This is a genomic window from Streptomyces sp. NPDC046261 (genome assembly GCF_040646235.1).
Lineage (GTDB): Bacteria > Actinomycetota > Actinomycetes > Streptomycetales > Streptomycetaceae > Streptomyces.
Genome location: NZ_JBEYZU010000002.1, coordinates 112,664 through 226,989, shown reverse-complemented (window position 1 = coordinate 226,989; position 114,326 = coordinate 112,664). Strand labels below are relative to the sequence as shown.

The 114,326-nt window shown below is 70.6% G+C and carries 102 protein-coding genes, 3 tRNA genes, 1 pseudogene and 1 riboswitch (2 of these 107 running past the window's edge); of the genes and pseudogenes, 53 read left to right on the top strand and 53 right to left on the bottom strand.

The annotated features are described in order from the left end of the window. The 3 genes from ABZ956_RS05310 to ABZ956_RS05300 form a co-directional block, all read left to right on the top strand. A protein-coding gene (locus ABZ956_RS05310; protein ID WP_361887248.1) for an FCD domain-containing protein crosses the window boundary here: on the top strand, positions 1-622 show its 3' portion. The gene continues 89 nt to the left of window position 1, outside the view; 622 of the gene's 711 nt are visible here — the last part of the coding sequence; its start codon lies off the left edge, out of view; it ends in the stop codon at positions 620-622. A gap of 109 nt (positions 623-731) precedes the next feature. Beyond that, positions 732-2,036, top strand: a complete 1,305-nt coding sequence (locus ABZ956_RS05305; protein WP_361887246.1) for an MFS transporter — start codon at positions 732-734, stop codon at positions 2,034-2,036. A 52-nt stretch (positions 2,037-2,088) separates the two neighbouring features. After that, positions 2,089-3,024, top strand: a complete 936-nt coding sequence (locus ABZ956_RS05300) for an aminoglycoside phosphotransferase family protein (RefSeq protein WP_361887243.1) — start codon at positions 2,089-2,091, stop codon at positions 3,022-3,024. 22 nt (positions 3,025-3,046) lie between these two features. On the opposite strand, the gene ABZ956_RS05295 is transcribed toward ABZ956_RS05300, so the two are convergent. The 4 genes from ABZ956_RS05295 to ABZ956_RS05280 are packed head-to-tail and all read right to left on the bottom strand — an operon-like array spanning position 3,047 to position 6,689. Then, on the bottom strand, positions 3,047-3,772 hold the full coding sequence (locus ABZ956_RS05295; RefSeq protein ID WP_361887240.1) for an ABC transporter permease subunit: 726 nt from the start codon (positions 3,770-3,772) through the stop codon (positions 3,047-3,049). 13 nt (positions 3,773-3,785) lie between these two features. Next, positions 3,786-4,697, bottom strand: coding sequence for an ABC transporter ATP-binding protein (locus ABZ956_RS05290; RefSeq protein WP_361887237.1), 912 nt, complete (start codon positions 4,695-4,697; stop codon positions 3,786-3,788). Further along, a complete protein-coding gene (locus ABZ956_RS05285; protein WP_361887234.1) occupies positions 4,694-5,611 on the bottom strand; it encodes an ABC transporter permease subunit in 918 nt (305 codons plus the stop codon). The genes ABZ956_RS05290 and ABZ956_RS05285 overlap by 4 nt, the downstream gene beginning before the upstream one ends. Further along, complete coding sequence (locus ABZ956_RS05280) at positions 5,601-6,689, bottom strand: ABC transporter ATP-binding protein (protein ID WP_361887231.1); 1,089 nt, start codon at positions 6,687-6,689, stop codon at positions 5,601-5,603. Before ABZ956_RS05280 ends, ABZ956_RS05285 begins: the two co-directional genes overlap by 11 nt. Before the next feature lie 215 nt (positions 6,690-6,904). Here ABZ956_RS05280 and ABZ956_RS05275 point away from each other — a divergent pair, with 215 nt between their 5' ends. The 4 genes from ABZ956_RS05275 to ABZ956_RS05260 are packed head-to-tail and all read left to right on the top strand — an operon-like array spanning position 6,905 to position 11,479. Next, positions 6,905-7,744 (top strand): M24 family metallopeptidase, encoded by an 840-nt coding sequence (locus ABZ956_RS05275; RefSeq protein ID WP_361887228.1) that lies wholly within the window; start codon positions 6,905-6,907, stop codon positions 7,742-7,744. After that, positions 7,741-9,528: an SDR family oxidoreductase gene (locus tag ABZ956_RS05270; protein WP_361887225.1), complete on the top strand. Its 1,788-nt coding sequence runs from the start codon at positions 7,741-7,743 to the stop codon at positions 9,526-9,528. Before ABZ956_RS05275 ends, ABZ956_RS05270 begins: the two co-directional genes overlap by 4 nt. Before the next feature lie 40 nt (positions 9,529-9,568). Then, on the top strand, positions 9,569-10,495 hold the full coding sequence (locus ABZ956_RS05265; RefSeq protein WP_361887223.1) for a metal-dependent hydrolase: 927 nt from the start codon (positions 9,569-9,571) through the stop codon (positions 10,493-10,495). Between the two features lie 12 nt (positions 10,496-10,507). After that, on the top strand, positions 10,508-11,479 hold the full coding sequence (locus ABZ956_RS05260) for a MerR family transcriptional regulator (protein ID WP_361887220.1): 972 nt from the start codon (positions 10,508-10,510) through the stop codon (positions 11,477-11,479). Between the two features lie 44 nt (positions 11,480-11,523). Here the strand turns inward: ABZ956_RS05260 and ABZ956_RS05255 are convergent, their stop codons facing one another. The 3 genes from ABZ956_RS05255 to ABZ956_RS05245 form a co-directional block, all read right to left on the bottom strand. Beyond that, positions 11,524-12,117, bottom strand: a complete 594-nt coding sequence (locus tag ABZ956_RS05255; RefSeq protein WP_361887218.1) for a hypothetical protein — start codon at positions 12,115-12,117, stop codon at positions 11,524-11,526. Between the two features lie 36 nt (positions 12,118-12,153). Beyond that, entirely contained in the window at positions 12,154-13,056 is a 903-nt protein-coding gene (gene htpX, locus ABZ956_RS05250; RefSeq protein ID WP_361887216.1) for a zinc metalloprotease HtpX, read from the bottom strand. 123 nt (positions 13,057-13,179) lie between these two features. Continuing rightward, positions 13,180-14,079 carry an LLM class flavin-dependent oxidoreductase gene (locus ABZ956_RS05245; protein ID WP_361887213.1) on the bottom strand — a complete coding sequence of 300 codons (900 nt, stop codon included), beginning with the start codon at positions 14,077-14,079 and terminating at the stop codon, positions 13,180-13,182. Positions 14,080-14,210: 131 nt separating this feature from the next. On the opposite strand from ABZ956_RS05245, the gene ABZ956_RS05240 reads away from it, so the two are divergent. Next, entirely contained in the window at positions 14,211-15,074 is an 864-nt protein-coding gene (locus tag ABZ956_RS05240) for a Cof-type HAD-IIB family hydrolase (protein WP_361887210.1), read from the top strand. Positions 15,075-15,110: 36 nt separating this feature from the next. On the opposite strand, the gene ABZ956_RS05235 is transcribed toward ABZ956_RS05240, so the two are convergent. From ABZ956_RS05235 to hisC, 6 genes are all read right to left on the bottom strand, one after another. Further along, complete coding sequence (locus ABZ956_RS05235) at positions 15,111-16,265, bottom strand: M23 family metallopeptidase (RefSeq protein WP_361887208.1); 1,155 nt, start codon at positions 16,263-16,265, stop codon at positions 15,111-15,113. 98 nt (positions 16,266-16,363) lie between these two features. Continuing rightward, the gene (locus ABZ956_RS05230; protein ID WP_361888025.1) at positions 16,364-17,935 is read right to left on the bottom strand and encodes a GAF domain-containing protein; all 1,572 of its coding nucleotides are present in this window, start codon (positions 17,933-17,935) and stop codon (positions 16,364-16,366) included. A gap of 99 nt (positions 17,936-18,034) precedes the next feature. Continuing rightward, the gene (gene cydD / locus ABZ956_RS05225; protein ID WP_361887205.1) at positions 18,035-21,586 is read right to left on the bottom strand and encodes a thiol reductant ABC exporter subunit CydD; all 3,552 of its coding nucleotides are present in this window, start codon (positions 21,584-21,586) and stop codon (positions 18,035-18,037) included. 12 nt (positions 21,587-21,598) lie between these two features. Then, the gene (gene cydB, locus ABZ956_RS05220; RefSeq protein ID WP_361887202.1) at positions 21,599-22,600 is read right to left on the bottom strand and encodes a cytochrome d ubiquinol oxidase subunit II; all 1,002 of its coding nucleotides are present in this window, start codon (positions 22,598-22,600) and stop codon (positions 21,599-21,601) included. Between the two features lie 25 nt (positions 22,601-22,625). After that, positions 22,626-24,203 carry a cytochrome ubiquinol oxidase subunit I gene (locus ABZ956_RS05215; RefSeq protein WP_361887199.1) on the bottom strand — a complete coding sequence of 526 codons (1,578 nt, stop codon included), beginning with the start codon at positions 24,201-24,203 and terminating at the stop codon, positions 22,626-22,628. A 334-nt stretch (positions 24,204-24,537) separates the two neighbouring features. After that, positions 24,538-25,614 carry a histidinol-phosphate transaminase gene (hisC, locus tag ABZ956_RS05210; protein ID WP_361887196.1) on the bottom strand — a complete coding sequence of 359 codons (1,077 nt, stop codon included), beginning with the start codon at positions 25,612-25,614 and terminating at the stop codon, positions 24,538-24,540. A 334-nt stretch (positions 25,615-25,948) separates the two neighbouring features. Between hisC and ABZ956_RS05205 the strand changes: the two genes are divergently transcribed. From ABZ956_RS05205 to ABZ956_RS05195, 3 genes are all read left to right on the top strand, one after another. After that, entirely contained in the window at positions 25,949-27,061 is a 1,113-nt protein-coding gene (locus ABZ956_RS05205) for a LacI family DNA-binding transcriptional regulator (protein WP_361887193.1), read from the top strand. A 316-nt stretch (positions 27,062-27,377) separates the two neighbouring features. Beyond that, entirely contained in the window at positions 27,378-28,490 is a 1,113-nt protein-coding gene (locus ABZ956_RS05200; RefSeq protein ID WP_361888022.1) for a metallophosphoesterase, read from the top strand. Between the two features lie 184 nt (positions 28,491-28,674). Further along, positions 28,675-29,586 (top strand): hypothetical protein, encoded by a 912-nt coding sequence (locus ABZ956_RS05195; RefSeq protein ID WP_361887190.1) that lies wholly within the window; start codon positions 28,675-28,677, stop codon positions 29,584-29,586. Between the two features lie 21 nt (positions 29,587-29,607). Here the strand turns inward: ABZ956_RS05195 and thiC are convergent, their stop codons facing one another. Further along, positions 29,608-31,386 (bottom strand): phosphomethylpyrimidine synthase ThiC, encoded by a 1,779-nt coding sequence (thiC, locus tag ABZ956_RS05190; RefSeq protein WP_361887187.1) that lies wholly within the window; start codon positions 31,384-31,386, stop codon positions 29,608-29,610. Continuing rightward, a riboswitch (TPP riboswitch) is annotated at positions 31,380-31,516 on the bottom strand. It overlaps the preceding gene by 7 nt. 62 nt (positions 31,517-31,578) lie before the next feature. Here thiC and ABZ956_RS05185 point away from each other — a divergent pair. Then, a complete protein-coding gene (locus ABZ956_RS05185) occupies positions 31,579-32,898 on the top strand; it encodes a YibE/F family protein (protein ID WP_361887185.1) in 1,320 nt (439 codons plus the stop codon). A gap of 417 nt (positions 32,899-33,315) precedes the next feature. Here ABZ956_RS05185 and ABZ956_RS05180 read toward each other — a convergent pair whose 3' ends face one another. The 3 genes from ABZ956_RS05180 to ABZ956_RS05170 all read right to left on the bottom strand — a co-directional run bounded on the left by ABZ956_RS05180 (position 33,316) and on the right by ABZ956_RS05170 (position 34,961). After that, the gene (locus ABZ956_RS05180) at positions 33,316-33,762 is read right to left on the bottom strand and encodes an SsgA family sporulation/cell division regulator (protein ID WP_071966095.1); all 447 of its coding nucleotides are present in this window, start codon (positions 33,760-33,762) and stop codon (positions 33,316-33,318) included. Positions 33,763-34,206: 444 nt separating this feature from the next. Beyond that, positions 34,207-34,425 carry a DUF5326 family protein gene (locus ABZ956_RS05175; RefSeq protein ID WP_361887182.1) on the bottom strand — a complete coding sequence of 73 codons (219 nt, stop codon included), beginning with the start codon at positions 34,423-34,425 and terminating at the stop codon, positions 34,207-34,209. 218 nt (positions 34,426-34,643) lie between these two features. After that, complete coding sequence (locus ABZ956_RS05170; RefSeq protein WP_361887179.1) at positions 34,644-34,961, bottom strand: cupin domain-containing protein; 318 nt, start codon at positions 34,959-34,961, stop codon at positions 34,644-34,646. A gap of 81 nt (positions 34,962-35,042) precedes the next feature. Here ABZ956_RS05170 and ABZ956_RS05165 point away from each other — a divergent pair, with 81 nt between their 5' ends. The 3 genes from ABZ956_RS05165 to ABZ956_RS05155 all read left to right on the top strand — a co-directional run bounded on the left by ABZ956_RS05165 (position 35,043) and on the right by ABZ956_RS05155 (position 37,137). Further along, positions 35,043-35,423, top strand: coding sequence for a phage holin family protein (locus tag ABZ956_RS05165; RefSeq protein WP_361887176.1), 381 nt, complete (start codon positions 35,043-35,045; stop codon positions 35,421-35,423). Between the two features lie 278 nt (positions 35,424-35,701). Beyond that, entirely contained in the window at positions 35,702-36,598 is an 897-nt protein-coding gene (locus ABZ956_RS05160; RefSeq protein WP_361887173.1) for a LysR family transcriptional regulator, read from the top strand. 41 nt (positions 36,599-36,639) lie between these two features. After that, complete coding sequence (locus ABZ956_RS05155; protein ID WP_361887170.1) at positions 36,640-37,137, top strand: NUDIX domain-containing protein; 498 nt, start codon at positions 36,640-36,642, stop codon at positions 37,135-37,137. 31 nt (positions 37,138-37,168) lie between these two features. On the opposite strand, the gene ABZ956_RS05150 is transcribed toward ABZ956_RS05155, so the two are convergent. The 5 genes from ABZ956_RS05150 to ABZ956_RS05130 form a co-directional block, all read right to left on the bottom strand. Beyond that, positions 37,169-37,813, bottom strand: a complete 645-nt coding sequence (locus tag ABZ956_RS05150; RefSeq protein WP_361887168.1) for a pyridoxamine 5'-phosphate oxidase family protein — start codon at positions 37,811-37,813, stop codon at positions 37,169-37,171. Positions 37,814-37,842: 29 nt separating this feature from the next. Next, the gene (locus ABZ956_RS05145) at positions 37,843-39,363 is read right to left on the bottom strand and encodes a globin domain-containing protein (protein WP_361887165.1); all 1,521 of its coding nucleotides are present in this window, start codon (positions 39,361-39,363) and stop codon (positions 37,843-37,845) included. A 64-nt stretch (positions 39,364-39,427) separates the two neighbouring features. Then, on the bottom strand, positions 39,428-40,060 hold the full coding sequence (locus tag ABZ956_RS05140) for a haloacid dehalogenase-like hydrolase (RefSeq protein WP_361887162.1): 633 nt from the start codon (positions 40,058-40,060) through the stop codon (positions 39,428-39,430). Between the two features lie 70 nt (positions 40,061-40,130). Further along, positions 40,131-40,559 carry a heme-binding protein gene (locus ABZ956_RS05135; RefSeq protein WP_361888019.1) on the bottom strand — a complete coding sequence of 143 codons (429 nt, stop codon included), beginning with the start codon at positions 40,557-40,559 and terminating at the stop codon, positions 40,131-40,133. A 191-nt stretch (positions 40,560-40,750) separates the two neighbouring features. Continuing rightward, a complete protein-coding gene (locus ABZ956_RS05130; protein WP_361887159.1) occupies positions 40,751-41,971 on the bottom strand; it encodes an MFS transporter in 1,221 nt (406 codons plus the stop codon). Between the two features lie 235 nt (positions 41,972-42,206). Here ABZ956_RS05130 and ABZ956_RS05125 point away from each other — a divergent pair, with 235 nt between their 5' ends. Together ABZ956_RS05125 and ABZ956_RS05120 are read left to right on the top strand one after the other, a co-directional pair. Next, on the top strand, positions 42,207-42,668 hold the full coding sequence (locus ABZ956_RS05125; protein ID WP_361887156.1) for a MarR family transcriptional regulator: 462 nt from the start codon (positions 42,207-42,209) through the stop codon (positions 42,666-42,668). A 96-nt stretch (positions 42,669-42,764) separates the two neighbouring features. Next, on the top strand, positions 42,765-43,217 hold the full coding sequence (locus ABZ956_RS05120; protein ID WP_361887153.1) for a GNAT family N-acetyltransferase: 453 nt from the start codon (positions 42,765-42,767) through the stop codon (positions 43,215-43,217). On the opposite strand, the gene ABZ956_RS05115 is transcribed toward ABZ956_RS05120, so the two are convergent. The 3 genes from ABZ956_RS05115 to ABZ956_RS05105 all read right to left on the bottom strand — a co-directional run bounded on the left by ABZ956_RS05115 (position 43,188) and on the right by ABZ956_RS05105 (position 46,853). Beyond that, positions 43,188-43,964: a helix-turn-helix domain-containing protein gene (locus tag ABZ956_RS05115; protein ID WP_361887150.1), complete on the bottom strand. Its 777-nt coding sequence runs from the start codon at positions 43,962-43,964 to the stop codon at positions 43,188-43,190. The two genes, ABZ956_RS05120 and ABZ956_RS05115, sit on opposite strands and share 30 nt — an antisense overlap. A gap of 260 nt (positions 43,965-44,224) precedes the next feature. Then, positions 44,225-45,352: an aminotransferase class V-fold PLP-dependent enzyme gene (locus ABZ956_RS05110; protein ID WP_361887147.1), complete on the bottom strand. Its 1,128-nt coding sequence runs from the start codon at positions 45,350-45,352 to the stop codon at positions 44,225-44,227. A gap of 91 nt (positions 45,353-45,443) precedes the next feature. Then, positions 45,444-46,853, bottom strand: a complete 1,410-nt coding sequence (locus ABZ956_RS05105) for a serine hydrolase domain-containing protein (protein ID WP_361887144.1) — start codon at positions 46,851-46,853, stop codon at positions 45,444-45,446. Between the two features lie 58 nt (positions 46,854-46,911). On the opposite strand from ABZ956_RS05105, the gene ABZ956_RS05100 reads away from it, so the two are divergent. Further along, the gene (locus ABZ956_RS05100) at positions 46,912-47,499 is read left to right on the top strand and encodes an isochorismatase family protein (RefSeq protein ID WP_361887141.1); all 588 of its coding nucleotides are present in this window, start codon (positions 46,912-46,914) and stop codon (positions 47,497-47,499) included. 23 nt (positions 47,500-47,522) lie between these two features. Here the strand turns inward: ABZ956_RS05100 and ABZ956_RS05095 are convergent, their stop codons facing one another. Further along, positions 47,523-47,948 carry a hypothetical protein gene (locus ABZ956_RS05095; RefSeq protein ID WP_361887138.1) on the bottom strand — a complete coding sequence of 142 codons (426 nt, stop codon included), beginning with the start codon at positions 47,946-47,948 and terminating at the stop codon, positions 47,523-47,525. Positions 47,949-48,179: 231 nt separating this feature from the next. After that, on the bottom strand, positions 48,180-49,652 hold the full coding sequence (gene dnaB / locus ABZ956_RS05090; RefSeq protein WP_361887135.1) for a replicative DNA helicase: 1,473 nt from the start codon (positions 49,650-49,652) through the stop codon (positions 48,180-48,182). A 494-nt stretch (positions 49,653-50,146) separates the two neighbouring features. Between dnaB and ABZ956_RS05085 the strand changes: the two genes are divergently transcribed. After that, positions 50,147-51,487, top strand: coding sequence for an MATE family efflux transporter (locus tag ABZ956_RS05085; protein WP_361887133.1), 1,341 nt, complete (start codon positions 50,147-50,149; stop codon positions 51,485-51,487). 107 nt (positions 51,488-51,594) lie between these two features. On the opposite strand, the gene rplI is transcribed toward ABZ956_RS05085, so the two are convergent. The 4 genes from rplI to rpsF all read right to left on the bottom strand — a co-directional run bounded on the left by rplI (position 51,595) and on the right by rpsF (position 53,329). Then, positions 51,595-52,041, bottom strand: coding sequence for a 50S ribosomal protein L9 (rplI, locus tag ABZ956_RS05080; protein WP_361887130.1), 447 nt, complete (start codon positions 52,039-52,041; stop codon positions 51,595-51,597). Positions 52,042-52,059: 18 nt separating this feature from the next. Beyond that, positions 52,060-52,296: a 30S ribosomal protein S18 gene (gene rpsR / locus ABZ956_RS05075; RefSeq protein WP_004950692.1), complete on the bottom strand. Its 237-nt coding sequence runs from the start codon at positions 52,294-52,296 to the stop codon at positions 52,060-52,062. A 73-nt stretch (positions 52,297-52,369) separates the two neighbouring features. Beyond that, the gene (locus ABZ956_RS05070) at positions 52,370-52,957 is read right to left on the bottom strand and encodes a single-stranded DNA-binding protein (RefSeq protein WP_361887127.1); all 588 of its coding nucleotides are present in this window, start codon (positions 52,955-52,957) and stop codon (positions 52,370-52,372) included. An 81-nt stretch (positions 52,958-53,038) separates the two neighbouring features. Beyond that, entirely contained in the window at positions 53,039-53,329 is a 291-nt protein-coding gene (gene rpsF / locus ABZ956_RS05065; RefSeq protein ID WP_006604399.1) for a 30S ribosomal protein S6, read from the bottom strand. A 273-nt stretch (positions 53,330-53,602) separates the two neighbouring features. Here rpsF and ABZ956_RS05060 point away from each other — a divergent pair, with 273 nt between their 5' ends. The 3 genes from ABZ956_RS05060 (at position 53,603) to ABZ956_RS05050 (ending at position 56,267) form a co-directional block, all read left to right on the top strand. Next, positions 53,603-53,932, top strand: a complete 330-nt coding sequence (locus tag ABZ956_RS05060; RefSeq protein WP_361887124.1) for a hypothetical protein — start codon at positions 53,603-53,605, stop codon at positions 53,930-53,932. Between the two features lie 103 nt (positions 53,933-54,035). Continuing rightward, complete coding sequence (locus ABZ956_RS05055; protein ID WP_361887121.1) at positions 54,036-55,154, top strand: peptidoglycan bridge formation glycyltransferase FemA/FemB family protein; 1,119 nt, start codon at positions 54,036-54,038, stop codon at positions 55,152-55,154. Positions 55,155-55,235: 81 nt separating this feature from the next. Next, positions 55,236-56,267: an alanine racemase gene (locus ABZ956_RS05050; RefSeq protein WP_361887118.1), complete on the top strand. Its 1,032-nt coding sequence runs from the start codon at positions 55,236-55,238 to the stop codon at positions 56,265-56,267. Between the two features lie 44 nt (positions 56,268-56,311). Here ABZ956_RS05050 and ABZ956_RS05045 read toward each other — a convergent pair whose 3' ends face one another. Beyond that, the gene (locus ABZ956_RS05045) at positions 56,312-57,808 is read right to left on the bottom strand and encodes a glycosyltransferase 87 family protein (RefSeq protein WP_361887115.1); all 1,497 of its coding nucleotides are present in this window, start codon (positions 57,806-57,808) and stop codon (positions 56,312-56,314) included. Positions 57,809-57,996: 188 nt separating this feature from the next. Then, on the bottom strand, positions 57,997-60,627 hold the full coding sequence (locus tag ABZ956_RS05040; RefSeq protein ID WP_361887112.1) for a transglycosylase domain-containing protein: 2,631 nt from the start codon (positions 60,625-60,627) through the stop codon (positions 57,997-57,999). A 417-nt stretch (positions 60,628-61,044) separates the two neighbouring features. On the opposite strand from ABZ956_RS05040, the gene ABZ956_RS05035 reads away from it, so the two are divergent. The 4 genes from ABZ956_RS05035 to ABZ956_RS05020 all read left to right on the top strand — a co-directional run bounded on the left by ABZ956_RS05035 (position 61,045) and on the right by ABZ956_RS05020 (position 64,732). Then, a complete protein-coding gene (locus ABZ956_RS05035; protein WP_361887109.1) occupies positions 61,045-61,632 on the top strand; it encodes a helix-turn-helix transcriptional regulator in 588 nt (195 codons plus the stop codon). Between the two features lie 49 nt (positions 61,633-61,681). Beyond that, positions 61,682-62,764: an inositol-3-phosphate synthase gene (locus ABZ956_RS05030; protein WP_361887106.1), complete on the top strand. Its 1,083-nt coding sequence runs from the start codon at positions 61,682-61,684 to the stop codon at positions 62,762-62,764. A gap of 81 nt (positions 62,765-62,845) precedes the next feature. Then, positions 62,846-64,114, top strand: a complete 1,269-nt coding sequence (locus tag ABZ956_RS05025; protein WP_361887104.1) for an MFS transporter — start codon at positions 62,846-62,848, stop codon at positions 64,112-64,114. 111 nt (positions 64,115-64,225) lie between these two features. Continuing rightward, entirely contained in the window at positions 64,226-64,732 is a 507-nt protein-coding gene (locus ABZ956_RS05020; RefSeq protein WP_361887101.1) for a hypothetical protein, read from the top strand. 102 nt (positions 64,733-64,834) lie between these two features. Here ABZ956_RS05020 and ABZ956_RS05015 read toward each other — a convergent pair whose 3' ends face one another. Then, positions 64,835-66,295 carry a CCA tRNA nucleotidyltransferase gene (locus tag ABZ956_RS05015; RefSeq protein WP_361887098.1) on the bottom strand — a complete coding sequence of 487 codons (1,461 nt, stop codon included), beginning with the start codon at positions 66,293-66,295 and terminating at the stop codon, positions 64,835-64,837. Between the two features lie 210 nt (positions 66,296-66,505). Between ABZ956_RS05015 and ABZ956_RS05010 the strand changes: the two genes are divergently transcribed. From ABZ956_RS05010 to trxA, 7 genes are all read left to right on the top strand, one after another. After that, complete coding sequence (locus tag ABZ956_RS05010) at positions 66,506-68,824, top strand: DUF6049 family protein (RefSeq protein ID WP_361887095.1); 2,319 nt, start codon at positions 66,506-66,508, stop codon at positions 68,822-68,824. 45 nt (positions 68,825-68,869) lie between these two features. Beyond that, on the top strand, positions 68,870-71,170 hold the full coding sequence (gene murJ, locus ABZ956_RS05005; protein ID WP_361887092.1) for a murein biosynthesis integral membrane protein MurJ: 2,301 nt from the start codon (positions 68,870-68,872) through the stop codon (positions 71,168-71,170). A gap of 109 nt (positions 71,171-71,279) precedes the next feature. Beyond that, positions 71,280-72,965, top strand: coding sequence for a protein kinase family protein (locus ABZ956_RS05000; protein WP_361887090.1), 1,686 nt, complete (start codon positions 71,280-71,282; stop codon positions 72,963-72,965). Positions 72,966-73,001: 36 nt separating this feature from the next. Then, positions 73,002-73,691 (top strand): RNA polymerase sigma factor SigM, encoded by a 690-nt coding sequence (sigM, locus tag ABZ956_RS04995; protein ID WP_361887087.1) that lies wholly within the window; start codon positions 73,002-73,004, stop codon positions 73,689-73,691. 5 nt (positions 73,692-73,696) lie between these two features. Further along, positions 73,697-74,632: a zf-HC2 domain-containing protein gene (locus ABZ956_RS04990; RefSeq protein ID WP_361888016.1), complete on the top strand. Its 936-nt coding sequence runs from the start codon at positions 73,697-73,699 to the stop codon at positions 74,630-74,632. Positions 74,633-74,750: 118 nt separating this feature from the next. Further along, the gene (gene trxB, locus ABZ956_RS04985) at positions 74,751-75,719 is read left to right on the top strand and encodes a thioredoxin-disulfide reductase (protein ID WP_361887084.1); all 969 of its coding nucleotides are present in this window, start codon (positions 74,751-74,753) and stop codon (positions 75,717-75,719) included. Between the two features lie 46 nt (positions 75,720-75,765). Continuing rightward, a complete protein-coding gene (gene trxA, locus ABZ956_RS04980; RefSeq protein ID WP_361887081.1) occupies positions 75,766-76,095 on the top strand; it encodes a thioredoxin in 330 nt (109 codons plus the stop codon). A 127-nt stretch (positions 76,096-76,222) separates the two neighbouring features. Here trxA and ABZ956_RS04975 read toward each other — a convergent pair whose 3' ends face one another. From ABZ956_RS04975 to rpmH, 9 genes are all read right to left on the bottom strand, one after another. Continuing rightward, a complete protein-coding gene (locus ABZ956_RS04975; RefSeq protein ID WP_361887078.1) occupies positions 76,223-76,840 on the bottom strand; it encodes a GNAT family N-acetyltransferase in 618 nt (205 codons plus the stop codon). Between the two features lie 311 nt (positions 76,841-77,151). Beyond that, positions 77,152-78,297: a ParB/RepB/Spo0J family partition protein gene (locus ABZ956_RS04970; RefSeq protein ID WP_361887075.1), complete on the bottom strand. Its 1,146-nt coding sequence runs from the start codon at positions 78,295-78,297 to the stop codon at positions 77,152-77,154. After that, a complete protein-coding gene (locus ABZ956_RS04965) occupies positions 78,294-79,346 on the bottom strand; it encodes a ParA family protein (RefSeq protein WP_361887073.1) in 1,053 nt (350 codons plus the stop codon). The genes ABZ956_RS04970 and ABZ956_RS04965 overlap by 4 nt, the downstream gene beginning before the upstream one ends. A 283-nt stretch (positions 79,347-79,629) precedes the next feature. Further along, positions 79,630-80,346, bottom strand: coding sequence for a 16S rRNA (guanine(527)-N(7))-methyltransferase RsmG (gene rsmG / locus ABZ956_RS04960; RefSeq protein WP_361887070.1), 717 nt, complete (start codon positions 80,344-80,346; stop codon positions 79,630-79,632). 136 nt (positions 80,347-80,482) lie between these two features. Further along, positions 80,483-81,010 (bottom strand): R3H domain-containing nucleic acid-binding protein, encoded by a 528-nt coding sequence (locus ABZ956_RS04955; RefSeq protein ID WP_361887067.1) that lies wholly within the window; start codon positions 81,008-81,010, stop codon positions 80,483-80,485. Beyond that, positions 81,010-82,107 carry a membrane protein insertase YidC gene (gene yidC / locus ABZ956_RS04950; protein WP_361887064.1) on the bottom strand — a complete coding sequence of 366 codons (1,098 nt, stop codon included), beginning with the start codon at positions 82,105-82,107 and terminating at the stop codon, positions 81,010-81,012. The genes ABZ956_RS04955 and yidC overlap by 1 nt, the downstream gene beginning before the upstream one ends. Positions 82,108-82,110: 3 nt before the next feature. Beyond that, entirely contained in the window at positions 82,111-82,428 is a 318-nt protein-coding gene (yidD, locus tag ABZ956_RS04945; protein ID WP_071966153.1) for a membrane protein insertion efficiency factor YidD, read from the bottom strand. Then, positions 82,425-82,853 carry a ribonuclease P protein component gene (gene rnpA, locus ABZ956_RS04940; protein WP_361887061.1) on the bottom strand — a complete coding sequence of 143 codons (429 nt, stop codon included), beginning with the start codon at positions 82,851-82,853 and terminating at the stop codon, positions 82,425-82,427. The genes yidD and rnpA overlap by 4 nt, the downstream gene beginning before the upstream one ends. Before the next feature lie 25 nt (positions 82,854-82,878). Beyond that, the gene (gene rpmH, locus ABZ956_RS04935) at positions 82,879-83,016 is read right to left on the bottom strand and encodes a 50S ribosomal protein L34 (protein WP_003949374.1); all 138 of its coding nucleotides are present in this window, start codon (positions 83,014-83,016) and stop codon (positions 82,879-82,881) included. 424 nt (positions 83,017-83,440) lie between these two features. Here rpmH and dnaA point away from each other — a divergent pair, with 424 nt between their 5' ends. The 10 genes from dnaA to ABZ956_RS04885 all read left to right on the top strand — a co-directional run bounded on the left by dnaA (position 83,441) and on the right by ABZ956_RS04885 (position 96,359). Continuing rightward, on the top strand, positions 83,441-85,273 hold the full coding sequence (gene dnaA, locus ABZ956_RS04930) for a chromosomal replication initiator protein DnaA (protein WP_361887058.1): 1,833 nt from the start codon (positions 83,441-83,443) through the stop codon (positions 85,271-85,273). Positions 85,274-86,120: 847 nt separating this feature from the next. Then, positions 86,121-87,251, top strand: coding sequence for a DNA polymerase III subunit beta (gene dnaN / locus ABZ956_RS04925; RefSeq protein ID WP_361887055.1), 1,131 nt, complete (start codon positions 86,121-86,123; stop codon positions 87,249-87,251). Positions 87,252-87,386: 135 nt separating this feature from the next. Then, on the top strand, positions 87,387-88,262 hold the full coding sequence (gene gnd, locus ABZ956_RS04920) for a phosphogluconate dehydrogenase (NAD(+)-dependent, decarboxylating) (RefSeq protein ID WP_361887052.1): 876 nt from the start codon (positions 87,387-87,389) through the stop codon (positions 88,260-88,262). Positions 88,263-88,303: 41 nt separating this feature from the next. After that, the gene (gene recF, locus ABZ956_RS04915) at positions 88,304-89,428 is read left to right on the top strand and encodes a DNA replication/repair protein RecF (protein WP_361887049.1); all 1,125 of its coding nucleotides are present in this window, start codon (positions 88,304-88,306) and stop codon (positions 89,426-89,428) included. Further along, positions 89,425-89,970, top strand: coding sequence for a DciA family protein (locus ABZ956_RS04910; RefSeq protein ID WP_361887046.1), 546 nt, complete (start codon positions 89,425-89,427; stop codon positions 89,968-89,970). The genes recF and ABZ956_RS04910 overlap by 4 nt, the downstream gene beginning before the upstream one ends. Positions 89,971-90,302: 332 nt before the next feature. After that, positions 90,303-92,348, top strand: coding sequence for a DNA topoisomerase (ATP-hydrolyzing) subunit B (gene gyrB, locus ABZ956_RS04905; RefSeq protein ID WP_361887043.1), 2,046 nt, complete (start codon positions 90,303-90,305; stop codon positions 92,346-92,348). A 51-nt stretch (positions 92,349-92,399) separates the two neighbouring features. Beyond that, positions 92,400-95,030 (top strand): DNA gyrase subunit A, encoded by a 2,631-nt coding sequence (gyrA, locus tag ABZ956_RS04900; protein WP_361887041.1) that lies wholly within the window; start codon positions 92,400-92,402, stop codon positions 95,028-95,030. Between the two features lie 168 nt (positions 95,031-95,198). Then, positions 95,199-95,918 (top strand): DUF3566 domain-containing protein, encoded by a 720-nt coding sequence (locus ABZ956_RS04895; protein ID WP_361887038.1) that lies wholly within the window; start codon positions 95,199-95,201, stop codon positions 95,916-95,918. Positions 95,919-95,990: 72 nt separating this feature from the next. Beyond that, positions 95,991-96,064: transfer RNA gene (locus tag ABZ956_RS04890), tRNA-Ile, on the top strand. Between the two features lie 160 nt (positions 96,065-96,224). Continuing rightward, positions 96,225-96,359, top strand: a complete 135-nt coding sequence (locus ABZ956_RS04885) for a DLW-39 family protein (protein WP_003958712.1) — start codon at positions 96,225-96,227, stop codon at positions 96,357-96,359. A 137-nt stretch (positions 96,360-96,496) separates the two neighbouring features. On the opposite strand, the gene ABZ956_RS04880 is transcribed toward ABZ956_RS04885, so the two are convergent. Beyond that, a complete protein-coding gene (locus tag ABZ956_RS04880) occupies positions 96,497-97,657 on the bottom strand; it encodes a serine/threonine-protein kinase (RefSeq protein ID WP_361887035.1) in 1,161 nt (386 codons plus the stop codon). Positions 97,658-97,706: 49 nt separating this feature from the next. After that, complete coding sequence (locus tag ABZ956_RS04875; RefSeq protein WP_361887032.1) at positions 97,707-98,252, bottom strand: DNA-binding protein; 546 nt, start codon at positions 98,250-98,252, stop codon at positions 97,707-97,709. Between the two features lie 118 nt (positions 98,253-98,370). Here ABZ956_RS04875 and ABZ956_RS04870 point away from each other — a divergent pair. Beyond that, positions 98,371-98,443 (top strand) — tRNA-Ala (locus ABZ956_RS04870). A gap of 71 nt (positions 98,444-98,514) precedes the next feature. Here ABZ956_RS04870 and ABZ956_RS04865 read toward each other — a convergent pair. Next, the gene (locus ABZ956_RS04865) at positions 98,515-99,177 is read right to left on the bottom strand and encodes a DUF5324 family protein (protein WP_361887029.1); all 663 of its coding nucleotides are present in this window, start codon (positions 99,175-99,177) and stop codon (positions 98,515-98,517) included. Between the two features lie 225 nt (positions 99,178-99,402). Here ABZ956_RS04865 and ABZ956_RS04860 point away from each other — a divergent pair, with 225 nt between their 5' ends. Continuing rightward, positions 99,403-99,930, top strand: a complete 528-nt coding sequence (locus ABZ956_RS04860) for a peptidylprolyl isomerase (RefSeq protein ID WP_361887026.1) — start codon at positions 99,403-99,405, stop codon at positions 99,928-99,930. A 103-nt stretch (positions 99,931-100,033) separates the two neighbouring features. Continuing rightward, positions 100,034-100,894, top strand: coding sequence for a rhomboid family intramembrane serine protease (locus ABZ956_RS04855; protein ID WP_361887023.1), 861 nt, complete (start codon positions 100,034-100,036; stop codon positions 100,892-100,894). 316 nt (positions 100,895-101,210) lie between these two features. On the opposite strand, the gene crgA is transcribed toward ABZ956_RS04855, so the two are convergent. Next, positions 101,211-101,465, bottom strand: coding sequence for a cell division protein CrgA (gene crgA / locus ABZ956_RS04850; RefSeq protein ID WP_361887020.1), 255 nt, complete (start codon positions 101,463-101,465; stop codon positions 101,211-101,213). A gap of 144 nt (positions 101,466-101,609) precedes the next feature. Here crgA and ABZ956_RS04845 point away from each other — a divergent pair, with 144 nt between their 5' ends. The 6 genes and pseudogenes from ABZ956_RS04845 (at position 101,610) to ABZ956_RS04820 (ending at position 105,775) form a co-directional block, all read left to right on the top strand. Further along, entirely contained in the window at positions 101,610-102,371 is a 762-nt protein-coding gene (locus ABZ956_RS04845) for a DUF881 domain-containing protein (protein WP_361887017.1), read from the top strand. Positions 102,372-102,392: 21 nt separating this feature from the next. Continuing rightward, positions 102,393-103,217 carry a class E sortase gene (locus tag ABZ956_RS04840; RefSeq protein ID WP_361887014.1) on the top strand — a complete coding sequence of 275 codons (825 nt, stop codon included), beginning with the start codon at positions 102,393-102,395 and terminating at the stop codon, positions 103,215-103,217. A 92-nt stretch (positions 103,218-103,309) separates the two neighbouring features. Continuing rightward, the gene (locus ABZ956_RS04835) at positions 103,310-103,501 is read left to right on the top strand and encodes a hypothetical protein (protein WP_361887011.1); all 192 of its coding nucleotides are present in this window, start codon (positions 103,310-103,312) and stop codon (positions 103,499-103,501) included. A gap of 4 nt (positions 103,502-103,505) precedes the next feature. Continuing rightward, positions 103,506-104,144, top strand: coding sequence for an aminodeoxychorismate/anthranilate synthase component II (locus tag ABZ956_RS04830; RefSeq protein WP_361887008.1), 639 nt, complete (start codon positions 103,506-103,508; stop codon positions 104,142-104,144). Between the two features lie 170 nt (positions 104,145-104,314). After that, a pseudogene (locus ABZ956_RS04825) lies at positions 104,315-105,049 on the top strand (class E sortase); the annotation flags it as partial. Positions 105,050-105,085: 36 nt separating this feature from the next. Then, positions 105,086-105,775, top strand: coding sequence for a class E sortase (locus ABZ956_RS04820; protein ID WP_361887005.1), 690 nt, complete (start codon positions 105,086-105,088; stop codon positions 105,773-105,775). A gap of 106 nt (positions 105,776-105,881) precedes the next feature. Here the strand turns inward: ABZ956_RS04820 and pknB are convergent, their stop codons facing one another. From pknB to ABZ956_RS04790, 6 genes are all read right to left on the bottom strand, one after another. Continuing rightward, on the bottom strand, positions 105,882-107,927 hold the full coding sequence (gene pknB / locus ABZ956_RS04815) for a Stk1 family PASTA domain-containing Ser/Thr kinase (protein ID WP_361887002.1): 2,046 nt from the start codon (positions 107,925-107,927) through the stop codon (positions 105,882-105,884). A gap of 162 nt (positions 107,928-108,089) precedes the next feature. Further along, positions 108,090-109,541, bottom strand: a complete 1,452-nt coding sequence (locus ABZ956_RS04810) for a penicillin-binding transpeptidase domain-containing protein (RefSeq protein WP_361887000.1) — start codon at positions 109,539-109,541, stop codon at positions 108,090-108,092. Continuing rightward, a complete protein-coding gene (locus ABZ956_RS04805; protein WP_361888013.1) occupies positions 109,538-110,941 on the bottom strand; it encodes an FtsW/RodA/SpoVE family cell cycle protein in 1,404 nt (467 codons plus the stop codon). The genes ABZ956_RS04810 and ABZ956_RS04805 overlap by 4 nt, the downstream gene beginning before the upstream one ends. Positions 110,942-110,972: 31 nt before the next feature. After that, entirely contained in the window at positions 110,973-112,499 is a 1,527-nt protein-coding gene (locus ABZ956_RS04800; RefSeq protein ID WP_361888010.1) for a Stp1/IreP family PP2C-type Ser/Thr phosphatase, read from the bottom strand. A 75-nt stretch (positions 112,500-112,574) separates the two neighbouring features. Then, on the bottom strand, positions 112,575-113,105 hold the full coding sequence (locus tag ABZ956_RS04795) for an FHA domain-containing protein (RefSeq protein WP_361886997.1): 531 nt from the start codon (positions 113,103-113,105) through the stop codon (positions 112,575-112,577). 10 nt (positions 113,106-113,115) lie between these two features. After that, positions 113,116-113,955 (bottom strand): DUF3662 and FHA domain-containing protein, encoded by an 840-nt coding sequence (locus tag ABZ956_RS04790; RefSeq protein ID WP_361886994.1) that lies wholly within the window; start codon positions 113,953-113,955, stop codon positions 113,116-113,118. A gap of 342 nt (positions 113,956-114,297) precedes the next feature. Here ABZ956_RS04790 and ABZ956_RS04785 point away from each other — a divergent pair. Further along, positions 114,298-114,326, top strand: a tRNA-Leu gene (locus tag ABZ956_RS04785) (it continues 58 nt past the right edge of the window).

Sequence of the window (114,326 nt, the reverse complement as noted above, 5' to 3'; positions counted from 1 at the left end):
CGGCGAGCGCATCCCGACCGAGCACGCCCTCGCCGAACAGCTTCAGGTGGGCCGCAACACCGTCCGCGAGGCCGTACGCGTCCTCGTCCACGCCGGCATGCTGCGCTCGCGGCAGGGCGAGGGCACCTTCGTGGTCTCCACGGCCGACCCCGGCGAGATCATGCGCGGTCTGCGGCGCGCCGGAGTGCGCGACGTCCTGGAGCTGCGCATCGCGCTGGAGGCGGAGGCCGCCCGGCTGGCGGCGCTGCGGCACGAGCCCGCCGACCTGGAGCGGATGCGCGCCGCGCTGGACGCCCAGACGGCGTTCGAGGACGCCGAGGGCCAGCCCGACTCCGGGAACCTCGAGCTGTACGCCGACCACGACGTCGAGTTCCACCGGGCCGTCGTGGAGGCCGCGCACAACACCGCGCTGACCGCGACCTACGCCTGGTTCAGCAGCTCGGTCCGCGAGGCGCTGGTCACCGCGCTGGGCGACCACGACATGCCGCGCATCATCCACGGCGACCACCATGCCCTCATGGAGGCCATCGCCTCCGGCGACCCGGAGGCCGCCGGGCGCGCGGCGCGGGCGCTGCTGGAGCGGCCCAAGCAGGCGGTCGAGTCGCTGCTCACCGAGCGCTGACGCGCCCCGCGCCGCGCACGGCCCGGCGGGCGCCCCACGGCGCCCGTCGGCACCAGTCGGCGCGCATTCACCCCCGCACCACCCGCACCACCCCTGGAGAGGCACCCCCATGTCGGAATCGAGGCCGCAGACACCACTGATCGACGCGGAAGAGGCCCTGCCGCCCACGGCCGCGCCGGCGCGCTCGGCCGGACCGCGCGTCGCCCGCGCCCACCCCGCCCTCGTGATGCTCGGCATCGTCCTCGCCTCGCTCAACATGCGGGCCGCGCTCGCCGGGGTCTCGCCCCTGATGGGCGAGATCGGCGACCACTTCCACCTCGCGGCGGCGGCGAGCAGCCTGGTGACCACGATTCCGCTGGTCTTCATGGGACTGGGCTCGATCGTCGCGCCCCGCCTCGCCCGGCGCTGGGGCACCGAGGCCGTGCTGTGCGGCGCGCTCGTCCTGCTGGCCGCCGGCATCCTGCTGCGCGTCGCGCCCCCGGTCGTGGCCCTCTTCGTCGGCTGCGCGCTCGTCGGCACCGCGATAGCCCTGCTCAACGTGCTGATGCCCGGCCTGGTCAAGCGGGACTTCCCGGACCGGGCCGCGAGCATGACGGCGCTCTACTCCACCACGCTGATCCTCGGCGCCACCGGCGCGGCCGCCTCGTCCGTACCGCTGGAGACCGCCCTCGGCGGCTGGCAGGGCTCCCTCGCCTCCTGGGCGCTGCTCGCGGCCGTCGCGGCACTCGTCTGGCTCCCGCAGGCCGTACTCGGCCGCCGTGACGCCCGCAGCAGCGCCGCCACGGCCGCCACGTCTGCCATGTCTGCAACGGCCCCGGCGCCCCGGCAGAGCGCCGCGGACGAACCGAGCCTGACGCGTTCGCCGCTGGCCTGGCAGGTCACGCTGATGATGGGCACCCAGTCGCTGATCGCCTACGTGTGCATCGCCTGGATGCCGACGATCTTCACCGACCACGGCATGAGCAAGAGCCAGGCCGGCATCATCTACGCCTTCTACACGCTCGTGCAGATGGCCGGTTCGTTCGTCGTCCCGATGCTCTCCGGACGCATGCGCGACCAGCGCGTGCTGGCCGTCGCCGTCGTCGCCCTCATGACGGCGGGCGTCACCGGACTGCTGACCGCCCCCGTGGCCGGTGCCTGGGTCTGGGCGACGCTGATGGGCGTGGCACAGGGCGGTCTGCTCGGCCTCGCACTGACGCTGATGGTGCTGCGCACGCGCGACGCGCACACGGCGGCGCGGCTGTCGGGCATGGCGCAGACGTGGGGCTATCTCCTCGCCTCCGTCGGACCGTTCGCCATCGGTGCCGTGCACCAGGCGACGGACGGCTGGACGCTGCCCGTCGCCCTGCTGCTCGTCGCCTGTGCGGCGCTGCTCTTCCTGGGGCTGGGCGCCGGGCGCGATCGGAAGATCTGAGGCGTTGGGCTCCATGAGGACGTCACCCGCGCCACAGGAGGAGCCCGCCGCCATGCACGCACCCACCCGGATCACGATCCCGGCCGGCCTGGTCGAGAACCATGACGACATGCCGGAGGGCGAGGGCGGCCCCGAGTGGATCGCCACCCTGCCGGACCTGGCGGAGCGCTTCCTGGACCACTGGAACCTGCGCCCCGACGGGCCGGGCGCGCACGGCGCGGTGGCGCTCGTCCTGCCCGTGCTGCGCGAGGACGGCTCGCCGGCCGCGCTGAAGCTGCAGCCGGTCACCGACGAGAGCGTCGGCGAGCCGCACGCGCTGCACGCGTGGGGAGGCGACGGGGCGGTCCGCCTCCTCGACCGGGACGACGCGTCCGGCACGCTGCTGCTGGAACGGCTGGACGGCGGCCGTTCGCTGATGGACGTACCGGACGCCGAGGCCGCGCTGCTGACGCTCTCCGCGCTGCTGGGGCGCCTGCAGAAGACGCCCGCGCCGGCCGGCCTGCGCCGTCTGGAGGACGTGGCGGGCGAGATGCTCGACGACGTGCCGGGTGCGCTCCCGGCGTTGACCGACGCCGCCGAGCGACGGCTGCTGGCCTCGTGCGCGGCGGCCGTCGGCGACGTCGTCGGCGAAGCCGGCGACCAGCTGCTGCACTGGGACCTGCACTACGAGAACGTGCTGGCCCCGCTGCCGGGCTCGGGCCGCGAGCCCTGGCTCGCCATCGACCCCAAGCCGCTGGTCGGCGACCCCGGCTTCGACCTGATGCCCGCGATCGGCGACCGCTGGGACGAGGTGGTCGCCACGGGTGACGTGGAGCGGGCCGTACGCCGCCGGTTCGACCTGATGACGGACGTCCTGGGCCTGGACCGGCAGCGGGCGGCGGCCTGGACGCTGGCCCGGGTGCTGCAGGACTCCCTGTGGGACATCGAGGACGGGGAGAGCGCGCTGCAGCGCAAGCACATCGCGATCGCGCGCGTGCTGTTGCGCTGAGCCGCCCCCCGCCGGGTCTCGACTACTCCTCTCCGGCGAGCGTCAGGGACCGGAGCTTGCGTCCCGCGTAGTACGTGGCGGCCACCGTGAAACCGGCCAGCAGCGTCACCGCCAGCGGGAGGCTCACCTCCGCCGTGATGGCACCCTCGCCGCCCACCTTCTGGGCGAGGGCCAGCGCCCACTGGCGGACGCTGAGCGTGCGGGCGCCGGGGATGAGGCTGCCGAACAGCGCCTCCCAGACGAGGGCGTAGACCAGGCCCGCGACGACCGCGTGCCGGGTGACCGTGCCCAGGAAGAGGAAGATCGCGCTGTAGGCGACGGAGGCGACCGCCGCGGCGAGCGCGTAGGCCACGGCGATCTGCTGGCTGTTGCCGTTCAGCACGAAGCCCGCGATGAGGGTGGGCACCGCCGAGAAGACGACGGTGACGCCGATCGCCACGACGAGCTTGGTGAAGATGATGGTGGAGCGCTTGACGGGCTTGGCCAGAAGGTAGACGACCGAGCCGTCGTCGATCTCCGGGCCGATCGCGCCCGTACCGGCGATGACGCCGATCAGCGGCACCATCGTGGCGAGCGCGAAGCCCCCCAGGACGTTGGTGGCCGTCTGGTCGTCGGCGCCGACCAGGACGCGGACGGCGGCCGAGATGACGAGCAGCAGGGCCGGCAGCGCGAAGAGGATCAGGGCGCGGCGGCGGCCGAGGAGGCCCCGGTAGGTGAGCCGGGCGACGGTCGGGTGATAGAGCGACATGGGTGGCCTCCTTTCAGGCTGCGACGAGGTAGGAGAAGACCGATTCCAGGGACTCGTCGGAGGGCGAGACCGTCAGGAGCCGGATGCCGTGCGCCCGGGCGACGCGCGGCAGGAGTTCGGTGAAGCGGCCGAAGTCGACGGCCTGGATGCGCAACGCCTGCTCGCCGAGGTCCACTTCGATGCCCGCCGTCGACGGGTCGGCGATGAGCGCCGCCGCGAGGGCGCGGTCGTCGCTGGAGCGTACGAGGTAGCGGTGCGGCCGGTCGGTCATCAGCCGGCGGATCTTGCGGAAGTCGCCGGAGGCCGCGTGCCGGCCGGCGACGACGACCTCGATGTGGGCGGCCAGTTGCTCGACCTCCTCCAGGATGTGGGAGGAGAACAGCACCGTGCGGCCCTCGGCACCCATGGTCCGCAGCAGGTCCATCAGCTGCATGCGCTGGCGCGGGTCCATGCCGTTGAACGGCTCGTCGAGCAGGAGCACGGACGGCTCGTGGACGAGGGCGGAGGCCATCTTCACGCGCTGGCGCATGCCCTTGCTGTACGTGGCGATCTTGCGGTCCTGCGCGTACTCCATCTCGACGGTGGCGAGCGCCCGTTGCGCCTCCCGGTCGCCCAGGCCGTGCAGTTCGGCGTTGGCCCGTACGAACTCCTGGCCGGTGAGGAAGTCGTACATGGCCTCCCGCTCGGGGACGATGCCGATGTGGCGGTAGACGCGCTCGTTGCGCCAGATCGTCTCGCCGTCGAGGGTGACCGCGCCGGTGGAGGGGGCGAGGAAGCCGCCCATCATGTTGATGAGGGTGGACTTGCCGGCGCCGTTGGGGCCGAGGAGGCCGGTGACGCCGGGGCCCACGGTCATGGAGACGTCGTTGACGGCGACCACATTGCCGAACCAGCGGGAGACGTTGTCGATGTGGATGGTTGTCACAGCCCGGCCTTTCGGTAGCGGCGCATCAGCAGCCCGTACGAGCCGGCGATCAGGGCGAGGACGACGAGGAGGTAGACCGCTCCCGCGCCGGTGCCGGGGCCATGGCCGCCGGGGAAGGCGGTGCCGGCGGACAGGAACGCCGTCTGTACGCCGTCGATCAGGGTGATCGGGGAGAACAGGCCCAGCCACCCGATGGCCGCGGTGTTGTCGTTGTCCAGCGAGATGCCCTGGAGGGTGCTGACCGCGCCGTAGGAGATGGTCAGCACGGCGATGACGGCGGCGACGCCGAAGCCGCGGCGCGGGGTGAGGGCGGCGACCACCAGGCCGATGCCGGCGAAGAGGAGCGAGAGCAGAGCCACGGAGACCAGACCTTGTGCGAAGCCCTTCGTCTGATCGGCGAAGTCCAGCTTGGCGAGCAGGGCGCCCGCGTAAAGGATCAGGAGGGGCGTGGCGGTGAGGATGAACAGGGCGGAGGCCATGGCGGCGAACTTGGCCGCCACATAGTCGACGCGTTCGATCGGGCGGGAGAAGTACAGCGGAACGGTCTTGAACCGCAGGTCCCGGGAGACCGACTGCGGGGCCTGGGCGGCGAGGTAGAGGCCGATGACCGCCTGGAGGTAGATCGCGTAGCGCGTGTACTCCATGGGCAGGCGGTCCATCTTCGTGGTGACGGCGACCGCGACGACGATCGCCGCGGGCAGGCACATCACCGCGAACAGCGTCATCGGCAGCACCTTGGACTTCGCCGAGCGGCCCAGGCCGTAGGCGCCGCGCAGGCTCTGGGAGAAGAGCGAGCGGCGGGCGTAGCCGCGGCCGAGGCGGGGGCCGTCGTAGTTGCGGTAGCCGATGTTGTGGATGACGTCCTGGGCGGCGGGCCGCCGGCCGGTCGTCACGGCTTGGGTCTCAGGCGGCATCTGCGGCGCCTCCGTTCTGCTTCTCGCGCTTGTCCCCGGCCTTGCGGTCCCAGTCGGCGCCCCAGGCGGGCCGGCCGGTGCCGCCCGCACCCGCGTCGCCGTCTGTGTCCCCGTCCTTGAAGACCTCCGCGATGCGGTGGCGGCGCTGTTCCATGCGGACCAGGCCGAGGCCGAGGCCGGCGACGGCGTCGCGGACGATGTCGTACGTCTCCTCGTCGAGGACGTCGACCAGGAGGACGTGGCCGGACGAGGGCGAGCCGTCGGCGGCCAGGCCCGCGGGCCGGGTCGTCAGGCCCGCTCCGGTCAGGGCCGCGAGGAGGGCCGCGGTGCCGTCGGGGTGGGCGTCGGTGTCGGTGACCTCCACCGCGAGGGAGCCCGTGGCCTGGGTGAACTCGTCCGTGGAGGAGGACCGCAGCAGCTTGCCGCCGTCGATGACGACGACGTGGTCGCACGTGCGCTCCAGCTCGCCGAGCAGGTGCGAAGTGACCAGGACCGAGATGCCGAAGTCGGTGTGGACGCGCCGGATGAGGCCCAGCATCTCGTCCCGGCCGACCGGGTCCAGGCCGTTGGTCGGCTCGTCCAGGAGCACAAGGCGGGGGTCGTGGACGAGGGCCTGGGCGAGCTTGACCCGCTGCTTCATGCCCGTGGAGTAGCCGCCCATCGGGCGGTACCGCTCCTCGTGCAGCCCCACGTGCCGCAGCGTGTCGGCGGTGCGCTCGCGGGCGGCCGTGGGCGGCAGGCCGGACATCCGCGCCATGTGGACGACGAACTCCGTCGCGGAGACGTCCGGCGGCAGGCAGTCGTGCTCGGGCATATAGCCGACCCGCTCCCGGATCTCGGCGCCCTGGGTGGCGACGTCGAGGCCCAGCACCTGGGCGCGGCCCTCGGTGGCCGGGGAGAGCCCGAGCAGGATCTTGATCAGCGTGGACTTGCCGGCCCCGTTCGCACCCACCAGACCGGTCACTCCCGGCGTGATGTCGACGGAGAGCCGGTCGAGAGCGGTCACCCGGGGGAACCGCTTGCTGAGGCTTTCGGTAGCGATCACAGTCACACATTCGACGGTAGTGGCGCGGGCCACAGCAGTCGTCAGACCAGATGGCTGGTTGTGCGTAGTCCTCGGGTCTGACGCCCCCGTAAGGGTGGCCCCGGCGGGAGGTGGGGGCCGGGGCGGTGGGCCGGTGGGGGCGGGGGTTATCCACAGGTGCGCCCGGGCCCTTGACGCAGCCGCCGGACATTGTCACATTCGTTGCTGTCAACTTGCGCGCGCGGCTTCGGACTTGGTCGGAGGACGGCATGGCAGGGCGGTCGGACGGGGATCTGCGGGGGTTCCGGGCGGTGCAGCGCCTCGCGTACGCCTGCGCGGAGGCGGTCGCGGCGCAGCTCGTGCCGGGGGTGACCGAGCGCGGGGCGGCGCGCATGCAGCGGGAGTGGCTGCGCGAGCGGGGGGTGCGGGACTGGTTCCATCTGCCCTTCGCGTGGTTCGGCGACCGCACGGCCTTCACGGGCTTCCGGGTGCCGCTGCAGTTCTTCCCCACCGACAAGCCGCTGGAGGTGGGCATGCCGTTCATCCTCGACCTGGCCCCCATCCACGGCGGCTTCAGCGCGGACGTCGGCTACGCGGGCTGCCTGGGCCCCGATCCGCTGCACGACCGGCTGCTGGCCGACCTCGAGGCCCACCGCGCGCTGATCCTGCGCGAGGTGCGCGAGCGCCGGCCGCTGCGGGAGATCTACGAGAGCGTGGACCGGCTCATGGCGCGCCAGGGTTACGCCAACCGGCACCGCGCCTATCCCTTCGGGGTGATAGCGCACAAGGTCCAGCGGGTACGGGAGCGCCGCTGGTCGCCCCATCTGTTCGGGTTCGGTACGCAGTCCCTGAAGGGGCTGGCGTCGGACGCCCTGCACGGCCACCGCGAGGGGTGGTCGCCGCTGTGGAGCCCGTACCGCTTCTCCGACCACCCGCCGCGGCCCGGGCTGTGGGCGGTCGAACCGCACCTCGGCTTCCGGGGTGTGGGCGTGAAGTTCGAGGAGCTCCTGGTGGTCACCGACTCCCGGGACCCGCAGGAGAGCGCGTTCTGGCTCGACGACGATCTGCCGCACGTGCGGCGCTGGCAGGAAGAGAGGGCGGCCGCATGAGCGGGGACGGCGCGGGGATCGAAGGGGCGCGGGAGCGCCGGGTGCGCACCGGCGGGGTCGAGCTGTGCGTCGCGGAGCTGGGCGACGCCGCGCACCCCACGGTCGTGCTGCTGCACGGCTATCCGGACAGCAAGGAGGTCTGGTCCGAGGTCGCGCTGCGCCTGCGGGACCGCTTCCACGTCGTGCTCTACGACGTGCGCGGCCACGGCCGCTCCACCGCCCCCGGACCCCTGCGCGGCGGGTTCACGCTGGAGAAGCTCACGGACGACTTCCTGGCGGTCGCCGACGCGGTGAGCCCCGCGGCCCCGGTCCACCTGGTCGGGCACGACTGGGGGTCGGTGCAGGGCTGGGAGTTCGTCACCGTCGCCCGCACCGAGGGCCGCGTGGCGTCCTTCACCTCGGTCTCGGGCCCGTCCCTGGACCACTTCGGGCACTGGATCAAGGAGCGGGTGGCCCGGCCCACCCCGCGCCGGATCGGCCAGCTCCTCGGGCAGGGGGCCAGATCCTGGTACGTGGGCGCGCTGCACGTGCCCGCCCTCCCGGAGGCCGCCTGGCGCGGGCCGCTGGGCAAGCGGTGGCCGAGGATGCTGGAGCGGGCCGAGCGGCCGCCCTCCGGCGGCTACCCCACCGCCTCGCTGGCCGGGGACGCCGCGCACGGCGCCTGGCTGTACCGCGACAACGTCCGGGCCAGGCTGCGCCGGCCCCGCACCGACGCCTACGCCCACGTGCCCGTCCAGCTGGTGACCCCGGCCGGTGACGCCTTCCTGTCCGAGCGGCTCTACGACGACCTGGAGCGGTGGGTGCCGCAGTTGCTGCGGCGCACTCTGGCCGCCAAGCACTGGGTGCCGCGGACGCGCCCCGACCAGCTGGCGTCCTGGATCACCGAGTTCGTCACGGCCCAGGAGGCCGCGCGGCAGGAGGGCACGCCCGCCCGGATGGCCGTGGGCACGGGCCCGTACGCGGAGCGCTTCGGCGGGCGCCTGGTGCTGGTGACGGGGGCGGCCAGCGGTATCGGCCGGGCCACCGCGTTCGCCTTCGCCGAGGCCGGTGCGCGGGTCGTCGCGGTCGACCGGGACGCGGAGGGGGCGGCCCGTACGGCCGAGCTGGCGCGGCTGTGCGGGGCGCAGGCCGCCTGGGCCGAGTGCTGCGACGTCTCGGACGAAGGGGCGATGGACAAGCTGGCCGCCAAGGTCGCCGCCGAGTACGGCGTGGTGGACGTGCTGATCAACAACGCCGGCATCGGGCTGAGCGGCGCCTTCCTGGACACCACCGCCGAGGAATGGCGCAAGGTCCTCGACGTCAATCTGGGCGGGGTCGTCCACGGCTGCCGGGCCTTCGGCCGGCAGATGGCCGAGCGCGGCCAGGGCGGCCACATCGTCAACACCGCCTCCGCGGCGGCCTTCCAGCCGTCCAAATCCCTCACCGCGTACAGCACTTCCAAGGCGGCGGTGCTCATGCTGAGCGAGTGCCTGCGCGCGGAGCTGGCGGGCAAGGGCATCGGGGTCAGCGCGATCTGCCCGGGCATCATCAACACCGGGATCACCGGTACCACGATCTTCGCGGGCGTCTCCGAGAAGGAGCAGCAGCGCCGCCGCGACACGTACAGCCGGCTGTACGGGCGGCGCAACTACCCGCCGGAGAAGGTCGCCGAGGCGATCCTGCGCGCCGTGGTCCGCGACCGGGCCGTGGTGCCGGTGACGCCCGAGGCGTACGGCCTGCGCCTCATCTCCCGTTTCACCCCGCGGCTGGGACGCGCGGTCGCCCGTATCGACCCCAAGCTGTAGACCGCCGCGGGCCGTCACCGACAGAGCGAGGAGCCACCGCATGAGCCAGAGCCGGAGCCGAGTCCTCAGCCACGGCCACCGAATAGCACCGCGGCGCGTGTCCTTCGACTGGCACGAGACGCCGCTGCACTGGATACCGGACGAGCCCACCGCCACGCACGTCATCAACGTCCTGCATCTGCTGCTCCCGGCGGGCGAGCGGTGGTTCGTCAAGGTCTTCAAGGAGGCGCTGCCGCTGGTGCGGGACGAGGCGCTGCTCAAGGACGTCAAGGGCTTCATGGGCCAGGAGGCCACGCACAGCGTGCAGCACTCCCTGGTGCTGGACCACCTGGCCCGGCAGGGCCTGGACACCGGCGCGTACACCCGCCACGTGGACTTCCTCCTCGACGTGCTGCTCGGCGAGAAGCCCCCGTTCGGGATGCCGGTCGGCGAGCTGGAGTGGCTGCGCTACCGGCTCTCGGTGATCGCCGCGGTCGAGCAGTTCACGGCCGTGCTGGGCGACTGGGTGCTGGGAGCGCGGGGCCTCGACCGGGCCGAGCCGGACCCGGTGATGCTGGACCTGCTGCGCTGGCACGGCGCGGAGGAGGTCGAGCACAGGGCGGTCGCCTTCGACATGTACGAGCACTGCGGCGGCGACGACCCCGCGCGCTACGCCCGCCGGGTGCTGGGCATGGCCGTCACGGCCCCCGTGCTGCTCTACCTGTGGGTGTGGGGCGCGGCCTATCTGATCCGGCACGACCCCCTGCTGGCGGGCCGCATGCGGTATTCGATGCGCGAGCACAGCCGTGCCGTCGCCAAGGGCCTGTTGCCCTCGTGGCGGGAGCTGGGCTCGGCCGTCCCCCGCTACTTCCGGCGCTCGTACCACCCCTCGCAGGAGGGGTCGTTGCGCAGGGCCGTCGACTACCTGGCCACCTCACCGGCGGCACGGGCCGCGGCGGGAGCGATAGGCCGCGCGGCCCTGTCCTGAGGAGCGACGCCCTTGTCCGACGCCCCGCGCCCCCCGGCGGCCGAGTACCGCATCGAGGACCTGGCCCACCGCAGCGGCGCCACGGTCCGCACCATCCGCGCCTACCAGGACCGCGGGCTGCTGCCGAAGCCCGAGCGGCGCGGCCGGGCCAACGTCTACGGGGACGCCCACCTCGCCCGGCTGCGCCAGATCTCCGCCCTCCTCGACCGCGGCTACACCCTGGCCAGCATCAAGGAGCTGCTGGCGGCCTGGGACGCGGGCCGCGGGCTCGGCGGGGTGCTGGGGCTGGCCGCGGAGCTCGACGGACCGTGGACGGACGAGGAACCGGCCCGGATCACCCGCGCGGAGCTGGACGAACGCTTCGGCGGCGAACCGGACGAGGTGGCCGTCGAGGAAGCGGTGCGGCTCGGCGTCCTGGTGCGACTGCCGTCCTCCCCCGGCGAGTTCCTCGTCCCCAGCCCGCGTGAACTGGCCGTCGCCGCCGAGCTCCACGCCGCCGGGGTCCCCCTGTCCGCGATCTCCGGCCACCTTCGCGAACTGCGCACCCAGGTCGAGCACATCGCCGCCCGCTTCCTCGACTTCACCGCCGAGCACGTCTTCCACCCCTACCTCGGCCACCACCCCTCCGACGAGGAGGCCGCCGAAGCCGCCGCCCTCGTCCGCCGACTGCGCCCCCTCGCCCAGCAAACCGTCGACGCCGAACTGGCCCGCGCCATGCACACCCTGGCCACCAGCTGCCTCCAACGCGACCTCCCGGCCGAGGAGGACGGCAGCCCTCCCGAGGAGGACGTGGCCCTGCCAGCCGCGACCGTACGGGCGGTGCGGGCGCTGGTGGGGCCACGCAACGTGGCGGCGTTCATCGCGGCGGCCGCCGAACGGGAGGTACGGTCCCGCACCATGGACGGGCTCGTGTCCTCCCAGGGGGGAGAGGGGCGGGACGGGCGGGACGAGCAGGAGATGCCGGACGGAAGCATTCCCTCCTGACGTTCGTGGCCGCCTGCCACGCGACGGCGACCCGCCCACCCGCCTCACAGCCCCGGCGCGCCCCAGACCGGGAACCAGCGGCTCAGGTCCTTCTCGATCCGCAGGTCGTTCTCCAGCAGGGCGCTCACCTGCAACTCCAGTGCGTTGTCCCGCTTGTCGCCGCCGCCCGGCACGGGGGCGAACGGGTAGAACGTGCCGCGCTTGTAGAGGTAGACGAGGGCGAGGGAGCGCTGTTCGGTGTTCCGGAAGGCCATCAGGGAGCAGAGCAGCTGTGGGCCGAAGCCGCCGTCCTGGAGGAGGGTGTTCACCGCGTGCAGGTCGTTGACGAGGGCGGCGGTGCCCTCGGAGTCGTCCGCCGGCTGTTGGGCGAGCAGCCAGGTGTAGCCGTAGGGGTCCCGGCTGAACTCCACGGGCACCCCGCCCCGTGCCGTGTCGGCGTCAAGCAGGGACCGTACGTCCTCGCGCAGCCGGTCGAAGGCGCCGCCCTCGACGCTCGCGAAGCACACCGAGCCCAGCCCGGTCGGGCGGAAGCCCGCGCCCGCCTGGAGCGTGACGGCCGCGGACGGCAGGGCGAAGAGCTGGTCCAGGTCGGGCCGGACCGGCTTGGTGCGGCCGAGGATGACGTCCAGGAGACCCACGGGCGCGATTCCTTCCAGGAGGGTGCGGGAGGGCCGTCAGGCGCGGCCCAGGCCGGCCGAGATGCGGCCCAGTTGCTCCAGGCGCTGTTCCAGCGTCGGGTGGGAGGACAGCAGGTGGCTCAGGCTGTCCCGGGTGAGGGCGGGCGCGAAGTAGAACGCGTTGAACGGCTCCGCCTGGCGCAGGTCGCGGGTGGGAATCCGGGCCATCTGCCCGGTGACCTTGGTCAGCGCGGACGCCAGCGCGGACGGCCGGCCGGTCAGGAGCGCGGCGGCGCGGTCGGCGGACAGCTCGCGGTAGCGGGACAGCATCCGGGTGAGCAGGAAGCTGATCGCGTAGACGACCGCGCTGACCAGGGGAATCAGCACCATCAGCACCGCCGTGTTGCTGTCGCGGCCACCGACGCGGCGGAAGCCGCCCCACAGCCCCACGCGGGTGATGACACCGGCCAGCACGCCCAGGAAGGACGCGATGGTCATCACCGCCACATCGCGGTGCGCGACGTGGGAGAGCTCGTGCGCCAGCACGCCCTCGAGCTCCTCGGGCTCCAGCCTGCGCAGCAGGCCCGTCGTCGCGCACACCAGGGAATTGCGCCGGCCGCGCCCGGTGGCGAAGGCGTTCGGGACGTCGCTGTCGGCGATCGCCACCCGGGGCTTGGGCATGTCGGCCAGCGCGCACAGCCGGTCGACGGCCCCGTGCAGCTCGGGCGCCTGCTGCGGGGTGACCTCGCGGGCGCCCATGCCGAACGCCGCGATGCGGTCGCTGAACCAGAACTGGGCGATGAACATGCCGCCCGCCAGGACCAGCACGATCGGCCAGGCGCCGCGCAGCAGCGCCACCAGCACACCCACGAAGATCACGTAGAGCAGCCCGATGAAGAACATCGTGGTGACCATGCGGGTGGTCAGCCCCCGGTCGGGAGAGAATCGGGTGCCTTGCACGGCGTACCTCCAAGGTCGGCGGACCGTGCCCTGTGCGGGTACCTCTGTCCCGATTCTCCCTCTCCCCCGCCGGGGGCGGGCGAAAGCCGCGGTTCCCCGCCCCCGGGGCACCGCGCAAGGCCGTCAGGACAGCTGCCGCGGCCCCTCCGTCGCGATCTTCTCGAAGACGCCGGGATCGGCCTCGAACATGGAGCCGGCGATCGGCCAGTGCACGACGATCTCGTCGATGCCCAGCGCCGCGTACGCGCCCGCGAAGTCGACGAAGGCGTCGAAGGAGTCCAGCGGCCGGCCCGGGGCGAAGCCCGTGAGCAGCACCTTGCGCAGCTCCGACACCTCACGGCCGGCCTTCGCGCAGACCTCCCCGAGGCGCTCGATCTGCCCCGCGACGGCCGCCAGGGACTGCTCCGGGGTGCCCGTCTCGTGCAGCTTCGGGTCGCCGGTGGTCACCCATGCCTGGCCGTACCGCGCGGCGAGCCGCATGCCGCGCGGGCCGGTGGCGGCGACCGCGAAGGGCAGGCGGGGCCGCTGCACACAGCCGGGGATGTTGCGCACCTCGTGGGCGGAGTAGTGCTCGCCCTCGTACGTGACGACGTCCTCGGTGAGCAGCCGGTCCAGCAGCGGTACGAACTCGCCGAAGCGGTCCGCCCGCTCGCGCGGCGTCCACGGCTCCTCGCCGGCCTTGCGCAGCGCCGTGGCGTCGAAGCCGGAGCCCCCGGCACCGATGCCGAGTGTGATGCGGCCGCCCGAGATGTCGTCCAGGGAGATGAGCTCCTTGGCGAGCGTCACCGGGTGCCGGAAGTTCGGGGAAGTGACCAGGGTGCCCAGGCGCATGCGGGAGGTCACGCCCGCAGCCGCCGTCAGGGTCGGTATCGCGCCGAACCAGGGGCCGTCCCGGAAGCTGCGCCAGGACAGGTGGTCGTAGGTGTAAGCGGTGTCGAAGCCCAGTTCCTCGGCTCGCTGCCAGGTCTCACGGCCGCCCTCGGACCAGCGGCGGTCGGGAAGGATCACGGTGCTCAGTCGCATGGGACCGAGCCTAGGGGCTGGGTCCGACAACCGGCGTACGGGTCGCCCCGGGCGGCCCGTACCCGGCCGGAGCGCATATACCGGCCGCACGTTTGTACGCCTGGGGCGCCGCCGTCGACGAGAATGAGAGCGTGACTTCAGCTACCGAGCCCGAGACCCCGGCAGCCGGCCGGACAGCAGCCACTCCCCGGCTGATCGCCACCGACCTCGACGGCACCCTGCTGCACGACGACAAAACGGTCTCGGACCGCACCGTCGCGGCGCTGGCCGCCGCGGAGGCGGCGGGCATCGAGGTCTTCTTCGTCACCGGCCGCCCGGTCCGCTGGATGGGCGTCGTCAGGGACCACGTGCACGGGCACGGCCTCGCGATCTGCGCCAACGGGGCCGTGGTGGTCGATCTGCACGACGGGGGCCGGTTCGTCGACGTCCGCCCGCTGGAGTCCGCCGCGGCCCTCGCCATCGTCCACGCGGTGCGCGCCGCGGCGCCCGGCGCCTCCTTCGCCGTCGAGCGGACCTCGGGCATCCACTACGAGCCGCACTACCCGCCCTTCCAGCTGGACCCCTGCGCGCGAATAGCCTCCGCCGAGGAGCTCCTGGAGGACGGCGAAGGCCAGGGCAACCCCGTCATCAAGCTGCTCGCCTTCCACCCGGACCTGGCCCCGGACGAGTTCCTGGACGTGGCCCGCATGGCGGCCGGCGAGCACGGCTCGTTCACCCGTTCCAGCCCCACCGCGCTGCTGGAGATCAGCGGCGTCGGCGTGAGCAAGGCCAGCACCCTGGCCCGGTACTGCGCCCAGCGGGGCATCCGGCCGGAGCACGTCGTGGCGTTCGGTGACATGCCCAACGACCTGGAGATGCTCAGCTGGGCCGGCACCTCGTACGCCATGGCCAACGCTCACCCCGAGGTACTGGCGGCCACCACGCACCGCACCGCCGCCAACACCGAGGACGGCGTCGCGGCGGTCATCGAGCAGATCCTGCACGGACTGCCGTAGGGCGTAGGGCGGAGGGCGAGCGGGGCGGGGCGCCGTCTACAGCGGCACTCCGCGCGTGCGCAGCCACTCCACGGGGTCGACGGCGGTCCCGAACTCCGCCGACCTGCGGATCTCGAAGTGCAGATGCGGCCCCGTGGAGTTCCCGGTGGTGCCGGACAGCCCGATCCACTCGCCCGCGCGTACCTGCCGTCCCGGCGCCAGCAGGGGCGCCGCCAGGTGCGCGTACTGCGAGAACCAGCCGCTCTCGTGCCGGACGACCATGCTGATGCCGAAGGGCCCGCCGCACCCGATCGAGGTCACCGTCCCGGCGCCCACCGACCGCACGGGCGTACCGGTGGGGACGGCGAAGTCCTGCCCGGAGTGCCCGTTGGCCCAGTGCGCGCCCACGCCCCCGAAGCCGGCGGTGAGCTCGTACGCCAACAGGGGGCGCGTCCAGCCGCTCGGGGAGATGGCGGCCGCGCCGTCCGCGCCGTTGCGGCCGTCCTGGACCTCGCCCTGGAGGCCGTCGAGGTCGACCGGTGTGCAGCGCTGGTTGCGGATGGCCGCGTCGGCCAGACGGTTCAGGTCGTCGCGGGCCTGTGCGAGCCGCTCCTCCAGGACCTTCCGCTCCGTGCGCAGCTGGGTGACGTCCGCGTCGACGGCCTGCCAGGAGGCGGATGCCGACATCTGGTCCGCGGCGAGCCTGCGGCCCCTGTGGTCGGCCTCGATCACCATGCGGGCCAGCCGCTCGCGCCGGTCGGAGTCGGTCGCCTGCAGCTCCAGCAGGTCCAGGGGCTCGGCGGCCGCCTCGGCGCTGCCCGGGGCGATGAAGCCGCCGGTGCGGTACTGCGCACGGGCGACGGCGCCGGCGTCCTCGCGCAGGACGGCCGAGAAGACCCGCTGCCCGTGCAGCTGCTTGGCCAGCCGGTCGGCCTGCGCCTTGCGGTCCTTCGCCACGCGCAGCCCGCGCTCGTACCGCTGGCGGACCCAGCCCGCTTCCCGCGCCAGCCGGAGCACCTCGGAGCTGACCCGCGCGAGGCGCTCCGGCGCCCGTACGACGACGGAGCTGTCCGAGGCGGGCAGGGGCGCCACCGCCACGCACAGCGCGCAGAGCATGGCGCCGCCGTGCCGGTGCACGGGGCGGGTCCGCAGGGCCCGCAGGACCCGGCGCAAGGAGCGGCCCGGGCGGTCGGAACGGTAAGGATGCAGCATGCCCGCGATCTTGACCTGGGGGCCGGTCGTGCGCGCCCACAGGAGAGCGTTCGGAGGAATGCGCGCACCTATAGGGCTAGCGGTACGCCCATAGGGCCCTACAGGGGCGCCTCCCACACCACCTTCGTGCCGCCCCCGTCCTCACCGATCCCCGGCCCGTACGAGCTGGACCCGCCGAGGGACTCCGCCCGCTTGGCGAGGTTGCGCAGGCCGCTGCGTCTGCCGCCCTCGGGGATGCCGACGCCGTCGTCCGCGACGGTCAGACGGACGCCCTCGCGGCCGTCGGGCAGGGTGACGGTGGCGTCGACGAGGACCTCGATGCGGGAGGCGCGGGCGTGCCGGAAGGCGTTGGAGAGCGCTTCGCGCAGGGCCGCGATGAGGTTCTTGCCGGTGAGTTCGCCGACCTTCGCGTCGACCGGGCCGACGAAGCCGGCGGAGGGCTGGAAACCCAGCGGCACGGCCGCCGTACCCAGCTCTCGCAGGACGCGTGTGCGCAGGCCCGCGGGCGCCTCCGTGGGCTCCTGCTGGAGGGCGAAGATGGCGGTGCGGATCTCCTGGATGGTCACGTCGAGCTCGTCGACCGCCTGGCCGACCTTCGTGCGGACCTCGGGCACGACGGCGAGGCGCTGGGCGCTCTCCAGCAGCAGGCCGGTGGCGAAGAGCCGCTGGATGACCAGGTCGTGCAGATCGCGGGCGATCCGGTCGCGGTCCTCGAAGACGGCCAGCCGCTCCCGGTCGCGCTGTGCCTCGGCCAGGACGAGCGCGAGCGCCGCCTGCGCGGCGAATTGTGCGGCCAGGGTGCGCTCGGTGGCGGTGTACTTGCGGGCGCCGCGCTTGCGGGGCGTGGCGAGGGTGCCGAGCACGCGGTCGCCGCTCTTGAGCGGCAGCAGCATGCTCGGCCCGAAGCGCGGCGCGACCTCGGTGATCATGCGCGGGTCGGTGGCCGAGTCGTCGATGAACACCGGCTCCCCGGCAAGCAGCCGGGAGACGACGGGGCTGTGCGGCGGTATCACCGTCCCCAGCAGCCCGGTGGGGTCCTCGGCGGAGACGGCCACCATCTCCAGGCCGCCCTCGCCGTCCGGCAGCAGCACGATGCCCGCGTCCGAATCGGCGAGCCTGCGGGCCTGTTCGGCGACGACGGACAGGGCGTCCTCGGCGTCGCTGCCGGACAGCAGCGCCGTCGTGACGGCGACCGAACCGTCGATCCAGCGCATGCGCTGACGGCTCTCGTCGTACACGCGGGCGTTGCCGATGGCGATGCCCGCCTCTGTCGCGAGGATCTTCACCATGTGCAGGTCCGCGATGCCGAACTCGCCGCCGCCGCGCTTCTCGGTCAGATAGAGGTTGCCGAAGATCTCGCCCCCGACGCGGATGGGCACGCCGAGGGCGTGCTGGCCGTCGGGGAAGGCGGCGATGTGCTCGTACTGCTCCTCGGTGACCCCGTAGGTGACGAAGTCGGACAGGCCCTCGCCGCCGGGGTCGATGACGCCGATGGCGGCGTAGCGCGCGTCGGCGAGTTCGGCGGCCGTCCTGGCGATCCGGTCGAGGGTGGTGTGCAGCTCCAGCCCGGTACCGACGGAGCGCATGGCCTCCAGCAGCTGCGGCACGCGGCCGGTCAGCTCGACGGACAGCCCCTGCAGGCTGCGGGTGGCCTCCGTGGCGACGTCCACCGAGTCGGGGGAGGCCGTGGGGGCCGGCGCGCTCGTGCCGTCCCGCGGGGTGTCGCCCTGGGGCTCGGAGGAGGATACGGTCGCTGCCATGCACCGAGCCTAATAAGTACCATTTGCCAGGGAAAGCGCCTTACGCCTGGTGTCCGCGGCGTCCCGAAGAAGTCCGCCCTCGCGGGCCTCCCGCTCCAGCATCCGCCGGAACGGCCCCGGCGCCTGCGCCAGCTCCCCGTACGACCCCCGCTGTACCACCCGTCCCTCCTCCAGCACGATCACCTCGTCCACCGCCGCCAGCCCGGCCAGCCGGTGCGTGATCAGTACGGTCGTACGGCCCTGCGTGGCCGTCAGCAGATCGGCCGTCAGGGCGTCGGCGGTCGCCAGGTCGAGGTGTTCGGCGGGCTCGTCCAGCACCAGGACGGGGAAGTCCGCGAGCAGCGCGCGGGCCAGCGCCAGCCGCTGCCGCTGACCGCCCGACATCCGCGCCCCGTGCTCGCCGACCGGCGTGTCCAGGCCCTGCGGCAGCCCGTCGACCCACTCCAGCAGCCGCGCCCGGCGCAGCGCCTCGCGCAGCTCGCCGTCGCTCGCGTCCTTGCGGGCGAGCAGCAGGTTTTCGCGCAGCGAACTGTCAAACAGGTGCGCGTCCTGCGCGCACAACCCCACCAGTCGCCGCACGCCGTCCCCGTCCATCAGGGCGGCGTCCCGGCCACCGAGGGTGTACGAGCCCGCCTCCGCGTCCAGGAAGCGCAGCAGCACCTGCGCGAGCGTGGTCTTGCCCGCACCCGAGCGCCCCACCACGGCGACCCTGCGGCCCGCGGTCAGCTCCAGGCCGAACCCGTCCAGCGCGGGCACGTCCTGCCCCGGGTAGCGCGCCGTCAGCCCCGTCACGCGCAACGGGAACGGTGAATCGGGCGCCTGCCCGGACCCGTCCCGTACGGGCTCGGGCGCGTCCAGCACTTCGTACACCCGCTCGGCGGAGCACCGGACGCGCTGGCGGTACTGCACCGCGAGCGGCAGCCCGGCGACCGCCTCGAAGGCGGCCAGCGGAATGAGCACGACCACGGCCAGCCACACCCCGCCGAGCCGTCCCTCGTGCACGGCCGTCACACCGGCCCAGGCCGTGCCGACCACGGTCAGGCCGCAGGCCAGCGCCGACAGTCCGGAGCCCAACGCGGTGGCGGCGGCGGTCCGGCGCGCGATCCGGGTGAGCTCGGCGTCGGTGCGGCGCAGCCGCTCCAGCCGGCCGGGCAGCGCGCCCGCGACCGTCAGCTCGGCCGTACCGGTCAGCACCTCGACCACCCGGGTGGACAACTCGCCGCGCACGGGCGCCAATCGCCGCTCCGCGCGCCGGGCGAGCGCCCCCGACAGCGCGGACACGGCGAGTCCGGCGGCCAGCAGTCCGGCGGCCAGCACCGCGCCGGCCTCCGGCAGCAGCCAGGCGGTGAAGCCTACGGAGGCCGCACCGACGACCACGGCGGAGCCGACCGGCAGCAGCCAGCGCAGGAAGTAGTCCTGCAGCGCGTCCACGTCCGCGACGAGGCGGGACAGCAGGTCGCCGCGCCGGGTGTCGCGCAGTCCGGCGGGGGCGAGGCGCTCCAGGCGCCGGTAGACCGCGACCCGCAGCTCCGCCAGGACGCGCAGGACGGCGTCGTGCGAGACCAGGCGTTCGGCGTACCGGAAGACCGAGCGCCCGATGCCGAAGGCGCGGGTGGCGGTGACGGCGACCATCAGGTAGAGCACGGGCGGCTGTTGGGAGGCGCGCGAGATCAGCCACCCGGAGACCCCCATCAGCCCCACAGCGCTCCCGAGTGCCAGCGCCCCCAGCACCAGGGCCAGGACGAACCTCCCCGTCCACGGCCGCCCGGCGGCCCGCACCCGGGCCAGGGCCCCGGCACCCCGCACGGGAGCGCTCGCGCCCTTGGCCGCCTCTGGCAGCGCGCCGGACGCGGGGCCGGCGGAAGGGAGTGCGGCGGGGAGGGCGGCCTGGGCGGCTGCGGGACCGGGGAGCGCATCCCCCTGCCCCGGGGCCCCGCCGGCCAGCCGTACCGTCCGGTCGGCGACGGCGAGCAGCGCCGGGCGGTGCACGACCAGCACCACGGTCCGGCCCACGGCCAGCCGCCGTACGGCCGCCACCACGGCGGCCTCGCTCTCGCCGTCGAGGGCGGCGGTCGGCTCGTCGAGCAGCAGCACCGGCCGGTCCGCGAGGAACGCCCGTGCCAGCGCGAGGCGTTGCCGCTGCCCCGCCGAGAGGCCGGCGCCGTCCTCGCCGAGGTGAGTGTCAGTGCCCTGCGGCAGCATGGAGACGAACTCGAGCGCCCCGGCCGCCCGCAGTGCGTCCCGCACCTGTGCGTCCGTGGCCTCGGGCCGGGCCAGCCGTACGTTCTCGGCGACCGTCCCGGCGAAGAGGTGGGGTCGTTGCGGAACCCAGGCCACCTGGTTCCGCCAGCTTTCGGGGGAGAGCGATGACAGGTCCGTACCGCCCACGAGGACGCGCCCGCTGGTGGGCCGTTCGAGGCCCAGCAGGGCCCTCAGCAGGGTCGACTTGCCAATTCCGCTGGGGCCGGTCACCGCGACCGTCTCCCCCGGCCGCACCTCGAACGCCGTCTCGGCCAGGGAGGGTTCGCGCCGCCCCGGGTGGCGCACCACGAGCCGGTCCACGGTCAGCACCGCCCCGCGGGCGTCCGGGGCCGGGCGGGTGCCGGCCGGGGCGCTCTCGCCCTCCAGCACCGCGAAGACCTCGTCCGCGGCGGCGAGCCCCTCCGCCGCCGCGTGGTACTGCGCGCCCACCTGACGCAGCGGCAGGTATGCCTCGGGCGCCAGGACCAGCACCATCAGGCCGGTGTACAGGTCGAGTTCGCCGTGCACCAGCCGCATGCCGATGCCGACGGCCACCAGTGCCACCGAGACGGTGGACAGCAGCTCGAGCGCGAAGGAGGACAGGAAGGCCAGGCGCAGCGTCCGCAGCGTCGCGCGCCGGTAGTCGGCGGTGATGGCGCGGATCGACTCGGCCTGCGCCTTGGCGCGGCCGAAGACCTTGAGCGTGGGCAGGCCGGCCACGACGTCCAGGAAGTGCCCGGAGAGCCGGGACAGCAGCCGCCACTGCCGGTCCATGCGGCTCTGGGTGGCCCAGCCGATGAGGGCCATGAACAGCGGGATGAGGGGAAGGGTGAGGACGATGACGAGCGCCGAGAGCCAGTCGGCGGTGACGATACGGGCGAGCACGGCCACGGGCACCACGGCCGCCAGGCCCAGCTGGGGGAGGTAGCGGGCGAAGTAGCCGTCCAGCGCGTCGATTCCGCGCGTGGCGAGGGTCGTCAGCTCGCCGGTGCCACGGCCGGCCGGCCCGGGCCGCGTGGCGCGTTCGAGCAGCCGGGTGCGCAGCTCGGACTTGACCGCAGCACTGGCGCGGTGCGCGGCCAGCTCGGTGAGCCAGGACACCGCCGCCCGGCCCAGGGCGACGGCGCCCAGCAGCGCCAGGGCCGTGCCCAGGTCCCCGGCCGTACGCCCCTGCTGGAACGTCCCGGTGACGATCTCGGCGATCAGCATCGCCTGGGCGATGACCAGGCCGGCCCCGGCCAGTCCGAGGCCGACGGAGGCCGCGAGGAAGAAGCGGGTCGCGGAGGCGTACCTCAGCAGGCGGGGGTCGACGGGCTTCATGTCGCCGCCGCCTCAGTGGGCGGCCGGGATGTGCTGGGTGCCGATCCGCCGGCGGAACACCCAGTAGGTCCAGGACTGGTAGGCCACGATCAGCGGGGTCATGAAGCCGGCGACCCACGTCATGATCCTCAGCGTGTACGGGCTGGAGGCGGCGTTCTCCGCGGTCAGGCTCCACGCCGGGTCGGAGGAGGAGGGCATCACGTCGGGGAAGAGGGCGAGGAAGACCACCGCGAACGCGGCCACGACCGTCACCCCGGACAGGGCGAACGCCCAGCCCTCCCGGCCGGCCCGGTTCAGGGCCAGCGCCACGAGCAGCGCCACCACGGCGAGGGCCGCCGCCGGCAGGCTGCGCCCGTTGCCGTGGGAGCCCTGCGTCCAGGCCAGGAAGGCCAGGGCGAGGACGGCGGCGGCCAGGCCGTAGCGGCCGGCGTGGGCCCGGGCCCGGTGCCGGATGTCGCCGGTGGTCTTCAGCGCGGCGAAGACCGCCCCGTGGAAGGTGAAGAGCACGAGCGTGAAGAGGCCGCCCAGCAGGGCGTACGGGTTCATCAGGTCGAGCACGTCGCCGGTGAAGTTCTTGTCCGGCCCGATCGGCACCCCGCGCACGAGGTTGGCGAAGGCGGCTCCCCACAGGAAGGCGGGCAGCAGCGAGCACCAGAAGATCGCGTGCTCCCAGTTGCGCTGCCAGCGCTCCTCGGGGCGCTTGTGCCGGTACTCGAAGGCGACGCCGCGCACGATCAGGCAGACGAGGATGGCCAGCAGCGGCAGGTAGAAGCCGCTGAAGAGGGTGGCGTACCAGTCGGGGAAGGCCGCGAAGGTCGCGCCGGCGGCGGTGATCAGCCAGACCTCGTTGCCGTCCCAGACCGGACCGATCGTGTTGATCAGCACCCGGCGTTCGGTGCGGTCCCTGGCCAGGGTCTTGGTCAGGACACCGATGCCGAAGTCGAAGCCCTCGAGGAAGAAGTAGCCGGTCCACAGGACGGCTATCAGCAGGAACCAGAAGTCGTGGAGGTGCATGGTCGGTTCTCCGTTCCCCGCCGGGTCAGTAGGCGAAGGTCAGCGGCTTGTCGGCGTCCTCGGGCTCGCCCGGGCTCCCACCGGAGGGCATCCGCAGCCGGGGGTCCTTCGCCGGCGGCTTCTCGTCGGTGTCCGGCCCGGCCTTGGCGTACTTCACCAGCAGCCTGACCTCGACCACGGCCAGTACCGCGTAGAGCAGGGTGAAGACGGTCATGGAGGCGATGACCTCGCCCTGGCCCACCCCCGGCGAGACCGCGTCGCCCGTCTTGAGCAGCCCGTAGACGGCCCAGGGCTGGCGGCCCATCTCGGTGAAGATCCAGCCGAAGGAGTTGGCGACCAGCGGGAAGCCCATGGTGAGGATGCCGATGCGCCAGGACCACTTGGTGAAGAAGGGGTTCATCTCGCGGGTCCGCGTCAGCATCAGCCGGGGGATCTCGCCCTCGCCGGTGCGGTACTCAGGAGCCAGCCAGAACTTCTTACGGGTGGTCCACAGCCCGATGAGCGCGGCGACGAAGGAGGTCATCCCGAAACCGATCATGAGGCGGAAGCCCCAGAAGGTCATGAAGATGCTGGGGATGTAGTCCTCCGGCTCGCCGCCGTAGGCCGCCGCCTCCCGGGCGGCGATGTCGTTGATGCCGGGCACGGCGTCGGAGAAGTTGTTGTGGGCCAGGAAGGAGAGCAGGCCGGGGATCTCTATCTCGACGCTGTTGTGGCCCTTGCCGACGTCACCGACCGCGAAGACCGAGAACGGCGCCGGTGACTGCGTCTCCCACAGCGCCTCGGCGGCGGCCATCTTCATCGGCTGCTGCTCGAACATCACCTTGCCGAGCTCGTCACCGCTGACGGCCGTGCCCAGGCCGGCGATCACCGCGACGACCAGGCCCACCCGCAGCGAGGTCAGCATCGCGGGCAGCTGCTTGCGCTGCTTCTCGCCCAGCTCCTCGCCCTTGATCTGCTTGCGCTTGGCGCGCCACAGGTGGAAGGAGGCGATGCCGACGATGAAGGCGCCGCCGGTGAGGAAGGCCGCGGTGAGGGTGTGGAAGACGACGACCAGGGTCGTGTTCTGCGTCAGTACGGCCCATATGTCGGTGAGCTGGGCCTTGCCTGTCGCCTTGTCGACGGTGTAGCCGACCGGGTGCTGCATCCAGGAGTTCGCGGCCAGGATGAAGTACGAGGACAGGATGGTGCCGACGGCCACGATCCAGATGCACGCGCAGTGGATCTTCTTGGGCAGCTTGTCCCAGCCGAAGATCCACAACCCGATGAAGGTGGACTCGAAGAAGAAGGCCAGCAGCGCCTCCATCGCGAGCGGCGCCCCGAAGACGTCACCGACGAAGCGCGAGTAGTCCGACCAGTTCATGCCGAACTGGAACTCCTGGACGATGCCCGTGACCACGCCCATCGCGATGTTGATCAGGAAGAGCTTTCCCCAGAACTTCGTCGCGTGGAAGTACTTCTCCTTGCCCGTACGGACCCAGGCCGTCTGGAGGCCGGCGGTGACCGCGGCAAGGCTGATCGTGAGCGGTACGAAGAGGTAGTGGTAGACGGTCGTGATGCCGAATTGCCAGCGGGCGAGTGTCTCGGGAGCCAGGGCCAGATTCACCGGGGTCTCTCCTTGCCTCTTGCGTCACCGGCGGCGCATGCCGCCAGGCTTTTGCCCCTGTATGACCCAGGTAAAGAGGGACATAAAGGCAGCGCTTGTGAACGCGTTCACATTCACAAGCAATTATGGCGCACCCCTTTTTCGGACAAGCACGCGGGGTACCCCCTTCGGCCCTGGCGGCGGACCGGACGGCCCAGGCACGACGAACACGACGGGCACGAGGGGGCACGACAAGGACGCCGTGCGCCCCTCGTCCGGGGCGCACGGCGTCCTTGTCGTCTCGTCGTCGTCTCGTCGTTCACGCGGGGCGGCGGCTCACGCCGCCCGCGCGCGCCTACAGCTTCGCGCGGAACTCCTGCGCCGTCCGCAGGAAGATGTCGTTCGCCTCGGTCTCGCCGATGGTCACCCGCACGCCCTCCGGGAACGGCCGTACGACCACGCCCGCCTGCTCGCACAGGGCCGCGAACTCCACCGAACGCTCCCCCAGCGGCAGCCACACGAAGTTGGCCTGCGACTCCGGCAGCGTCCAGCCCTGCTCGGCCAGGGCCCCGGCCACCCGGGTGCGCTCGGCCACCAGCGCGTCCACCCGCTCGCGCAGCGCCGCCTCGCTGCGCAGCGAGGCCACCGCCGCGTCCTGGGCCACCTGGCTCACGCCGAAGGGGACCGCCGTCTTGCGCAGCGCCGCCGCGACCGGCTCGTGCGCGACCGCGAAGCCGATGCGGAGCCCGGCGAGCCCGTACGCCTTGGAGAACGTCCGCAGCACGCAGACGTTCGGCCGGGTGCGGTAGAGGTCGATGCCGTTGGGCACGGTCTCGTCGCGGATGAACTCCAGGTACGCCTCGTCCAGGACCACCAGCACGTCGGAGGGCACCCGGTCCAGGAAGGACTCCAGCTCGGCCCGGCGCACGACCGTACCCGTGGGATTGTTGGGGTTGCAGACGAAGATCAGCCGGGTCCGGTCGGTGATCGCGGCGAGCATGGCGTCCAGGTCGTGCACATCGCCCTCGGCCAGCGGCACCGGCACCGGAGTGGCCCCCGAGACCTGCGTGATGATCGGGTACGCCTCGAAGGAGCGCCAGGCGTAGATCACCTCGTCGCCGGGGCCCGCCGTCGACTGGACCAGCTGCTGGGCGACGCCGACCGAGCCGGTACCGGTCGCCAGGTGCGCCAGCGGCACGTCGAAGTGGTCCGCCAGCTCGGCCATCAGGCCGGTGCAGGCCATGTCGGGGTAGCGGTTGAGCGAGGCGGCGGCGCCGACGGCGGACTCCAGGACCCCGGGCAGCGGCGGATACGGGTTCTCGTTGGAGGACAGCTTGTACGCGACCGGGCCGCCGGGGGCCGCCGGCTTGCCCGGCTTGTAGGTCGGCACACCGTCCAGCGCCGCGCGCAGCTTGGGGGTCTTCTCGGTCACCGTAGATCCTCCTCCACCACTGACATGAATACTGCACACCTTATGAGGATTGCCCCGGGCGGCGTCCAGGGCTTGGGGAGCGCTCCCCATTCGGTTGCACGCCGTGGCGGGCGCCGTGGCGCGCATCCCTCGTGAAGGTGAGTTGAGACCTCTTCGAGACCTGGACCAATGACGAGGCGCGGATATGCCACGCCGCGACGCCACCGCACGCATCCCCTCAACTACCTGCGTTTCCATGGTCATTGAACGGGATCACCGCAGCAGAAACGTGCCTGTCAACAGTGAAATAGGACGCCCTGCCAAAGGACCACCCGAGCCCTACTATCGGCTCGCCATGACAGCAGCAGGGAAGCATCAGGTGAGCCGGGCGGAGCCGTCCCGCAGGGGCAGTCGGCAGGGGCGGGCGGGCATCCGGGACGTGGCCGCAGCCGCCGGGGTTTCGATCACGACCGTCTCCGACGCGCTCAACGGCAAGGGCCGGCTACCGGACGCGACCCGCCGCCATGTCCGCGAGGTCGCCGACCGGCTGGGCTACCGCCCGTCCGCCGCGGCCCGCACCCTCCGTACGGGCAAGTCGGGGCTCATCGGCCTGACCGTGACCACCTACGGGGATGAACCTTTCACCTTCACCGAGTTCGCCTACTTCGCCGAGATGGCCAGGGCCGCCACCTCCGCCGCGCTCGCCCGCGGCTACGCCCTCGTCATCCTCCCCGCCACCTCCCGGCACGACGTGTGGTCCAACGTCGCCCTCGACGGCACGGTCGTCGTCGACCCCTCGGACCACGATCCCGTCGTCTCCGACCTGGTCCGCCAGGGCATCCCCGTCGTCTCGGACGGCCGCCCCGCGGGCTCCCTGCCCGTCACCGCCTGGGTCGACAACGACCACGAGGCCGCGGTGCTGGGCATCCTCGACCACCTCGCCGACGCCGGCGCCCGCCGGATCGGCCTGCTCACCGGCACCACCACGGACACCTACACCCGGCTGTCCACCACCGCCTACCTGCGGTGGTGCGAGCGCGTGGGCCAGGACCCGGTCTACGAGGAGTACCCCGCCCACGACCCCTGCGCGGGCGCCGTCGCGGCCGACCGGCTGCTCGCCCGCCCGGACCGGCCCGACGCGGTGTACGGACTGTTCGACCCCAACGGCACCGACCTGCTCGCGGCCGCCCGCCGCTACGGCCTGCGCGTCCCGGACGACCTGCTGCTGGTCTGCTGCAGCGAGTCCACCGTCTACGCCACCACCGAGCCGCCCATCACCACGCTCTCCCTCAAGCCGCGGCGCATCGGCACCGCGGTCGTCCAGCTGCTCATCGACGCGATCGAGGGCCTGGACACCGGCCGCCCGGTGGAACAGGTCATACCCACCGAACTGATCGTCCGGACCTCCTCCGAACGACGTCCCCCACGCACCACCGTCAGCCCGCCGCGCGGACCCGCCGCGACCTGACCCGGCCGGTCGCGACCCGGGCCGGGGCCCGGTGAACGACCGGCCACGCCCGACCCGCGTCAACCGGAGTGGACCCGGTGTCCGGCGCACGAGGAAGCGGGTCACCGACCACGGGGAGCCGCCCGGAGCCCGTCTGACCGGCGCGAACGGCTCATTTAACGGCTCATTTGGGGAGAAATGACCGGCGATCCCGGTCTCCCGCCCCGATTCACAGCCCCTGGTGCGTCACAACCCGCGACGGTCATTCCTATGATGGGCGCACGACACCACGGACCGCCGTCGACCAGGCAAGGTCCACAAGGTGCACGGCGGCGCGATGGTGGAGGGGTCGATGACTCAGGGGGCCGGTCAGGGACCTGCGGCACGGACCGCGGCGGCGATGCCGCCCTTCCCCGGGTACGCCGCTCCCCCTCCCATGCCCGGCTACGACCGGGCCGTCCCGCCCCCGCAGGCGGTACCCGAGTATCCGGAGTACCCGGAGGGGTACACGCCCACCGCGCGCGACCTCCCGGTCATCGCCCAGAGCGCCCCTCCCCAGGACGTGCCCACCGTCGAGCTGACCCCGCTGGCCGCTCCCCAGCACGAGCCCCTGCCCGCCGGCCCGGGCCCGCTGTACGTCGTAGGCGACGTCCACGGCTATCTGGACCAGCTGTACGAGGCGCTCGCCGCCCAGGGGCTCATCGACGACCAGGGGCACTGGGCCGCCGGCAACGCCCGCCTGTGGTTCCTCGGCGACTTCACCGACCGCGGCCCGGACGGCGTCGGCGTCATCGACCTCGTCATGCGGCTGTCCGCGGAGGCCGCCGCCGCCGGCGGTTACTGCAAGGCCCTCATGGGCAACCACGAGCTGCTGCTGATCGGCGCCAAGCGGTTCGCCGACACGCCGGTCAACTCCGGCGCCGGTACCGCCTCCTTCCAGGCGGCCTGGCTCCTCAACGGCGGCCAGCGCACCGACATGGAGCGCCTGGAGGACCACCACCTGCAGTGGATGTCGCGCCTGGACGCGATGGCGCGGGAGGACGGGCACCTGCTCGTGCACTCCGACACCACCGCCTACCTGGAGTTCGGCGACTCCATCGAGGACGTCAACGACGCGATCACCGAGGCGCTGCAGCGCAACGACCCGGACGAGGTCTGGGACCTGTTCCGCAAGTTCACCAAGCGGTTCGCCTTCCGCGACGAGGACGCCGGCCCGATGGCCGTGCGGGAGCTGCTGCAGACCTACGGCGGCGCCCGCATCGTGCACGGCCACAGCCCCATCCCCTACCTGCTGGGCGAGGTCGGTACCGAGGAGGCGGACGAGGACGGCGGGGGCGCGCCGGTGGTGGACGGTCCGCATCTTTACGCCGACGGGCTGGCGCTCGCCATGGACGGCGGCGTCACCATGGCCGGAAAACTGCTGGTCGTGCAACTTCCGCTGGCCGGCTGAGGGTTCAGCGGGTCGGTCGGCGGGCAGATGAGGAGTTCCACCGGCGCGGGGTAATTCGGGAAACACACTGTCACCCCGCGCCCGTGCGGCTCTACCATCGGCTTATCCGTAGCAGGCTCTCCTCCGTTTCCGCCCACTGCCCGGTGGTACTTGCCGGCATCACGGCCCTACGGAGCATCGGGGGATGCACATGAACAGCGCTCCGCACCTGTTGGCCGAGGACCGCCCGGAATTCGAGCGGGTTCTCGACCAGGCGTTGCGTTCAGCGGACCGAGACCCTGAGATCAGCGCACTCGCCGCCGCGATAGGACAGCGGCTCAATACCGAACAACTGCGCACCATGGCACTGAGCGCCATGTCCGCCATCTGCGCCTGCGCGGAGGCGGAATACCAGGACTTCGTCGGCGCTCGCGAGGAACTGCGCGCCCGCTCGGCCACCACCCGCCCCCAGCCGGTCACCAGCGCGGTGGCGCACGGCGGCGAGGACGGCCACGGCGGTACGCCCTCCTCTGGCTCCCCCGGCTCCCACGGCGCGGAGCCCGCCGACGTGCCGGCGGACGAGGGTGCCGGCGCCGGCGCGGTCCTCGCCGTCCTGGCCCCGGCCCTGGCGGGGATCGCCGCGTTCCTCTTCCTGCTGATCGGCTACGTCATGCGGACGGTCGGTTCGAGCGAGCCCGTCGCGGGTCAGATGATCACGGTCGGCTGGTGGTTCGCCGGCTTCACCGTCGCCGGAGTGCTGGTCGCCATGTCCGGCATGCTGCGCACCGCCCTGCGCAACGGCCGGCAGCAGCAGGAGGCCCCGCCCGGCGACGGCCTCGCCGAAGCGGCCGACAAGGCCCGCGAGGCGTGGCGGCAGGCGCTGCTCGAGCGCGGCATCCTGCCCTTCCTGCGCGAAGCACTGTCCAACGGGTCGGGCACGCGCCCTCCGTCGGTGCGCCGGCAGCCCGCCGGCCCCGGCCGCACCCCCCAGCTCGGCTACTCCCGGCCCGGCTTCTCCAGCCCCGACAGCGACCCGTCCCCGTCCACCCGTGCGGGCTTCACCAGCCCGGATTTCACGAGCCCCGAGTTCGGCGGCAAGGACCACCGGCCCGAATAGGCCGGTGGTCCACCGGTCGGTTCAGTCCGCGATCGGCAGATATACGCGATTTCCCGAGGCCGCGAACTCCTTGGACTTCTGCGCCATTCCGGCCTGCGGATCAATGGCTTCCCCGGCGGCGACGGCAAGATCTCCCCCGTGCTCACGGCGAATGTCCTGCGAGATCTTCATCGAACAGAACTTGGGTCCGCACATCGAGCAGAAGTGCGCCGTCTTCGCCGGCTCGGCCGGAAGCGTCTCGTCGTGGAAGGCGCGGGCCGTCTCCGGGTCCAGGGCCAGATTGAACTGGTCCTCCCAGCGGAATTCGAAACGCGCGTCGGAGAGGGCGTCGTCCCACTCCTGCGCCCCCGGGTGGCCCTTGGCGAGATCCGCCGCATGCGCGGCGATCTTGTAGGTGATGACGCCGGTCTTCACGTCGTCGCGGTCCGGCAGGCCCAGGTGCTCCTTGGGCGTGACGTAGCAGAGCATCGCCGTGCCCCACCAGGCGATCATCGCCGCGCCGATCCCCGAGGTGATGTGGTCGTACGCCGGTGCGACGTCCGTCGTCAGGGGGCCGAGCGTGTAGAACGGGGCCTCCTCGCAGATCTCCTGCTGGAGGTCGATGTTCTCCTTGATCTTGTGCATCGGGACATGGCCCGGGCCCTCGATCATCGTCTGCACGTGGTGACGCTTGGCGATCCGGTTGAGCTCGCCGAGCGTCCTCAGCTCCGCGAACTGCGCCTCGTCGTTCGCGTCCGCGATCGAGCCGGGGCGCAGACCGTCGCCCAGGGAGTACGTGACGTCGTACGCGGCGAGGATCTCGCAGAGCTCCTCGAAGTTCTCGTACAGGAACGACTCCTTGTGGTGCGCCAGGCACCACGCGGCCATGATCGAGCCGCCGCGCGAGACGATGCCGGTCTTGCGGCGGGCGGTCAGCGGGACGTAGCGCAGCAGCACGCCGGCGTGGACGGTCATGTAGTCGACGCCCTGCTCGGCCTGCTCGATGACCGTGTCCTTGTAGATCTCCCAGGACAGTTCCTCGGCCTTGCCGTCGACCTTCTCCAGGGCCTGGTAGAGCGGGACGGTGCCGATGGGGACGGGGGAGTTGCGCAGCACCCACTCGCGGGTGGTGTGGATGTTGCGGCCGGTGGAGAGGTCCATGACCGTGTCGGCGCCCCAGCGGGTCGCCCACGTCATCTTCTCCACCTCCTCCTCGATGGAGGAGGTGACGGCGGAGTTGCCGATGTTGGCGTTCACCTTGACCAGGAACTTCTTGCCGATGATCATCGGCTCGATCTCCGGGTGGTTCACGTTCGCCGGGAGCACGGCGCGCCCGGCCGCGATCTCCTCGCGGACCGTCTCGGGGGAGACGTTCTCGCGGAGGGCGACGTACTCCATCTCCTCGGTGATCTCACCGCGGCGGGCGTACGCGAGCTGGGTCACCGCGGCGCCGCCACGGCCCCGGCGGGGCTGGCGGGGGCGGCCGGGGAAGACGGCGTCGAGGTTCTTCAGGCCGCCGCGGGGCGAGGTGTGCTTGATGCCGTCGTCCTCCGGGCGCATGGGGCGCCCGGCGTACTCCTCGGTGTCGCCGCGGCCGATGATCCAGTTCTCCCGGAGCGGGAGAAGACCGCGCCGTACGTCCGTTTCGACTGCCGGATCGGTGTACGGGCCTGATGTGTCGTACAGCTGTACGTCCTGGCCGTTGGTGAGGTGGACCCGCCGCACCGGGACCCTGAGGTCCGGCCGCGAGCCGGTCACGTAGTCCTTGTGCCAGCCGATCTCCCGGCCGGTTTCGGACGTGCGTGCATCCTGCGAGGTCATGAGACCAGTCTCCCTACGCCGGCATTACCCGGTAACAGGTTCGGCGGTCGACGCAGCGGCGTCCGTACGTGCTTCGTACGGAGGTCAGCGCCCTCTCAGCCCGGTGCTCCGAGCTCCCGCGATTGCAAAAGGTGGCACCACGCTAGCGCCTTCCGGCGCGGGGCGGCCAGGGGGGCTTGCGATGATCGGGGGGTGACCCCCACTGACCACAGCTCCCCCACCCCCCACGCACACGGCCATGCCCACGGGCACGGCCACTCCCACAGCCACGGCCCCGCGACACCCGTTTCGGCGCATCTGCGCAAGGTGATCGCGGCGGTGCTCATCCCCTTCGCGGCCGCCGTCGTGACCGGCCTGATAGTCCTCTGGCCCGGCGGCGCCCCACCTCATCAGCACACCGGCGTGGGCCTCGACCAGAAGACCGAGTCGGGACGGGTGGTGAAGATCGAGGAGTTCGACTGCCCGAAGTCCGGCGGACAGCCGCCAGGGCAGCAGCAGGCACCACCCGGTGCGCCGCCCGCCGACCGCGGACCGTGCGAGAAGGCCACGATCGAGGTGGCCTCGGGCCCCGACAAGGGGAAGACCTTCACGGAGGTCGTACAGCCGAGCGCCTCCCGCCGCTATGACGTCGGACAGAAGGTGGTCCTGGCGTTCGCGCCGAAGGCACCCGAAAATCTGCGCTATTCGGTCACGGACGTGGACCGGACCTTCCCGATGGCGCTGCTCGCGGTCGTCTTCGCGCTCGCGGTCGTGGTGGTGGGGCGGCTGCGCGGGCTCTTCGCGCTGATCGCGCTGGTGATCAGCTTCGGGGTGCTGACGCTGTTCATCCTGCCCGCGATCCTCCAGGGCTCGAATCCGCTGCTGGTCGCCGTGATCGGCGGCAGCGCGATCATGCTGATCGCGCTGTACATGTGCCATGGACTCACGGCCCGGACCTCCGTGGCCGTGCTGGGCACGCTCATGTCCCTGCTGGTCATCGGCCTGCTGGGGTCGCTGTTCATCGAGTGGGCCCATCTGACGGGCAACACCGACGACCAGACGGGCCTGGTCCACGGGCTGTATCCGGAGATCGAGATCCGCGGCCTGCTGCTGGCCGGCATCATCATCGGCTCACTGGGCGTGCTCGACGACGTGACCGTCACCCAGACCTCGGCGGTGTGGGAGCTGAAGGACGCGGATCCCACCGCGAATTGGCGCAAACTGTACGGCTCGGCGATGCGCATCGGCCGGGACCACATCGCGTCCGTGGTGAACACGCTGGTCCTGGCCTACGCCGGAGCCTCTCTGCCGTTGCTGTTGCTGTTCTCGATCGCGGACAGTGGGGTGGGGACGGTGGCGACGAGCGAGATCGTCGCGGAGGAGATCGTCCGGACGCTGGTGGGCAGCATCGGGCTGGTGGCGTCGGTCCCGGTGACGACCCTGCTGGCGGCCCTCGTTGTCAGTGCCGACCGGCACGGTACGAACACGGGGAGGGCGAGGGCGCGGGGCGGCAGGCGCCGCCGCGCGAAGTGAGGAAACGGCCATCTGCGCTCGATCGTCGGCGGGTTGACCGCGGAGGACATGATCCGCGACCGGGAGCGGGCTCGCGGTCGTGGCGCGGCAACTCGCGGGGAAGGCGCCCGAGATCGTACGGGCCGGGCTCAGGCGTTCGGGAACGTGGCGGTTGCTCGCGACCATGGGCACGGCCCGGGGGGGCCGGGCGCCCGGGCGAGCACGGGCGTGAACGGTGACAGGGATGACAGGGGTGACAGTGTCGACAAAGCCACCTGCGAGCAGGGCGGCAGCGGTCCGGCGGTGACGATTCCGGCGCCCGCGCCCCAGGGTGCGGCACCGCGCTCCGAGCGGGTGCCGATCGAGCGGATCGAGCCGGTCGAGCCGGTCCGAGGGTGACGGCGGCAGCAAGCCCCGGAGCCCCTCGGCCGCGGCCGGCTAACCGGCGTTCTGACCCTCGGGGTTGCCGGCGAGGATGCTGTCGAGCGCCGCGGCGAGGTCGTAGTCGAAGTCGGCGACCGAGTGCTCCTCGCCCAGCGGGGCGACCCGGTCGGTCCGGTCGAGGAAGGCCACCAGCGGCGCCGCACCCGCCCGGAACAGGGCCCCTTCGCCGCCCACTTGCAGCCGGATGAACACGTCCGACAGGTGCTGCGCGGAGGCGGGGGCGATGTGCACATCGCCCTCGCCGGAGGGCTGGCTCAGCCCGTCCAGCAGCAACTCCCTCGCGAAGGCCCAGGTCACCGGGGCATCGCCGGGGAGGTGAAAAGTGAACTTCACGGCGTAGGGGTCACTGCTGTCGTAGCCCAGCTCCACCGGGATCCGGAAGGACAGCTCCTCGGAGACGAGGAAGGTCATGACCACTTCTGCCTGAACTGTGTCGCGCATCGCCCAATGCCCCGTCTTCGTCGGTTTGGCAGGGATTGAAGCCTGATGGCCCCAATGACGCCATAGTCTGACAAGAACGCCCAGTGGATCACAAGGAGTGATTTTCCAGTTACTCATGGAGACCGAGGGTGAGCATACGAGCTCTCCGACTCTGGAGCGTAGCGACTCGACTACTCGCTGGAGTCGTAACGTGGGATTTGATGGCCCGGAACGGCCGAGAACTGGCCAAAGTGGCACGAGGGCACACGGATTACCGTTTGGGCGGCGGGCGTCACGTTCAACGTTGACGGCGAGATGGAGGAGAGAAGTTGACGGAAGAGATAACTCCCGGCCTTCCGCTTCGTTGAGTTGACCGAGCGGACACACCGGCCGACGGCGTGGGCGACGCGGCCTGCCGGTGGGACGTTCCCGGGCGGTCCCCCTTTCGCCCGGGTCGGCCGGTTCCTACCAGTCGCCCCTCGACGACGAGGACGACGTGAACTTCTTGACGACGAAGATCAGGCCACCGACGAGAGCCACCAGCAGCAGCGCCTTGAAGAGCAGGCTGATGACAAAGCCGAGGACACTCAGGATGAGGCTGCCGAACACCATCAGCACGAGAACCGGCATGGCGATCCACTTCACCCACCACGGCAGTCCTTCGAATATCCCCTTCTCAGCCATGTCGACCCCTGCTCTCCGCTTCATGCGCGCTTTCACGCGGCCTTGTCACTCACGACCACAGCGGCCCGGCGCGCGAATGCGACACCATGGGCCACCGGCCGCCCGGAGCGGAATGCCCCGGCCTGCTCCCGATGCTAGGACGGGCGGGTGGGCCCGCGGGGGCCCCGCAGCCCCCGTCCGCCCCTGAGCGTCCCCCTACGGGATGCCGTGGCTCCGGCTCAGCTCTCGGGCGGAGAGAAGACGACCAGGACCCGGAGATCCTCGCTGATGTGGTGGAAGCGGTGCGTCACCCCGGCCGGCACGTACACCACACTGCCCCGGCCCACCTGCGTGGTCTCCGTTCCGACCGTGATCGACGCCCGGCCGCTCACCACCACGTACACCTCGTCCTCGGCGTGCGGGGCCTGAGGATCGGTGTCCCCGGCGTTCAGCGCGTAGAGGCCGACGGACATGTTCCGCTCCCGCAGGAACTGCAGATACGCGCCGTCGTTCGCGAGCCGCTCCGCTTCCAGCTCATCCAGCCGGAACGCCTTCATGCGCCGTTCACCCCTCACCTGTGCCGGTCGCGCTCTTTGCACTGATCTTCATCGGCCGCGCGCGTCTGCAACGATCTCACCATGAAGAATTTCGTAGTCAAGACGATCGCCAATGCGGCGGCCCTGGCGGTAGCCATCTGGCTGCTCAAGGGCATCACACTGTCCGGCGAGAACACCGCCCGCAAGGTGGTCACGCTTTTCCTCGTCGCGCTCGTCTTCGGCGCGGTCAACTTCCTCGTCAAGCCGGTCGTGAAGCTGCTGTCCTTCCCGCTCTTCATTCTCACGCTCGGCCTGATCACGTTGGTGATCAACGCACTGATGCTGCTGCTGACCTCCTGGCTGGCGGACCGGCTCGACCTGGCCTTCCATGTGGACGGCTTCTGGTCGGCACTGGTGGGCGGCGTGATCATCGCGATCGTGGCCTGGGCGATGCATGTGATCCTGCCGGACGAGAACGACTGACGCCGAAGCCGGTCGCGAGCCGCGAGCCGCCCGGGAAGAACCGGCCGATGGGCACCGGCTGCCGCGCGCCGGCCGCCGGCCACGTCGCGAAAAGACGGCTCGAGCCTCCCCCCTCTTGGCTCGAGCCGTCCCCGGCCCTGCGCGGAAAGCCGCGCGAAGGACCGCGCGACCCAGGCTAGTTGACTCTGCGTCAGTGTCCAATCACGCCGACGGCAGCGCCCTATCGACTTATTTATAGTTCCCCCTACGATGGGTGGCGGCGAACCCGGGGAGATGGCATGGATCTGGCCCTTTTACGCACATTCGTCACGGTGCACCGGGCCGGCTCCTTCACCCGTGCCGCCGCACTCCTGGGCCTGTCCCAGCCCGCGGTCACCAGCCAGATCCGGACGCTGGAACGCCAGCTGGGCCGCCCCCTCTTCCTCCGCCTGGCCCGCGGGGTGCGCCCCACCACCATCGGCGACGAACTGGCGCACAAGATCTCCCCGCACGTCGACGCCCTGCTGGAGATCACCGAGGCCGACCTCGACGAGCGGTGGGCCAACCGCACCCTGCACCTGGCCGGTCCGCCCGAGTTCACCGCCCTGCGCGCCCTGCCCGCCCTCACCCCGCTCATCGCCCAGGGCCTGGCCGTGCGCGCCTCCCACGGCGTGACCGAAGAGCTCTTCGAGGGCCTGGCCGCCGGCCACCACGACCTCGCCATCGCCACCTCACGCCCCCGCGGCCGGCTGCTGACCGCCACCCCGCTGTGCGACGAGGAGCACGTCCTGGTCGCCGCCCCGCGCTGGGCGGCCCGCCTCGGCGGCGCGGCCGTCATCCGCGACAAGGGCGTCCAGGCCCTGGAACACCTGCCCGTCGTGGAGGTGCACGAGAGCCTGCCCCTCGTCTCCCGCTACTGGTCCGCCGTCTTCGACTCCAAGCCCCTCGCCGCCGGCGCCGTCATCGTCCCCGATCTGCGCGCCGTGCTCGCCTCCATAGCCGCCGGGGCCGGCATCGGCGTCCTGCCCCGCTATCTGTGCGGGGACGCCCTGGACACCGGCGAGGTCGTCGCCCTCCTGGACCCGCCGGTGCCACCCCTGCGCACCTACTTCCTGCTCGTACGGGCCGGAACGCTCGCCCATCCGCACCTGGCGCGGGCGCACGAGTGGCTGTTGCGCGCCGCCGTTTCCTGGTGACAAGGGGTTTCACCGGGGCGTCGGCGCGGCAGATGTCCCCTATGACCGAACGGCCCGTGGTCAAACGCACCGCCCGCGCCATCCTGCTCGACGGCGAGCCCGGCTCCGACGCGCTCGACATGATCCTGATCAAACGCACCAAGCCCGGCGAGGCCCCGTACTGGATCACTCCCGGCGGCGGCGTCGAACCGGAGGACACCACCGTCGTCGCCGCCCTCCACCGCGAGGTCGACGAGGAGCTCGGGGCGAAGGTGGTCGACGTGGTCCCCGCCTTCGTCGACACCGTCTCGCACTCGCTCCACCACGCGGCCCACGGCGTGAAGGTGCAGCACTTCTTCGTCTGCCGGCTGGCGTCGATGGACCTCTCGCTGCGCCACGGCCCGGAGATGGACGAGCCGGTCGGCACGTACGAAGTGGTGCGCGTCCCCTTCACCCGCAAGGGAATCGACTCGGTGGAGGTCGTACCGCCCTCCCTGCGGTCGTACCTGCGCGAGAACATCGAGGGCGTCAAGGCCCTGCTCGCCCACGACCTCGGCTGATCCCGCCCCTCAGGGCAGGCCGTGATCCCGCTCAGGGCAGGCCGGCGGCGGCTCCGAAGAAGTCGCCGCCCTTGCGCCTGGTGTCGTCCGTGCCCCAGGCGCGGCCGTCGTCGTCACGGCCCGTCTCGCGGGTCACCTTCCGCAGGTGCGGGATGTGCTTGGCGCAGTGGATGTACGCCTCCTCGACCGTGACCTCCACCCACACCACCGCGCGGCGGCCGGGCATGTCGTCGACGGGCAGGGCGGGGTGGACCGCGCGCAGCGCGGCGTCGTCGACCACCCGGGCCCGGCCGTTGACGTGCAGGCCGATCCGGTCCCGGAAGAAGTCGACCATCAGGATGGCGACGTGCGGGTTCTCCTCGATGTTGCCGAGGCTGGCGAGGACGCCGTTGCCCCGGTACTCGGGGTAGGCGAGGGTGCGCTCGTCCAGGACCCGCAGGAAGCCGGGCGGGCCGGCGCGGAAGGTGCTGTCGCACTCCCCGTGCCGGTCGGCGGTGGCCAGGAAGAACATCTCCTGCCGGGCCACGAACGCGCGCATACGCGCGTTGACATGGGAGAGCACCTGGTCGTCGTAGAACCGGGCCGCGCGGCCGGAGGTGCCGAGCCGCTGCTGGAGCCGGTGCTCGCCGTCACTGCCGGGCAGGGTCTCCGGCCGGGGCTCCGGCAGGGGCTCCACTGCCGGACCTCTATGGATACGCCTTTGCCTCAGCACGTCGCCGCCGTCGCCGACGCCGTCAGTTCGTCGATCGAGTCGTGTCGTATGCGGTCGGACGGTATGCCTATCCCGACCAGGGTGTCCACACCGCTGCGGATCATGCCCGGGGGCCCGGAGAGATAGGCGTCGTACGCGTTCCAGGGCCCGTATTTGCGCACTACCTGGGGGAGTTGGCCGCTCAGGCCGAGCGTCGGGCCGTCGGAGACGACGGGGCGGACCGACAACCAGGGGTGCGCCTTCTGTAATCGCAGCATGGTGTCGATGTCGTAGAGGTCGCCGTCGTGGCGGGCGCCGTAGAAGACCTCGACGGGGCGGCTACGGCCGTGCCGGGCCACGTCCTCGACGAGCGCCTTGATGGGGGCGATGCCGGTGCCGCCGCCCAGGCACAGCATGCCGTTGTCGCTGCTGTGGTCGACGGTCATCGACCCCGTGGCCGGGCCGAGCCGGACGACGTCGCCGGGGCGGGCGCGGTGCACCAGCGCGCGGGACACCCAGCCGGCCGGCACGGCCTTGACGTGGAAAGACAGCAGACCGTCCGCGCGCGGGGCGCAGGAGAAGGAGTAGTTCCGCCAGACCCGCGGCCACCAGGGCGTCTCCACGCTCGCGTACTGGCCGGCGAGGAAGGGATAGGGCTGATCGGGCCGTAACGTCACGATCGCGATGTCCGGCGTGCGGGGCTCGTGGCTGACGACTTCGGCCTGCCACCAGGCGGGCGAGGTCCGTTCGTCCTCGGCCGCGGCATCGATCATGATCTGCGAGACGGCGGTGTACACCCGCACCCATGCCGCCTGGGCCGCCTCGCCCCACGTCCGTGACGCGTAGCGGGAAAGCGCGCCGATCAGGCACTCCCCGACGGCCGGGTAGTGGGAGGGCAGGGTGCCGTACTTGCGGTGGCCCCGGCCCAGTTGGGAGAGGTACGCGGTGAGGGTGGCCGGGTCGTCGGCGTACTCGGCCGCGGCCAGCAGGGCCTTGAACAGCCGGTCTCGCTGGATGTCCATGGCGGCGGGGAAGAGCGCCCGCAGGTCGGGCTCGCGGACGAACAGCAGCGCGTAGAAGTACGACGTGACCTTGTCGGCGATCGGCTCGATCTCGGCCAGGGTGCTACGGATCAGCACGGCGTCGGGGGAGGGGGTGTTGGCGGGGGCGGCGACGCGTGGTGCGTTCCGCGGCTCGTGGTTCTGGGCGGGGCCGCCCGGCTCCTCCTCGGCGGTACGACCATGCTCCCGCTCCTGGTAGGCCAGGGGCTGCCAGCGGGAACCAGGTGACCTTCGCGCCTCGGAGGACCAGTGGGATACGGGGGAAGCCGCGGGCTCCGGGGCCGCGGGCCGGGCGGCGGGTCGCCCGGCGCCCTCCCTGGGCGTACCCCCGTCGGCCGATGGGGTGGTCGGAGCGTTCATCGTTGCCTCGCCTCGAACATCTCTCGGTCGGACCGCGCGCTTCCGCCGCAGGAGACGGACGTACCCGCGAATCCCCGCTCTGGTGATGAGTCGCAGTTCCGGTACGCGCAGCATGCCACCGCTCGTCCCGGCGCCCGCGTCTTCACCGGAAGTCCGTGCGAGAGGACGCCCGTTGGGGCTAGGCTGGCCCACTGACCAGTTCGTAGGCCGCACGGAGATCGAGCCCCGTGTAGTGGTGCGAGGCGAGGTCCCGCACATGGTGGTCCGCGTTGACGGCCACCGACACCGGCACCGTGGCGAACAGCCACGCGTCCGACATCGAGTCGCCGTACGCCACACAGTCGGCGCGGGTCAGCCCGAAGCGGGCGCAGAGCTCGTCCGCGATGCGCACCTTCGCCGCGGCGTCGAGGATGCCCGCCGGATCCACCGGGTCCCGGAAGGGCACCGAGGGCCACAGCGAGCCATGGGCCGCGTCGGCGCCCCAGTCCAGCAGCCGCTCCACGAAGAACCCCGGCGACAGCGAGATTACGGCGCACCGCTCGCCGCGCGCCCTGATCTCCGCCCAGACGTCCCGGATGCCGGCCAGCCAGGGCGCGCCCTCGAAGGCCGCGGCGACCTCGGCCTCGGTCAGCTCCCCCCACAGCTCCACCGCCAGCTCGGCGAACCGCGGCGGCGTCAGCCGGCCCGCCGCGAACGCCCGCTCCAGCTCGCCGATCTCCGGCTCCAGCCCCAGCTGGCGGGATATCTCGATCGCCGCCGCCGAGCCGTGGATCAGCGTTCCGTCCAGGTCGAACAAGTGCAGTCTGCTCATGACCGCCGAGCCTAGGCGCACTCGCCACCCACCTACGCCCAGGCCGCTCCCCCGGTTCGGGCGGCTGCCGTCAGCCGCCCAGCACCTCCTCAACGGCCGCCATCGCGATGCCGTGATCCTGCTCGGGCGCCCCGCCGCCGATCCCGACCGCCCCGACGAGCCGGCCGTCGCGGTACAGCGGCACCCCTCCGGCGATGAACAGCAACGGCCGGTCCAGGGCGGTCGGCAGGGTGTGGAAGAGGCCACCGGGCTGGACGGCGTCGACCAGGTCCGCGGTGGGCGCCCCCAACTGCAGGGCGGTGAACGCCTTGCGCGTGCTGGTCTCGCCGGCGATCAGCACGGCCCGGTCGTCGCGACGGAAGGCCAGCAGATGGCCGCCCGCGTCCAGGACCGTGACGGCCGCCCGTATGCCCTGCTCGTCGGCTGCGCGACGGGCGGCGGCGACGAGGGCGTCCGCCTCGTCCGTGGTGAGCGGAAGGACGGGGGTGTTGGCGGTCATGGCAGTCATGGCGGTCATGAGGGAGGTGCTCCTTGCTGTGATGCGTTCCCACCGCATCGCGGTGGGGTGGTGATGCGCGGGGTGGTCATGCGGTGGGGTGGTGATGGGTGGGTGGTCATGCGGTGGGGGGCATGCGGTGGCCTGTGTGCTGGGTGGTGGCGCGGTTTCCGCACACCCGGTCGGCGGTGGTCTCAGCGGCCGGCCGGCACGGCCTCCGGCTCGGCGGCCATGGGGGACGGGCCCGCCGCGGCTATTCGCCCGCTCCGGCCCGTGCGCCGCTCCAGCCGCGCGGAGAGGAGGGCGAGCAGCAGCGCGGAGGCGGCCATCAGCGCGCCGACCCAGTTGGGGGCGGTGTAGCCGAAGCCGGCGGATATCACGAGGCCGCCGAGCCAGGCCGCTATCGCGTTGCCGAGGTTGAAGGCGCCGATGTTGACGGCGGAAGCGAGGGTGGGGGCGTCGGCGGTCTGGTCGAGGACCCTCTTCTGCAGCGGCGGCACGGTGGCGAAGCCGAAGGCGCCGATGAGCGGGATGGTGATCGCCGCCGCGAGCTTGTCGTGCGCGGTGAGCGGCAGCAGGGCCAGCATGATCGCCAGGCCGCCGAGGCCCGTGTAGAGCATGGGCATCAGCGCGCGGTCGGCGTACTTGCCGCCGACGAGGTTGCCTCCGACCAGGCCGAGGCCGAACAGGACGAGGAGCCAGGTGACGGAGCCCGGGGCGTAGCCGGTGACGTCGGTCATCATCGGCGTGATGTAGGTGCTCATGGTGAAGACGCCGCCGAAGCCGAGGACCGTCATCGCCATGGCGAGCAGGACCTGGGGGTTGCGGAAGGCGGCCAGCTCGCCGGAGACGCGGGTCCGCTCGGGGCGCGGCTGACGAGGTACGAGCGCGGCGATGCCGAGCACGGCGAGCACTCCGAGGCCGGCGATGATGAAGAAGGTGACGCGCCAGCCGATGTTCTGGCCGATGAGGGTGCCCAGGGGGACGCCCACGACGTTGGCGACCGTCAGGCCCGTGAACATCATGGCTATCGCCCCGGCCTTCTTCTGGGGGGCGACGAGGCCCGCGGCGACGATCGCGCCGATCCCGAAGAACGCGCCGTGCGCGAGCGAGGCGACGATGCGCCCGGCGAGCATCACCGAGAAGACCGGGGCGGCGGCGGAAAGGGCGTTCCCCGCGATGAACAGGCCCATCAGAGCCATCAGCATCTGCTTGCGCGGGACCCTGCTGCCGATGATGGCGAGGATCGGGGCCCCGACGACGACGCCGAGCGCGTATCCGGTGGTCAGGTAGCCGGCGGTGGGGATGGACACGCCGAACTCGTCCGCGACCTCGGGGAGCAGGCCCGAGGTGACGAATTCGGTGGTGCCGATACCGAAGGCGCCGATGGCGAGCGCCAACAGGGCGAGGGGCATGACAAGGGTCCTTCAGACGGGGAGATCAGACAGGTGAGATCAGACGGGTGAGATCGGACAGGGGAGGGTTCCGGCTCAGGTCTTTGCGGCAGACTTTTACCGGCCTCCACAATAATTGCAGACGCATCTACTTGCAAGCGCTGGCTATTGCGGAGGAGAGCTATCCTGTTCGTACGGCACCGTCCGCCCGCCACCGGACGACACGCGCGTACGACCGCGAAGGAGGGCTCACCCCATGTCCCGCACCCCGGACTCCGCTCCCGTCGGGCTGGCGCAGGGCTGGTGCGCCCTGTCCGCCCTGCACAGCCGGATCGAGACGCACATAGAGCGCGCGCTGCAGGCCCACCACGAGCTGAGCGTGCGCGAGTTCTCCGTGCTCGACGTCCTCAGCCGCCAGCACAACGGCGAGGGCGGCCACCTGCGCATGAACGAGGTCGCGGACGCCGTCGTCCTGAGCCAGAGCGCGACGACCCGCCTGGTCAACCGCCTGGAGGACCGCGGGCTGCTGACGCGCTACCTCTGCCTCACCGACCGCCGCGGCATCTACACCGACGTCACGGACGCCGGCCGCGCCCTCCTGGAGCACGCCCGCCCCACCAACGACGCCGCCCTGCGCGAAGCGCTGGACGACGCGTCGAACCGCGCCGAGCTGGCCCCGCTGGTCGCCGCCGTGGAGTCCCTGGCTCCGACGCCGTAGATCGCGCACCGCCCGGCAGATCGCGCGCCGACCGGCGTTCCGCCTCTCGCCGACGACCCCTGGGCGTACCGCCGGTGCGCGCATAGGGTCCGGATCATGAGCGACATCGAGATCCGGCGCGCGACCGCCGACGACATCCCCGCCATCGTGGCGCTGCTGGCCGACGACGCGCTCGGCGCGCAGCGCGAATCCCCGGACGATCTCACCGCGTACCGCGCGGCCTTCGAGCGCCTGGACGGCGACCCCCACCAGCACCTGGCCGTCGCCGTCCGCGACGGCCGCACCGTGGGCACCCTCCAGCTGACCGTCATACCGGGGCTCTCCCGGCGCGGGGCGACGCGCTCGCTCATCGAGGGCGTACGCGTCCACTCCGACGAGCGCGGCGGCGGCCTGGGCTCCCAGCTCATCCAGTGGGCCGTCGACACCTCGCGCCGCGAGGGCTGCCGGCTGGTCCAGCTGACGTCCGACGCCACACGCGTGGACGCCCACCGCTTCTACGAGCGGCTGGGCTTCGAGGCCTCACACCTCGGCTTCAAGTACCACCTCTGACGCGCCGCGGGCGCGGGCCCGTTCCCGGTGCGCCTTCTGCCGGCAGGCCGCACCGCAGTACCGGGCGGGCCGGCCCGTACGAGCGGACGGTACGAGGCCGCCGCACACGGCACATCCCGTTTCGTTACGGCCACCTGCCGGATTCGGGGGGAGTTTCGTCACGCGGCGGCCCGGACGGAGGCTGTCGCACGCCAGCGCGGTCATCCTCCCGGGCGCCACGGACGGCCCCCGTCGCTGCTCCATCGACAGGCAGCCCACGAGCAGGGCCATCACGTCGTCGATGGTCACGTCCTTGCGTACGGCTCCCGCCTGTTGGGCCCGTTCGAGCAACACCGACAGGGCCTCGCGGAAGTCCGCTTCCACCCCGGGAGAGGGCTCGAAACTGCCCTCAAGCGCGTCGCACAAGCCCTTGTTCCGCGCGGACAGCCGAACCACCGCCGCCAGGTACCGGAAGAACACCGCACCGGCATCCTCCGCCTGGGCCAACTCCCGTGCCGTATCGGTGAAGAGGCGGACCCGGTCCACGACAGTGGCCCTGAACAGGGCTTCCTTGGTGGGGAAATGGCGGTACACCGTGCCCGTACCGACCCCGGCCCGGCGAGCGATCTCCCCCAGCGGAACCGCCAACCCCGCTTCCTCGAAGGCGGATCGGGCCGCCTGGAGTACCAGCACCCGGTTGCGCCGCGCGTCCGCACGCAGCTGTGCGGAGGCCCGCGAGGAGGGAGGCGGATTCCTGCGATGTGCCATGCGCGCCGGCCTCCACGGGGCCTGATGTCGAAACGGACTGGAGGTTCCGATTCTATCCCCGCAGATGACGGAGGGCCTGCACCGGCATAACGGTTCAAACACGAGCAAAAGCAAGAAATGGCATGAAAAAGGCCGCCGTCGGCGCCAGAAAGCGCCGACGGCGGCCCATGAAGCCGTTGCCGTGAAGCCTCACCGGAGGTCGTCGAGCCTGACCCGAAGGTCGTCGAGTCCTACCCGGGGAGTGGAGGCTTATCCGGAGATCAGTCCTTGATCACCGCGTCCCACGCCGCGCCCGCGGCCGCCAGGGCCGCGACGTCGTCCACGGCCGGTACGCCGAGCGCCCGCAGCCCCTCGCCGAGCGCCGACAGGGTGGCCAGGACGGTCTCGCGGTCCGCGTCGAGCCCGTAGTGATTGACGCGGATCATCTCCTTGGCGAGCGCCCCGGCCGCCGCCTGGACCGGCACGGAGGCGTCGGCGGCCAGGGCCGCCGCCACGACGTCGCGCGCGTCGGCGCCTTCCGGCGCGCGCAGGGTGGTGGCGGCGGGGGCCGCGTCCTCGTCCCGTACGACATAGGGCGCGAGGGCGCCCAGCGCCCGTACGCCCGCCCGCGTGGCGGCAGCGGCGGCCCGGTGCCGGGCGATCACGTTGTCCAGGCCGTCCGCGTCGATGCGGTCGACCGCCTGCTCCAGCGCGAGCATCTCCAGCTGCGCCGGGGCGTGCGGCAGGGCGGTGCGGCCGCCGTCGATCCAGCGCTCCTTCCAGTCCAGCAGGGAGAGGTAGGAGCGGCGGGGCGCCTGCTCATTGGCGGCGATCCGCTCCCAGGCGCGGGCACTGACCGACACGGCCGACACCCCCGCGGGGCCCGCCATCGCCTTCTGACCGCCGATGACGCACAGGTCGACGCCCCACTCGTCGGTCAGCAGCGGCTCGGCGGCCACCGAGGCGACCGCGTCCAGCATCAGCAGCGCACCGTGCTCGCGGACGACGGCGCCGATCTCGGCGACAGGGTTGGTGTTGCCGGTGGCGGCCTCGGCGTGGACGAGGCTGACGAAGTCGATGGCCGGATTCGCGCGGAGCGCCTCGGCCACCTGCGCTGCGGTGACGGCACCGCTGAAGGGCGCCGACACCGTGACCACCTCCGCGCCGCAGGAACGCAGCCAGCCGCCGAACGTCTCGCCGTACGGACCGGTGATGATGTTGAGCGCGGTGCTGCCCGGCCGGACGGCCGAGCGGATGCACGCCTCCAGCGGCAGCAGCGCCTCGCCCTGCATCGCGACGACCGTCTCGCGCGTGCGCATCAGCGCCGCGACCTTGTCCTCGATACGGGCGAACTGAGCTGCGCCCAGGGGCGCGAGGTCGAGCAGGTCCGGTGCGGTGTTCGCGGTCACGGTGCCTTCCAGGTGGTTTCGCGCCGTGCTCCGGCGCCGCCGATCTCCCGTCGACTCTACGTCTGCCCTCCGCCCCACGCCGACAATACGACTACCGCCAGCCGCCCGTGTCGACACCACCCGGCACGGCGCCCCCGGCCTCGTACGGCTCGCGCGTGAAGACGAAGGTGCCGATGTCCAGATGGCTCACGGCACCGTCCGCGTCGCGTACGACCGTCAGCGTCTCGCCCGCGTAATAGCCGTCGAGCCCCGTCCAGGTCCCGTCCTCCTCCGCGCGGAAGGACGCCCCGCGCCCCGCCCCGCCCAGCGGCGCCAGCCGCAGCCCCCGGCCGGCGGCCAGCCGCACCGCGAACGGGGCCGCGCCCCAGTACCAGGGCCCGGTCAGCTCCAGCAGCGAGGTGTCCGCGTCCTCGAGCGGACGCCAAGGCTCCGGAATCCGCGGTTCGTGCTCGGCGACCGCGCGGAGCAGCTCCGCCGCGATGACGGGGGCGCTGAACAGGGACTGGAGGTTGCCCAGCACGACGGCCGCGACGCCGTCCTCCTGGCTCACCCACAGTGCCCCCACGAACCCCGGCATCGAGCCGACATGGCCGAAGAGGAGCCGGCCGTCGCCGCGCGTCAGCTGCACGCCCAGGCCGTAGGCGCCCGTCCAGTCCGGGTTCTGCGGCGCGGTCTCCGGCCTGCGCATCTCCTCGACCGAGGCCGCCTTGAGCACCCGGTCGTCGCCGTTCAGCAAGAACGCCCCGAAACGGCACAGGTCGGCCGCCGTGGACCACAGCTGCCCGGCCGGCGCCATCCGGCCGGTGTCCACCGCGGGCTCCGGAAGCAGTACGTCCGCCCACGGGTGCACCGCCCAGCCCTCGGCGTGCGGCGCCTGGGCCGTGAGTGTCGTGCGCCTCATCCCGAGGGGTTCCAGCACCTCCCGGCGCAGCGCCTCGTACCAGCTCTCCCCGCGCAGCCGCTCGACCAGCGCGCCCAGGAGCGCGAACCCGGGGTTGGAGTAGTGGTGCAGGCGACCCGCGGCATGGCGCTGGGGGCGTTCACCGAAGATGTCGGCAAGCTCGGGGCGCAGTGCGCCGTCCGTGCGCTCCCACCAGGGCCCGCCCGTCTCGGCCGCGAGCCCTGAGGTGTGCGACAGCAGCTGGGCGATGGTCGCCCCGCCGCCCTCGGGCGTGTCGAGGTGGCGGTCGAGCGGGTCGTTCAGATCGAGCAGCCCTTCGTCGCGCAGCCGCATGACCATCACGGCGACCATCGTCTTGGTGATCGACCCGATGCGGTACTGCGTGTCCGCCCCCGGCACCTCCCCGTCGACGGCTCCCCGCCCGGCAGCCCACACCATCCGCCCGTCGCGCATCACCGCTCCCACGAGGGAGGGGGTACGGCCCTCCACCTGCCCGGTGGCCAGGCGCTGCAGGAGCGCCCGGCGGGTGGCGGGCAGAAGATCGGTGAACTCCGCCTCGTTCACGGGCATTCCGGTGGGACGTTCCTGCGATTCAGTCATGTCCGCACCTTAACCACGATGATCGTTCCATCTTCCGGCCGTGCGGGAGGATGACGGAATGACCAAGGATGCGCAGCCCGTCCATGCCCTGCTCGTCATCGATGTCCAGTCCGCCTTCGTCTCCGGTGCGGGGGCGGTGCCCGAAGCGGACCGGCTCCTCGCCCGGGTGACGGATCTGATATCCGGGGCGAGGGCGGCCGGCGCCCTCGTCGTCCATCTCCAGAACGACGGACCGCCGGGAGCGGACGACGAGGCCGGCACGCCCGGCTGGGAGCTGCGTCTGCCCGTCGAACCGGGCCCTGCCGAGGTCGTCGTCCGCAAGACGGAGGACGACGGCTTCTACGAAACGCACCTGCAGGACCTGCTCAGCCGCTCGGGTGTGCGGGCCCTGGCCGTCTGCGGCGTGATGTCCGAGATGTGTGTCAGCGCCACCGCGCGCACGGCCCTGGAGCTGGGCTACCGGGTCGTGATGCCCCACGACTCCCACGCCACGTACGACATTCCGGCGGCAGCGGGCATCAGCGGCCCGGTTCCGGCGGCCATGGTCTCGCGGGTCGCCGAGTGGGCGCTCGGCGACGGGATCGAGATCGTCGCACACGCCGCGGAGGTGGCCTTCACCGCCCCGGCGGCCCGGCCGGGGCGGTGATCACCTCCACGGAGTGCAGGCGATCAGCGAGCTATCTTGCGCTGCCCGCAGTCGTTGAAGCCGTCGCCCTTGCAGACGAAGACGGAGACCGTGGTGGTCGGCATGAAGGGGCCCGACTTGAAGCTGGCCGACTTCGTGCCCACACCGCACTGGGTGGCGACCTTGATGGGCGGGCCGGGGGCCAGGTCCTGCTGGATGACGAAGTAGGCCGAGTAGCAGTCACCGCCGGTGTTCTTCAGCGCGCCTTCGTACGCCATCGCTCCGCCGAATCCACCTGCGTTCTTCTCCCAGCGGGACGAGCCTTCGACGGTCGCCGTACCGTGACTCGCCGACCAGCTGGGGCCTGCGGCCGTCGCGGAGCTCGCGGCAACAGCGGGCGTCATACCGATGAGGGACACGGCAGCCGCGGCGAGGCCAACCGCTCCGGCCGTGATCGTGCGGGAAAGCATGAATATTCCTCCCATGGTCAAGTCGTTGACAGGGGAGACCGTTTCACGTGAAACATGCACTGCACAAGATCTTTTGGCCGCCCACCGACGCCAACCTGCCGACCGGCAAGGGAGGATGGGCGCGCAAGCGTCCAACTCCCCTGCTGGGACGGCCCCTGCTGGCCGGGCCCGCCCGGCGGCCATGACGACGCACTTCCCGAAGCGGGTCGGTTTCCTGGCCACACCTGCGGATCAGGTCTGGGCCATGTCCACGAAGCGTGAGTAGTGACCCTGGAAGGCCACCGTGATGGTGGCCGTGGGACCGTTACGGTGCTTGGCCACGATCAGGTCGGCCTCGCCCGCACGGGGCGACTCCTTCTCGTAGGCGTCCTCGCGGTGCAAGAGGATGACCATATCGGCGTCCTGCTCGATCGAACCGGACTCACGGAGGTCGGAGACCATCGGCTTCTTGTCCGTGCGCTGCTCGGGACCACGGTTCAGCTGCGAGAGGGCGATGACCGGCACCTCGAGCTCCTTGGCGAGGAGCTTGAGGTTACGCGACATGTCGGAGACCTCCTGCTGACGGCTCTCGGGCCGGCGGGCACCGCCGGACTGCATCAGCTGGAGGTAGTCGATCACGACGAGCTTGAGGTCGTTGCGCTGCTTGAGGCGGCGGCACTTGGCCCGGATCTCCATCATCGACAGGTTCGGGGAGTCGTCGATATAGAGCGGCGCCTTGGACACGTCCGGCATGCGCCGGGCCAGGCGCGTCCAGTCGTCGTCGGTCATCGAGCCGGAGCGCATGTGGTGCAGCGCCACCCGCGCCTCGGCGGACAGCAGACGCATCGCGATCTCGTTGCGGCCCATTTCGAGCGAGAAGATCACACTGGGCAGCTCGGCCTTGATCGAACAGGCCCGGGCGAAGTCCAGCGCCAGCGTCGACTTACCCATGGCGGGACGCGCCGCGATGACGATCATCTGACCGGGGTGGAGGCCGTTGGTGAGGGAGTCGAGGTCGGTGAAGCCGGTGGGGACACCGGACATCTGGCCGCTGCGCGAGCCGATGGCCTCGATCTCGTCGAGCGCGCCCTCCATGATGTCGCCCAGCGGCAGATAGTCCTCGCTGGTGCGCTGCTCGGTGACGGCGTAGATCTCGGCCTGGGCGTTGTTGACGATGTCGTCGACGTCGCCGTCGGCCGCGTATCCCATCTGCGTGATGCGCGTGCCGGCCTCGACCAGGCGGCGCAGCACCGCGCGCTCGTGGACGATCTCGGCGTAGTACTCGGCGTTGGCGGCGGTCGGTACGGACTGGACCAGCGTGTGCAGATACGCGGCGCCGCCGACGCGGGTGATCTCGCCGCGCTTGGTGAGCTCGGCCGCGATGGTGATGGGGTCGGCGGGCTCGCCCTTGGCGTAGAGGTCGAGGATGGCCTGGTAGATCGTCTCGTGCGCCGGGCGGTAGAAGTCGTTGCCCTTGAGGACCTCGACCACGTCGGCGATGGCGTCCTTGGACAGCAGCATGCCGCCGAGGACGGACTGCTCGGCGTCCAGGTCCTGCGGCGGTACGCGCTCGAAGCCGCCGCGGTCCCAGGAGCCGCCCTCGTCGCCGCCGCGGTCGTGCTGCTCGCCACGGCCCTTGCCGTCGCCGCGGCGGGAGCGGGAGAAGGGGAGGCGGTCGCTGGGGCTGTCGCCCCAGGGGTCGTCCATGGGCTCGGGACTGCTCACCCGGGCCACCTCCTCCCGTCCGCGAAGCGGACCTCGCCGTGCGCTTCCTTCTTACGGCACGGCTCTGACAATTAGGACGCCCGACTCCGGTTATGACGCGTCGAGTTCGCGGCGAGTTCGTGTTGATCCCGTAAGGTCCGCGGCTCCCCCGGAGGGGGCGAAAACAGACGGCAGGCGCCGGTCCACGGTAGGGCCGCGGGCACCGTCAGCCAATCTGGTTATCCACAGGGCATGTGGATGAGCGGCCCCAGCCTGTGGAGAACCGCCCTCAACCTGTGCACGGCGCGGGGGAAAGCACTGTGGACAAACACACAGTCGCCCTCGTCACACCGCCCTGACCTGCGCTTTTGTCGTCCACTGGCTGTTGAGGAGAAAAACTTTCCCGCCCGGGCCGAGATCGCGACAAACGGCGCAGAGAAGATCACACACAACCCACCCAAGTAAGGGCCGTAAGCTAGGAGCACAGATTACCTGTGGAAGATTGGACAGGCACCGTGACGCAGGCCCCCGCGCGTGAGCCGCACACCGCCCGCCGGCACGACCGCGAGATCCTCGCGCTGGCCGTGCCCGCCTTCGGCGCGCTCGTCGCGGAGCCCCTCTTCCTGATGGCCGACAGCGCCATCGTCGGCCACCTCGGCACCCCCCAGCTCGCGGGCCTGGGCATCGCCGCCGCCCTGCTCACCACCGCCGTCAGCGTCTTCGTCTTCCTCGCCTACGCCACCACCGCGGCCGTCGCCCGGCGAGTCGGCGCCGGAGACCTCCAGGCCGCCATCCGCCAGGGCATGGACGGCATCTGGCTCGCTCTCATCCTGGGAGCGGTGGTCGGCGTCGCCGTGCTGCCCACAGCCCCCGCCCTCGTCGACCTCTTCGGCGCCTCCCCGACCGCCGCCCCGCACGCCACCACCTACCTGAGGATCAGCGCCCTGGGCATCCCCGCGATGCTCATGGTGCTCGCCGCCACCGGAGTGCTGCGCGGCCTGCAGGACACCCGGACCCCGCTGTACGTCGCCATCGGCGGCTTCGCCGCCAACGCCGCGCTCAACCTCGGCCTCGTCTACGGCGCCGGCCTCGGCATCGCCGGCTCCGCATGGGGGACGGTGCTCGCCCAGTGGGCCATGGCCGCCGTCTACCTGGCCGTCGTCGTGCGGGGAGCCCGCCGCCACGGCGCCTCCCTGCGGCCCGACGCCGCCGGAATACGGGCCTGTGCCCAGGCCGGCGTCCCGCTGCTGGTCCGCACCCTCTCGCTGCGCGCCGTGCTGATGATCGCCACCGCGGTCGCGGCCCGGCTCGGCGACGCGGAGATCGCCGCCCACCAGATCGCGCTGACCCTGTGGAGCCTGCTCGCCTTCGCGCTGGACGCCATCGCCATCGCCGGGCAGACGATCATCGGGCGTTACCTGGGCGCCGAGGACGCCGCCGGGGCCCGGGCCGTCTGCCGGCGCATGGTGCAGTGGGGCATCGCCTCGGGCGTGGTCATGGGGGCCCTGGTGGCGGCGGCGCTGCCGGTGTTCATCCCGCTGTTCACCACCGATCCCGCCGTCCGGGACATCCTGGTGCCGGCGCTGCTCGTGGTGGCCGTGGGACAGCCGATCGCGGGGATCGTCTTCGTCCTGGACGGCGTGCTGATGGGCGCCGGCGACGGCCCCTACCTCGCCTGGGCGATGCTGCTGGTCCTGGCCGTCTTCACCCCCGCCGCGCTGCTGGTGCCCACGGTGGGCGGCGGTCTGACGGCGCTGTGGTGGGCGATGACGCTGATGATGACGGTCCGCATGGTGACCCTGTGGATACGGGCCCGCTCCGGCCGCTGGCTGGTCACGGGCGCGGTACGGGCCTGAGCACGGCCGCAGGGGTCCGAACGCACCGGAAGGGAACGGCCGGGAACAGCGAAAGGGCCGCACCCCAGGGGGTGCGGCCCTTCCTCAGGCTATGCCTGTCGCAGCCGTCAGGCGGCGACGACCTCGATGCCGAGCTTGGCAACGACGTCGGCGTGCAGACGCACGGACACCTGGTGCGAGCCCAGGGTCTTGATGGGCGTGCCCACCTCGACGCGACGCTTGTCGACCTCGGGACCACCGGAAGCCTTGATCGCGGAAGCGATGTCGGCGGGGGTCACGGAGCCGAACAGGCGGCCGGCCTCGCCGGCGCGGGTGACAAGGCGAACCTTGACGCCCTCGAGCTGGCCCTTGACCTCGTTGGCCTGCTCGATCGTGGCGATCTCGCGGATCTTGCGAGCGCGGCGGATCTGCGCGACGTCCTGCTCGCCACCCTTGGTCCAGCGGATCGCGAAACCGCGCGGGACCAGGTAGTTGCGGGCGTAACCGTCCTTGACGTCGACAACGTCGCCGGCGGTGCCGAGGCCGGAGACCTCGTGGGTGAGGATGATCTTCATTATTTGGTCACCCTTCCCTTATCGCGCGGACGAGGTGTAGGGCAGCAGCGCCATCTCACGGCTGTTCTTCACGGCCGTGGCGACGTCACGCTGGTGCTGAGTGCAGTTGCCGGTCACGCGGCGGGCACGGATCTTGCCGCGGTCGGAAATGAACTTCCGCAGCATGTTCGTGTCCTTGTAGTCCACGTAAGCGGTCTTGTCCTTGCAGAACGCGCAGACCTTCTTCTTGGGCTTGCGCGGGGGCGGCTTCGCCATTGTCTCTCTCCTGTGAATCAAGAAGTTTTGTGCTGTCGCCCTCGGGCCGTCGCCGGCCCGGGCCCGTCAGGGCCTAGAAGGGCGGCTCGTCGGAGTAGCCGCCGCCGGAGTTGCCGGAGCCGCCGCCCCAGCCGCCTCCGCCGCCGCCCTGCTGGCCGCCGGACGGAGCGCCGGTGGCCCAGGGGTCGTCGGCGGGAGCCCCGCCGCCCTGCTGGCCGCCGCCGGGACCGGAGCCCCAGCCGCCGCCACCCTGGCCACCACCACTGCCGCCGCCATAGCCACCCTGGCCACCGCGACCCGCGGTCTTGGTGACCTTCGCCGTGGCGTTCTTCAGGCTGGCGCCGACCTCTTCGACGTCGAGCTCGTAGACCGTGCGCTTGACGCCCTCACGGTCCTCGTAGGACCGCTGCTTCAGCCGGCCCTGCACGATCACGCGCATGCCTCGCTGAAGCGACTCGGCGACGTTCTCCGCCGCCTGCCGCCACACCGAGCACGTGAGGAAGAGGCTCTCGCCGTCCTTCCACTCGTTGGTCTGGCGGTCGAAGGTGCGGGGAGTGGACGCGACACGGAACTTCGCGACCGCCGCACCGGAGGGGGTGAAGCGCAGCTCGGGGTCGTCGACGAGATTGCCGACGACCGTGATGACGGTCTCGCCTGCCATGGATGAACCTCTCGGCGGGTGTGCTGCTGGCTGCTTGCTACTCGTTGCGATGCAGCCCGATTACCTCTGAACCGCTGGGGTTCAGTGGGTCTCGGGACGGAGGACCTTGGTCCGGAGGACCGACTCGTTCAGGTTCATCTGGCGGTCGAGCTCCTTGACGACCGCAGGCTCGGCCTGCAGGTCGATGACCGAGTAGATGCCCTCGGGCTTCTTCTTGATCTCGTACGACAGACGACGACGGCCCCAGGTGTCGACCTTCTCGACCTTTCCGTTGCCCTCACGGACGACGGAGAGGAAGTTCTCGATCAGCGGGGAGACAGCGCGCTCCTCGAGATCGGGGTCGAGGATGACCATCACCTCGTAGTGACGCATGTGGAACCCACCTCCTTTGGACTCAGCGGCCACGGTCGATCCGTGGCAGGAGGGTCGTAATGCGTGAACAACGGTATCGGCGGACACTGACAATCAGCGGAAGTCCCTGGGTTTGCCCCTGGGACCGAAGCTGGGTCCGGGCAGACACCGGTGCAGACCGTACAGAGTACCTGCACTCCGGCGTCCGGTTGAAATCCAACCGTCCGGCCCCGCAATCTGGACGCATCGGGTGTGACCGGCGCTACATTTGCGCCAGCCTTCAGGAGGTGCCCCATGACACAGGCGGTTCGGCAGCCCCGTGGACCCCGCACGCTGGTCGGCGCGGTCCTCAACAGCGACGGAAAGCCCCATCCCGTCGAGAACACCTTCGTCGCCGTGACGGTCGTACTGGGTGCGCTCGCCGCCATCTCCTCCCTGTGGACCGGCCTGCATCTGCTGACGTCGTGGAGCGGGCTCATCGGCGTCCTCACGGGGGCCTGGGGCCAGTTCATCTCCGCCACGACCGGTGAGCGCTTTCTGCTGATCATCGGGCTCGGAGCCGCCGCCTTCGGCCTGTTCCTGGGCATGGCGCACGGGGGGCTTTTCGGCGGTGTGATCGGATAACGGGCCGTACGCCCAATCGGGGCGCTCCCCGGTCGCAGTAGGCTTCGGCGCGAGAGCCGGAGCCCCGACCCTGGGGACACACCTGCCGAGGAGCGCCCCGATCATGAGCCTGACCCTGAGGACAATCAGCCGAGAGCAGCATCTGGCGTATATCCAGAGCCTGCCCGCGGCCAGTCACATGCAGGTCCCGGGGTGGGCGGACGTCAAGGCCGAGTGGCGCTCCGAGAACCTGGGCTGGTTCGACAAGACCGGTCAGATGGTGGGCGCGGGCCTGGTGCTCTACCGCCAGCTGCCCAAGATCAAGCGTTACCTGGCGTACCTGCCCGAGGGCCCGGTCATCAACTGGTTCTCGCCGAACCTCAGCGACTGGCTGCAGCCCATGCTGGCCCACCTCAAGCAGCAGGGCGCCTTCTCGGTGAAGATGGGCCCGCCCGTCGTCATCCGCCGCTGGGACTCCGGCGCGATCAAGAACGGCATCGCCGACCCGGACGTCAAGCGTCTGCGCGACGTCGAGGCCACCCACATCGAGCCGCGCGCCTTCGAGGTCGCCGACCAGCTGCGCCGCATGGGCTGGCAGCAGGGCGAGGACGGCGGCGCCGGCTTCGGTGACGTGCAGCCGCGCTACGTCTTCCAGGTGCCGCTGGAGAACCGCTCTCTGGAGGACGTCCACAAGGGCTTCAACCAGCTGTGGCGGCGCAACATCAAGAAGGCCGAGAAGGCCGGCGTCGAGGTCGTCCAGGGCGGCTACGAGGACCTGGCCACCTGGCAGCACCTGTACGAGATCACCGCCGAGCGCGACAAGTTCCGTCCGCGCCCGCTGAGCTACTTCCAGCGCATGTGGACCGCCCTCAACTCCGAGGACCCCAACCGCATGCGGCTGTACTTCGCCGTGCACGAGGGCGAGGCCGTCGCCGCCGCGACGATGCTGATCGTCGGCGGGCACGTCTGGTACTCCTACGGCGCCTCCGCCAACCACAAGCGCGAGGTCCGGCCGTCGAACGCCATGCAGTGGCGCATGCTGCGCGACGCCTACGCCCTGGGCGCGAGCGTCTACGACCTGCGCGGCATCGGCGACTCCCTCGACGAGAACGACCACCTCTTCGGCCTCATCCAGTTCAAGGTCGGCACCGGTGGTCAGGCCGCGGAGTACCTCGGCGAGTGGGACTTCCCGCTCAACAAGCTGCTGCACAAGGCTCTCGACATCTACATGTCGCGTCGCTGATCGTTCCGTCCGTCCACGAAGCAGTGCCGTCAGGCACACCACGTCACTCCGCAGACACAGGGAAAGGTTCTGGGACCGGCCATGGCGCTCACGCTCTACGTCGACACCGCGCGCTGGCGGGCACACCAGCAGTCCGTCATCCAGCAGTTCCCGGGCATCGTCCCGGTCTGCAAGGGCAACGGCTACGGCTTCGGCCATGAGCGGCTCGCCGATGAGGTGACGCGCATGGGCGCCGACATCCTCGCCGTCGGCACCACCTACGAAGCGGCCCGGATCAAGGACTTCTTCAGCGGTGACCTGCTGGTGCTGACCCCCTTCCGGCTGGGCGAGGAGCCCGTGCCGCTGCCGGACCGGGCCATCCGGTCCGTCTCCTCGGTCGAGGGCGTGCGCGGCCTGGTCGGCGCGCGCGTCGTCATCGAGGTCATGAGCACCATGAAGCGGCACGGCATCAGCGAGGAGGACCTGCCCAAGCTGCACGCGGCCATCGAGGACGTGCGCCTGGAGGGCTTCGCGATACACCTGCCGCTCGACCGCGGTGACGGCAGCAGCGCGGTCGAGGAGGTCGTGAGCTGGATGGAGCGGCTGCGCAACGCCCATCTGCCGCTCCACACCATGTTCGTCAGCCACCTCAAGGCCGACGAGCTCGCCCACCTGCAGCAGCGCTTCCCGCAGACGCGCTTCCGGGCCCGCATCGGCACCCGGCTGTGGCTCGGCGACCACGACGCCACCCACTACCGGGGCGCGGTGCTGGACGTCACCCCCGTCGCCAAGGGCGACCGCTTCGGCTACCGCCAGCAGAAGGCCACCGGTGACGGCTTCCTGGTCGTGGTGGCCGGCGGCACCTCGCACGGCGTCGGGCTGGAGGCGCCGAAGGCGCTGCACGGCATGATGCCGCGCGCCAAGGGCGTGGCCCGCGCGGGCCTGGCGACCATGAACCGCAATCTCTCGCCGTTCGTCTGGGCGGGCAAGCAGCGCTGGTTCGCCGAGCCCCCGCACATGCAGGTCTCGATCCTCTTCGTGCCGGGCGATGCCCCCGCCCCGCAGGTCGGCGACGAGCTGGTGGCGCACCTGCGGCACACCACCACGCAGTTCGACCGTCTCGTCGACCACTGATCCCACTGATCCCACCCCCCGTGGTGCGGGGCGGGGAGCCGTGACTACGGGTTACGGCTCCCGGTGCCCCATTGGACGCGTGCGACATCGGCGTGCTCCGCGTGCCGCTGACCGCGGCGCGCGGAACCCAGGACGAATATGTCCGGTGCCCCGTCCAGGACTCCGCCGGAGGGGTCGTCGGAGCCGTCCCGCCGTACGACGTCCCGCTCGGGCAGCAGGATGTCCCGCACGACGAGCGCGCACAGATACAGCGTGCCCAGCAGGTGGGCGATGATCGCGAGTTGGTAGCCCTCCGGCGGCAGCCCCTGGTGCTTGTCGCCGCTTCCCGTATAGGCCAGGTAGAACCAGATGCCCAGGTAGTACAGGACCTCACAGGCCTGCCAGATGAGGAAGTCGCGCCACTTCGGGCGGGCCAGCGCGGCCAGCGGCACCAGCCACAGCACGTACTGCGGCGAGTAGACCTTGTTGACGAGGATGAACAGCGCCACCACGAGGAAGGCCAGCTGCGCGAAGCGCGGGCGCCTGGGGGCACGCAGACCGAGGACTCCTATGGCCAGACAGCCGAGGATCATCAGCAGCGTCGCATAGGTGTTGGCGTCGTCCAGCGGGTCGCCGGTGCGCTGTGAGATGAAGAGCCAGACGGAGCCGAAGTCGACCGGCCGGTCCTGGCTGAAGGTGTAGAACTTCGCCCATCCCTCGCGGATGTGGAACCCGCTCGCGTCATGGGTGATCATGACCGGCGCGTTGACCACCAGCCAGGCGCCGACGGCACCGCCGGCGGCGGTGGCGAACGCCCGCAGGCGCCCGGCCCGCCAGCACAGGATCAGCAGCGGCCCCAGCAGCAGCATCGGATACAGCTTCGCCGCGGCCGCGAGGCCGATCAGCACGCCCGCCAGGACCGTGCGCCCTCGGGACCACATCAGCATGGCGGCGGCCGTGAGGGCGACCGCGAAGAGGTCCCAGTTGATGGTGGCCGTGAGCGCGAAGGCCGGCGCGAGGGCCACCAGCAGGGCGTCCCAGGGCCGGCGCCGGTGCGTACGGGCCACGCATACGGCGATGACGGCCGTGCAGGCCAGCAGCATCCCCGAGTTGATGAGCCAGTACAGCTGTTCGCGGTGCTGGATGGTCCCGCCGCCCGGCGTGAGCAGGGCGGCGATCTCCATGAAGAGTCCCGTCAGGACCGGGTACTCCAGATACTCCATGCCCCCCGAGAGGGACTGCGGGATCTGGTCGAAATACGGGATGAGGCCCTGGTCGAAACCGCGCCCGCTGTAGAGGTGGGGAATGTCGGAGTAGCAGGCGTGGGTGTACTGCGTGGTGGCGCCGAAGAACCAGCCATGGTCGTAGCACGGGAACTTCTGCACCATTCCGAGCGCGAACATCCCGATCGCCACGAGCGCGATCACCCGCACCGGCGTCCACCAGCTCACCCCGAGCAGCGCACGCCGGCCCACCGGCCCGCCGATGAGCTCGCTGCCGGCGGCAGCCACCTCGTCCTCGACGGTGGGCCGTACAAGCTGATCGTCCCGCACGCTCCTCATGCCCACATCCTGCCGTACGCGCGGCGGACCCGGCGGAGCCTGTGGAAAACCCCGAGGGCCGCCCCGCGCGAACGCGGAGCGGCCCTCGAAAGGTCCTGCTCAGCCGACCTGCGCCGGATTCGTACGATGATCGGTCCCCGACACGGCGCCTTGTCTCCTGGCCCGTCGGCCGGGTCCCCGAGCCGTGATCAGCTCCCGGGTCCGCCGAACAATCCGCCACCCGACTGATGCCGGGACGGACCCGGCGAGGGCGAGCCGCCGGTGTCCCCACCCGGACCGCCCGTACCGCCCGGCCCACCGGTGCCGCCGGTGGTGGTGCCGCCGTTGGTGCCGGGCTTGCACTTGCGGTCGAACAGCCCGCAGGAAGCGGACGGGGAGGGGGAGCCGGACGGCGACTTCGACGGTGAGGGCGACGCGGACGCCGACGGCGTGGCCGAGGGCGACGCGGACGGGACGGCGCTGGGAGAGGGGCTGGCCCCGTCTCCGTAGACCTTCTCACCGATCGGCTGCGGAGCGTCGAACTGCAGCACGGGCTGGCCCTTGAGCGCCTTGCCCATGTAATCGGCCCAGATCTCCGCCGGGAACGACGCACCGTGGATCGTGGGCTTGCCACCCACGCCACGCATGGAGAGGAACTCCTGCTTCTTGGCGTTGGGGTCCACGCGGTACATGCCGATCGCCGTGGACAGCTGCGGGGTATACCCCGCGAACCAGGCCGAGCGGTTGCCGTCGGTGGTACCCGTCTTGCCCGCCGCCGGGCGGTTGCCGAGCTGCGCCGACGTGCCGGTGCCCGCCTCCACGACCGTCTTCAGCACGTCGGTGACGTTGTTGGCGACGTTCGCGTCGAAGGCCTGGGCGCTCTTCTCCTCGTGCTGGAACGCGACCTTGCCGTCCTTCTCCACCTTCTCCACCGAGTAGGGGTCGACCTGCTTGCCGTTGGCCGCGAACGTCGCGTAGGCGCCCGCGAGGCGGATCGCACTGGGCGCGGAGGTGCCCAGGGAGAAGGTGGGCGTGAGCGAGGCCAGCTGGTCCTTGTCGAGGCCGGCCTTGAGCGCGGCCTCCTGCACCAGGTCCGTGCCGACGTCCATGCCGAGCTGGATGAAGGGGGTGTTCACGGAGTACTGCATGGCCGTGCGGAGGGTGATGAGGCCCTTGTCCTCGTCACCGTCATTCACCTGATGCCACTCGGCGCCGTTCTGGTCGTGCCAGACCTTGCCCCGGTAGTCCCGCAGCGTCAGCTTGTTGTTGCCGTTGTAGACGCTGTCCGGCGACACGAGCGTGCGCTGGCTGAGGTTCTGCTGCGGGCCGAGGGCCGGGTTGCGCTTGCCGTGCGTCATGGCGGCGGCCAGGACGAACGGCTTGAAGGTCGAGCCGACCTGCACACCGGTGTAGTCCGAGTTGTTGGTGAAGTGCTCCAGCGCGTTCTCACCGCCGTAGATGGCGACGATCTTGCCCGTCTTGGGCTCCACCGAGGCCCCGCCGAACTGCACGAACTGGTCGACCTCGCGCACCTTCGGCTTGATGTTCGCCTTGCGCACGTCTTCGACCGACTTCGCCAGTCCTTCGACCTTGGCGCGGTCGAACGTCGTGTGGATCTGGTAGCCGCCCTTGTCCAGCTCGGCCTTGCTGATCCTGGAGTGGGCGACGATGTAGTTGTCGGCGAGGTCGGTGAGGTAGCCGATCTGCCCGGCCCGGTTGGTCGCCGGCTTCGGCTTCTGCACCTTGGGGAAGCCCTGGGCGACCCACTTGTCGCGCTCGGCCGGCTCCATGCGGCCGACCTGGACCTCACGGTCCAGCGTCCACTTCCAGCGGTCGGTGGCCCGCTTGGTGTTCTTCTCGGCGGTCGCCGCCGGGCCCTGGCCGCCGTTCGGGTCGTACAGGTTCGGCCCGTTGAGGGTGGCCGACAAGAACGCACCCTCGCTCGGCGTCAGGTCCGCGCAGTCCTTGTCGAAGTACGCCCGCGCGGCGGCCTGGATGCCATAGGCCCCGCGTCCGTAGTAGGCGGTGTTGAGGTAGCCCGCAAGGATGAATTCCTTGTCCTTGGTGGCACCCACCTTCACGGAGATGAGCAGCTCGGTGGCCTTGCGCTTGAGCGTCTGCTCCTGGCTCAGGTAGGTGTTCTTCACGAACTGCTGCGTGATGGTCGAACCGCTCTGCGTCTCACCGCCCTGTGCCATCTTCACGACCGCCCGGGCGATGCCCATCGGGTCGACGCCCCAGTCCTTCTCGAAGCTGGCGTTCTCGGCGGAGATCACCGCGTTCTGCATCGACTTGGGGATCTGCGAGATCGGCACGATCTGCCGGTTGAGGCTGCCGCCGCCGGCGACGACCATCTGTTTGCCGTCGGCCCAGTAATAAACGTTCTTCTGGACGATCGAGGCCTTCTGCGCGCTCGGGACCTGGACGACGGCAAGCGCCACGCCCACGATGCCCACGACCAGAGCCGCGAGCGTGAACGTCAACCCCGTGACCAGCTTCCAGGAGGGGATCCAGCGCCGCGCCCCCTGTTTGCCCGCACGCGGGTAGTCGATGACCCGCTTCGCCGCCGGCCGGCCGTTGTCCCGGCGGCCGCGGCCCGGACCGCCGGGGCCGCCGTCCGGGGAACGTCTGCGCCCGCCGGCGCCGGCGGCGCGCTGGTTCGCGCGACGGGCGTCGGTCCGGCCCGGGTACCGGGCTTCGTCACCACGGCCGCGTCCGGGCGCGGCTGAACTGCTGGGTGGTGCGGTACGGCGGCCGGACGTCGGCTGCTGGGCCGCACGACGGGCCGCGGCTCGTCCACCGCCCTGAGGCGGCGGCGGCTTGCGGCGGTGCTCGCTCATCGAACGACTACTCCTCGGGCAGGCGCTATCGCCTGACAGCGGCAGGTGGCTTGCGGTCCCCCCGATGTGCGACCCGGCTGTCCCCCCGAGCGACGGCCCGCACTGCATACGGGACGAGGACGTCGCAGGACGTCACACGGTTCCCGGTGAATTGCATGCCGCACAGACTACGCACGGCCAAATCCCGCCCACTGGGGATGTTCACTCCAAATCAGGCCGGTTGTGTCCCACGAATCGGTGATGTGACCTCGTTCACCGTGCCCCCTCTTGTCGCGGCGGCACGCCCGTTCTATCGTCTGGATGTATCGAGTCGATACATCAGCTCAGCACATCAGCCGGACACATCAGCTCGGCATAAGGGACCAATAAGGATTAGGGATCACAAGGACTAGGCTGTGGGGGACAAGGAGGCGAAACATGAGCAGACGCTCCGGCATCCTCGAGTTCGCCGTCCTCGGCCTGCTCCGCGAGTCCCCGATGCACGGCTACGAGCTGCGGAAGCGCCTGAACACCTCACTCGGGGTGTTCCGAGCGTTCAGCTACGGCACCCTCTATCCCTGCCTGAAGTCCCTGGTGGCGAACGGATGGCTGATCGAGGAACCCGGGAGTGCTCCGGAGGACGCCCGTGCGGCGTCCCTGGCCGGACGACGAGCGAAGATCGTCTACCGCCTGACGGCAGAGGGCAAGGAGCACTTCGAGGAGCTCCTCGCCCACACCGGTCCGGACGCGTGGGAGGACGAGCACTTCGCCGCCCGCTTCGCGTTCTTCGGACAGACCTCGCGGGATGTACGGATGCGGGTGCTGGAAGGCCGCCGCAGCCGTCTGGAGGAGCGTCTGGAGAAGATGCGCGCCTCCCTGGCCCGCACCCGGGAGCGGCTGGACGACTACACCCTCGAACTTCAGCGACACGGCATGGAATCCGTGGAGCGCGAGGTCCGCTGGCTGAACGAGCTGATCGAGAGCGAGCGGGCCGGGCGTGACAAGCGCTCCGGTCCGGACCAGTGAGCTCTGCACTCCGCAGGGCTTCGTCGAGTACAAACAGGGAGCAACCGGAATGGGTTCGGTTCGCGTAGCGATCGTCGGTGTGGGCAACTGCTCCGCCTCGCTGGTGCAGGGCGTCGAGTACTACAAGGACGCCGACCCGAATGGCCGCGTGCCGGGTCTGATGCACGTGCAGTTCGGCGACTACCACGTCCGTGACGTGGAGTTCGTGGCGGCTTTCGACGTTGACGCGAAGAAGGTCGGCCTGGACCTCGCGGACGCCATCGGCGCCAGCGAGAACAACACCATCAAGATCTGCGACGTGCCGTCGACCGGCGTCACCGTCCAGCGCGGCCACACCCTCGACGGCCTGGGCAAGTACTACCGCCAGACCATCGAGGAGTCCACCGAGGCCCCCGTCGACGTCGTCCAGGTCCTCAAGGACAAGCAGGTCGACGTCCTGGTCTGCTACCTGCCCGTCGGCTCCGAGGACGCGGCGAAGTTCTACGCGCAGTGCGCCATCGACGCCAAGGTCGCCTTCGTCAACGCCCTCCCGGTCTTCATCGCCGGCACCAAGGAGTGGGCGGACAAGTTCACCGAGGCGGGCGTCCCGATCGTCGGCGACGACATCAAGTCGCAGGTCGGCGCGACCATCACGCACCGCGTGATGGCCAAGCTGTTCGAGGACCGCGGCGTCGTCCTGGACCGCACGATGCAGCTGAACGTCGGCGGCAACATGGACTTCAAGAACATGCTCGAGCGCGAGCGCCTGGAGTCCAAGAAGATCTCCAAGACGCAGGCCGTCACCTCCCAGATCCCCGACCGCGACATGGGCGAGAAGAACGTCCACATCGGCCCGTCGGACTACGTGGCCTGGCTGGACGACCGCAAGTGGGCGTACGTGCGCCTCGAGGGCCGCGCGTTCGGTGACGTCCCGCTGAACCTGGAGTACAAGCTCGAGGTCTGGGACTCCCCGAACTCCGCCGGTGTCATCATCGACGCCGTGCGCGCCGCGAAGATCGCCAAGGACCGGGGCATCGGTGGCCCGATCCTCTCCGCCTCCTCGTACTTCATGAAGTCGCCGCCGGTGCAGTACTTCGACGACGAGGCCCGCGAGAACGTCGAGAAGTTCATCAAGGGTGAGGTCGAGCGCTAAGCGCCGCACAACCCCATCGCTCGACCACAGGTCCCCGGGTAATCCGCCCGGGGACCTGTGCGTTGTGTGAGGCTGTGGTGCATGCCCGTTGTGCGTGATCTTCGCGTCCTGCTGAGGCTGCGCGATTTCCGCCGCCTGCTGACAGTAAGGCTCCTCTCGCAGGCCGCCGACGGCGTCTACCAGGTGGCGCTCGCCGCCTACGTCGTCTTCTCCCCCGAGAAGCAGGCGTCCCCAGCGGCCATCGCCTCCGCCATGGCGGTACTGCTCCTGCCCTACTCGCTCCTGGGGCCCTTCGCCGGCGTCCTGCTCGACCGCTGGCGCCGCCGCCAGGTCCTGCTCCACGGCAATGTGCTCCGCGCGGCGCTGGCCACCGTGACCGCGCTGCTGATCGTCGGAAGGGTGCCCGACTGGCTCTTCTACGTCTCCGCGCTCTCGGTCACGGCCGTCAACCGCTTCGTCCTCGCCGGACTCTCGGCGGCCCTGCCCCGCGTCGTCGACTCTCCCGAGCGCCTGGTGATGGCCAACTCCCTCTCCCCGACGGCCGGCACCCTGGCCGCGACCGCGGGCGGCGGCCTCGCCTTCATCGTGCGCCTCGCCTCGTCCGAGGGCACCGCCGCCGACGCCTGGGCCGTGCTCCTGGCCGCGGTGCTGTACCTGTGTGCCGGGCTCTGGTCGCTGCGCATGCCCGTGGAACTGCTGGGCCCCGACACCTCCGTGCCGCGCGCGCGGGTACGGACCGCCCTGGCGGTCGCCACGCGAGGGCTGGCCGACGGACTGCGCCATCTGGCGGAACGCCGCACCGCCGCACGGGCGTTGGCGGCGATGACGCTGATGCGCTTCTGCTACGGAGCGCTGACCGTCACCCTGCTGATGCTGTGCCGGTACGCCTGGTCCGACAACGACGCGGGCGGGCTGACCCTGCTCGGCTATGCCGTCGCCGCCTCGGGGGCGGGGTTCTTCGCCGCGGCCGCCCTCACCCCATGGGCGACGGACCGGCTGGGACGGCTGGGCTGGATCACGGCCTGCGCCGCGATCGCGGCGATCCTCGAACCCGGCCTCGGTCTGCCCTTCGAGCCCGTTCCCATGCTGATCGGGGCCTTCATCCTCGGGCTCACCACCCAAGGGGTCAAGATCGCTACGGACACGGTGGTCCAGGCGTCGGTCGACGACGCCTTCCGGGGGCGGGTCTTCGCGCTCTACGACGTCCTGTTCAACGTCGCCTTCGTGGGCGCCGCGGCGGTGGCCGCCCTGATGCTGCCACCGGACGGGCGGTCGGCCACGCTGGTCGTCACGGTCGCGGTGATCTACGCAGCGATTGCTTGCGCTATGGCCGGATTTCGACACCGATAAGTGTCACATCAATGCCACAGGACCGCTGTGAGCTGCAGAAATGTCATGGACACCGGATACCTTACGGGCTGCAATTCGCGACCGGATCTCGCTCAGTCCGAAGGGTTTACCGTGACCACTCCGCCGCCCCACCAGAACCCGTACGCCCAGCAGGGCGGCGCTCCGTATGGCCAGCAGCCCGGCCCCTACGGTCAGCAGCCGCCGGCCGCGCCGTACGGCCAGCACCCCACCGCGCCGATGGGTCAGCCCGGTGGCTGGCAGGGCGCCCCGGTGCCGCCGCCGGCGCGTCCGCGCCGCTCACCCATGAAGATCATCCGGAACGTCGTGCTGCCCATCCTGGGACTCATTGTCGCGATCGCCGCATGGATCTACGGCAAGGACGACGCCGAGACTCTGTCGGCCGGCCAGTGCCTGGAGAACACGGGCTCCTCCTACAAGCCGAACATCCAGAAGCGCGACTGCACCGCCACCAACGCCACCCACAAGGTGCTGGAGAAGGTGAAGGGCACCTCCTCCGCCGAGACGGCGTGCGCAAACGTGGAGGGCACCGTCGCGGCCGTGACGTGGAGGGAGCGCAGCGACTCCTTCGTCCTATGCCTGGCGAGCAACAAGAAGTAACGGCACCGGCAGTACGCCGAGGGGCGGTGTTTCACGTGAAACACCGCCCCTCGCCACATCTGCCACCTAGTGACGTTTCACGTGAAACATCACCACGGAAGGTCAGCCCTGCTGCGTCGCCCACCACTCCTTGAGCGCGGCGACCGCGGCCTCCCGCTCCATGGGCCCGTGCTCCAGCCGCAGCTCCAGCATGTGCTTGTACGCCTTGCCGATCTGCGGCCCGGGGCCGATACCCAGGATCTCCATGATCTCGTTGCCGTCCAGGTCGGGCCGGATCGAGTCCAGCTCCTCCTGCTCCTGCAGCCGTGCGATGCGCTCCTCGAGCCCGTCGTAGGCACGGGAGAGGGCGTTGGCCTTGCGCTTGTTGCGCGTCGTGCAGTCGGATCGCGTCAGCTTGTGCAGCCGGTCCAGCAGCGGACCCGCGTCCCGTACGTAGCGGCGCACGGCCGAGTCGGTCCACTCCCCGGTGCCGTAGCCGTGGAAGCGCAGGTGCAGCTCGACCAGCTTCGAGACGTCCTTGACCAGGTCGTTGGAGTACTTGAGCTTGGTCATCCGGGCCTTGGTCATCTTCGCGCCCACCACCTCGTGGTGGTGGAAGGAGACCCGGCCGTCCTTCTCGAAGCGGCGCGTCTTCGGCTTGCCGATGTCGTGCAGCAGCGCCGCCAGGCGCAGCACGAGGTCGGGACCGTTCTCCTCCAGGTCGATGGCCTGCTCGAGGACGATCAGCGTGTGCTCGTAGACGTCCTTGTGGCGGTGGTGCTCGTCGCGCTCCAGGCGCAGCGCCGGGAGCTCGGGGAGGACGAGGCCGGCGAGGCCGGTGTCGACGAGGAGCCTGAGGCCCTCGCGGGGGTGGTCGGAGAGGATCAGCTTGTTCAGCTCGTCCCGGACCCGCTCGGCGGAGACGATCTCCAGGCGGTCGGACATCTCCGTCATGGCGGCGACGACCTCGGGGGCGACCTGGAAGTCCAGCTGCGCGGCGAACCGCGCGGCCCGCATCATGCGCAGCGGGTCGTCGGAGAAGGACTCCTGCGGGGTCCCGGGGGTGCGCAGGACCCGGGCGGCCAGGTCCTCCAGGCCGTGGTGCGGGTCGATGAACTCCTTCTCCGGCAGCGCGACGGCCATCGCGTTGACGGTGAAGTCGCGACGGACCAGGTCTTCCTCGATGGAGTCGCCGTAGGAGACCTCGGGCTTCCGCGAGGTCCGGTCGTACGCTTCCGACCGGTATGTCGTGACCTCAATATCGAAGTCCGATTTGCGGCAGCCCACGGTTCCGAAGGCGATGCCGACCTCCCAGACCGCATCAGCCCACGGGCGCACGATCTTCAGCACGTCCTCGGGGCGGGCGTCGGTGGTGAAGTCCAGGTCGTTGCCGAGACGGCCGAGCAGCGCGTCCCGCACCGACCCGCCGACCAGGGCAAGCGTGAAGCCGGCCTCCTTGAAGCGGCGGGCGAGATCGTCGGCTACGGGGGACACCCGCAGGAGCTCGCTCACGGCACGGCGCTGCACCTGGCTGAGCTCGTTCGTCGACGGCGGGGTGTGGCTGTCATTGTTGGCGTTCGGCACAACAGAAGAGGGTACGTGTCCGCGCGCGCGAGGGCCTCCCCGTTATGGGGCGCTTCACAACAGCTCGCACAAAGCAGGCGCAGACTGGACAACGGGCCCCGGTGGCGATCTTGTAGTGCGGTCCGCAGCACTTCGTCACAGCGGGCCTCGTTACCATTCGTGGACGCACCATCCGACGACCACTGACGACGACGAGGGACGGGCGAGCGCGTGGCCGAGGCGGCAGAGTTCCAGGGGACGAGATCCGCTCCTGCCTGCCGGTGGTTCCGGCACACCGCGGTGCTGCTGGCCGGAGTGCTGCTGTTCGTGGGCCTGGTGCAGCTGCCGGCCGCCCCCGCCGCGCACGCGGACTCCCCCGGCAACCGCACCATCGGTGTCTCTGTCGACACGGTGACGCCCGTCGCCCCCAAGCAGGACGACACGCTCACCATCTCGGGCACGGTCACCAACGGCGGAAAGTCGACGATCACCGGCGCCCATGTGGGGCTGCGGGTGGGCCCGCAGATCAGCACGCGCAGCGACATAGACGATCTCGCCGACCGGGCACCCTTCTCACCGGGCACCGACGGCTCGGAAGTGGGCGGCAACCACGCGCAGAAGCTCGAGCCGCTGGCCCCCGGCGTCAGCCGCGACTTCACGCTCACCGTGCCGGCCAAGGACCTCGCCCTCGGCAAGGACGGCGTCTACCAGCTCGGCATCACCCTCTCCGGCCAGACCGCCGGCCATCCGTACGAGCAGGTGCTGGGCATCCAGCGGACGCTGCTGCCCTGGCAGCCGTCCGGGACCGACGGCAAGAAGACGCAGCTGACCTTCCTGTGGCCGCTGATCTCCGCCACGCACCTGACTGCCCGCACCGAGTCCGACCAGCAGCAGACGCCGGTCTTCCCCAACGACGACCTGGCGGCGGAGCTGGCTCCGGGCGGCCGGCTGCAGCAGCTCGTGGCGCTGGGCAAGGGGCTGCCGATCACCTGGGTGATCGACCCGGACCTCCTCGCCACGGTCGAGGCGATGACCAAGCGCTACCAGGTCGCCGGGCCGAACGACCAGAACACCCCCGGCCGGGGCCAGGCGGTCGCCAAGCAGTGGCTCAACCAGCTCCAGGAAGCCGTCACGAACCGCCAGGTGGTGGCGCTGCCCTTCGGCGACCCGGACCTCGCCTCCCTGGCGCACCGGGGCAAGGACGTCTCCGGTGCCCTCAGCCACCTCCAGTCCGCCACGGAGCTCGCCGCGACCACCGTGGACACGATCCTCGGTGTGAAGCCGCGCACGGACTTCGCCTGGCCCGTGGACGGTGCCGTCGACTCCTCCATCGTGGACGTGGCCACCTCGGCGGGCGCCCACAACGTCATCGCCCGCAGCGACAGCCTCGGCGAGCCCGGCGCCGCCCCCTACGCCCCCACGGCGGCCCGGCAGATCGGCGGCGGCAACACGGCCGTCGTGGCGGACGCCCGGCTCTCCACCGCCTTCCAGGGCGAGATGATCAGGGGCAACGACTCCTCGCTCGCCGTGCAGCGCTTCCTCGCCCAGAGCCTCATGGTGAACAAGCAGGCTCCGGAGAAGGAGCGCAGCATCGTCGTCGCCCCGCAGCGCATGCCCACCTCGAGCCAGGCACAGGCGATGGCGACCGCGCTCAAGGGCCTGGACGGTCGCTGGACGCAGCCCCTCGACCTGGGCGACGCGGCCAAGGCGCAGCCCGACCCGTCCGCCAATCAGCAGGTGCCCGGCAACGGCTCGTACCCGGACTCGCTGCGCTCGCAGGAGCTGTCCACCGAGGCGTTCGAGGCGATCCAGCGCACCCAGAGCACCCTCGACAGCTTCAAGGTCATCCTGACCGCCCAGGACCGCGTCGTGACCCCCTTCGGCAGCGCGATCATGCGCGAGATGTCGACGTCGTGGCGCGGCAACCCCAGGGGGGCGGCGGAATTCCGGGACGCCGTGCAGTCCTACCTGGACCAGCTCACCCGCCAGGTGCACCTGATCAACAAGTCCGACGCGACCCTCTCCGGCCGCAGCGCGACGATCCCGGTGACCGTGCAGAACGGCCTGCTGCAGGGCGTACAGGGCCTGCGGCTCGTCCTCACCTCCAGCCAGCCGAACCGACTGAAGATCGACGCCTCACAGCCCGTCGAGGTGGCGGGCGGACGCCAGCAGTCGGTGAAGTTCGAGACGCGTGCCAACGCCAACGGTCCGGTGCAGGTCACCGCCCGGTTGTACGCCGACGACGGCCAGCCCTACGGCGAGCCGATGACCTTCACTGTGCATGTCACCTCCATCACCCCTATGGTGCTCCTGGTCATCGCCGGTGGTGTCCTCCTCCTGGTCCTCGCGGGGCTGCGTATCTACATCCAGCGCAAGCGGGCAGCTGCCCGTAAAGCCGCAGGTGGCGGTCCTGACGACGGGGACGGGGGAGACGCGGGCGACGACGGTGGGCCGGACGACGGCCGACCCGAGCAGCCGGGTGATCCGGCCGCGGAATCCGGAGCGCGAAACGGTGACCCGTCCGCCTCAGGTGAGAAAGTGAAACGTTGACGTGTTGTGGGGCCGGCAGGCCGCGGACGATGAGGTGGGGTAGCGATGAGCGCGCCGTACGACGGTGACCGCGGTCAGGGCGCGGGCGGTGAGCAGCGGGGTCAGCACCCGGCGAACCCGCCTGCCCCCGGCGCGGCGCACCAGGGCCCGTACGCCCGGGACCCCTACCTCCGGGACGCCTACGCGTCGGATCCCTACGCCGCGCACGACGCGTCCGCCCAGGACCCGGTGAACGACGCGCTGTACGACCGGACCGTGCCGCAGCCGCCGCCCGGCTCCTACCAGCAGCCCCCCGTGCCTCCGCTCGCCTCCGACCCGCGGATGTGGGCCCCGCCCCAGCAGCCCCAGGCACCGCAGGCCCAGACCCCGCAGTACCCCCGGACACCGCACCAGCCCGACACCTTCCCGCGCCCGTACGGGGATGAGGACGCCACCCAGCTCATCGGCGTGAACGACGTCATGGGCGGCGCTCCGGCGCCGTCGGGCGGGCAGCAGCCCCAGCGGGACGCCTTCGCGCACCTCTACCGCGACCAGCAGCAGCCGTACGAGCCGCAGCGCCCGTACGAGCCCCAGCGCCCGGCCGGTCAGCAGTTCCCGCCGCAGGCCCCCGGACAGTTCGTCCCGCCGCCCGCACAGCCCCCCGCGGCGGAGCCCACTCCGGAGCAGGAGCCGCCGGTGGCCCCGGCCGCCACGGCGAAGAGCGGTGGCAAGGCCGCGAGCCTGCTGAAGTCGAGCGCGGTGATGGCCGCGGGCACCATGGTCTCCCGCCTCCTGGGCTTCGGCCGCAACCTGATCATGGCGGCGGCGATCGGCGTCACCACCCTCGCCGACGGCTACCAGGTCGCCAACACCCTGCCGACCATGATCTACATCCTGGTCGGCGGCGGCGCCCTGAACGCCGTCTTCATCCCGCAGCTCGTGCGCGCGATGAAGAACGACGAGGACGGCGGCGAGGCCTACGCCAACAGGCTCCTGACCCTCGTGGTGGTGCTGCTCGCCGGCGTCACCACCGTGTGCGTACTGGCCGCACCGGTCTTCATCCAGATCATGTCGCCGACCATCGCCGACGATCCCGCCAGGATGGACGTCGCGGTGGCGTTCGCCCGCTACTGCATCCCCACGATGTTCTTCATGGGCGTGCACGTGGTCCTGGGCCAGATCCTCAACGCGCGGGGCAAGTTCGGCGCGATGATGTGGACCCCGGTCCTCAACAACATCATCATCATCGCCACCTTCGGCGCCTTCATCTGGGCCTTCGGCCCGTTCTCGGACAGCGACGTCAGCTCCGCGACCATCACGCCGGAAGGCGTGCGGCTGCTCGGCCTCGGCACCCTGCTGGGTCTCGCGGTCCAGGCGCTGGCCATGGTCCCCTACCTGCGTGACGCGGGCTTCCGGATCAGGCCCCGCTTCGACTGGCGCGGCCAGGGCCTCGGCAAGGCCGCGGGGCTCGCCAAGTGGACGTTCTTCTTCGTCCTCGCCAACCAGCTCGGCATGGTCGTCGTCACCCAGCTCGCCACCAAGGCGGGCGCGCTGGCCGACAAGGCCGGCCACTCGGGCACCGGCATCACCGCCTACAACTTCGCGCTGCAGCTGTGGCAGATGCCGCAGGCCATCATCACCGTCTCCGTGATGACCGCCGTCCTGCCGCGGATCTCCCGCGCCGCGCACGACGGAGACGTCCCCGCCGTCCGCGACGACCTCTCCCACGGCCTGCGCACCTCGGCCGTGGCGATCGTGCCCTGCGCGTTCGCCTTCCTGGCGCTCGGCGTCCCCATGTCCACGCTGATGTTCTCGGCCGGCGGCGACACCGCCGGTGCCACCAACATCGGTTTCATCCTGATGGCGTTCGGCCTCGGCCTGATCCCGTACTCCGCGCAGTACGTCATCCTCCGGGGCTTCTACGCCTACGAGGACACCCGCACGCCCTTCTACAACACGGTCATCGTCGCCGCCGTCAACGCGGCGGCCTCCTTCGTCAGCTACCTCGTCCTGCCCTCGCGCTGGGCCGTGGCCGGCATGGCGGCCTCCTACGGCCTGGGCTACGCCGTCGGCGTCGGCGTCGCCTGGCGCCGGCTCCGCGCCCGCCTGGGCGGCGACCTGGACGGCTCGCACGTCATCCGCACCTACGCCCGCCTCGTCGGCGCGTGCATCCCCGCCGCCGTCGTCAGCGGAGCCGCCGCTTACGGAATCGTTCAGGTTCTGGGCAACGGCATCATCGGTTCGCTCGCGGCCCTGGCCGGTGGAGGACTGATCCTGATCGCCGTCTTCTACATCGCCGCGAAGCGGATGCGGATCGAGGAATTGACCGCCATGGTCGGTATGGTTCGCGGCCGGCTCGGTCGCTGACCGGAGCACAACCATCGCCCGCCGCCGCGTGTCGTGCATAGCGCCGGACTGTGGGCACAATTGTCTTGGCTGTGGACGGCGTGCAACGGATGGGGAGGCAGGAACGACGGTGGCGGAACGGAGCACGGCTGCCGTCGACGTGGCCGACAACAGCGGCGAGCAGCCACTGACCGCCGCGGCGGGCAAGGCCACGACCGACGGGGCGGCGGCCGACAAACAGGTCAGCACGCACAAGAAGTCCGAGCGCGCGGAGAGCGGGAGCCCCGCGCGCGACGCACAATCGCCGGAGTTGCACAGCGGCCACAAGCTCGCCAGAAGGTACCGCCTGGAGGAGTGCGTCACCCGTCTGGAGGGATTCAGCAGCTGGCGTGCCGTCGACGAGAAGCTGCGCCGCGCCGTCGGCGTCCACCTGCTGCCCGCCGACCACCCCCGGGCCCGCCCGGTGCTCGCCGCCGCCCGTTCCGCCGCCCTCCTCGGCGACCCGCGCTTCGTCCAGGTCCTCGACGCCGTCGAGGAGAACGACCTCGTCTACGTCGTCCACGAGTGGCTGCCGGACGCCACCGAGCTGACACCCGTCCTCGCCTCCGGCCCGCTCGAGCCCCACGAGGCCTATCAGCTGGTCAACCAGGTCTCCCAGGCGATGGCCGCCGCCCACCGCGAGGGCCTGGCGCACCTGCGGCTCAACCCGGGCTCCGTCCTGCGCACCGGCACCGGCCAGTACCGCATCCGCGGCCTCGCCGTCATGGCCGCCCTGCGCGGCATCACCTCCGAGCACCCCCAGCGGACCGACACCGAGGCCATCGGCGCGCTCCTGTACGCGGCACTGACCCAACGCTGGCCGTACGAGAGCAACGCCCACGGCCTGTCGGGCCTGCCCAAGGGCGTCGGCCTCATCGCCCCCGACCAGGTCCGGGCAGGTGTGCACCGGGGCCTCTCCGAGCTCGCCATGCGCGCCCTCGTCAACGACGGGGCCACCGCGTCGCGCCAGGAGAAGCCCTGCACCACGCCGGAGGAGCTGGCCAAGGCGGTCGCCGCCATGCCGCGCATCCGGCCCCCGGAGTCGGCCTACAGCGCCCCGCCGGCCTACTCGCGCCCGTCGGTCCCCCACAACGGGGGACCGGTGCACCCACTGCCCGTTCCGCCGCCGCCCCCGCTCCAGAGCCGCACCGGCCGCGCCCTCAAGTGGAGTGTCTCGGCCCTTCTCATCGCGGCGCTGGGGCTGGGCAGCTGGCAGCTCGCCGACACCCTTCTCAAGGACGGCGAGAAGGACACACCGCGGTCCCAGTCCTCCGGGGACGACTCTCCCAGGGACATCGGCAACAAGCCGATCCGGATCAGCGACGCCAAGGAGTACGCGCCCGACGGCAAGTTCCAGCAGAGCGACAAGGTGGACAACACCTACGACGGTGATCCCAAGTCCGTCTGGCGCTCACGGTCCTTCCAGGACGGACCGACTCTCCGGCCGTTCAAGCAAGGGGTCGGGATCGTCTACGACCTCGGGTCGGCGCAGAAGGTCGGCGGCGCCACCGTGGACCTGCGCTACGGGGGCAACCACACCACCCTCTCGCTCTACGCCGTCGACTCGCTGTCGCCGACGGCACCGCTGAAGACGTTGAAGAAGCTGTCGACGAACCAGACGTCCTCCACGACCGCGAAGTTCTCCTTGAAGGAAGCCGCGGAGACCCGGTACGTCCTGGTGTGGATCACCGCGATGCCCTCGTCTCCGTACGACTCCGAGACTTTCAGCAATGCCGGATACAAGCAGGCCATCAGCGAAGTGAAGTTCACCGGCTGACCGCAAGGTCGCGTCGCTCAGGGGGAGGGGTGGGCGTTGGACGACGTCACACGTGGCGGCACAAGCGACGCCGAGCTCATCGCCCTGCACGTCAAGGGCGACCCCGATGCCTTCGGCGAGATAGTGCGGCGCCACCGCGACCGGCTCTGGGCGGTGGCGCTGCGCACCCTCGGGGACCGGGAGGAGGCCGCGGACGCCGTCCAGGACGCACTGGTCTCCGCCTACCGGGCCGCCCACACCTTTCGCGGCCAGTCCGCCGTCACCACCTGGCTGCACCGCATCACGGTCAACGCCTGTCTGGACCGCGCCCGCAAGGCGGCCTCGCGCCGCACCGCGCCGCTCGCCGAGACCGAGCGACTCGAGCAGCTCCTCGAACCCCACGAGGCCGCCGACGCGCCCGCCGAGCGCGGCGATCTGCACCGTGAGCTGATCCGGGCCCTGGCCAAGCTGCCGCCGGACCAGCGGGCCGCGCTCGTGCTCGTCGACATGCAGGGCTATCCGGTCGCCGAAGCGGCCGCGGTGCTGGACGTGCCGACCGGCACGGTCAAGAGCAGATGCGCCCGGGGACGGGCACGGCTGCTGCCGTTGCTCACCCATCTGCGCCCGGATCGCAGGGGTAGCCCCCCTCTTGACAGGGAAAGGAACCGGTCGCAGGGGACGTCCGTCCCACCACCGGCAGGACCGAACGACGCAGATCCAGTGAAGGGCGGAGGTGGGCGAGCGTGACTTCGATGACCGGCACGGAGGGGCACCCGGAGGTCGCGGAGATCTCCGCACTCACCGAAGGTGTCCTCTCCCCTGCGCGGACCGCGGATGTCCGCGAGCACCTCGCGGACTGCGACCTGTGCGAAGACGTCCGGAGCTCGCTGGACGAGATCCGTGGGCTGCTCGGCACGCTGCCCGGCCCGCTCCGGATGCCGGCGGACGTCGCCGGCCGTATCGACGCCGCGCTCGCGGCGGAGGCACTGCTGGATGCGACCGCGCCCGAAACGGTCGCCGGTGTTTCACCGGAAGTCGCTGTTTCACGTGAAACGGCGGCTCGGGAGGAGGCAGCGCCCCAGAAGGCGGCGACGGCCCGTGTTTCACGTGAAACCGTCGATCGCCCCACGGGTCGCCCCCGCGCCACCACCGGACCCGGCCGGCAGTCCCCCAAGCCTTCAGGACCGCGCGCTCGCCGCGGCCGCCGCTGGCCCCAGGCGCTGCTCGGCACCGCCTGTGCCGCCGCCGTCATCGGCGTGGGCAGCTTCTTCCTGCAATCCGGTAAGGACGACGCCCCCAAGGCGGGGTCCCCGGAGCCGAGCCGGCAGCAGTCGTCGCCCTCCGTCCTCGCCTACGACGACATCAAGACCCACGTACAGGAACTCCTGCGGGGGACCTCCAAGGCCGCCGAGTCACGGGGTATGAGCTCGCAGAGCTCGCCGGAGACGACGCTGCGCGCCCCCGGAACCACCGCCCCGGCCTGTGTGCAGGACGGCATCGGCCGGAGCGAGCCGGTGCTGGCCACGCACCAGGAGACGTACAAGGGCGAGGACGCCTATCTCGTCGTCCTGCCGCACCCCTCCGACGTCACCCTCGTCGACGCCTATATGGTCTCGGCCGCCTGTGCCACCGCCTCGCCCCCGGCGCCGGGAAAGGTGCTGCTGAACGAGACGTTTCCGCGCGACTGATCCCCCTCGCGCACGTGCTGTCGTCCCGCTCGGGAATGCTCGCCCCGTAGGATCCGTTGGGTGGGGTGAGACCCAGCAAGGACCCAGACAGCTGTCGTCAGAGACAAGGAAGACACCCGTGAGCGACGTCCGCAACGTGATCATCATCGGCTCCGGGCCCGCGGGCTATACGGCCGCGCTCTACACCGCCCGTGCCTCCCTGAAGCCGCTGGTCTTCGAGGGCGCCGTCACCGCCGGTGGTGCGCTGATGAACACCACCGACGTGGAGAACTTCCCCGGGTTCCGTGAGGGCATCATGGGCCCGGACCTGATGGACAACATGCGCGCCCAGGCCGAGCGCTTCGGCGCCGAGCTGATCCCGGACGACGTGGTCGCCGTCGACCTGAGCGACGAGATCAAGACGGTCACGGACTCCGCGGGCACCGTCCACCGTGCCAAGGCCGTGATCGTCACCACCGGCTCGCAGCACCGCAAGCTGGGCCTGCCCCGTGAGGACGAGCTCTCCGGCCGCGGCGTCTCCTGGTGTGCCACCTGTGACGGGTTCTTCTTCAAGGACCAGGACATCGCCGTCATCGGCGGTGGCGACACCGCGATGGAGGAGGCCACCTTCCTCTCGCGCTTCGCGAAGTCCGTCACCGTCGTGCACCGCCGTGACACCCTGCGCGCCAGCAAGGCGATGCAGGAGCGGGCCTTCGCCGACCCCAAGATCTCCTTCATCTGGGACAGCGAGGTCGCCGAGATCCACGGTGAGAACAAGCTCTCCGGGCTGACCCTGCGCAACCTGAAGACCGGCGAGTCTTCCGAGCTGCCCGTGACCGGCCTGTTCATCGCCATCGGCCACGACCCGCGCACCGAGCTCTTCAAGGGCCAGCTGGAGCTGGACGACGAGGGTTACCTGAAGGTCGAAGCCCCCTCGACCCGCACCAACCTCACCGGTGTGTTCGCCGCCGGTGACGTCGTCGACCACACCTACCGCCAGGCGATCACCGCCGCCGGCACGGGTTGCTCCGCCGCACTCGACGCCGAGCGCTACCTCGCCGCGCTCTCCGACGGCGAGGGCGTCCGGGAGCCCGAGAAGACCCCCTGACCCACCCCCACCCCTCCCCACGCAGAACAGATTCAAGGAGACCTCAGTGGCTCTCAAGACCGTGACCGACGCGTCCTTCGACGAGGACGTCCTCAAGAGCGACAAGCCCGTCCTGGTGGACTTCTGGGCCGAGTGGTGCGGTCCGTGCCGCCAGATCGCTCCTTCGCTCGAGGCGATCTCCGCCGAGTACGGCGACAAGATCGAGATCGTCAAGCTGAACATCGACCAGAACCCGACCACTGCCGCCAAGTACGGCGTCATGTCGATTCCGACGCTCAACGTCTACAAGGGTGGCGAGGTCGTCCAGACCATCGTCGGCGCCAAGCCCAAGGCCGCCCTCGAGCGCGAGCTGGCCGACTTCATCCACGCCAAGTAAGCGCGTCACAGCCGGCCTGCGTCAGCAGGCGCTGTTTCACGTGAAACAGGCCCGCCCTTCTCCCAGGGGCGGGCCTGTTCGCTTTCCTGAAGCGGCCGGAGAAGACAGCCGTGGCGGGCAGGACGCGCTAGAGCGGCCGGAGTGCGGGCTCCTTCTGGACCGCTCCCAGCAGCCGGTCGAGGGCCAGCTCGACGTCCTCTTTCCAGGAGAGCGCCGTCCGCAGCTCCAGGCGCAGCCGTGGATAGCGCGGGTGCGGCCGTACCGTCTTGAAGCCGACGGCCAGAAGGTGATCAGCAGGCAGCACACAGGCCGGCTCTTTCCAGCGCGAGTCCCCGAACGCCTCGATCGCCTTGAAGCCCCGCCGGAGCACATCCTTGGCGACGGTCTGCACCATCACCCGGCCGAGCCCCTGTCCTTGGTAGGCCGGCATCAGCCAGGCGGTCATCAGCTGCACGGCGTCCGCGGCCACCGGACTGGTGGGGAACGCGGTGGAGCGTGGCACATAGGCGGGGGGAGCGTAGAGCACAAATCCCACCGGCACATCGTCGACATAGACCACGCGGCCACAGGAGCCCCACTCCAGGAGCACCGCGGAGATCCATGCCTCCTTCTCCAGCTCCGGGCGGCCGGCTCTCAGTGCGGCTTCGCCGCTGACGGGATCGAGCTCCCAGAAGACGCAGGCGCGGCAGCGCTTGGGAAGGTCCGGGAGGTTGTCCAGCGTGAGCGGTACGAGCCGACGCCCCATGCAGCCAGTTCCTCACTTCCGTCGCGTGCCACGCTCCGGGCGGCGCTCAGCGCACTGAACTCCTTGAGAAGGCTGCCGACGAATCCGCCGACCGCTCCCAGGCTCAGACCCGCTGCCACCAGTCCGGTCCGGCTCACCGTTCGCATGGCCCCGCCCCTCCGTGAACTGTGTCCAACGTGGATGTGCCATACCCAACGCATCGTATCCGGAGGTCGATTGAGCGGATAGCCGGACGAGGCAAAGGGCGGGTTGTGTCCACGCGAGGTTCCACGTGAAACACGACCCGCCCTCAGGCGAGCGCCGAAAGGTGCCTAGTCCGTGCCGTCGCCGTCGGAGAGCTTCTGCTCCAGCACCCGTCCCTCGCCGGGGGCCAGCGTGCTCAGAATCCGCTCCAGGTCATCCATCGAGGCGAACTCGACGACGATCTTTCCCTTCTTCTGCCCGAGGTCCACCTTCACCCGGGTCTCGAAGCGGTCCGACAGCCGAGAGGCCAGATCGGTGAGCGCGGGGGCGACGCGGGCGCCGGCCCGGGGGCCCTTGCCCTTCCCCGCGTTCTTCGGGCGCGAACCCATCAGGGTCACGATCTCTTCCACCGCACGCACCGACAGCCCCTCGGCCACGATGCGATGGGCGAGCCGGTCCTGCTCCTCTGAATCATCGACGGAGAGCAGGGCCCGGGCGTGGCCGGCGGAGAGCACTCCGGCCGCCACCCGTCGCTGGACGGCCGGTGACAGCTTCAGCAGACGCAGGGTGTTGGAGACCTGGGGGCGCGAACGCCCGATGCGGTCTGCCAGCTCGTCGTGCGTGCAGTTGAAGTCCTTGAGCAGCTGGTCGTAAGCGGCCGCCTCTTCCAGCGGGTTCAGCTGAGCCCGGTGCAGGTTCTCCAGGAGCGCGTCCAGCAGAAGCTTCTCGTCATCCGTTGCCCGGATGATGGAGGGAATCCTCTCCAGTCCGGCTTCCCGGCAGGCGCGCCAGCGGCGCTCGCCCATGATGAGCTCATAGCGCTCCGGCGCCAGCTGACGCACCACCACGGGCTGGAGCAGGCCGACCTCGCGGATGGAGGTGACCAGTTCGGCGAGAGCGTCCTCGTCGAAGACCTCACGCGGCTGCCGCGGGTTGGGCGTGATGGAGTCCAGCGGCAGCTCGGCGAAGTGCGCACCCGCCACCTCCTGCCCGGCCGTTGCGTCGGCTGCCATCTGCCGCGAGGTCTCCGTTTCACGTGAAACGGCGCCATACGCCTCGGAGCCGCCCACGTGCGGATCACGGGACAGGGCCTCATCCACCGTCAGCGTGACCGTCGGCGCGCCGGCCGCCCCCCGCTCCGCCGTCAGCACCGGCACCGCGGTCGGGGACGTAGCGCCGGGCCCTACGGCCGGTCCACTCTTCTCCGCGCCTTTCGGTGCCGGCGGAATCAGCGCACCGAGCCCCCGGCCCAGTCCTCTACGTCGCTCACTCACTGAAGCCCCTCCGACATACTGTGCTGGTCTTGCTGTTGCTGGCGGCCCACCGTGTGGGCCCTGCTGCCGTCGTAGTGCACGCCGATCCCCCGCAGCGCGATCTCCCGGGCGGCCTCCAGATAGGACAGCGCACCGCTGGAACCCGGGTCATAGGTAAGAACTGTCTGCCCATAGCTGGGCGCCTCGGAGATACGGACCGAACGCGGAATGCTGGTCCGCAGCACCTCCTGGCCGAAGTGCGTGCGCACTTCATCGGCGACCTGCGAGGCGAGCCGGGTACGGCCGTCGTACATCGTCAGCAGAATCGTCGACACATGGAGCTTGGGGTTCAGATGGCCCCGCACCAGCTCGACATTGCGCAGCAGCTGGCCCAGCCCTTCCAGCGCGTAGTACTCGCACTGAATGGGGATCAGCACCTCGGCACCGGCGACCAGCGCATTGACCGTCAGCAGACCGAGCGAGGGCGGGCAGTCGATGAGGATGTAGTCCAGCGGCTGCTCGTAGGCCTTGATCGCCCGGTCCAGCCGGCTTTCCCGGGCCACGAGCGAGACCAGCTCGATCTCCGCGCCCGCCAGGTCGATGGTGGCAGGGGCACAGAAGAGCCCCTCGACGTCCGTCACCGGCTGCACCACGTCGGAGAGCTTCTTGCTGTCCACGAGGACGTCGTAGATGGACGGCACGTCGGCGTGGTGGTCGATGCCCAGAGCCGTCGAGGCATTGCCCTGCGGATCGAGGTCGATGACGAGCACCCGATTGCCGTGCAGCGCCAGGGAGGCGGCCAGGTTCACGGTGGTCGTGGTCTTCCCGACCCCGCCCTTCTGGTTGGCGACCACCATCACCCGGGTCTGTTCCGGCCTCGGCATCGGCATGGGGGGCGTTTCACGTGAAACAGCCAGGGCCGCGGGGACGGGACCAGGAGCAGGCGCTGGTTCGGAGTCGGCGGGGCGGGGGCCGGGGACCGGGTCGGTCATCGGCCCCGCGATGTTGGCGTCGGACCGCAAGGATTCACTCTCCTCGACATCAGGCTCGCAATGAACAGAGCCTGCCATGCTTTCGGGGTCGTGAACCAGCGAGGCCCGTTCTCCTGTGGATGAATCCCGTGAGCCTGTGGATGAGCCCACGTCCTCGACCGGTCGACGGTCACGCGGCGCGGAGGCCGCACGACTGCGGCCGATGATTCCATGCAGCAGGGAGCGATGTTTCACGTGAAACACGATGCATGGCACGCCGCGCTACCGAGCCGCGACACTCCGTTATGGGTAGTTTTGCCAGCTTGTATGGAGCATCGCATCCGAGGGACGACCCCGGATGCTCATGCGTCCACGTCCGGCGTCAGCGGCGACGACGCGAGCGGTCGGCCCTGGCGGCCTTGGCCCGCTTGGCAGCGAACCGCACTCCGCCGGGGCTCTCCCCGACCTCGACCCGGACCACGGTGGACATCGGCTCCACCACGCCCTCGCCGACGTGCAACACCGAGGTCCGCACGACCCCGAGCTTGCTCAGTGCGGCACGGGCGCCCTGGAGCTCCTCCTCCGCCGTGTCACCCTTGAGCGCCAGCATCTCGCCGTAGGGACGCAGCAGCGGCACGCCCCAGCCGGCCAGCCGGTCCAGCGGAGCGACGGCCCGGGCGGTGACCACGTGCACCGGCTCGACCTTGCCCAGCATCTCCTCGGCCCGGCCGCGGACCACCGTGACATGGTCCAGGCCCAGCAGCTCCACGACCTCCTGCAGGAAGGTCGTGCGACGCAGCAGCGGCTCGAGCAGGGTGATCTGCAGGTCAGGGCGGACGAGGGCCAGCGGGATGCCGGGCAGCCCCGCGCCCGAGCCCACATCGCACACCGAGACGCCGTCCGGCACGGCCTCGGAGAGCACCGCACAGTTCAGCAGGTGGCGCTCCCACAGGCGGGGCACCTCACGGGGGCCGATCAGGCCACGCTTCACACCCGCGTCGGCGAGCAGTTCCGCGTAGCGGACGGCCTCCGGAAAGCGGTCACCGAATACCGCCCGCGCCGCCGCGGGCGCCGGGGGGAGCTCCGCTGCCTCTTCCACGGGGAACCGTCCTTCCGTACAACGTTGGGGGGAACTCCGGCGTCCTCTGTGAACGCCGGAATCTGAATATCAGGCTGACAAGGATCGGCCCCGCCTGCGAGCAGACGGGGCCGTACACACCTGGAAGTGCGACAGATCAGGCCGGGAGGACAACCACTCGGCGCTGCGGCTCCTCGCCCTCGGACTCACTGCTCAGGCCGGCGGCGGCCACCGCGTCGTGGACGACCTTGCGCTCGAAGGGGGTCATCGGGTCCAGCTTGACGGGCTGACCGGTGCTCTTGGCCTCCTGGGCGGCCTTGGCGCCCAGGTCGGCCAGCTCCTCGCGCTTGCGCGCGCGGAATCCGGCGATGTCGAGCATCAGACGGCTGCGGTCGCCGGTCTCCCGGTTCACCGCGAGCCGGGTCAGCTCCTGGAGGGCCTCCAGGACCTCACCGTCGCGGCCCACCAGCTTCTGCAGGTCGCGGCTGGTGGAGTCGCTGATGATCGACACCGAGGCACGGTCCGCTTCGACGTCCATGTCGATGTCGCCGTCGAGGTCGGCGATGTCCAGCAGCCCCTCGAGGTAATCGGCGGCGATCTCGCCCTCCTGCTCGAGGCGGGACAGCGTGTCGGTGCCCTCGGCGGCGGTCTGGGGCTGCGTCTCCGTCACGGTGGACTCCTTCATTACTTCTTCGACGGGTGCTTGGGCCGCTGCGGGCCGCCCTTGCGCTGTCCGGACTTGGCGCTGCGGGAACCGGCCTGCTTGGACTTGGCGTCACCGGGCTGCTCGCCCTGCTTCTCCAGCGAGGTCTTCTTCCCGGCGCCCGTGGTGGTCTGGGCCTGGCCCGAGCCGGCGACCTGGCGCTTGGCCTTCGTCTGGCGCTTGGGCTGCTGACGGGCCGCACGGGCGGCCTCGACGGCCTTGCGGGCCTCGATCTCCGCCGGGTCCTCCTTCAGCTTGCCCTTGGCCCGCAGGCGCTCCTGGCGCTGGGTGTAGGCGAGGCTGCCCGGGGTGGGGTTACGGCGGATGACGAACATCTGCTGGCCCAGGGTCCACACGTTGGTGGTCAGCCAGTAGACGAGAACACCGACGGGGAAGTTGATGCCGAAGACGGCGAACATGATCGGGAAGACGTACATCAGCATCTTCTGCTGCTGCATGAACGGCGTCTTCACCGTGAGGTCGACGTTCTTCGTCATCAGCTGGCGCTGCGTGTAGAACTGCGACAGCGACATCAGGACGATCATGATGACCGTGATCACGCGGACGTCGGTCAGCGTGGAACCGAGCGATTCGACCTTGCTCGCGTTGTCCATGAACTTCGACGCGATCGGGGCGCCGAAGATGTGCGCTCTACGGGCGCTGTCCACCAGGCCCTGGTCCAGGACGCCGACCTCATGGCCACCGGCGATCTTGTTCAGCACCTGGTACAGGGCGATGAAGAAGGGCGACTGCGCCAGAATCGGGAGGCAGCTCGAGAGCGGGTTGGTGCCCGACTCCTTGTAGAGCTTCATCATCTCTTCGGACTGGCGCTGCTTGTCGCTCTTGTAGCGCTCCTGGATCGCCTTCATCTTCGGCTGGAGCGCCTGCATGTTCCGCGTGGCCTTGATCTGCTTCACGAAGAGCGGGATCAGGCAGATACGGATCAGCACCACCAGCGAGACGATGGACAGACCCCACGCCGCGCCACTGTCCTTGTTGAAGATCAGGCTGAAGAACGAGTGAAACTGGACGATGATCCAGGAAACGGCGTAATAGAGAGGATTCAGGATCGTGTCCACGAATCAGGCTCCTTGGGCGTTGGGCTGAGTCTCGGGCTGTGCGGTGGGCCCCTCGGCGGGGTGCCCGCCCAGTCGGCTCCTCAGCCGCTGGTGCCAGACCGGACGCTTCCGGGGAGGGACGTGGTCGACGCCACCGAGCGACCACGGGTTGCAGCGCAGGATGCGCCAGGCCGTCAGCGCCGTTCCTTTGACCGCGCCATGCACGTCAATGGCCTTGTAGCCGTAGTGCGAGCACGACGGGTAGTACTTGCAGACCGGGCCCAGCAGGGGGCTGATGGTCCACTGGTAGAGCTTGATCAACCACAGCAGCGGGTACTTCACTGTGCGCTCCCTCCCGGGTGACCGGGGCTCCGGGGGTCACCCCCCGGGGGATTGCTTCGCGGCGCCCCTCCCAGCAGCCGCTGCAGCGCGGTATCGAGATCGCGGGCCAGCTGCTCATGGTCCGCCTCACCCGCGCCGGGCAGGGCTCGCACCACCACCAGGCTACCGGCGGGCAGCTGATCCAGCCGGTCACGCATGAGGTGGCGCAGACGCCGCTTGACCAGATTGCGGACCACGGCACCGCCGACGGCCTTGCTCACGACGAAACCCGCACGCGCCGGGGGGACGTTCCCCCCCGGCGTGTGCGGGTCCGGTGTACCGCTGCGTAGGTGGACGACGAGGAGCGGGCGGCCGGCCCTGCGTCCTCGGCGAACCGCGGTCGCAAAGTCCTCGCGCCGCCTCAGCCGAGACTCGGAAGGCAGCACGACCTGGACCTTGCCGTCAGGCCGGTCAGGCCGACAGGCGGGCGCGACCCTTGCCACGGCGGGACGCGAGGATCGCGCGGCCGGCACGGGTGCGCATGCGCAGGCGGAAGCCGTGGGTCTTCGCGCGGCGGCGGTTGTTCGGCTGGAAGGTGCGCTTGCTCACTCGGGGACTCCAGAAATATTGATGGCGGGACATCGCCTGGCTGTCACCGTGCGCCCACGAGAAGCTCGCAATACGCCCAAGTGCACCGCTTCACGATCACGATCCGATAAGATCGCGATCTTTGCCCATCGGAGGCAGGCGGCAGCAGCCATCGACAACTCGACCTGGTCACGGTACGCGCGGTTACGCCATCCGGTCAAACCGGCAGTGCACCAGGCATACACCGTAGCTTCCCCAGGGCCGAGCCGACACCAGATGCCGACCCATGGCACATTTGTACACACCCTGTGGACAACGACTTGAACCGTACACCTCGGCCTGACTACCGTGGCTGAACTCTGCATCCTTCCCGCACGTCCCGAGAACCACACCTTCGGTGGACTTCGGGGCGCATCCCTGACCCGTGACTGAGAGAGCGTGCCCTGTGGCTGACCTGCCCGCCGATCTTGCCGCAGTGTGGCCGCGCGTGCTCGAACAGCTCCTCGGTGAGGGGCGGGGCCAGGGCGTGGAGAGCAAGGACGAGCACTGGATCAAGCGGTGCCAGCCGCTGGCCCTGGTGGCCGACACGGCCCTGCTGGCCGTGCCCAACGAGTTCGCCAAGGGCGTCCTGGAGGGCCGGCTCGCCCCGATCGTCAGCGAGACCCTCAGCCGCGAGTGCGGCCGCCCCATCCGGATCGCGATCACCGTCGACGACTCCGCGGGCGAGCCCCCCGCGCCCCAGGGCCCGCCGCCGGCGCAGGAGCGCCCGCAGCACCAGCCCGGTCAGCGCCCGGGCCCCGGCCAGGGTCGTGACGCCTACGAGGGCTACGACAGCCACGGCGGCTACGACGGCCGCGAGGGCTACGGCGGCCGGCCCGGCTCCGACGAGCTGCCGTCCGTACGGCCCGCCTACCCCGACTACCAGCAGCCCCGTCCCGACCCGGGCGCCTGGCCGCGCCACTCGGCGCCCCCCGGCCCGTCCGCGCCCGACCGCGGCGACTACGGCTGGCAGCAGCCGCGCCTCGGCTCCTTCGCCGAGTCCGAGCGCGACCCTTATGCCTCGCAGTACGAGCAGCAGCAGCCGGACTACCGCTCCCCGGGGCAGGGTGAGCGGAACGGATACGAGCAGCGCCGGGAGCTCCCGGACGGCCCCTCCCGTGGCGGCCCGTCCGGCGCGCCGGACGGCCGCGCCGGCGGCTCGTCGTCCTCCTCGTCCTCCGCGTCCTCGACGGGGGCGGCCGAGCCGACGGCGCGGCTGAACCCGAAGTACCTCTTCGACACCTTCGTCATCGGCGCGTCCAACCGCTTCGCCCACGCGGCGGCCGTGGCGGTGGCCGAGGCGCCGGCCAAGGCGTACAACCCCCTGTTCATCTACGGGGAGTCCGGGCTCGGCAAGACGCACCTGCTGCATGCCATCGGGCACTACGCGCGCAGCCTCTACCCGGGCACGCGGGTGCGCTACGTGAGCTCCGAGGAGTTCACCAACGAGTTCATCAACTCCATCCGCGACGGCAAGGCGGACGCGTTCCGCAAGCGCTACCGCGACATGGACATCCTGCTGGTCGACGACATCCAGTTCCTCGCGAGCAAGGAGTCGACGCAGGAGGAGTTCTTCCACACGTTCAACACCCTGCACAACGCCAACAAGCAGATCGTGCTCTCCTCGGACCGGCCGCCCAAGCAGCTGGTGACCCTGGAGGACCGGCTCCGCAACCGCTTCGAGTGGGGCCTGATCACGGACGTGCAGCCGCCGGAGCTCGAGACGCGGATCGCGATCCTGCGCAAGAAGGCGGTCCAGGAGCAGCTCAACGCGCCGCCCGAGGTGCTGGAGTTCATCGCCTCCCGCATCTCGCGCAACATCCGCGAGCTGGAGGGCGCCCTCATCCGGGTGACGGCCTTCGCGAGCCTCAACCGGCAGCCGGTGGACCTGGGGCTGACCGAGATCGTCCTGAAGGACCTGATCCCGGGCGGCGAGGACGCCTCACCGGAGATCACGGCGCCGGCCATCATGGCGGCGACCGCCGACTACTTCGGGCACACCGTCGAGGACCTGTGCGGGGCCTCGCGCAGCCGGGTGCTGGTGACGGCCCGGCAGATCGCGATGTACCTCTGCCGGGAGCTGACGGACCTCTCCCTGCCGAAGATCGGCGCCCAGTTCGGCGGCCGTGACCACACGACCGTCATGCACGCGGACCGCAAGATCCGGGCGCTGATGGCCGAGCGCCGCTCCATCTACAACCAGGTGACCGAGCTGACGAACCGCATCAAGAACGGCTGACAGGGCCGGCGAGGACCGCCTGAGGGCGCTTCGGGACGCTTCCCGGAGCGCCCTTCGTCGTTCCCGGGGGCCGCCGACGGCCACCGGCCCGGCCCGGCCGCTGCCCAGCCTGTTCGAATATGGGCTCTGACCTGCTGGTTCTCCACAGATTCGGGCGATCGTCACCGTCCACACCCTGGGGACCGGGAAGTTATCCAGATCATGTCCACAGGCCAGGCTGTTGATATGCCATCAGCCGAGGTCAGCGGGGTGTGGATTTGTGGCAAACGGCGTTCCACAGCCTGTGGACGGGCACTTCGCCCACAGCCGCCCCGAACGTTGTCCACCGGCCGCCCACAGGAGGACCGGTGTTATACACAGCCTTTCCACATCGCTGTCCACTGTTCGGCAACGAAACGCCGAAGGTCACCGCACCGAGTGAAAGGCGTCACACCAAGGTGCCGGATTGGGCTGTGGGCAACGTGGGTAAAGCTGGGGACAGGCCTGGGGAGAAGTGCCCCCTGCCTGTGCACCGGGTGTGCAGAACTTTTCGCGGTCCACAGAAGCCCCCGGTTTTCCACTGCCCCCACCCACAGGCACGGTGGACAAAAAATCCGGCCTGACCTGGGCAAAGGCAGTTTTCCACGGTTTCCACAGGCCCTACTACTACGACCACAGAGATCTACCGGGGAACTCGTTTCGAAGTGGGTCCTGTGCACAACTCGGCCGCGGGCCGCGCCACGCCCCGGACCTCGACTTGACCGCCAGCCGCACCGACTGTCAGCGGCGTGCGTCAGACTGGTCTCCGGCAACTCAGCCGACGAAGAAGCCAGCAGGGCGAGCCAGCAACAAGCAGGAGGCGGTTCCGGTGAAGATCCGGGTGGAGCGCGATGTACTCGCGGAGGCAGTGGCCTGGGCGGCCCGCAGCCTCCCGGCCCGTCCGCCGGTACCGGTCCTCGCGGGCCTGCTGCTCAAGGCGGAGGACGGCTCCCTGAGCCTGTCCGGCTTCGACTACGAGGTCTCCGCCCGGGTCTCGGTCGAGGCCGATGTGGAGGAGGACGGCACCGTCCTCGTCTCCGGCCGCCTCCTCGCCGACATCTGCCGCGCACTTCCCAACAGGCCTGTGGAGATCTCCACCGACGGCGTGCGCGTCACCGTGGTCTGCGGCTCCTCGCGATTCACACTCCACACCCTGCCTGTGGAGGAATACCCGGCCCTGCCGCAGATGCCCACCGCCACGGGCACGGTCCCGGGCGAGGTCTTCGCCTCGGCCGCCGCCCAGGTCGCCATCGCCGCCGGCCGCGACGACACCCTGCCGGTGCTCACGGGTGTCCGCATCGAGATCGAGGGCGACACCGTCACGCTGGCCTCCACCGACCGCTACCGCTTCGCGGTCCGCGAGTTCATGTGGAAGCCGGAGACCCCGGACATCTCCGCCGTCGCCCTGGTGCCCGCCAAGACGCTGCTGGAGACCGCCAAGTCGCTCAGCGGCGGTGACACGGTCTCGATCGCCCTGTCCGGCTCCGGTGCCGGCGAGGGCCTGATCGGCTTCGAGGGCGCCGGCCGTCGTACGACCACCCGCCTGCTCGAGGGCGACCTGCCGAAGTACCGCACGCTCTTCCCGACCGAGTTCAACTCCGTCGCCGTGATCGAGACCGCCCCGTTCGTCGAGGCCGTCAAGCGCGTCGCGCTCGTCGCCGAGCGCAACACCCCTGTCCGCCTCAGCTTCGAGCAGGGCGTCCTCATCCTCGAGGCCGGCTCCAGCGACGACGCACAGGCTGTGGAAAGGGTCGACGCCAAGCTCGAGGGCGACGACATCTCGATCGCGTTCAACCCCGGCTTCCTGCTGGAGGGCCTCTCCGCGATCGACTCCCCGGTCGCGCAGCTGTCCTTCACCACGTCCACGAAGCCGGCGCTGCTCAGCGGCAAGCCCGCGGTGGACGCCGAGGCGGACGACGCCTACAAGTACCTGATCATGCCGGTGCGCCTGTCCGGCTGAGGCGGCCCGCCCGCCCGGGGGCCGCTCACCCGATGAGCGCCCCCGGTCCACAGGTGTGCACAAACCCTCGGGCGTAGGCTCGGAGCAGGTACCTCCGGTATCCCCTCGCACGACTACGGCACTTAAGGATCACTGATGGAGCTCGGTCTCGTCGGCCTTGGCAAGATGGGCGGCAACATGCGCGAGCGCATCCGCCGCGCAGGCCACACCGTCATCGGATACGACCGCAACCGCGACCTCGCGGATGTCCACAGCCTCAAGGACCTTGTGGATTCCCTGCAGGGTCCGCGCGTCGTGTGGGTCATGGTCCCCGCGGGCGACGCGACCCAGTCCACCATCGACGAGCTCGGTGAGCTGCTCTCCCCGGGCGACGTCGTCGTGGACGGCGGGAACTCCCGCTGGACCGACGACGAGAAGCACGCCGAGGAGCTGGCCGCCAAGGGCATCGGCTTCGTCGACTGCGGCGTCTCCGGCGGTGTCTGGGGCCTGGAGAACGGCTACGCCCTGATGTACGGCGGCGACGCCGAGAACGTCGCGAAGGTCCAGCCGATCTTCGACGCGCTCAAGCCCGCGGGCGACTTCGGCTCCGTCCACGCCGGCAAGGTCGGCGCGGGCCACTTCGCCAAGATGGTCCACAACGGCATCGAGTACGCGATGATGCAGGCCTACGCCGAGGGCTGGGAGCTCCTGGAGAAGGTCGACTCCGTCACCGACGTGCGCGAGGTCTTCCGCAGCTGGCAGGAGGGCACGGTCATCCGCTCCTGGCTGCTCGACCTGGCCGTCAACGCCCTCGACGAGGACGAGCACCTGGACCGCCTGCGCGGCTTCGCCGCCGACTCCGGCGAGGGCCGCTGGACCGTCGAGGCCGCCATCGACAATGCCGTGCCGCTGCCCGCGATCACGGCGTCCCTGTTCGCCCGCTTCGCCTCCCGCCAGGAGGACTCGCCGCAGATGAAGATGATCGCCGCGCTGCGCAACCAGTTCGGCGGCCACGCGGTCGAGAGCAAGTAACCCCACAAGCACAGCAGCAGCCGGGGGAGGTCGGCGCACCCATGCACGTATCGCATCTGTCGCTGGCCGACTTCCGCTCGTACGCCCGGGCCGAGGTTCCGCTCGACCCGGGCGTCACGGCTTTCGTGGGCCCCAACGGCCAGGGCAAGACCAACCTCGTCGAGGCGGTCGGCTATCTGGCGACCCTGGGCAGCCACCGCGTCTCCTCCGACGCGCCCCTGGTCCGCATGGGCGCCGACCGGGCGGTCATCCGCGCCTCCGTCGTCCAGGGCGAGCGGCAGCAGCTGATCGAGCTGGAGCTCAACCCCGGCCGTGCCAACCGGGCCCGGATCAATCGTTCCTCCCAGGTCCGGCCGCGTGACGTGCTCGGCATCGTCCGCACGGTCCTGTTCGCCCCCGAGGACCTGGCGCTGGTCAAGGGCGACCCCGGGGAGCGCCGCCGCTTCCTGGACGAGCTGATCACCGCCCGCTCCCCCCGCATGGCGGGCGTGCGCTCGGATTACGAGCGCGTCCTCAAGCAGCGCAACACCCTCTTGAAGTCCGCCGCGATGGCCCGCCGGCACGGCGGGCGCGGCATGGACCTTTCGACGCTCGACATCTGGGACCAGCACCTGGCCCGGGCGGGCGCCGAGCTGCTCGCCCGCCGGCTGGACCTGATAGCCACGCTGCGGCCGCTGGCCGACAAGGCCTACGAACAGCTGGCACCCGGCGGCGGCCCGGTCGCCTTCGACTACCGCGGCCCCGCCGGCCTCGAAGGCGTCCACACCCGCGAGGAGCTCTACGAGGTGCTGCTCGCCGCCCTGGCCGAGGCCCGCAAGCAGGAGATCGAGCGCGGGGTGACGCTGGTCGGCCCGCACCGCGACGAGCTGCTCCTGAGGCTCGGCCCGCTGCCGGCCAAGGGCTACGCCAGCCACGGCGAGTCCTGGTCGTACGCGCTGGCGCTGCGCCTGGCCTCGTACGAGCTGCTGCGCTCGGAGGGCAACGAGCCGGTGCTGGTGCTGGACGACGTCTTCGCGGAGCTGGACGCCCGCCGCCGGGAGCGGCTGGCCGAGCTGGTCGCCCCGGGTGAGCAGGTGCTGGTGACCGCGGCTGTGGACGACGACGTGCCGGGCGTGCTGGTGGGCGCGCGGTACGCGGTCGCGGAGGGCAGGGTCGAACGCGTATGAGCACCCCTTTCGAGCAGCCCGGGCCGCAGCCGGCGAAGACGCCCGAGCCCTCGGGCGTGGACCTGGCGCGGGTGGCGCTGCGGGCCGCCAAGGAGCAGGCGCGGGCCCGTGGCAACGCGGTGCAGCAGAAGAAGCAGGCGCGCCGCGGCGGCCTGCGCTCCGGCGCGCGCGCCGACGGGCGCGACCCGCTGCCGCTGGGCGCCGCGATCAACCGGCTGATCACCGAGCGGGGCTGGGAGAAGCCCGCGGCGGTGGGCGGTGTGATGGGCCGCTGGCCGCAGATGGTGGGCCCGGAGGTGGCGCTGCACTGTGAGCCGCAGGCGTACGACGAGGACGCCCGGGTGCTGACCGTGCAGTGCGACTCCACGGCGTGGGCGACCCAGCTGCGGCTGCTGGCGCCCCAGCTGGTGGCCCGGCTGAACGCCGACCTGGGCCAGGGCACCGTAAAGATGATCAAGGTGCTGGGGCCCGGTGGCCCCGGGCGCCGGTACGGGCCGCTGCGTGCCCCCGGGAGCACGGGGCCGGGCGACACCTACGGGTGATCCGGTGGCCCGAGCCCGCCGCCGGCCGCTGCGGCGGTGAAGCAAGTGGCGCCTGCGGACGGCTGAGACTGCGCTCACGGTTGCGGGCGGTTGACAGCCAGAAGCGCTGAGTGCCGCTGTGAGCCTCTTGGAGCCCCGGGCCGCATATAGGGAGTCGGCTGATGCCGGTTCAGGGCGGCACGTGAGGACTCAGGCACCGCCAAACCCCCATTCATGTCAGCGCCACCGGTACACTGGTAGTAATCCCGCCGGATCGCGGGACTCGTGGACAACCGCTGAACGACGCAGCCTCCTGCCTGCCCCGGAAACCCCCGCCGCAGCAGGGAAGGCCTGTGCTGTGCCAGAAAGGGCGCTTCGTGGCCGATTCCGGCAACCCCAACGAGAACACCAACCCCTCCCAGGCAGCGGACGCCGTGACCGGCGCCCCTGCCGGTGAGACGTCGTACGACGCCAGTGCGATCACCGTTCTGGAGGGCCTGGACGCGGTCCGCAAGCGGCCCGGTATGTACATCGGCTCCACCGGTGAGCGCGGCCTGCACCACCTGGTGCAAGAGGTCGTCGACAACTCCGTCGACGAGGCGATGGCCGGCCACGCGGACACGATCGACGTCACGATCCTCGCCGACGGCGGTGTGCGCGTCGTCGACAACGGCCGCGGCATCCCGGTGGGCATCGTCCCCTCCGAGGGCAAGCCCGCCGTCGAGGTCGTCCTGACCGTGCTGCACGCGGGCGGCAAGTTCGGCGGCGGCGGCTACGCGGTCTCCGGCGGTCTGCACGGCGTCGGCGTCTCGGTCGTCAACGCGCTGTCGACGCGCGTCGCGGTCGAGGTGAAGACCGACGGCTTCCGGTGGACCCAGGACTACAAGCTCGGTGTCCCCACGGCCCCGCTCCAGAAGAACGAGGCGACGGACGAGACGGGCACCTCCGTCACCTTCTGGGCCGACGGCGACATCTTCGAGACCACCGAGTACTCCTTCGAGACGCTCTCGCGGCGCTTCCAGGAGATGGCCTTCCTCAACAAGGGCCTGCGCATCGCGCTGACGGACCTCCGCCCCGACCACGTCGACGAGGAGGGCAAGCCGCTTACGGTCGAGTACCACTACGAGGGCGGCATCGTCGACTTCGTGAAGTACCTCAACTCGCGCAAGGGCGAGCTGGTCCACCCCACCGTCATCGACGTCGAGGCCGAGGACAAGGAGCGCATGCTCTCGGTCGAGATCGCGATGCAGTGGAACAGCCAGTACAGCGAGGGCGTCTACAGCTTCGCCAACACCATCCACACCCATGAGGGCGGCACCCACGAAGAGGGCTTCCGCGCCGCGCTGACCGGTCTGATCAACCGGTACGCCCGCGACAAGAAGCTGCTCCGCGAGAAGGACGACAACCTCACGGGCGAGGACATCCGCGAGGGTCTGACCGCGATCATCTCCGTCAAGCTCGGCGAGCCGCAGTTCGAGGGCCAGACGAAGACCAAGCTGGGCAACACCGAGGCCAAGACCTTCGTCCAGAAGGTCGTCCACGAGCACCTCACGGACTGGCTGGACCGCAACCCCAACGAGGCCGCGGACATCATCCGCAAGGGCATCCAGGCGGCGACCGCCCGCGTGGCCGCCCGCAAGGCGCGCGACCTGACCCGCCGCAAGGGCCTGCTCGAGACGGCGTCGCTGCCGGGCAAGCTCAGCGACTGCCAGTCGAACGACCCGACCAAGTGCGAGATCTTCATCGTCGAGGGTGACTCCGCCGGCGGCTCGGCCAAGTCCGGCCGGAACCCGCAGTACCAGGCGATCCTCCCGATCCGAGGCAAGATCCTCAACGTCGAGAAGGCGCGCGTCGACAAGATCCTGCAGAACACCGAGGTCCAGGCGCTGATCTCCGCCTTCGGCACCGGTGTGCACGAGGACTTCGACATCTCGAAGCTCCGCTATCACAAGATCATCCTGATGGCGGACGCCGACGTCGACGGTCAGCACATCAACACCCTGCTGCTCACCTTCCTCTTCCGCTTTATGCGGCCGCTGGTCGAGGCCGGGCACGTCTACCTCTCCCGCCCCCCGCTGTACAAGATCAAGTGGGGCCGGGACGACTTCGAGTACGCCTACTCCGACCGCGAGCGCGACGCGCTGATCCAGCTCGGCCGGGAGAACGGCAAGCGGATCAAGGACGACTCGGTCCAGCGCTTCAAGGGTCTCGGCGAGATGAACGCCGAAGAGCTGCGCGTCACCACCATGGACGTCGACCACCGCGTTCTCGGCCAGGTCACCCTGGACGACGCGGCGCAGGCGGACGACCTGTTCTCGGTGCTCATGGGTGAGGACGTCGAGGCACGGCGCTCCTTCATCCAGCGCAACGCCAAGGACGTCCGCTTCCTCGACATCTGAGCCTGTCGGCCCACGAGAAACAGCCGCAGCGCGAAAGGACTTTGAACAGCAATGGCCGACGAGACTCCCGAGACCCCCACCGCCCCGGTCCCCGAAGTGACTCCCGAGGGCGCCCCCGCGCCCCTGGAGGGCGTCGGGATGCGCGTCGAGCCCGTCGGGCTCGAGACCGAGATGCAGCGCTCGTACCTCGACTACGCGATGAGCGTCATCGTCTCGCGTGCCCTCCCCGACGTGCGGGACGGCCTCAAGCCGGTGCACCGCCGCGTGCTCTACGCGATGTACGACGGCGGCTACCGCCCCGAGAAGGGCTTCTACAAGTGCGCCCGCGTCGTCGGTGACGTCATGGGTACGTACCACCCGCACGGCGACGCCTCGATCTACGACGCCCTGGTGCGCCTGGCGCAGCCCTGGTCGATGCGCATGCCGCTGGTGGACTCCAACGGCAACTTCGGTTCCCCGGGCAACGACCCGGCCGCCGCCATGCGGTACACCGAGTGCAAGATGATGCCGCTGTCCATGGAGATGCTCCGGGACATCGACGAGGAGACCGTCGACTTCCAGGACAACTACGACGGCCGCAACCAGGAGCCGACGGTCCTGCCGGCGCGCTTCCCGAACCTGCTGATCAACGGTTCGGCGGGCATCGCGGTCGGCATGGCCACCAACATCCCCCCGCACAACCTGCGTGAGGTGGCCGAGGGCGCCCAGTGGTACCTGGCCAACCCCGAGGCGACGCCCGAGGAGCTCCTCGAGGCGCTCATGGAGCGGATCAAGGGCCCCGACTTCCCGACCGGCGCGCTCGTGGTGGGCCGCAAGGGCATCGAGGAGGCCTACCGCACCGGCCGCGGCTCGATCACCATGCGTGCGGTGGTCGAGGTCGAGGAGATCCAGAACCGCCAGTGCCTGGTGGTCACCGAGCTGCCCTACCAGGTCAACCCGGACAACCTCGCCCAGAAGATCGCCGACCTGGTGAAGGACGGCAAGATCGGCGGCATCGCCGACGTCCGTGACGAGACCTCCTCGCGCACGGGTCAGCGCCTGGTGATCGTCCTCAAGCGGGACGCGGTCGCCAAGGTCGTCCTCAACAACCTCTACAAGCACACCGACCTGCAGACCAACTTCGGCGCCAACATGCTGGCGCTGGTGGACGGCGTGCCGCGCACGCTGTCCCTGGACGCCTTCATCCGCAACTGGGTGACGCACCAGGTCGAGGTCATCATCCGGCGCACCCGCTTCCGGCTGCGCAAGGCCGAGGAGCGCGCCCACATCCTGCGCGGTCTGCTCAAGGCGCTCAACGCCATCGACGAGGTCATCGCGCTGATCCGGCGCAGTGACACCGTCGACGTCGCCCGCGAGGGCCTGATGGGCCTGCTGCAGATCGACGAGATCCAGGCCAACGCGATCCTGGAGATGCAGCTGCGCCGCCTGGCGGCCCTGGAGCACCAGAAGATCACCGCGGAGCACGACGAGCTCCAGGCGAAGATCAACGAGTACAACGCGATCCTCGCCTCGCCCGAGCGGCAGCGGATGATCATCAGCGAGGAGCTCGCGGCGATCGTCGACAAGTTCGGCGACGACCGGCGCTCCCAGCTGATCCCCTTCGACGGTGACATGTCCATCGAGGACCTCATCGCCGAAGAGGACATCGTCGTCACCATCACCAACGGTGGCTACGTCAAGCGCACCAAGACCGAGGACTACCGCTCGCAGAAGCGCGGCGGCAAGGGCGTGCGGGGCACGAAGCTGAAGCAGGACGACATCGTCGACCACTTCTTCGTCTCCACCACCCACCACTGGCTGCTGTTCTTCACCAACAAGGGCCGGGTCTACCGGGCGAAGGCGTACGAGCTGCCGGACGCCGGCCGGGACGCGCGTGGTCAGCACGTGGCGAACCTGCTGGCCTTCCAGCCGGACGAGAAGATCGCCCAGATCCTCGCCGTCCGTGACTACGATGTGGCCCCGTACCTGGTCCTGGCCACCAAGTCGGGCCTGGTGAAGAAGACCCCGCTCAAGGACTACGACTCCCCGCGCTCCGGCGGCGTCATCGCCATCAACCTGCGCGAGACGGACGGCGGCGTCGAGGACGAGCTGATCGGCGCCGAGCTGGTCTCCGCCGCGGACGACCTGCTGCTGATCAGCAAGAAGGCGCAGTCGATCCGCTTCACCGCCACGGACGATGCCCTGCGCCCCATGGGCCGGGCCACCTCCGGTGTCAAGGGCATGAGCTTCCGCGAGGGTGACGAGCTGCTCTCGATGAATGTCGTCCGTCCCGGTACGTTCGTCTTCACCGCCACCGACGGTGGCTACGCGAAGCGGACGAACGTCGACGAGTACCGCGTCCAGGGCCGCGGTGGCCTCGGCATCAAGGCCGCCAAGATCGTGGAGGACCGCGGCTCGCTGGTCGGCGCTCTGGTGGTCGAGGAGACGGACGAGATCCTCGCCATCACGCTGAGCGGCGGTGTGATCCGTACCCGGGTCAACGAAGTCAGGGAGACGGGCCGTGACACCATGGGCGTCCAACTGATCAACCTGGGCAAGCGCGATGCCGTCGTGGGCATCGCCCGGAACGCCGAGGCCGGTCGCGAGGCTGAGGGCGTCGAGGAGTTGGGCGACGTGGCCGAGGGCGACGGGTCCGAGGCGCCCGAGGGCGCACTGGCCCCGGTCGAGGACACCGAGGAGTAAGTCGTGAGTCGAGCCACGGGCACCGCCGGCGGCGGTGCGGGTGCCAAGCGGCGGAGTTCCGCCCGGCCCGCATCGGATGAGGCGGCCGCCCGTGGCCCGGCCTCCGGCAGCGCGGACGGCGCGGGCTCCCGGGCCGAAGACCCCGGGACCGCAGGCAGGGGGAGGACCATGACCGAGACCCGTGATCCGCAGCCGTACCACCCGCCGAAGGCTTACGAGCCTCCGGCCGAACGTTCCGCTTCCGATTCCGCTTCTGCTGATTCCGCCGATTCTTCCGCTTCTTCTGGTTCTGCTGATTCGGCTGCCGCTTCCGGTGCCGACCCGGGTGGCGCCGCACGCGCCGCGGCGAACGGTGGGGACGCCAAGAACAGCGCGGGCAAGACCAAGGCCGGCGGCAAGGCCGAGAAGACCGGCACCAAGGCCACCAAGGCCCCCAAGGGGGCTGAGCGGGCCGCCGGCCACTCCGGCCAGGACTCGGCCCCTCGGCCGCGTCCCGCGGCCCGTACGGTGCCGCGTACGCGCAAGGCGAGGCTGCGGGTGGCCAAGGCCGACCCGTGGTCGGTGATGAAGGTCAGCTTCCTGCTGTCGGTCGCGCTGGGCGTGTGCACCATCGTGGCGGCCACGGTGCTGTGGGTGGTCATGGACGCCATGGGCGTCTTCTCCGCGGTCGGCGGCACCATCAGCGACGCCACGGCCTCCGGTGAGAGCGGTGGCGGCTTCGACCTGGAGTCGTTCCTGTCGCTGCCGCACGTCCTGCTGTTCACCTCGGTCATCGCGGTGATCGACGTGGTGCTGGCGACGGCCCTGGCGACGCTGGGGGCCTTTGTCTACAACCTCTCCGCCGGCTTCGTGGGCGGCGTGGAGCTGACGCTCGCCGAGGACGAATAGCGCGTGTGACGGCCTGGGGCCCGGACGATTTTGGGACTGGGCCCCAAGTGCGCTAATCTTTCGGTGTCGCGCGGGGCTATAGCTCAGACGGTTAGAGCGCTTCCCTGATAAGGAAGAGGCCACAGGTTCAAGTCCTGTTAGCCCCACTCGCACGATCGGCCCGGACGGAATTCTCCGTCCGGGCCGATCGCTTTTGGGAGTTCGGACCCGGCGGGGGAGTGGACGCAGGTCACCGATCGGTATCGGCCGGTGTGTATCATCGGCCACCAGAGGTCCCCTTACGTCAAGGAAAGACGAGGTCGCGCGGTGAAGAAGCTGCTCCTGGTCGCACTGGCCGCCATCGGCGGGCTCCTCGTGTACCGGCAGATCCAGGCGGATCGCGCCGAGCAGGACCTGTGGACGGAGGCGACCGACTCCGTGCCCGCAGGTTCGGGCGTGTGAGCTTAAGACAAGCGTTGTTGCAGGGCCCCGGCCGCGAGGCGGCCGGGGCCCTGTCGCTTTAGTTGCGTTTGCAAATAAAATGATTGCGAACGTGAAGCTTCTCCCGTGATGTCCTACCTGTCCCGGTGCCGCGCCGCTCAGCCGGCGGTGAGCGCCCACACCCCCACGGCCAGGCACAGCAGCGCGACGATCAGCACCGGCACCGCCACCCTGGCCGATGGCCCGGAACGCCCGTGACGGGCTGCTGCGGCCCCGGTGAAGGGTCCTTGGGCGGGCGGCGGCGGTAAGGGGCGGGGGAACGGCTGCGGGGCGGTGTAGGGGCGCGTGGGCGGGTAGTTCGGCCGCGGCGGCGCGAGCGGCACACCCTCCGCCCCGGGCTCGGGCCGGGGGGCCGGCCGCGGCTCCGGGCGGGGTTCCGGTTCGGGGCCCGAGGGGCCGAATCCCGGGGGCAGCGGGCCCAGCTGGTCGAAGACCTCGATCCGCTCCTCGTCGTCGGGCGGCTCGCCCAGCAGCTCCACGGCCGCCGACAGGGCCTTGCGCGCCCCCGTGGCCGTACGGAAGCGGGTGTACGGGTCGGGGTGCAGTAGATTCGCGATCACGTCCCAGAGCGGTTCGGGCACCTCCTGCGGGGCGTTCGGCACGCCCTGCTCCCGGAAGCGCTCCACGAGCGCCTCGGCGTCCGGTTTGCGGCCCGTGAGGAGATACAGCGCCACCAGGCCGACGGCGAAGAGGTCGGCGGGGAAGTCAGGCTCCTCGCCCAGCATTTGCTCCGGTGCGAAGTAACCGGGCGTGCCCATAACGAAGTTGGTGTCCGTCAGCCGTGGCTCGCCCTTGCGCATGGCGATCCCGAAATCGGAGAGCCGTAAATGGGGCCGTCCCGTACCGGTCGCCTCCAAAAGGAGGTTGGCGGGTTTGATGTCCCGGTGCACGACGCCTTCCGCGTGCACGGCCGCGAGCCCGGACAGCAGCTGGTCCAGCAGGACGCACACGAAATGCGGCGGCAACGGCCCGTAGTCGCCGATGAGATGGGCCAGCGAACCGCCGCCGACCATCTCCATGGTGAACAGGACCTTGTCGTCGTCCGCCGCCCAGCTCAGCGGCGCCAGCACATGGGGATGATCGATGCGAAGCGCCTGTTCGCGGACAAACCTCAGCAGTGTGTGGGCGTCGCTCTGCTGCAGCACCTTGGCCGCCACATAGCGCCGCCGGCGCTGGTCCCAGGCCCGCCAGACCGCTCCCGCCCCGCCGCGGCCGATCGGGTCCACCAGCTCGTACCGCCCAGCGAAGACCTCACCCATGTCGTTCGCGCCGCCCCCGCCTCCTGCTCCGCCGGCCTCGCCGGCACGGTCAGCTCTGGTGCGCCTCGTAGTGCGCGACGGCCTCGGCCGTCCTGCCGGCGCCGTAGACGCGGAGGAACTCGGCCAGCTCGGGGTGGCTGGGGGCGAGCGTGTCGGCGGCGTCGATGATGTCCCCGGCGCCCGCCACCGACCGCAGCAGCGACTGGATCTCGCGGACCACCCGGCGCACAGTTGGAGCGCCGCTGCTGGCCGTCGTCTGGGTGGAGTTGAGGACCGAGCCGCCCGAGCTCTTCTTGACCTCCTCCATGCGCTCGGCCGCCTCGGCGGCGCTCACGCTGCCGTCGGCGACCTGGCTGGAGAGCTCCTGCAGCGCCTGCACCCGCTGTACCACCGCGGGGTTGCCGATCTTCGCCCGCTGACCACTCATCAGCTGCGAGAGCATGGGCGCCGAGAGGCCCAGGACGGAGGCGAGACGGGCCTGGTTGAGGCCGAGGTCGTCGATGAGACGGCGGAAGAGCGCCCCCAACGGCTCCCCGTACCAGCTTCGCTGCAGCTCCCGTGCGCGGGCGGTGGCTTCCTGCTGTGATGCGTCCATCTCGCTCTCCCCTTCGCTTCGCGGCAGCGAATCTTGCGGTGCATCCTACGGAGAGTGGTGGGTCCCGGCGATACCCGGTCGGGAAACACCCCTGGCACCGGGTAGTCTGGTCCCCGACGGGGCCTTAGCTCAGTTGGTAGAGCGCTGTCTTTGCATGGCAGATGTCAGGGGTTCGACTCCCCTAGGCTCCACCGTCAGAAACCCCCTCCGACCTGCGGAAACGCAGGTCGGAGGGGGTTTCTTCGCGTGGTGGTGGCGGCGGTCAGGGCCGGTCGTTGTCGCCCTCGTCGTACGCATCGGAGTCCGCCCGGTCCTGCTTGGCCTGGACCTCCGGGTCGAGGCCGGAGGCCTCGCCGCTGCCGTCGACCGAGCTCAGGGTTCCGCGGTCGGCGGGCTCGGTGGCCTCCGGGGGCTCGACGAGCCAGTCCGGGTTGGCCTGCTTGTCCCACCACTTCCAGACGGCGACCGCTCCGCCCGCGAGCACGCCCAGCACCAGGAACCGCTTGGCCCTGCGGCTGACCCGGCAGCGGCGGCCGCGGCGGCGCGTGATCTTCTCGACGTCCTCGGCCGACACCTGGCCGCGCAGCGCGGCGAGGGCGGCCGTGCCGCGCGAGAGCGCCTCGTCGCGCACGGGCTCGGCGACGGCGCGGGCCCGGGCGGTGGCCTGGTCGACCTTGGGCGGCAAGGCGTCGCGGGCGTGCTCCAGACGCGGTGCGAGGTGGGCGTGGTACTGCTCGCCCGCGGTCGTACGGGCATGGCGGGCGGCCGATGACACCTTGGGCGCGAGCCGTACCCGGGTTTCGTGCGCGTAGTGCACGGCGGCGTCCTTGGCCGTGCCGGCATAGGGCGCCACCACTTCCGCGGCGTGGCGCACGCTGTGCTTGGCGCTGCTGGTCGCGGCGCGCACGCTGTCCTTGCGGGTCACGAGAACCTCCTCCTCGGTGGCGTATGGTTTGTCGCCTTTCCACCCAGTGGAAAATCATGCCTGCCGATGGGCGGTCCGGCATGTGCGAGCGGGCATCCGGGTCAAAGGGGAGCTTCCGTCGACAATGCCATGGTTCACCGCCGCGCGCGGGGCTTTGGTGGCTACTCGTGCGAACCCGTCGTGCGAGGATCGGTAGCCGTCAGTGAACACTATGGAAGGTAGACCGTGGCTGAGCAGCTTTACGCCACCCTGAAGACCAACCAGGGCGACATCGAGATCCAGCTTCTCCCCAACCACGCGCCCAAGACGGTCAAGAACTTCGTCGAGCTCGCCAAGGGCGAGCGCGAGTGGGTCAACCCCACGACCGGTGAGAAGACGACGGACAAGCTGTACGACGGCACGGTCTTCCACCGCGTCATCGAGGGCTTCATGATTCAGGGCGGCGACCCGCTGGGCAACGGCACCGGCGGCCCCGGCTACCAGTTCCAGGACGAGTTCCACCCCGACCTGGCCTTCACCCAGCCCTACCTGCTCGCCATGGCCAACGCCGGCCCGGGCACCAACGGCTCGCAGTTCTTCATCACCGTCTCGCCGACCACCTGGCTGACCGGCAAGCACACGATCTTCGGCCAGGTCGTCGGCGACGCGAGCAAGAAGGTCGTGAACGCCATCGCCGCCACCGACACCAACCCGCGCACCGACCGTCCGGTGAAGGACGTCGTCATCGAGTCGGTCGTCGTCGAGAGCCGCTGACAACCGTTCCACGGGAACCTGGCGCCCCGCCCGTCCGTATGACGGGCGGGGCCGTGGTGCGAACAGGGGCGACACGGGTTCCCGAGAGGGGCAAGGGGAGAGCATGAACGACCAGGCCGTCGGCTGTTACCGGCACCCGGACAGGGAGACCGGCATTCGCTGCACCCGCTGCGAGCGTCCGATCTGCCCCGAGTGCATGGTCAGCGCCTCGGTCGGCTTCCAGTGCCCGGAGTGCGTGGCCGGGGCTTCCGGCGCGGGGCCCGCCCCGCAGGCGAGCGCGCCGCGCACGATCGCCGGCGGCACCCAGGTGGAGGACCCCCGGCTGGTCACCAAGATCATTCTGGGGATCAACGTCGCCCTGTGGGTCGCGGTGCTGGCCACCGGCGAGACGCTGGTGGACGCCCTCGAGCTGTTCGGCCGCGCGGCGCTCTCGGAGTTCGGTCCGCTGGAGGGTGTCGCCGAGGGCCAGTGGTACCGGCTGCTGACGGCGGCGTTCCTGCACCAGGCGCCGATGCACATCGCCTTCAACATGCTCTCGCTGTGGTGGCTCGGCCCGCCGCTGGAGGCGGCCCTCGGGCGCGCCCGCTACGTGGCGCTCTATCTGCTGTCCGGCCTCGGCGGCAGCGCCCTGACCTACCTCGTCGCCGCCCCGAACCAGCCCTCGCTGGGTGCCTCGGGCGCGATCTTCGGCCTGCTGGGGGCCACGGCCGTGCTGCTGCGGCGGCTGAAGTACGACATGCGCCCGGTCATCGCGCTGCTCGTGCTCAACCTGATCTTCACCTTCACCTGGACGAACATCGCCTGGGAGGCGCACGTCGGCGGCCTGGTGGTGGGCACGGCGGTGGCGTACGGGCTGGTGCACGCCCCCCGGGACAAGCGGGTGCTCGTCCAGCGCCTCACCTGTGCGGCGGCCCTGCTGGCGATCGTGGTGACGGTCGGCGTACGGACGCTTCAGCTCGGCTGAGCCGGGTAGCCGAGAGCCGGTGTGGGCGTGTCACCCACACCGGTGGCCGCACAGGTTGTCCACAACGAGTGCAGGATCTTGTGCATGGCGTACGGGAACAGGCGTTCATGGGTGTCCTGACCCCGCTGAGCTGTGTTTCCCCTGGAAGGCGCCGGTGTGACCATCGATACGCGGAGTTCGTGATCAGTCACACCGGCGTCAACGTCAGGGAAGTTATCCACAGATCTTCTGAGTTTTTCCCCACTGTGGACGAGGGTGTGGATAACTCCCCGGAAAGCTCAGGGCAGAGCTTTGTGGGCGGCTCCCGCAGGAGCCGCTACTTCCACTGCGTGGAGACGACGAAGCCCGCCGCGATGAAGCCGAAGCCCACCACGATGTTCCAGTTCTTCAGGGACTCCACCGGCATGTCGCCGCTCGTCACGTAGAAGACGACGATCCAGGCCAGCCCGATCAGGAACATGGCCAGCATCAGCGGCGCGACCCAGCGACGACCGGTGGTCAGCCTGATGTTCTGCTGCTTCGCCGGCGGCGGCGTGAAGTCGTCTTTCTTGCGGATCCGTGACTTCGGCACGAGGTAACTCTCCTGTCGATGCGCTGCGTGACCGCGCTGGGATACAAGGCTGGTCCGCCGGGGCGGGACGCGACGGGAGCGCTTCCTTCTCCCGGGCGTCCGTTAGCGTAGTGCTTCCGCGGCGTCGGAGAGGATAAGGGTACGTTGAGCCATTCTGCGGACTCCACCAGCGGGCCCATCCGGCGCTTCCGTCCGGTACGGCTGCTGACCGGCGGTGTCTTCGCCCTGGCGGGCCTCATCTTCTGGATGAGTTTCAATACGGCCCAGGGCACCAACATCCGCACCGACGACTCCATGCTGCGCCTTTCCGACCTCATTCAGGAACGCAGCCGCAAGAACGCCGACCTCGAGGACAGCGCCGCGTCCGCCCGCGCCCAGGTCGACGCCCTCGCCCGGCGCGACAACCGCGACACGGCACAGGACAAGAAGCTCACCAGCCTGGAGGACGCGGCCGGCACCCGCAAGACCGCCGGCACCGGCCTGACGGTCACCCTCACCGACGCCCCGCCCAACGCCACCGCCAAGATCCCCGGCGTCCCCCAGCCCCAGCCCAACGACCTCGTCATCCACCAGCAGGACCTCCAGGCCGTCGTCAACGCCCTGTGGCGGGGCGGTGCCAAGGGCATCCAGGTGATGGACCAGCGGCTGATCTCCACCAGCGCGGTGCGCTGCGTCGGCAACACCCTCATCCTCCAGGGCCGCGTCTACTCCCCGCCGTACAAGGTCACCGCCGTCGGTGACCGCGGCGCGCTGCGCAAGGCGCTCGACACCTCCCCCGCGATCCAGAACTACCTGCAGTACGTCAACGCCTACGGCCTCGGCTGGAAAGTCGACCAGCACGACGCGGTGACACTTCCGGGCTACTCGGGCACAGTGGATCTCCACTACGCCAAGCCCATGGGATAGCGCCCGGGAAGGGGTCGGCCGGTGGGGTTACGACTCGTCGTACGGACGCTCAGCGAACTGTGCCTCACCATCGGCACCTTGATCGTCCTGTTCGTGGTGTACGTCCTCTACTGGACCGGCGTCCGCGCCGACAGCGCCATGCGGGACGAGATCGGCCGCCTCCAGGACCGCTGGGCCGCCGGAGCCGTCGCCGGCACCCCCGCCCCGGACGGGTCGCCGTCCCCCGCTCCCGCCCCGGCCGCCGGACAGCCCGTACCGCCTACGCCGGCGCCCCCCGCCCGCGGCGAGCAGGGGGAGCGCCGGGACAGCCGGGCCGCGCCGCCGCCCGCGGTGGACGGCGAGCAGGCCCCGCCCGCCGCGCCGGGCGCGTCCTACCGCCCGGGCGCCCCCTTCGCCGTCATGTACATCCCCCGCTTCGGCGCCGGCTGGGCCAAGCCCGTCCTGCACGGCACCGGCACCGAGCTGCTCAAGAGGGGCCTCGGCCACTACGAGCGCACCGCCGGGCTCGGCCAGAGCGGCAACTTCGCGGTCGCCGGCCACCGCCGCACCTACGGCGACCCCTTCAAGGACCTCCCGGCCCTGCGCCCCGGCGACGCGGTGGTCCTCACCGACGGCACGACCTGGTTCACCTACCGCGTCGACACCCGCCCGTACCGGACCCTGCCCACCGACACCGGCGTCATCGACCCCGTACCCGCCCGGTCCGGCTACCGGCAGCCGGGCCGCTATCTGACGCTGACGACCTGCGAACCGGAGTGGGGACACAGCCACCGGCTCATCGTCTGGGCCCACCTCGAGACGACCCGCCCCGCCACGGAAGGCAGGCCCGCCGCTTTGTCCGGCTGACCCTCCTATCTGGGGTGCCGCCCCTTAGTCTGGTGCTGCAATCGACCATCGACTACGGTCCACCGACTACGTCATCGGCAAGTAGGGACAGCATGTACGTCTGGATCTGGCGTCATCTGCCGGGCAACGCATGGGTGAAGGCGCTGATCTCGCTGCTGCTCGTGCTGGCGATCGTCTACGCCCTCTTCCAGTACGTCTTCCCCTGGGCGGAACCGCTGCTGCCGTTCAATGACGTGACGGTCGACAACGGCCTGCCGGCCGGTGCAACGACGGAATGGCGGTAACGCGGTGAGCGCGCGCATCCTGGTCGTGGACAACTACGACAGCTTCGTCTTCAACCTCGTCCAGTACCTCTACCAGCTCGGCGCCGAGTGCGAAGTGCGCCGCAACGACGAGGTCGAGCCGGCCCACGCACAGGACGGCTTCGACGGCGTCCTGCTGTCCCCCGGCCCGGGCGCACCCGAGCAGGCCGGGGTCTGCATCGACATGGTGCGCCACTGCGCCAGGACCGGCGTCCCGGTCTTCGGCGTCTGCCTGGGCATGCAGTCGATGGCGGTCGCCTACGGCGGCGTCGTCGACCGCGCCCCCGAGCTGCTGCACGGCAAGACCTCGCCGGTCACCCACGAGGGCAAGGGCGTCTTCAACGGCCTGCCCTCGCCCTTCACGGCCACCCGCTACCACTCCCTGGCGGTGGAGCGGAACAGCTGGCCGGACGAGCTGGAGATCACCGCCTGGACCGAGAACGGCATCGCCATGGGCCTGCGCCACCGCGACCTGCCCGTCGAGGGCGTGCAGTTCCACCCCGAGTCCGTGCTCACCGAGTTCGGGCACCGGATGCTCGCCAACTGGCTGGTCGCCTGCGGCGACATGGGGGCGGTGGAACGCTCGGCCGGGCTCGCCCCGGTGGTGGGCAAGGGCGGGGCGTGACCGCACTCCGGCCCGAGCAGGACCCCGCGCTGGCCGCCCGGCCGACCTCCTACGGCACGGGGTACGTCGCGCAGCCCCTGCCGCCGGAGGACGACCCGACGATGACGCTGCGCCGCGTGGAGCCCGCACCGCCGGTGGTCACCGGGGGGCGCGCCGAGCGGCGCAGGGCCGCCCAGCGCGCCGCGCGCGCCCGCAAGGACAGCGTCGGCGTGATCGCGAGCCGGCTGATCGGCGAGCTGTTCATCACCCTGGGCGTCGTCATGCTGCTGTTCGTCGCCTACCAGCTGTGGTGGACGAACGTCATCGCCCAGCGGCAGGCGGGCGGGGCCGCCAATCATCTGCAGAACAGCTGGGAGAAGGGCGACGGCCCCGACCGGGACGCCGGCACGTTCTCCCCGGGTCAGGGCTTCGCGATCATCTACATCCCCAGCCTGGACGTGAAGGCTCCCATCGCCCAGGGCATCAACAAGCACAAGGTGCTGGACCGGGGCATGGTCGGGCACTACGGGGCCAACGGGGCCGACGGGGCCGACGGGGCCGGGGTGCTCAAGACCGCGATGCCCTGGGACAAGCAGGGCAACTTCGCGCTGGCCGGGCACCGCAACACCCACGGCGAACCGTTCCGCTACGTCAACCGGCTGAAGCCCGGCGACAAGATCGTCGTGGAGACGAAGAGCGCCTTCTATACGTATGAGATGACCAGCCGACTGGATCAGACGTCTCCCGCGAACGTCCGGGTCATCGACCCCGTGCCGGCCGGATCGGGCTTCACCGGGCCCGGCCGCTACATCACGCTGACCACCTGCACCCCGGAGTTCACCAGTACCTACCGCATGATCGTGTGGGGCAAGATGGTCGACGAGCGGCCCCGGACCGAGGGTAAGCCGGACGCTCTCGTCAACTGAGACACGCGAGAACAGCGAAGCGGGGTACGAACGTCTGTGGCACGGACTGGCCGCGTACGGGGGCGGATCGCCGCCACCGTCGGCGTCATCGGCGAGGTGCTGATCACCGCAGGCGTGATCATGGCCCTCTTCGTCGTCTACTCCCTGTGGTGGACGAACGTCCTGGCCGACCGCGAGGCCAAGAAGCAGGGCAACCAGGTGCGCGACCACTGGGCGAAGTCCGCCGGCCCCGGCGCCCTGGACACCAAGGACGGCATCGGCTTCCTGCACGTACCCGCCATGAGCAACGGCGAGGTGCTGGTCAAGGCCGGCACCGGCGGCAAGGTCCTCAACGAGGGCGTCGCCGGCTTCTACCGCGAGCCCGTGAAGTCCGGCATGCCCTGGGACAAGCAGGGCAACTTCACGCTGGCCGCGCACCGTGACGGGCACGGCGCGAAGTTCCACAACATCCACAAGATCAAGACCGGTGACCCGGTCGTCTTCGAGACGCGCGACACCTGGTACGTCTACAAGGTCTACGCGGACCTCAAGCAGACCTCCCGCTTCAACGTCGACGTGATCGACCCCGTGCCCAAGGAGTCCGGCAGGACCAAACCGGGCCGCTTCCTGACCCTGACGACCTGCACGCCCGTCTACACCTCCGACTACCGCTACGTCGTCTGGGCCGAGCTGGAGCGCACGGAGAAGGTCGACGCCAAGCGCACCCCGCCGAAGGAGCTGCGCTGACGGCCCGTGGGGCACACAGCGCGAAGCCCCGGCATCCGGGAGAGGATGCCGGGGCTTCCGTGCGTTCAGCGGGCCGCTACGGGCCCGGGAAAGCCGTTCCGGGCGATCAGTGACGCCGCCCGCCGGTCAGGCCGCCGAAGAGGCCGCCGATGTCCTGGCCGCCCGTCTGACCGCCGGTCTGGCCGGCCGTCTGGCCGCCGTCGCCGCCGGGGGCGGCGGCCGCGGTGGTGAGGTTGACGGGGGTGTCCTTGGGCACCTGGGTGCCCGCGCCCGGGTCGCTCACGACGACCACGGCGTTGTCGTCCTGCGGACCGATGATGTTGCCGACCTTCAGACCGGCGTCCGTGATCGCCTTCTTGGCGTCCTTGAGCTTCTGGGTGACCACGCCGGGCACCGCGATCTTCTGCGCCCCGCCCTTCGAGACGAAGAGGGTCACCGTGGAGCCCTGGCGCGCGGAGGTGTTGCCGTCGGGGCTCTGCCGCACGACCGTGCCGGCCGGCTTGTCGGCGGAGTCCTCTTCCTCCTTGACGACCTGGAAGCCGTTGTCGCTGAGCTGCTTCTTGGCGGCGTCGTAGGGCTGGCCGACGACGGACGGCACGGTCTTCGACGCGGCCTGTGCGGCGACCGTGAGGGTGATCTCCGTGCCCTTCTCGGCCTTCTCCCCGCTCTTGGGGTCCTGGTCGAGAACGGTGTTCGGGGTCCGCTCGGACTCCTTCTGCTTCTGCCGGACGGTGAAGCCCTTGCCCTCGAGCGTGGCCTTCGCCTCGTCGAAGGAGGCGCCGAGCACGTCCGGCACCGAGATCTTCTCCGCGCCCTGGGAGACGACGACCTTGACCTCGCTGTTGCGCTCCACCTTGGAGCCCGCCTTCGGGTTCTGGTCGCAGATCTTGCCCTTGGGCTGGTCGCAGAACTTCTTCTCGCCCTCGGCGACCTTGAAGCCGCCGTTCTCGCCGGACCGCTGGGCCTCCGCCAGCGTCTGGCCGACCAGGGGCGGCACCGTCACCTGGGAGTTGTTGCCGCCGCCGCTGAAGATGGACTTGCCGATGAAGATCGCGCCGACGAGCACCAGAACGCCCGCGACCACCAGCAGGATGGTGGAGAGGTTGCTCTTCTTGCCGCCCCCGCCGCGGTGTCCGCCGCCGGAGCCGTCGTCGTAACCGCCGTAGCCGCCGCCGTCGGCGACGGGCGGCATCATCGAGGTCTGGCCGGGCGCGCCCGCGTGGTCCTGCGGCCGCAGCATGGTCGTGGGCTGGTCCTCGGCGCCGTAGCCGACGGCGCCCATGGAACCAAAAGAAGTCGTCGCCGCCACGGGCTGGCCCTCCAGGGCCGCCTCGATGTCGGCGCGCATCTCGTCGGCCGACTGGTAGCGGTAGTCCGGGTCCTTGGTCAGCGCCTTGAGGACGATGGCGTCCATCTCGGGCGTGATCTCGGGGTCGTGGACGCTCGGCGGGTTCGGCTCTTCCCGGACGTGCTGATAGGCGACGGCCACCGGGGAGTCGCCGACGAACGGGGGCCGTACGGTCAGCAGCTCGTAGAGCAGGCAGCCCGTGGAGTAGAGGTCGGAACGCGCGTCCACCTGCTCGCCCTTGGCCTGCTCGGGCGAGAGGTACTGGGCGGTGCCGATGACGGCCGCGGTCTGGGTCATCGTCATGCCGGAGTCGCCCATCGCGCGGGCGATGCCGAAGTCCATGACCTTGACCTGACCGGTGCGGGTCAGCATCACGTTGGCCGGCTTGATGTCACGGTGGACGATGCCGGCCCGGTGGGAGTACTCCAGCGCCTGCAGGACGCCGATGGTCATCTCCAGCGACCGCTCGGGCAGCAGCTTGCGGCCGGAGTGCAGGAGCTCGCGCAGGGTGGACCCGTCGACGTACTCCATGACGATGTACGGGATCGAGACCCCGTCCACGTAGTCCTCGCCCGTGTCGTACACGGCGACGATCGACGGGTGGTTGAGCGAGGCGGCCGACTGGGCCTCACGGCGGAACCGGGCCTGGAAGGACGGGTCGCGGGCAAGGTCCACCCGCAGCGTCTTCACGGCGACGGTGCGGCCGAGCCGGGTGTCGTGCGCGAGGTAGACCTCGGCCATGCCACCGCGGCCGAGCACCGAGCCCAGCTCGTACCGGCCGCCGAGGCGACGCGGCTCTTCCATAGCTCCAGCCCTTCCGTTTCCTGACCGCACCTACGTCACGTCCGGCGGTGTGCTGTCCGGCATACCGTACCCGGCACGCAGGGCAGCTTCCGGGCGCGACGGCCACCCGATATACGACCGGTACCGACGACAGCGATGATCGGCTGCGGAGGGTGAGCCGGATCACTTCTCCGTCTTGAGCACCGCTTCCATCACGCTCTTCGCGATGGGCGCGGCGAGCTTGCCACCGGCGATGTCGTCACGGACCGTTTCCGAGCCCTCGATGACGACGGCGACGGCGACCGGCGAGCCGTCGCCGGTCTTCGCGTAGGAGATGAACCACGCGTAGGGGTTGCCGCTGTTGTCGACACCGTGCTGGGCGGTACCGGTCTTGCCACCCACCTTGACGTTCGGGATCTGGGCGGCGGTTCCGGTTCCCTTCTCCACCACGGTCTCCATGATGCTCTGCAGCTTCCGCGCGTTGTCCGCGGAGAGCGGCTGGCTCATTTCCTTGGGCGTGTGGTGCTCGATCACGTTCAGGTTGGGCGCGCGCAGCTTGTCGACCATGTACGGCTCCATGAGCTTGCCGTTGTTGGCGACCGCGGCGGCGACCATGGCCATCTGCAGCGGGGTGGCGCGGTTGGAGGCCTGGCCGATGCCGGCCATGGCGTTCTGCGGCCGGTTGTCCTTGGGGTAGACGCTGGGCACGGCGCGCACGGGCGTGTCGACCGGCTTGTTGAAGCCGAACTTCTCCGCCGTCTCCATCATCTTCTTGTTGCCGAGGTCGGCGCTGACCTTGCCGAAGACGGTGTTGCACGAGTACTGCAGGGCCACCCGCAGGGAGGCTTCCTTGCAGGGGATGTTGCCCTCGTTCTCCAGCGCGACACGGGTGTCGGGCAGGATCCACGGCAGCGGCGAGTCCGTCTTGGAGTCGACGTCCTTGTAGAGGCCGTGCTCCAGCGCGGCGGCGGCGGTGACGACCTTGAAGGTGGAGCCCGGCGGGTAGGTCTGCTTCAGCGCCCGGTTGAGCATGGGCTGGTTCTTGTCGGCCTGCAGCTCCTTCCACGCCTTCTCGTCCGTGGCCCCGGCGATGCGCGAGGGGTCGTACGAGGGCGTGGAGGCGAGGGCGAGGATCTTGCCGGTGCGCGGGTCGATGGCGGCGACGGCGCCCTTCTTGTCCCCGAGGCCCTTGAAGGCGGCCTCCTGGGCCTTGGTGTTGAGGGTGGTGATCACGTCACCGCCCTTCTTGCCCTTGCCGGTGATCATGTCGACGGTCCGGTTGAAGAACAGCCGGTCGTCGTCGCCCGTCAGGACGCGGTCCTCGAGCTTCTCGATCTGGTTCGCGTCGAACACCTGCGAGCTGTAGCCCGTGACCGGAGCCCACATCTCGCCGTTCTTGTAGGTGCGCTTGTACTTGAAGTCGATGCCGCCGGTCTCCTGGGAGCCGGTGACGGCCTGGCCGTCGACGATGATGTTGCCCCGCGGCTGGCTGTAGCGGGCGATCGTCACGCGACGGTTGTGCTTGTTGGCCTTGAGTTCGTCGGCCTGGACGAACTGGATCCAGTTGTCGCGGATCATCAGGGCCAGGACGAGCAGGCCGCAGAAGATGGCGATCCGGCGCACGGGCTTGTTCACGGGCGGACCACCTGGGTCATCTCGGCGTCGGGGGAGGGAGCGGGGGCGGGCGCGGGGCGCCGCGCCGTGTCGCTGATCTTGATGAGGACGGCGACGAGCGCCCAGTTGGCGATGACCGAGGAGCCACCCTGCGCCATGAACGGCATGGTCATACCGGTCAGCGGGATGAGGCCCATGACACCGCCGGCGACCACGAAGACCTGGATGGCGAAGGCGCCGGACAGGCCGGTGGCGAGCAGCTTGCCGAACGGGTCGCGGGCGGCCAGCGCGGTGCGTACGCCGCGCTCCACGATCAGGCCGTAGACCAGGAGTATGGCCATGACGCCGGCCAGGCCCAGCTCCTCGCCGACCGTGGCCAGGATGAAGTCGGAGTTGGCGGCGAAGCCGATGAGGTCCGAGTGGCCCTGGCCCCAGCCCGTGCCGAACACGCCGCCGGAGCCGAAGGCCATCAGGGCCTGCGCGATCTGGTCGGAGCTGCCGTCCTTGAACGCGTCGAAGGGGTGCAGCCAGGCGTCGACGCGCTGCTGGACGTGGTGCTCGAAGGTGGACACGGCGACCGCGCCGACGGCGGACATCAGCAGACCGAAGACGATCCAGCTGGTGCGCTCGGTCGCGACGTAGAGCATCACGACGAACATGCCGAAGAACAGCAGCGAGGTACCGAGGTCGGTCTCGAAGACCAGGATCAGGATGGAGAACGCCCAGACCGCGAGGATCGGGCCGAGGTCACGGCCGCGCGGCAGGTACAGGCCCATGAAGCGGCGGCTGGCCAGGGCCAGGGCGTCACGTTTCACCATGAGATAGCCCGCGAAGAAGATCGCTAGGACGATCTTGGCGAACTCACCCGGCTGGATCGAGCCCAGGCCCGGGATGGTGATCCAGATGCGGGCACCGAACTTCGCGGGGAAGAACATCGGGGCCACCAGCAGGATCAGCGCCACCACCATGGAGATGTAGGTGTAGCGCTGCAGGATGCGGTGGTCCTTCAGCAGGATCAGCACCGCCACGAACAGCGCGATGCCCAGCGCCGAGAACAGCAGCTGGTTGGTGGCGCTGGCGTGGAAGAACTTACGGGCCTGAAGGCGCGGCGACTGGTCGAGGCGCCAGATGATGACCAGGCCGATGCCGTTGAGGAACGTGGCCATCGGCAGCAGCAGCGGGTCGGCGTACCGGGCGAACTTCCGCACCACCAGATGGCCGACGCCGGCCAGCAGGCCGAGCCCGATCCCGTAGCCGAGCATGCCCGTGGGCATCTCGCCGTCGAGGGCCAGGCCCACGTTGGCGTAGGCGAAGCAGGGGATGAGCACGGCGAAGGCCAGCAGCGCGAGCTCGGTGTTGCGCCTGCTCGGCGGGCCCGCGCTGCTGATCGTCGTATTGGTGGTGTTCGGGATGGGTGAAATCGCTGACATGGCGTCGTGGCCCCTTACGGCTTCACTGCTGAGCGCTGCTGCACTGCGGGACCAACTTCTGCTCTTCCTCGCTGAGGGTGGGGCCGGGCGCCGGGCTCGGCGCGGCCTGGGCGCGTGCCCGGGCCTCGGCCGAGTCCTTGGCGGGATCCTTGGCCGCACCGCCGGTCCGGTCGGTGTTCTGCTTCTCGCTCTCGCGCTGCTGCTGCTCGGCCTTGCGCCGCTCGTCTTCCTTCTTGCACGCGCCGGCGAGCGTGCCGAGCTCCCGGGCCTTCTGCAGGGCCTGGTCCCGGCTGCCGACCGCGATCGTGTCCACGACACGGCTGCGCTGGTCGACGGGGAGGTACTTGAGTTCGATCTCGGGGTGGTCCTTGTACAGCTTGCTGAGGCTCACCCACGCCAGGTCCTGGTTGATGCCCTGGTAGACGGCCACGTGGTCGTTGTCCTTGGCGCCCACGTAGTACTGCGTCTGCGTCCACCGGTAGCCGCCGTACAGACCGCCGCCGATGACGCCGAGCGCCAGGGCGATGATCAGCGACCGCTTGAGCCACTTGCCCTTGCGGCGCGGCTTGACGAAGTCCTCGTCCGTGAACGGGCCGAACGCGCCGTCCGGCATGCCGCCCATGCCCACCTCGCCGCTGCCGGGCGGCCCGAAGCCGCCGTGCGGGCCGTCCTGCGGCGGTACGGGCCGGTTGGCGCGGGCGTGCTCGGCGGCCCGCCCGGCCGGGGTCTGCATGGCGCCGTCGTCGCCCAGCTGCAGCTGGTTCTCGGCGACCGCGCCGACGATCACGGGCGTGTCGTTGAGCTGTCCGGCGAGCGTGTCACCGCCGTCGACGTCGAGGACGTCGGCGACGATGCAGGTGATGTTGTCCGGGCCGCCGCCACGCAGGGCGAGCTGGATGAGCTCCTGAACCGTCTCGTGCGGCCCCTGGTAGCTGGCGAGCGCCTCCTCCATCGTCTGGTGGCTGACGACGCCGGAGAGCCCGTCGGAGCAGATCAGATAGCGGTCGCCGGCCCGCACCTCGCGGATCGACAGGTCCGGCTCCACGTGGTCACCGCTGCCCAGCGCGCGCATCAGCAGGGAGCGCTGCGGGTGGGTGGTGGCCTCTTCCTCGGTGATGCGCCCCTCGTCGACCAGGCGCTGCACCCAGGTGTGGTCCTGCGTGATCTGCGTGAGGACGCCGTCGCGCAGCAGGTACGCGCGCGAGTCGCCGACGTGCACCAGGCCCAGCCGCTGCCCCGTCCACAGCAGGGCGGTGAGCGTGGTGCCCATGCCCTCGAGCTGCGGGTCCTCCTCGACCATGACGCGCAGCTGCTCGTTGGCCCGCTGCACGGCACTGCCGAGGGAGGTGAGGATGTCGGAGCCCGGGACGTCGTCGTCGAGCGTGACCAGAGTGGAGATCACCTCGGAGGAGGCGACCTCGCCGGCGGCCTGGCCACCCATGCCGTCGGCGATGGCGAGCAGTCGGGGGCCGGCGTAACCGGAGTCCTCGTTGCCCTCCCGGATCATGCCCTTGTGCGATCCGGCGGCGAAGCGCAGTGACAGACTCATGCGCACCTCGCCCGTCGGCTCCGGGTACAGCCCCTTCCCAGCCACGCTGCCCACCCTCCGGTCGTCATGGTCCTACTACTTCCGCAGCTCGATGACGGTCTTGCCGATGCGGATCGGCGCGCCGAGCGGGATCGGGGTCGGGGTGGTCAGCCGGGTCCGGTCGAGATAGGTGCCGTTGGTCGACCCGAGGTCCTCGACGATCCACTGGCCGTCGCGGTCGGGGTAGATCCTGGCATGCCGGCTGGAGGCGTAGTCGTCGTCCAGCACGATCGTCGAGTCGTGCGCGCGGCCGAGGGAGATGGTCTGGCCCTGCAGGGCGACGGTGGTGCCGGTGAGGGTTCCTTCGGAGACCACCAGCTTGGTGGGCGCGCCGCGGCGGCCGCGGTCGGCACGGCGGCCGCCGGCCTGCTGCTGGCGCTGCTGCGGCGGAGCGGTCTGCTGCTGCGCGCGCTGCGGCCGTCCGCCGTCACCGCCGCGGCGGGATCCGCGCTGCGTGACGCGGGTCCCGAACAGATCGCTGCGAATGACCTGTACGGCCACGATGACGAACAGCCACAGTACGGCGAGGAAACCCAACCGCATGACCGTGAGGGTCAGCTCTGACATTGCCCCCGCTTCACCCTTCGGCTTGCCGATAAACGATGGTGGTGCTGCCCACGACGATGCGCGAGCCGTCGCGGAGCGTAGCGCGCGTGGTGTGCTGTCCGTCCACCACGATGCCGTTGGTCGACCCCAGGTCCTGGATCGTCGCGGGGGTGCCGACCCGGATTTCGCAGTGCCGGCGGGAGACGCCGGGGTCGTCGATGCGTACGTCCGCTTCGGTGCTGCGGCCCAGCACCAGGGTGGGCCGCGAGATCTGATGACGGGTGCCGTTGATCTCGATCCAGCGGCGCGTCTGGGTCCCCGGTACGGCGCCGGGCCCCGGACCGCCGGTGCGCGGCAGGGGGCGGACGCCGGGCGGCGGGGTCGTGGGCATGGGCGGCGGGCCGGCGGGCTGCGCCGGGTAGCCGGCGCCGTTGGTGACGGCTCCGCCCGAGGTGCGCGGCGCGGCCTGCGGCCGGCCGTGCGGTTCCTGCGACTCGCTGGAGGCGAGGGTGCGGCTGCGCACCCGGTACAGACCGGTGTCGAGATCGTCGGCCTTCTCCAGGTGGACCTTGATGGTCCCCATGAAGGTGTACCGCTGCTGTTTGGCGTAGTCGCGGACCATGCCGGACAGCTCGTCGCCGAGCTGGCCCGAGTACGGGCTGAGCCGCTCGAAGTCCGGTGCGCTCAGTTCGACGATGAAGTCGTTCGGGACGACGGTGCGGTCACGGTTCCAGATCGTGGCGTTGTTGTCGCACTCCCGCTGGAGTGCGCCCGCGATCTCGACAGGCTGCACCTCGGACTTGAACACCTTGGCGAAGGTGCCGTTCACGAGACCCTCGAGTCGCTGCTCGAAGCGCTTCAGTACTCCCACGGGGCACCTCCTTCCCTCAGTGACGTCTCTGATGCTCAGTGTCGTTCCTGATACTGCTTACTGATCGTATCCACGCGTCGGGAAAACAGCTGGTTCCCCTTCGGCGCCAGGAGTGACGAGTGTCGCCTTGGCGCGCCCGCCTACGGGGGATCGTAGAGGCGGCCTGACGCCAGTGTCCCGCAACCGGTGCCCTCCCCGCGGCCCCCCCGGGGGCCGGGCGGGCGGGAACGAGTGTGAAGGCACCCTCCGGAGCGTGCTAATGTTCTGCATGTCGAAAGGCGAACGGACACGAACCGGGCGGAAACGCCGGGCAAAGGTCAAGAAACCGGACGACGCACCCATGCGCGGGTGGCGGAATAGGCAGACGCGCT

Bases quoted from the DNA above. Each gene is read 5' to 3' on its own strand.
- ABZ956_RS05305 (WP_361887246.1), top strand. From the start codon at position 732: ATGTCGGAATCGAGGCCGCAGACACCACTGATCGACGCGGAAGAGGCC.
- ABZ956_RS05300 (WP_361887243.1), top strand. From the start codon at position 2,089: ATGCACGCACCCACCCGGATCACGATCCCGGCCGGCCTGGTCGAGAAC.
- ABZ956_RS05295 (WP_361887240.1), bottom strand. From the start codon at position 3,772: ATGTCGCTCTATCACCCGACCGTCGCCCGGCTCACCTACCGGGGCCTC.
- ABZ956_RS05285 (WP_361887234.1), bottom strand. From the start codon at position 5,611: ATGCCGCCTGAGACCCAAGCCGTGACGACCGGCCGGCGGCCCGCCGCC.
- ABZ956_RS05275 (WP_361887228.1), top strand. From the start codon at position 6,905: ATGGCAGGGCGGTCGGACGGGGATCTGCGGGGGTTCCGGGCGGTGCAG.
- ABZ956_RS05270 (WP_361887225.1), top strand. From the start codon at position 7,741: ATGAGCGGGGACGGCGCGGGGATCGAAGGGGCGCGGGAGCGCCGGGTG.
- ABZ956_RS05265 (WP_361887223.1), top strand. From the start codon at position 9,569: ATGAGCCAGAGCCGGAGCCGAGTCCTCAGCCACGGCCACCGAATAGCA.
- ABZ956_RS05245 (WP_361887213.1), bottom strand. From the start codon at position 14,079: ATGCGACTGAGCACCGTGATCCTTCCCGACCGCCGCTGGTCCGAGGGC.
- ABZ956_RS05235 (WP_361887208.1), bottom strand. From the start codon at position 16,265: ATGCTGCATCCTTACCGTTCCGACCGCCCGGGCCGCTCCTTGCGCCGG.
- cydD (WP_361887205.1), bottom strand. From the start codon at position 21,586: ATGAAGCCCGTCGACCCCCGCCTGCTGAGGTACGCCTCCGCGACCCGC.
- cydB (WP_361887202.1), bottom strand. From the start codon at position 22,600: ATGCACCTCCACGACTTCTGGTTCCTGCTGATAGCCGTCCTGTGGACC.
- ABZ956_RS05205 (WP_361887193.1), top strand. From the start codon at position 25,949: ATGACAGCAGCAGGGAAGCATCAGGTGAGCCGGGCGGAGCCGTCCCGC.
- ABZ956_RS05200 (WP_361888022.1), top strand. From the start codon at position 27,378: ATGGTGGAGGGGTCGATGACTCAGGGGGCCGGTCAGGGACCTGCGGCA.
- ABZ956_RS05195 (WP_361887190.1), top strand. From the start codon at position 28,675: ATGCACATGAACAGCGCTCCGCACCTGTTGGCCGAGGACCGCCCGGAA.
- thiC (WP_361887187.1), bottom strand. From the start codon at position 31,386: ATGACCTCGCAGGATGCACGCACGTCCGAAACCGGCCGGGAGATCGGC.
- ABZ956_RS05180 (WP_071966095.1), bottom strand. From the start codon at position 33,762: ATGCGCGACACAGTTCAGGCAGAAGTGGTCATGACCTTCCTCGTCTCC.
- ABZ956_RS05175 (WP_361887182.1), bottom strand. From the start codon at position 34,425: ATGGCTGAGAAGGGGATATTCGAAGGACTGCCGTGGTGGGTGAAGTGG.
- ABZ956_RS05170 (WP_361887179.1), bottom strand. From the start codon at position 34,961: ATGAAGGCGTTCCGGCTGGATGAGCTGGAAGCGGAGCGGCTCGCGAAC.
- ABZ956_RS05165 (WP_361887176.1), top strand. From the start codon at position 35,043: ATGAAGAATTTCGTAGTCAAGACGATCGCCAATGCGGCGGCCCTGGCG.
- ABZ956_RS05160 (WP_361887173.1), top strand. From the start codon at position 35,702: ATGGATCTGGCCCTTTTACGCACATTCGTCACGGTGCACCGGGCCGGC.
- ABZ956_RS05155 (WP_361887170.1), top strand. From the start codon at position 36,640: ATGACCGAACGGCCCGTGGTCAAACGCACCGCCCGCGCCATCCTGCTC.
- ABZ956_RS05145 (WP_361887165.1), bottom strand. From the start codon at position 39,363: ATGCTGCGCGTACCGGAACTGCGACTCATCACCAGAGCGGGGATTCGC.
- ABZ956_RS05140 (WP_361887162.1), bottom strand. From the start codon at position 40,060: ATGAGCAGACTGCACTTGTTCGACCTGGACGGAACGCTGATCCACGGC.
- ABZ956_RS05135 (WP_361888019.1), bottom strand. From the start codon at position 40,559: ATGACCGCCAACACCCCCGTCCTTCCGCTCACCACGGACGAGGCGGAC.
- ABZ956_RS05130 (WP_361887159.1), bottom strand. From the start codon at position 41,971: ATGCCCCTCGCCCTGTTGGCGCTCGCCATCGGCGCCTTCGGTATCGGC.
- ABZ956_RS05125 (WP_361887156.1), top strand. From the start codon at position 42,207: ATGTCCCGCACCCCGGACTCCGCTCCCGTCGGGCTGGCGCAGGGCTGG.
- ABZ956_RS05120 (WP_361887153.1), top strand. From the start codon at position 42,765: ATGAGCGACATCGAGATCCGGCGCGCGACCGCCGACGACATCCCCGCC.
- ABZ956_RS05115 (WP_361887150.1), bottom strand. From the start codon at position 43,964: ATGGCACATCGCAGGAATCCGCCTCCCTCCTCGCGGGCCTCCGCACAG.
- ABZ956_RS05105 (WP_361887144.1), bottom strand. From the start codon at position 46,853: ATGACTGAATCGCAGGAACGTCCCACCGGAATGCCCGTGAACGAGGCG.
- ABZ956_RS05100 (WP_361887141.1), top strand. From the start codon at position 46,912: ATGACCAAGGATGCGCAGCCCGTCCATGCCCTGCTCGTCATCGATGTC.
- ABZ956_RS05095 (WP_361887138.1), bottom strand. From the start codon at position 47,948: ATGCTTTCCCGCACGATCACGGCCGGAGCGGTTGGCCTCGCCGCGGCT.
- rplI (WP_361887130.1), bottom strand. From the start codon at position 52,041: ATGAAGATCATCCTCACCCACGAGGTCTCCGGCCTCGGCACCGCCGGC.
- rpsR (WP_004950692.1), bottom strand. From the start codon at position 52,296: ATGGCGAAGCCGCCCCCGCGCAAGCCCAAGAAGAAGGTCTGCGCGTTC.
- ABZ956_RS05070 (WP_361887127.1), bottom strand. From the start codon at position 52,957: ATGGCAGGCGAGACCGTCATCACGGTCGTCGGCAATCTCGTCGACGAC.
- rpsF (WP_006604399.1), bottom strand. From the start codon at position 53,329: ATGCGTCACTACGAGGTGATGGTCATCCTCGACCCCGATCTCGAGGAG.
- ABZ956_RS05060 (WP_361887124.1), top strand. From the start codon at position 53,603: ATGACACAGGCGGTTCGGCAGCCCCGTGGACCCCGCACGCTGGTCGGC.
- ABZ956_RS05055 (WP_361887121.1), top strand. From the start codon at position 54,036: ATGAGCCTGACCCTGAGGACAATCAGCCGAGAGCAGCATCTGGCGTAT.
- ABZ956_RS05050 (WP_361887118.1), top strand. From the start codon at position 55,236: ATGGCGCTCACGCTCTACGTCGACACCGCGCGCTGGCGGGCACACCAG.
- ABZ956_RS05045 (WP_361887115.1), bottom strand. From the start codon at position 57,808: ATGAGGAGCGTGCGGGACGATCAGCTTGTACGGCCCACCGTCGAGGAC.
- ABZ956_RS05040 (WP_361887112.1), bottom strand. From the start codon at position 60,627: ATGAGCGAGCACCGCCGCAAGCCGCCGCCGCCTCAGGGCGGTGGACGA.
- ABZ956_RS05035 (WP_361887109.1), top strand. From the start codon at position 61,045: ATGAGCAGACGCTCCGGCATCCTCGAGTTCGCCGTCCTCGGCCTGCTC.
- ABZ956_RS05030 (WP_361887106.1), top strand. From the start codon at position 61,682: ATGGGTTCGGTTCGCGTAGCGATCGTCGGTGTGGGCAACTGCTCCGCC.
- ABZ956_RS05025 (WP_361887104.1), top strand. From the start codon at position 62,846: ATGCCCGTTGTGCGTGATCTTCGCGTCCTGCTGAGGCTGCGCGATTTC.
- murJ (WP_361887092.1), top strand. From the start codon at position 68,870: ATGAGCGCGCCGTACGACGGTGACCGCGGTCAGGGCGCGGGCGGTGAG.
- ABZ956_RS04990 (WP_361888016.1), top strand. From the start codon at position 73,697: ATGACCGGCACGGAGGGGCACCCGGAGGTCGCGGAGATCTCCGCACTC.
- ABZ956_RS04975 (WP_361887078.1), bottom strand. From the start codon at position 76,840: ATGGGGCGTCGGCTCGTACCGCTCACGCTGGACAACCTCCCGGACCTT.
- ABZ956_RS04965 (WP_361887073.1), bottom strand. From the start codon at position 79,346: ATGGCAGGCTCTGTTCATTGCGAGCCTGATGTCGAGGAGAGTGAATCC.
- ABZ956_RS04955 (WP_361887067.1), bottom strand. From the start codon at position 81,010: ATGAAGGAGTCCACCGTGACGGAGACGCAGCCCCAGACCGCCGCCGAG.
- gnd (WP_361887052.1), top strand. From the start codon at position 87,387: ATGGAGCTCGGTCTCGTCGGCCTTGGCAAGATGGGCGGCAACATGCGC.
- recF (WP_361887049.1), top strand. From the start codon at position 88,304: ATGCACGTATCGCATCTGTCGCTGGCCGACTTCCGCTCGTACGCCCGG.
- ABZ956_RS04910 (WP_361887046.1), top strand. From the start codon at position 89,425: ATGAGCACCCCTTTCGAGCAGCCCGGGCCGCAGCCGGCGAAGACGCCC.
- gyrA (WP_361887041.1), top strand. From the start codon at position 92,400: ATGGCCGACGAGACTCCCGAGACCCCCACCGCCCCGGTCCCCGAAGTG.
- ABZ956_RS04895 (WP_361887038.1), top strand. From the start codon at position 95,199: ATGACCGAGACCCGTGATCCGCAGCCGTACCACCCGCCGAAGGCTTAC.
- ABZ956_RS04880 (WP_361887035.1), bottom strand. From the start codon at position 97,657: ATGGGTGAGGTCTTCGCTGGGCGGTACGAGCTGGTGGACCCGATCGGC.
- ABZ956_RS04875 (WP_361887032.1), bottom strand. From the start codon at position 98,252: ATGGACGCATCACAGCAGGAAGCCACCGCCCGCGCACGGGAGCTGCAG.
- ABZ956_RS04855 (WP_361887023.1), top strand. From the start codon at position 100,034: ATGAACGACCAGGCCGTCGGCTGTTACCGGCACCCGGACAGGGAGACC.
- ABZ956_RS04835 (WP_361887011.1), top strand. From the start codon at position 103,310: ATGTACGTCTGGATCTGGCGTCATCTGCCGGGCAACGCATGGGTGAAG.
- pknB (WP_361887002.1), bottom strand. From the start codon at position 107,927: ATGGAAGAGCCGCGTCGCCTCGGCGGCCGGTACGAGCTGGGCTCGGTG.
- ABZ956_RS04800 (WP_361888010.1), bottom strand. From the start codon at position 112,499: ATGAGTCTGTCACTGCGCTTCGCCGCCGGATCGCACAAGGGCATGATC.
- ABZ956_RS04795 (WP_361886997.1), bottom strand. From the start codon at position 113,105: ATGTCAGAGCTGACCCTCACGGTCATGCGGTTGGGTTTCCTCGCCGTA.